Source organism: Terriglobus sp. 2YAB30_2 (assembly GCF_052114765.1).
GTDB lineage: Bacteria > Acidobacteriota > Terriglobia > Terriglobales > Acidobacteriaceae > Terriglobus.
Genome location: NZ_JBFRFJ010000006.1, coordinates 171,314 through 273,710, shown reverse-complemented (window position 1 = coordinate 273,710; position 102,397 = coordinate 171,314). Strand labels below are relative to the sequence as shown.

The window sequence follows — 102,397 nt, the reverse complement described above, 5'->3', positions numbered from 1 at the left end:
ACTGGGAAAACTCAGAACAAAGAGACACCCAACTCGCCCCTTGGACAGACTTCTACAACCAACAAAGACCTCATGCTAGCCTCAACCTACGCCCGCCCATCAGCAGGCTCCAGATGTCAACAACCTCTTGACCTCCTACAGGTGCCCCATTCACGCGAAGCGTGAGTGGGAGATTCGAGCTACGCTCGAACCGCTTTTCCCATTCAACTATTCAACCATTCAACCAACAACTACACCTCAGGTGTCTCCTCCAACGCCACCTGCGCATTCTTCCCCTCAAACGCTGCATACACCACGGGTAAGAGAATCAAGGTCAACGCCGTCGAACTCACCAGACCTCCAATCACGACAATCGCAAGCGGCCGTTGAATCTCAGATCCCGGTCCCGTAGCAAACAGGAAAGGAACCAGGCCCAGCGCCGCGACTGTCGCTGTCATCATCACCGGACGGAAGCGCAGACGCGTCCCCTGTCGTATGGCATCCTCCTGTGACAGACCTTCCTGGCGTAGCTTGCGGATGTAGCTCACCAGCACTACGCCATTCAATACCGCGATACCCCACAGTGCGATAAAGCCGACTGATGCCGGCACTGAGAGATACTCGCCGGAGATAAATAGTCCCAGAATGCCTCCGATCGAGGCCAGCGGAAGCACCGTAATGATCAGCGCGGCAAAGCGAACTGATTTGAACAGAATGAACAGCAGGAAGAAGATCGCCGCAATCGTGATCGGCACGATGATCATCAGGTGATGCAGCGCCCGCTCCATATTGTGGAACTGCCCGCCCCACTCGATGTAGTAGCCTGCGGGCAACTGCACCTGTTGATTCACCTTCTGCTGCAGTTCGGCGACATATCCGCCGAGATCACGGTCCTGCACATTCACGCCAACCACGATACGGCGCTTGCCCATATTGCGGTTGATGAGCGCGGGGCCCTCAACGACGTTTACGCTGGCCAGGTCTTTGAGGGGGACACGCGGTCCATCCGGCGAGCTAACCTGTAACTGCCGAATGTCGTCCACCGAATCGCGCAGACTCGCAGGCAGGCGCACAACACTGGCAAAACGGCGCTCACCCTCGTAGACTTCCGTCGCTGACTTACCTGCAATCGCTGTCTCGATCACGTCATTCACATCGGCAGCATTCAGACCATACCGCGCAATCGCTCCACGATCGATGCTGATGGTCAGGTACTGCTGGCCGCCAACGCGATCTACGCGGGTATCCTGCGTCCCCTGGATGCCCGTGGCTACTTTTGCAATCTGGTTTGCCTTTTCCACCAGCAGGTCAAGATCATCGCCGTAAAGCATCACCGCAACATCCGCGCGCACACCCGAGACCATCTCATCCACGCGATCACTGATCGGCTGTGACATCACCAGGTTGATGCCTGGAAGCTTTGCCAGGTTCTCGCGAATCTCCTCTGCTATCTTGTCCTGTGTCATGCCACGCGGACGCTCATCAAACGGCGTCAGCGATGCGAGCACATCGGCCTCGTTCGGCCCTGCCGGGTCGGCAGGTGACTCACCGCGTCCTACACGCGAGACCACGTTCTCCACGCCCTTCACGCTCATGATGAGCTGCTGCATCTTTCCTTCCATGCGCAGCGACTCCTCCAGCGAGATATTCGGCACGCGGTCAGCATTGGGAGACAGTGTGCCTTCCTGCATCTCCGGGATGAATGAGGTCCCCAGGAGAGGAACGAGCGACAGCGATCCGAAGAAGGCGAGCACAACGCCGGCGACCAGTACTTTGCGGTGCCCCAGTGTCCAGTTCAGAATGCTCGTATATGGCTTGCGCAGCCATCGCACCAGCCAGGTGTCTTCCTCTGAGCCACCCTTCAGCAGATACGACGATAAAATCGGCGACAGCGTCAAACTCAATACCAGCGAGATACCCAACGCGATGGCAATGGTATATGCCAGTGGAGCAAACATCTTGCCTTCCATTCCCTCCAGCGTCATCAGGGGGAGAAAGACCAGGATGATGATGGTTACCCCGAAGAGCGTAGGAGTTGCGACCTCCTGTGTGGCATCTAGAACGATGCGCAGCTTCGAAGGTTTTTCCTCGCTGTGCACATGGTCGTGGTTGTGGCTCAGACGGGCGAAGACGTTCTCCACCACGACGACCGATCCATCCACCATCAGGCCGATGGCAATCGCCAGACCGCCCAGCGACATCAGGTTCGCCGAGAGATGGATATTGTTCATCACCAGGAAGGTCAGCAGCGGTGTCAGGATCAGGTTCGCGCTGACGATCAGGCTCGACCGTAGATCGCCCAGAAACAAGAAGAGGATCACGACAACGAAGACAATGCCTTCGCCCAGCACCTCGGTTACCGTATGGATTGCTGCATCCACCAGCTCCGACCGGTCATAGTAGGGCACCAGTTGCAGGCCGCCGGGAATCATGTGCTTGCCGTTGATCTCCGCCACACGCTCCTTCACGCGGCTTACGATCTCCTTGGCGTTGCCTCCGCTGGTCATCAGCACGACGCCGCCTACGGCTTCGGTGTATCCGTTCTTCATCATCGCGCCGTAGCGGACCTCGGTTCCGATGCGAACCGTCGCTACATCGCGCACGTAGACCGGTGTGTTTTTGTTCTCCTTCAGAACGATGTTCTCGATATCGGCTACATCGCGTACCAAACCCACACTGCGGATCAGGTACTGCTCTGCATGCTGCGGCAGCACGCCTCCACCGGCGTTGGCGTTATTGCGAGCCAGCGCCGCCCGTACATCGTTGATCGTCAGGTTGTAGTAATGCAGCTTCTGCGGATCGACCAGCGTCTCGTACTGCTTGACGTAGCCACCGGTAGAGTTGATCTCGGCAACACCTGAAACACCGCGCAGCAGGGGACGAACTACCCAGTCTTGCAGCGTGCGCCGCTCGATCAATTCATCCCGCGTCAGCACGTGATGCTGCTCAGCCTCGCCCGGAAGCTCCAGCGTGTACTGGTACACCTCGCCCAGCGCATTGGTGATCGGCCCCAGCACCGGCGTGACACCTTCCGGCATGTGGTCGCGCAGCTCCGCCAGTCTCTCAGAGACCATCTGCCGTTCGCGGTAGAGGTCGCTCTCGTCCGTGAAGACCAGCGTGATGAGAGACAGTCCCGGCTTATTCAGTGACCGCATATCCGTCATGCCCGGCAGGCCGGTCATGGCGATCTCAATCGGAATGGTGACGAAACGCTCCACCTCTTCCGGGCTCTTGCCCGCGGCTTCGGTTGCAATCTGCACCTGTACGTTCGCTACATCCGGAAAGGCGTCGACTGAGAGCTTCTGCGCCGCGTTCAGGCCGAAGCCCATAAGCACGCACGCAACCACCACGAGGATCAGGCGCTGCCGCAGAGCAGCCGCGATGATGGACTGCAGCATGCTTACTTCTCTCCTTTGATCGCAGCCTGCTTGCGCTGATTGTTCAGGTGAAAGGCTCCCTCGGTCACAATCCGTTCCGCCAGCGTGACACCGCCAAGCACGACGCGCCTGTCGTTCTCTTCTTCGCCCAGTGTTACCTCACGCAGAATGTATCGCTGCGGCCCAATCTGTACGAAGATGTTGTCTTTGTTGTCTTCACGCACCACTGCCGCATTCGGGATCGTGAGCTTACGATCGCTGCGGCCGGTAAAGGTCATACTGGCAAGCTCATCCGGCTTCAGACGGCCATCGGGATTCGGGAGATCCATACGCACCTCTATGGTGCGAGTGGCCGGATCGACAATGGGAGAAACGAATGAGAGCCGTCCATTGAGCTGCATATCCTTCAGTGCGGGTACGCGCACTTCAACGTCCATCCCGGGCTTCAGGATTCCGGCCTCCTGCTCAGGGACATCCGCTGTGATCCATACATTCGACAGATCGGCGATGGTGAATGCAGGGTCCGCCGGCTGTACCACTTGTCCGATGGTGATCTCGCGCTTCAAAACTGTGCCGCTTTTCGGCGCAACGATCGGATAGTCAGCACTCAGTTTGCGCGATGTTTCCAGCTGCCGTATCTGCGCCTCGGTCATGCCCAGGCCGAGCAGTTGCGTGCGATAGCTTGCTTCCTCAGTGGTGGCCTGCAGCCGTTCGGCGCGTCTCCGTTCCAGTTCCGCTCGGCCAATCACATCTGCGGCCACTAGTTGTTCCGCGCGCTTTTCAGCTGCTGCGGCAAGCTCCCGCTGTGACACTGCTTTGATCAATGCAAACTGCGTGTCAGAAAGATTGGTGCTGTGCAGCGTGGCCAGGACGGCCCCCGCGCGAACGTACTGGCCTTCAAAGACCAGCAGATTCAGAATGCGTCCGGCAACCGGAGATCCGACGCGGGCAATGCGTTGCGCATCTGTCTCGACACGCGCGGCTACCTGCAGTGTTCCGGTTACATCGGCCATCTGCGGTGTTCCAAACTTCAGGCTCTCGGCCAGCACCGGCGTCACCGCAACTATGTTTGGATTGCTGGCGCCTGCAACCGCCTTCTCTTCCTTCAGCTTCGACTTGCAACCTGTCCCCAGCAACACCGCGGCCATCGCCGCGGCCGCTAGAGCCTTTTTCATGTAGGTGTAGTGCAGGGCCTTTGCATCTATGGGCGTTTTCCTCAATGAAAGCGCCGCTGCACGCTGCTCCAGGGATACCCAGCAACAGGAAAAATGCTCCAACCATCGTGTCATCACGGCCTCGCTCCCGGCGTCAGTGCGCCCAGTTCTTCCAGATCGATCAATGCAGACTGGCGCGCGTACTGCGCATCCAGCAAATCGCCACGCACGCTTTGCAAAACGCGTTGCGCGTCCAGAACCTCAACAATGCCGCGCTCGCCGAACCGGTATGCGGACTTCGCCGCCTCTACCGCACTCTCCGCCGCCCGCAGTGATCCGGCCTCCAGCGAAGTCACCTGCTGGTCGGCCAGTTGATACTGTTCATACGCCCGCTCCAGCGCGCTCACCAGCTCCAGACGCCGCTGGTCCAGTGTCGCGTTTGCCTGTGAGATGGCTGCCTTTGCGTCTGCAATCTGTCCACGCCGCCTGTCCCACAGCGGAATAGGAATGGTGATGCCGGCGCGCCAGTAGCGCAGATCGGGCTGGTTCTCAAACTCGGCAAAGGCGGTCGGCTGCGGAATGCGGAGAGCTTTCTCGCGGTCCAGCGTCGATCGGCTCGCATTCAGTTCTGCTTCAGACTGCGCTACCGCCGGGTGCGCGGTCAGCACCTGGTCGCGCAGCGTATCCAAAGCCGGTAGCGTCATGTGCGCTGTGGTTGAACCGACGGGAATCAGGTTCGCATCGGCCGGCGCAGCGATGGCAGCGCGCAGGATTGCGATCGCCGAAGAGTATTCGATCTGCGCACTGTTCACCGCAAACCGCGCGCGAGCCAGTTCCGCTTCAGCCCGGGTCAGCTCCAGCTTGCCTTTCTCGCCGACATTGACTTCCACCTCGACGCGGCGGCGAAGGTCCTCCACCAGCGCCAGATTCTCGCGAGCATGATTGATCTCCTCTTGCCGCTTCAGTGCGTCGTAGAACGCCCGCTGCGCATCGGCCATTACATTCAGCCCCACACCGCGCTCCGCCGCTCGAGCGCTTGCGGCCATGGACTCTGCTGCTTTTCGGCGGGCACTGCGCTCCGATGGAATCTCGATGGTTTGGTAGCCCGCATAGTGCTGCAGCAGGCCTGGAGTCCCGGGTGTCTTGATCGGTCGCGCATACTGGCGGCCTTGAAAGACCTCGATATTCGGGTTCGTGTAGCCGCGTGCCGTCTGTACCGCTGCCTGGCCGCGCTGTGTTCCCGCCAGCGCCTCCTGCAAGCGTGGGCTGTTGCGTCCAGCCATTGCCAGAGCGTCATCGAGTGTCAGCCGCAGTTCGCTGGACGCAGGAGCCGCTGCCGTCTGCTGCGGCGCAGGCTCTGCCGGCATCGGCGCATCCACAGGCGTCTGGGCTGCCAGCAAAGCCGCCGGCAACAGTGGGAGGAGGAGCAACTTTCCTAGCGTCACATTGCTTCTATGGCAATTCGCTAGCCAAATAGAAATCCCCAAGTTTCATAGGGATTTGGGCTTTCACGATGTCCCATTTGGTACACCGCTGTCCGCTATCCGGCACCTCGGGCAGCCCATACACCGGGTGCCCCACATACCCGAAGCTTATGTGGGAGTATCGAGCGGAGTTCGATCCGTTAGTCATTGTGTAACAAGTTCATACTCTTCAAACCCAAAGATTCAGCGAGCGCTATTTTGGCTCCTCCACATTGGCTCCCCAATTGCAATGCAACTCACGATGCCCGCTGTCTCTCAGCTTCGCTGGCCCATGCCATCGCCGCCTGCGTGGGACAATGACACTATGGTCCAGCTTCCATCTGCGCTGCGCTCGTCGCAGGCCAAGGCGGTGCTTGTTGGTACCCTTGTGGTGTTGCTGGCCATCTTTACCTGGGCTGTTCCACCGCGCTATGTGGTGTTGCACAATATCCTGCACCATCTCAACATCCTGCCTTTTATGCTCGCCGGGCTCCTCTTTGGCTGGCGGGGCGCGACACGGACTGTCCTTTTTGCCGCTCTTCTGTTCCTTCCTTTGATCTACCGTCACTGGTTCCGCGCCCCGCTTGATGCGCAGGATCAGGTCGTCGAGCTCAGCACGTTCGGTGCTGCCGGCATCATTGCCGGTCTGCTTGCAGATCGGGAGCGCACGCAGCGCCGTCGCGTCGAAACAACTAAGCGTGAGCTGGAACATGTCTACACCGAGCTGCGTCAGAACATTGACCAGCTCCGTAAATCGGAGCGTCTCAGCGCCGCGGGTCAGCTCTCCGCCAGCCTCGCCCATGAGATCCGCAATCCTCTGGCCAGCATTAGCGGCGCCGCCGGTATCCTCGCGCGCGGACAAGCATCCGCTGAGGCTCGCGCCGAGTGCCTGGAGATCCTTACCAAGGAGTCCCAGCGCCTCAATAAGCTCCTCACGAACTTCCTCGACTTTGCCCGGCCCCGGCTTCCACGCATGCAATGGATGGAGCCCGCCGAGATGGTCTCCTCTGTCGCCGCCCTCGCTCAACACGCAGCCAGCCGTCAGAACGTAACTCTGGAGGTCCTGCATGACTCGGTACTGTCGCCGGTCGAATGCGATCCGGAGCAGATCAAGCAGCTCCTGCTGAATCTTGTTCTGAACGCTATCCAGGCTACCGAGGGGGAAGGAGCCGTTACTCTCAGCAGCTTTGTGCACGGCGGCAACCTCTGCATTGAGGTGCGCGATCATGGGAAAGGCATCAGTCCCGAAGTCCGCGCACGCATCTTCGAGCCCTTCTTCACGACGCGCGAAAATGGCACAGGGCTCGGGCTTGCAATTGCGGCCAATATTGCCGGCCAGCACGGTGGAACGCTTACCTGCGTCCCGAACATCGGCCACGGCGCTATCTTCCGTGTTGAGCTTCCCATCGCATCTGCGCCGCTAAAACGGCCCGTGGAGGTGGCGTGAGCAATCGCGTTCTTGTTGTCGATGACGACGTCAGTCTCCGACGTGTCATGAAGCTGCAGCTTGAGGAAGCGGGCTACCAGGTCTCCGTCGCCTCCGATGGCGAAGAAGCATGGCGCATGCTCCGCGAGTCCGAACCGCAGCTTGTCATTACCGATCTGCGTATGCCTACAACAGGGCTGGAGCTGCTCTCGCGTATTACTCAGGCAGGTCTTCGCACGACGGTCATCGTTGTTACCGCTTTCGGTACAGTCGAAACCGCGGTCGAGGCGATGAAGCTGGGCGCCTATGACTATGTCACCAAGCCTCTGGACTTTGACGCGCTTGTCCTTGTTGTTCATCGTGCGATGGAACGTCAAAGCCTCATCGAAGAGGTTCAGACTCTCCGTTCCGCCCTCGATCAGCGCTATGGCTTCGAAGCCATCGTAGGTCACTCCAAAGGGCTTCTCCGTGTCCTCGATCAGGCTGCACGGGTCGCTCAGCGTGACGCAACCGTACTCATCCAGGGAGAGACCGGCACCGGCAAGGAGCTCGTCGCTCGCGCCATCCATCACAACAGCCGCCGTGGCAAACGCCCATTCGCCGCGATCAACTGCGGCGCTATCCCGCGCGATCTCGTCGAAAGCGAACTCTTCGGCTACACCAAAGGCGCGTTTACCGGAGCTGTCGCCAACAAGGAAGGACGGATCGAGTCCACCAACGGCGGCACGCTCTTTCTCGATGAAGTCGGAGAGCTTCCACTCGAAGCTCAGGTGAAACTGCTGCGAGTCCTGCAGGAAGGCGAGCTTGCCAAGCTCGGCGCCACCGATCCCATCAAGGTAGATGTTCGTGTTATTGCAGCCACCCACCGCGATCTCTCTGCAATGGTCGAGGATGGAGCCTTTCGTGAAGATCTCTACTATCGTCTTGCCGTGGTTCCGCTGCGCATTCCGCCGTTACGTGAGCGGAGGGAAGATCTACCGGAACTGATTGAGGTGCTCTTTGAACGCGCTCGCAAACGGCACGCCTTCGAGCATCTGCGTCTCTCACCCACGGTGCTGCAGCATCTCATCGCCTATCACTGGCCAGGGAATGTCCGTCAGCTTGAAAATGTGATGGAGCGCCTGGTGGTGCTTTCGACCTCTGAGGTCATCTCCACAGAAGACCTTCCGCCGGAGCTTACTGCTCCCCCGCGCCCCGCTCCCTTTTGGCTCGACCTTCCAGAGCAGGGCATCAGCCTTGAAGCTCTCGAGCGAGACCTCATTCGCCGCGCGCTGGAGAAGTTCAACGGCAACCAGACCCAGGCTGCCCGCTATCTCGATATCAGCCGCCGCACCCTTATCTACCGCATGGAAAAGCACGGCCTCGCCCCCGAGTCGGCTACGAAAGAAGATCTCTGACTCTAATTTCTGAGCCTAAGTTTCCTGGGTGCATCGACAAATTCCATGAGCCACAACACTCGTTGCCCCATTCTTCGCGGTTTTTTATCGCGAAGGGTGGGTATCGCGCTACGCGCGACCGTATTTCCGTCTCGCAACGAGGAATAAAAAGAAGATCGATACAAAATATTTGTAGATAGTGGCCAGGGTCATGAGCTCAAGCCGAACTGGTCGATGCAACCTGTTCCTTTGGCCAAACACACGCTTTCGTTGTTAAACACCAAACGGCCCTATAGGCCGTTTGATGTTTAACCGCATCTTCTAAGCCGCTTTACGCCGATCACGTGCATTGCGGACGTAATCATGGGCTGTCTGGATATGTGCATACTGCTCGCTCAGCATCTTATGCACTGGCAGCGGCAGTGCCTCCTCGACAGCCTTGGAATAGACCTTCTTGGTGCTATCTTCGCCTTGCTCGGCTGTGGCCAGCAGGCTGTAATCACCGCCGCCGAGTTTGGCCTTCAGATCGCCCCAGGACCGGCGCATCGTACCTGCAATCGTTCCACTCTCTTTCACATCGTGGAAGCCGGCACGATGCAATTCGTTTTCGAGGTCAGCCCGGAAGCGCGCCCGCTTAAGACTTTCCGCCAGAAAGTAACGCCGTAGCATGTCATCCTTCAGGTGTTCACCAAGCGTCTGGAAGCCCTCCTGTCCGTCGATCAGAGTTTGGATGACTTCGCGCAATGTGTCGTTCATGCGGCTCTGTTTTTCAGCATCGCTCATTGCCATGGGTATCCTCCGTGTGTTTAGAGACGTTGTGGCCGGTGCAGGGTCCGCCGGCTGCTGTGCGATTCTCCACCGCCGGCGACAAGCAGGAGAAATCGCGAAAATCCTACTCCCCTGCCAGCCACTTCTGCATCTCCGCCGGCAAATAATTTCACCGGCGCCATGTATCACCGTGGGATGCCTCTGATCCGGAGAGGTTTGCCCCAAAAAATAGATAGGGAACGGCTCGCCGTTCCCTATCTATCTGAAAGAAAAAACTACCTCAGTCGGAAGTCACGCATTAACGCATTGCCGGATCTGACTCACGCAGCCAGTCAGCGCTCTTGAGAATCTCCCGTGGCTTGGATCCTTCAGCAGGTCCTACCAAACCATCCCGCTCCATCATGTCGATCAAATGCGCTGCTCGGCCGTATCCGATACGCAGACGACGCTGCAACAGACTCGTCGATGCCTTACCGAACTCGAAGATCAGTTTTACGGCATCGTCGAAGAGCTCATCGTTCGTATCGTCGCCATCCATCGCATCGAGGTCGCGGCCTTTGTCGTCCTTCGGACCTTCCAGGAAGCCCTGGACGTACTCGGCTTCACCCTGTTGTTTCCAGAAGTCGGTAACGGCGGCGATCTCCTTCTCGGTCACGAATGGAGCGTGCACCCGCTGCAGACGCGAGGTTCCCGGTGGCAGAAAGAGCATGTCGCCCCTTCCCAGCAGGCTCTCAGCGCCGTTGGAATCGATGATCGTACGCGAGTCCACCTTGGTAGCCAGACGGAAGCTCATACGCGTAGGCACGTTTGCCTTGATCAGGCCGGTGATTACGTCGACCGAAGGACGTTGCGTCGCCAGCACCAGGTGAATACCAACAGCGCGCGCCATCTGCGCCAGCCGGGTAATCGCCTCTTCGACGTTGGCCTTATCCAGCATCATCAGGTCAGCGAGCTCGTCGATGATGATCATGATGTACGGCAGCGGCTGCTGCTCTTCATCGTCTTCAAACATTGACGGCGTGCCGTTCTCAAACAACTTGTTGTACTGGTCGATATTGCGAACATGCCTGGAGGCGAGCAGCTTCAAACGGCGTTCCATCTCGCGGACCGCATTACGAAGTGCATTCGCGGCCAGCTTGGGTTCGGTGATGATCGGCGTGAAGAGATGAGGAATGCCCTCGTACATTCCCAGTTCCACACGCTTCGGATCGACCAGGATCATGCGCACCTGTTCCGGTGTCGCCTTGAAGAGCACGCTCATGATCATGGCGTTGATCGCCACTGACTTACCTGAACCGGTGGATCCGGCAATCAGGACGTGAGGCATGGAGGCCAGGTCGGCCGTGACGATACGGCCATTGATGTCCTTGCCCATGGCAATCGCCAGCCGCGACTTTGTATTGGCGAAGTGCTCGCTCTCGACAACATCGCGCAGCCAGATCGTCTCGCGCTCGCTATTCGGCACCTGGATGCCGACTGTGCTTTTGCCGGCCATGCGTTCGATCAGGATGCTCTCGGCCGCCATCGCCAGACAGAGGTCATCGGCAAGGCCCGTAACGCGCGAATACTTTACGCCGGCTTCCGGGCGGAACTCGAAGGTCGTCACCACTGGGCCGGGATTGATCTGGGTGACCTGACCGTGGACATCGAACTCAGCACACTTCTCGACCAGCGTGCGGGCCTCTTCGCGAAGAGCCTCTTCTCGCACAATGCTCGGCTCCTCGCTGCGGTGCAGCAGGCTCGACGGCGGCAGCTTGTAGCCATGTACGCTCTTGGCGGTCAGGGTAACGGTCTTCAGCTTCTCGTCGGCACGCTTGCCAAAAGAGATCCCTTTTTCCTCGGTCTCGGGCTGCTGCGCGGCCGGAGTAACCGGGGCGGGGAAGTTGACGATCTTACGCGGCGCCTCCGGCTCGGCCTGGGCCGGATGGTGAGCCCACTCAGGAGTGGGCTCCTCGATAGTCGCCTGGTGAAGGCGTTCCTCGGCCGCGGCGGCATAAGCTGCGGGTAACGCGGGGTCTCCGCTCTCGGCTGGGGCATCGACCATGGTGCGCGGCACTTTCGCCCAGACAGAGGGTGCCGGTAACGCTTCCGTCTCGACCGGATCGGCGTTGTCCCGCTCGCCCAGAGGCTGCGGCTGCGCCTTCTTCCGGCTCCACCAGCCGAACAGGCTGCTGAGCAGGGAGGTGCTTTCGGCCGCAGTGGCCTTCTGCGCCTTGCGGTCGGCCTTTTCCTGGCTGCGGCGGTCACGCTCCATGGCGCGTTCGCGCTTGCTCTCGTACTCCGCAATCGCCCGATCCGCCCGGGAGGCACGGGTGCCCCGCCAGTTGCGCCAACGGTCCTGCATGGCTTGCAGGAAGGCGAAGCGGGCAGTCGCCCATTCACGAGCGGTGTTGAAGGTGAAGGTCGTGGAGAGATAGGAGGCCATCACCACCATCAGGGCGACGACGATGCACGCGCCGGGGAAGTTCAGCAGCGCAATGATAGCGTCAGCCATCAGGCGGCCTTCCACGCCTTCAATGGGCAACGTGCTGCGCCAGAGCATATGTCCCGGAAGCAGAGCGAACATCGCCGGACCGAAGAAGATCCAGATTGCCAGGCCTGCGAATTTGGCGACAGGCGACCCCGCAGGCCGCGACCGCATCCAGCAGTAACCCAGTCGCATGAGCGAGAGCGGAACCGCGAAGGCCGCGATGCCGAGAAGCTGCAATGTGGCGTCGCTGATAAAGGCGCCGACAATGCCAGTCCAGTTATGTGCCGGACGCCCCGTGGCGTAGCCCCCCACGGTGTTCCAGGAGGGATCGGTCGGCGTATAACTGACCAGCGCCAGCGCCAGCAGCCCACCCCCCACCAGAACAGCCAAGCCAATCAGCTCGTTCAGGCGGCGATTACGCGTCGGCGTTGTAACAAAACGGAGTGGCTTCATCGACACCTCGAAACAAATGGGGACCGCTTCCGCGCGCTTTGCGCGCGGAAGTACCTTTCATTGTCCTCGTTTCGGGTCGGCTTCCGGGCCTGAAATCGGCAGCCGGGGAACCTAGCTGGCTACCCTGCGAGCACCATTCTGGAATCTCTAAATCTCGAGAATTACCGGCATGATCAGTGGCCGCCGGCTCGTATTCTTCTGGATGTAGCGCTTCAGGTCCGTCCGGATCTTCTCCTTGATCACGCCGTAGTCGCCTTTTTCCTCGTTTGAGGAGGCATCCAGCGTACGCGCAATCACCTGCCGCGCCTCGGTCAGGATGGCCGGATCAGGCACTGCAAAGCCGCGCGCAATGATCTCCGGCGCGCCTTCCACCAGGCCGGTCAGCTTGTTGATGGCGAGGATCGGCAGCAGCAGACCCGCCTCCGAAAGGTGCCGGCGATCGCGGATCACCAGATCGTCCACTACATCTGCCGTCGATCCGTCGTCGATGAGGATCCTGCCCGCCTGTACTTTGTCCTTCCGGGTGGCCGAGTCGCGCGTCAGCTCCAGGACGTCTCCGTCTTCCAGCAGAAAGGTCTGCTTCGGAATCCCGGTCGACGCGGCAAGCTCTGCGTGGCGCTTCAGATGCCGATAGTCACCGTGCACAGGGATGAAGTACTTCGGCTTCACCAGGTTGATCATGAGGCGAAGCTCTTCCTGGCTGCCATGCCCGCTCACATGGATGATTCCCTGGGTGCCATCGTCGAAGATCACGTTGGCATCCCGGCGGACCAGGTGATCGATCATGCGGAAGATCCCTTTTTCGTTGCCGGGAATGATGCGGCTTGAGAGCAGAACGGTATCGCCGGGCTCAATCCGCGCGTGCTTGTGGTTATCCACCGCGGCACGGGAAAGGGCCGACATCGGCTCGCCCTGGGTGCCGGAGATCAGGACGCAGACCTTCTCCGGTGGATAGTCTCTAATCTGACCGCCATTGATCAAAAGGCCGGGCGGTATATCGATATATCCAAGGTCGGTGGCAATCTCGGTTGAGTTGTCCAGCGACCGTCCGACGACGGCGACCTTGCGGTCATGTTTATCCGCCAGCTCGAAGGCCAGCTTCAGCCGGTGGATCGAGGAGGAGAAGCAGGAGAAGAAGAGCCTCTTCTTCGTCCGTCCGAAGATTTCGTCCAGCCGTGGCCGTACCGCCAATTCGCTCGGGGTGTGTCCGGGCCGGTCGACGTTGGTCGAATCCTGCAGGAGGGCGAGCACACCACCGTTCCGCCCCAGCTCGGCAAATGCCTGCAGGTCGAAGGGATGGCCGTCCGGCGAAGACAGGTCGACTTTGAAGTCTCCTGTATGCAGGATTGTCCCGACCGGAGTATGGATCGCCAGGGAAACGCAGTCCACAAGGGAGTGCGTTACCCGGATTGGCTGAATCCGGAACGGTCCGACCTGAAACTGTTCGCCTGGAATCATTTCCAGCATCTCAGTGTCGTCCAGCAGCTTGTGCTCTTCCAGCTTGCCTTCGACATAGGCGAGGGTGAACTCGGTGCCGTAGACGGGGACGTCCCGCAGTTCGGTCAAAATCCACGGAAGGCCGCCAATGTGGTCTTCGTGACCATGTGTGAGCAGAATGGCTTTGACCTTCTCACGGTTCTCGACCAGGTACCCGATATCGGGCACGACAATGTCGACACCTAGGAGTTCCTCGTCCGGAAACATAAGTCCGGCATCGATAACGAGAATGTGGTCGCCATAGCGAATGGCACAGCAGTTCATGCCAAATTCGCCAAGGCCGCCGAGCGGAATGATTTGCAGCTTGTCGAGACTCATCAAATCTTCATGCTAGAGCATTTTTCCTGTTGCCGGGTATCCCGGGAGGTGAGTGCAGCGGCGTTTTCATTGCGGAAAACGCCCATAGATGCGGAAACCCTACATTACGCCTACAGAAAAATGCTCTAACGCAGCAAGTCTTCCAGTGCCGTCGAGAGATCAGTCTTCTCGTCGCGGTACTTCACAATGACCGGGGTGTAGACAGAAAGGCCCCACTCTGTTCCTTTTCCCTTAGTGACAGCGCGCGCGCCGGGGACCACAACCGCGCCTGACGGGATAATGAGCGGTTGGTCCGCCGTCGCCTTCAGAACCGTTCCATGCACCGTGTCATAGACCGGCGTTCCGCGCGTCAACACGGTACCGGCGGCCAGTACCGCCTTTGAACGGACGATCGTTCCCTCATAGACACCCGTATTGCCACCTACCAGAACGTCATCTTCGATAATCACAGGCGAAGCATTCACGGGTTCCAGTACGCCTCCGATCTGGCACGCCGCTGAGAGGTGGACACGCTTGCCGACCTGTGCGCAGGAGCCTACCAGCGCGTGCGAATCCACCATCGTGCCTTCATCCACATACGCGCCAACGTTCACATAGGCGGGAGGCATCATCACCACGCCCTTGGCGAGATAGGCCCCGCTGCGTACCGACGAACCACCGGGTACGACCCGGACGCCCTGTTCGGGGGTAAAGGTGCGTGCCGGATAGGTGGCCTTATCGATAAAACTCAGGCGGCCGCAGGACTGATCTTCGAGCTGGCCGATACGGAAACCCAACAGGATGCCGCGTTTGACCCATGCATTGACTGTCCAGCCGATGGACGAGGCGGCATCGGGAGAGGCTGAGCGCAGCGTACCGGCTTCGAGCTGACCGCGGAGCTCCAGGAAAGCCTTTTCAGCGTCGGGATTACCGATCGCTGCGGCTCCGGAGGCGAAGTGATGTTCAATGGTCTGCTCGAGGGTAGTGCTCAAAAGCTATCTCCTTGAAAGGCGGTATGTCTTCAGTGTAGGTGATGGCTGTCCCACAGGCGAATTCCATTCACAGCGTAAAATGCGTTCGTGCGATCCTTCCTGGTTCTCTCCTCTTCTCTTCTTTTCGTCGCATTGTCCGCACCGGCGCAGGTTGTGACTCTGCCGCTGTGGCCCCACGGAACACCCGAACCCTGGGCTCCAGGAGCAGAAGTGGAGACCATGAAGCCAACGGACAAGCTGGTTGGCGGCCATTCCGTCTCGAAATTGAGCAATATCGAACAGCCAACGTTGGCTCTCTACCAGCCGCCAAAAGAAAAGCGCACGGGTGCAGCAATCGTTGTTTTTCCTGGAGGAGGTTACCGCATCCTTGCTCAGGATCTTGAAGGAACCGAGGTCTGCCAGTGGCTTAACGCGGAGGGTGCCGCATGTGTTCTCGTGAAATATCGCGTCCCTCTGAAAGAGCATTACCCCGCCAGTACGATCGACCTGGAGGATGCACAGAAGGCGGTTCGCCTTACAAGGATGCATGCGGCTGAGTGGGGCATTAATCCCTCGCAGGTAGGTGTCTTGGGCTTTTCGGCGGGTGGTCATCTTGCCGCGGTGCTTAGTAATCATGCTGACTTCAAGCGTGCCGGTGAGCCTGCCGACGAGGCGTCTGTGAGCGCCAGGCCCGACTTTACGGTTCTGATCTATCCGGCGTACCTGACCGATGCGAGTCTGAAACAGGTCGACGAAGGTGTTAAGCCGACTTCGGAGACACCGCCCACCTTTCTGCTACAGGCGGAAGACGACCCAGTGCACGAAGAGAACGTGCTCGTGTACTTCCAGGCCCTGAAGGAGGCCAAGGTCAAAGCCGAGCTACACGTATATGCCGAAGGCGGGCACGGTTACGGATTACGTGCAAACGGGCTGCCGATTGTGAAGTGGCCTTCGCTGGTCACGACCTGGCTTCACACAATCGGGATATTGCGTTAGCCCTAGAGCAAATGCTCTAGGCCGGAATGGGTAACCCCGGCTTGTATCCACGCCGACTCGATGGAGTCAGCAGTGTATGGATGAGATCCAGCAGATAAGGCAGGCTGACAGGTTTTTGTACGAAACGCCAGGATCGGGAAATAATCTCCGCGGTCCGGCTCTGGCCCAAATCTTCGCCGCTGATGAGGATGACCGGCATCTCAGGCTTTGCGGCCGTGAGTGTCTGGGCCAGTTCCACGCCTGAACTCTCTGGCATGTTAATGTCGGTCAGCAAAAGATCGACGTCCGGCCGGCTGGCAAAGACTTCCGCCGCACGATGTGCATCATGGCAACTCAACACTGCGTAACCCGCATGTCGCAGGAACGCTTTGTAGAGCGACCGGATATCAGAGTCATCGTCGACGAGCAGGATGGTGCAATGAGGGAACTGCGAATTCATGACAGCAACTTCTCGTACTCAGGTAAAACGTGCGTAAAGTGAATCGGCTGTAAATTGCCCGGCCGGTCCCCTGTGTACGGGACCCGATACTCTGACGCTGATTGAGCTGTGGAAGTTTTCCCATTTGCAGGACATGAAAGACCCATGCCCTGCAAGTCGTTCATTACAGGTTTAAAAAACGCGCAGATCCTCTCCCGTCGGTAAGGCATCGACCAATAGGCCAAGCTCCCCGATGAGAATATCGAGTTTCCTGCGGGTGACAGGTGAGACCTCCGTCATGGGCAGACGTAGGCCACCGTGAATTTTGCCCATCAGGGTCAGAATCGCCTTTGTCGGTGAGGGATTCGGTTCCCAGTAAAGCGCGTTGAGGAATTTGCTGTAGTGCCTCTGAATGCGGCGAGCTGTCGACCAGTCGTTGTTCAGTGCGGCATCGATCATCTGCGCCATATGGTGCGGAATGACGTTGGAACCAACAGAGATGAGTCCCGATGCACCCTGAGCAATCGCCGGCAGGGCAATGCCATCATCACCGGCAAAGACACGGAAGTTGCGAGGAGCTGTAGCAATAATCTCGGAGATCTGGGCAATATTACCGGAGCTTTCCTTGATGCCGAGGATGTTGCTGTGCTCGGCCAGGCGAAGTACCGTAGCCGGCTCAAGGTTCGCTGCCGTCCGGCCCGGAATGTTATAGAGCATCACGGGCAGGGTTGAGGCATCGGCAATTGCCTTGAAGTGAAGATACTGGCCTTCCTGGGAAGGCTTGTTGTAGTAAGGATTTGCCGTCAGAATGCCGGAGAGGCCGGGAATGCGGGAAAGCTTTTCAACCCGAGCAACAGCTTCAGCCGTATTGTTGTGGGTACATCCCGCCAGCACGGGTACCCGTCCTGCCGCGGAGCCAACAACCGTCTCGATCAGGCGGACCGTCTCGTACTCGGTGAGCGTGGAAGCTTCTCCAGTAGAGCCGGCGGCGACCAGAAAACTGATGCCGGAGTCGATCTGCCAGTGAACCAGAGAGCTAATCGCAGGTTCGTCGAGTGTGTTGTCTGGTCGGAAGGGCGTAATCAGCGCTGTCCCGCAGCCTTGTAGGTCCATAACAAATGCTAGTTTACCGTTGCGGACGGGTGCTTGTCAGGAAGGACGACGGCGCGTCGCGAAGGTTCGCTGGATTTTAGTGGACGCCGATCGCTGAGCGGTGTCACACGAACGCGGTGTCCATGCCCCAAAGGGCATGGACACCGCGTGGACTGATCCTAAGCCCAGTTTCCGTTGCGCATCAGTGGCTCACTGGAACCATCGGCATATACGCCGTCGACATTCATATTGGCGTTGCCGATCATCCAGTCCACGTGGATGAGTGAGCTGTTGGCGCCGAGTTTTGTCAGCTCCTCTTCGCTCATCTTCTCTCCACCGATGAGGCAGGTGGAGTAAGCCTGTCCCAGTGCAATGTGGCTGGCCGCGTTCTCGTCGAAGAGAGTGTTCCAGAACAGCAGGCCACTCTCTGCAATCGGGGAATGATGCGGAACCAGCGCTACCTCACCAAGCCGTGCCGCGCCCTCATCGGTGGAGATCAGCTTCTTCAGAGCTTCTTCTCCTGCGGAGGCGGAGGCGTCGACGATGCGGCCGTTTTCAAAGTGAACCGAGATATTCTCGATCAACGTTCCCTGATGGGAGAGCGGTTTTGAGGCCCTCACGCGGCCGTTCACACGATCTTTATGCGGCGTCGTGAAGCACTCTTCCGTCGGGATATTGGGCTGGCAGTAGACGCCGTTGCCGGCGGTTGTCCCGCCGCCTGCCCACAGATGGTTATCCGCCAGGCCGACAGTCACATCGGTGAGGCCGTCGTTCGAGTGGAACCGAAGCGCGTAGTAGCGTTTGTTGTTCAGGAAATCCACACGTTCCTTCAGGCGGCCACCGTGCGCCTCCCAGGCCGCGACTGGATCAGGCTGATCGCTACGCGAGGCCGCGAAGATTGCATCCCATAGCTTCGCTACGGCTTCTTCCTCTGAAAGGTCTGGGAAGACGAGCTTTGCCCAGGCCGGGGTTGCGCAGGCGACGATGGTCCAGTTGATCTCGTGACGGGTGATGATCTCCATCGCCGGCTTGGCGGCTTTGCTGGCGGCGACGTTGGCGCGGGAGACCTTGCCTGGGTCCTGTCCGGCAAGCAGTGAGGGATTCGCGCCCGTAATGCCGAGGCGAGCAGCACCGGAACGGTAGGCATTGGTAATGCCTTCAGAGAGCCAGACCGCCGTTTTATCGAAACTTTCATCGGGGGCGTACTGGTACCGCGCCAGTGTGAGCTCATCATCATTGAAGAGAGTGGTCACCAGTGTGGCTCCGGCTTTGTAAGCGTGTTCCGTAATGCGGCGAACAAAGGGGAGAGCTTCCATGGGAGCGGTGATGACCAGTTCCTGTCCGGCGCGAAGGTTAAGGCCGACACGGACAGTGACCAGTGCAAGGGCGTCGAGCTTTTCTTCGAAGGTTTTGGCGGCAACGGGAGCAAGAACGGTTGCAGAAGACATAGTGTTCCTAGGGTAGGAGCCGATCTGCTACTCCGCAAGTCCGGAAGATGCGATCCGAAGATGAGATTCTAGAAGTGCATGAAAACTCTGGTATTGCTTGCGTGCCTGATCGGCGTGAGTGGATGGACCTGGGCGCAGAAGTCACAGGATACGCCCGAAGTAAGAACGACCGTTGTTGTGGTGGGTGCTCCGGATGCCCTGGCCGAAGAAGACTCGGCAAGGTCGACCCGGGTGCTGGGGATCGAAGACCGGCGTCTGGCACTGAGCGACAACAATGATGTGCTGCGCGGCGACCCTGCGGTGGACATCCAGCAGCGCGGAGGCGCGGGAGTGCAGGCGGATCTATCGATCCGTGGAAGCTCCTACGAGCAGACGTTGGTGCTGTTGAACGGTATGCGCATCAACGATGCCGAAACCTCGCACTTCAACCTGGACCTTCCCGTGCCCATGGCAGCCCTCGCAACAGCACATGTACTGCATGGTGCGGGATCGACGCTCTATGGCTCCGATGCTGTCAGCGGTGTCGTGAATTTTGTTACCGCACCGGCGCAGGATGGACTGCGGTTACGGCTGCAGGCAGGTGGAGGGAGCTTCGGAGGCCAGGAACAATCGGCGCTTGCCTCGTGGGGCAAAGGGGCCCTGAGCCAGGTTTTTGCAGCCGGTCGCGACTTTTCGTCCGGGTTTATGCCGGACCGTGACTATCGCTCCGAGGAGGCGAGTTCAGAGACACGCTTTCACTCGCCGCTGGGTGACTCCGATGTGCTGCTGGCAGGCAGCGATCGCGCCTTCGGCGCCAACGGGTTCTACGGAAACTACACCTCATGGGAGCGGACGAAGGGATGGTTTGCCGGTCTGAGCCAGCAGATCGATCCAAAGACTCAGGCAGCGGTGGCATTCCGGCGTCACACGGATATCTTTCTCCTGACCCGGAGCAATCCGCTGGGCTACAAGAACCAACACATCGATACAAGTTGGCAGGGTGTTGTGCGTCGTCAAGACGCCTTGCCGTGGAAGCCTGCGAAGGTCTTCTACGGGCTGGAAACAAATACCGACCAGATCGACAGCACCAACCTCGGGCGTCATGGACGCAATCGCGGTGCAGGTTATCTGGATCTGGAAGTCCGTGGACGAGGGAAGGGAACCCTCTCCGTGGGATTGCGTGAGGAAGTCTTCAGCGGCGGCAACGCCGTGCTGGTGCCATCGGTCGCCGGAAGTCTCTGGATGGGGCAGAATCTGAAGGCAAGAGCATCCGTCGGCCGTGGATACCGGCTGCCAACATACACAGACTTGTACTACAACGATCCAACAACGGTGGGAAATGCGGCGCTGAAGCCGGAGTCGGCCTGGAGCTTCGATGGAGGGCTGGACTGGTATCAGGGGCACAGGTTCTCGGCTTCGGTGACAGGCTTCCATTCGCGACAGACCAATGCGATCGACTATGTACGCGCCAATGCCTCTGAGAAGTGGCGTGCAGCGAACCTGACAGGTGTACGACTGACCGGAGCAGAAGCAGCGATTGACTGGCGGCCACTGAGCGGACAGACGGTGCGTGTCGCCTTCACGCAGATCTCAGGTGCACGTGAGGCGTTGCAGGGRCTGCAGTCCATCTATGTCTTCAACTTCCCCACACAGAATGCAGGTGTGGAGTGGATCGGACGCTGGAGAAACGGTGTTCTCTTGCGGCAAAGAGTGCGTGCCGTGCATCGACTTGCGCGGGATGTGTACCCAGTCTGGGATGCATCGGTGTCATGGGAGGGAAGACAGGTGCAGCCTTACTTCCGCATGACGAACGGAAGCGACTCGCAGTACCAGGAGCTTGTGGGAGTACCAATGCCTGGACGAGCGTATATTGCCGGAGTTGTGGTTTTGTGGGGGAAGGCGAAGTAATGGAATGATTGAAAAATTGAAGAATTGAACATTACTGGTTAAAAACGAAACCGCGGTCTCTATCCAGGACCGCGGTTTTATCTCGTCCCTTTTACAGTTCCGAGAAAATGTCCTTGAAGTCGTAGCAGCCCTTGCGAGTTGAAAGCCATTCGGCCGCGCGGACAGCTCCGTCCGCGAAGGCGCGGCGGCTGAATGCCTCGTGAGTCAGAACGATCTTGTCGCCTTTGGAGGTTGCCGTGAGCGTGTGGAGACCTACGGCATCGCCTTCGCGGTGACTGGTGATGGGAGCCTCCACACCACCAAGAGCCTGCTGCAGGCTGATAGCCGTGCCGCTGGGGGCATCGAGCTTGGTGACGTGATGGGTCTCGTCGACCGTGAACGTATAACCGGCCTTTGCGAGTCCCTTGGCCAGGACCGCGGCGGCCTGGAACATCACCTGGGTCCCGATGGAGAAATTGGTGCCGTAGAGCAGACCGGCCTCTTTGCGTTCGGCCAGGCCGCGCATGTCGGCGAGCTTCTCGTACCAGCCAGTGGTGCCCACCACAACGCGGGCGCCGGTCGCGAGACAAGCACGCAGGTTGGGGATGACGGCTTCGGGAGTGGTGAAATCGATCACCACATCGAAGCCGATTACGAAGGGAGGCGTCAGCGCGGCGGCGTTAGGGTTCTCTTTCGCGTCGAGAACGTGCACGCCATGGCCGCGCTCATGCGCGACGTCGGCGACAAGCTTGCCAGTCTTACCGTGTCCGAGGACGAGGATACGCATCAAAGATCTCTCTGATCAGGCTTTTGCGGTTGCAGGTTCGGTCTGTGCTGCAGTGCGAGCTTCCACATCGAAGACGTCAGGGTCGGGGTTGGCGAAGAACTTCTTGTGCAGCGAGCGCACCGCCTCTTCCACGTCCGACTCCTCGATCATAAAGCTCATATTGATTTCGCTGGCTCCCTGGCTGATCATGCGCACATTGACGTGGCTTACAGCCGTAAAGACCTGACCGGAGATGCCCGCGTGACCGCGGATATCTTCACCTACCAGGCAGATAAGAGCTTTGTTCGGATCTAGTTTGACGTCGGCGATGGCGCTGAGATCTTCGATCACTGCATCGAGACCGATGTTTGAATCGACGGTCAGCGAGATCGAGACCTCGGAGGTGGAGACCATATCGACCACGACCTTGTGCCGGTCGAAGATGTCAAAGACGGCCTTCATATAACCATGCGACATCAGCATGCCGGAGCTGACGATGTCGATGATGGTCAGCTTGCGCTTCGCCGCAATGCACTTGAAGGGCGATTTGCAGGGTGGAGCGGCCGCGATGATCTTAGTGCCTTCGTTCGCCGCGTTACGCGAGTTGAGCACCCAGACGGGGATGTTCTTCTGCACGGCCGGGAGGATGGTCGCCGGATGCAGCACCTTCGCGCCGAAGTAAGCGAGCTCAGCCGCCTCTTCGAAGCTGATGGTCTTCACACGAAGCGCATCGGAGGTAATGCGAGGATCCGTGGTCATGATGCCGTTGACGTCGGTCCAGATCTCGATCGCTCCAGCGTGCAGACCGCCACCAATCAGAGCGCCCGTGTAGTCAGAACCGCCGCGGCCCAGAGTAGTCGTAATGCCCTGCTCGTTGGAAGCGATGAAGCCGCCCATGACCGGCGTCTTTCCGGCATCGATCAGCGGCAGGACATTCGCGACCAGCTTCTCTTCGATCTTGTCGGTAAGAGGCTTGGCTTTGCCGAAGGCCGAATCCGTGATGATGGACTCGCGCGCATCATGATGAATGCCGTTCAGGCCGCGCTGATCGAAGGCAGCAGCAACCATCCGCGACGAGAGACGCTCACCGTAGCTGACGACATTGTCCGTCGTGCGTGGTGTGAGTTCACCAACTGCCGCAATGCCGCGCAGCAGATCATCTAGCGAGTCAAACTCATGCCCGATGACAGGCTGCAGTGCGGTGAAGCGTTCGTTGTCCAGCAGCTCAGCGGCGGTGTCGACGTGGCGATTGCGCAAACGCGCAGAGATCGCGAGCGCGCCCATCTTGTCGCCTTTACCGGCAGCAGCAGCGGCCGCCAGAAGCTGGTCCGTCACCTTTGCCATGGCAGAGACAACAACGACCGGAGAGAGGCCCTTCTCCGTACGGGTACGGACGATGGCGGCGGTACGGTCAATCGCCTTGGCGTCTTCGACCGAGGTGCCACCGAACTTCATAACGACGATGTGATTGCGGGGTGTGCTCATGCGTTTACCAGCGCTTCCTGCCGCGCGCCGGCGAACTTGAACTTACCCATTACCGCCAGGATCTCAGCATTGAGGATGGCCGCGCCTGCAGCGCCACGAACCGTGTTGTGCGAGAGCAGGACAAACTTCCAATCCAGCAGCGAGCACGGGCGCAGACGACCGACGGTAGTGGCCATGCCGTTACCGCGAGCGATGTCCAGGCGAGGCTGCGGGCGGTTTTCCGCTTCGTCATACTCGACCGGGTGCAGCGGGGCCGAGGGCAGATGATGCGCGCGCAGAGGCTGGAACTCGCGCCATGCGGCGACCATCTGTTCGTAGCTGGCCGGGGTCTTCAGCTTGATGCTGACGCACTCGGTGTGGCCGTCGATAACGGGAACACGGTTGCAGTGCGCGGAGACTTTTGCGTCGAGCAGGTCGATGGAGCCGGTGCCGGCAGTCTCATCGGCCTTGAAGGCGCCGAGCAGCTTTCCGACTTCTTCTTCCAGCTTCTCTTCCTCGTTCTTGATGAAGGGGACGACGTTACCGAGGATGTCGAGCGACGGAACGCCGGGATAGCCGGCGCCGGAGACAGCCTGCATGGTGGTCACAAAAAGGCTCTCGATGCCGAACTTCTGTTCCAGTGGAGCTAGTGCGAGCACCAGGCCGATGGCGCAGCAGTTGGGATTGGTGACCAGGAAGCCGCCGTTCTGCTTGCGCGAAACCTGAGTTTCGAGCAGCCCGAAGTGATCGGAGTTAACCTCCGGTACGACCAGAGGAACATCCGGAGTCATGCGGAAGGCCGACGAGTTGGAGATGACGGCGCACCCTGCATTGGCGTAGGCGGGCTCCAGTTCCTTGGCGATCGGCGAATCGACGGACGAAAAGATAATGCGCGGCACTTCGCCGGACGCGAGCTGCTCCGCCGTGGGAACGGTGTTGGGCTGCACGATCATTTTGGCGATCTGCGCCGGCAGCGGCGTGTCGAGCTTCCAGTTGGTGGCATCACCGTACGGTTTACCGGCGGAGCGGTCCGATGCCGCGAGCCACGTAATCTCGAACCATGGGTGGTTGGCGAGAAGTTGGATAAAGCGCTGGCCCACCATGCCGGTGGCGCCAAGGATACCTACTTTACGTCGTTCCATACTGTCCTTGCGCATAGTTACTGCGCGTCTTTGACTGAAAGCGTGATTTGTCTAGGATACCAAGGATCGTCCGTTTAGCGGCCAAACTGACGCAGGTGATGGTCGGTATGGAGCCAGGCCCAGCGGTGCCATTCCCGGGTGGTCATACCAGCGAAGATGGGGTGGGGCGGCCAGTTCTCCCGGTTGGCGGCGAAGGCGTCGAGGGCCTGCAGCAGAGCCTCGCGATCGCACTGGAATTCCGCCGGTGGGGTGCCGCCAACCCCCTGTTTCATCTCTGGAGTGGTTGGAACGCCTTTCGGCCATTTGGTAGGAAAGTTCAGGGCAAGCCACTTGTAGACGCCGACCGGGAGGGGGGATTTGATGCGGGTATGGATCGTGCGCCGGTTCAGCCCGTAGAGCAGAGAGTCCGTCATGTGACAGACTGCCTGAGCTGCCGTCATATCACCCCACTGCGGAGGCGCGTCCGGGGTGAGAGAGGCGATACGGGATTTCAGCTTCTCAAGATCGGCCGGATTGGCGATGGTAGAGGGCACGGCCAACAGTGTAGCTGGAGTTGCCAGTTGGACTGGCGATGCTGCTGCGGGTTACCTCGCATAGGTGTGTTGATGGGTTTCACGTGCCCATGCAGTACCGCTTCAACTTTCAACTTTTAGCTTTCAACTGTAGTTAAGGAGAGACATGCTTGACGGTTTTCTCGCGGAACTAGAGGTCGATTCGAATCTCTTCGGCAGAGAGGGGCTGCGGAAGCGCATCGATGCGCTGGACCGGTTGGATTTCTTTCTGGGAAGCGCTGGGCCGCGGAGCGGTGTGGGTGTGCGACGCGCCGTGGCGATGCGTGCGCGACTTGATGCGGCTAATGCAGCCGTGTATGACGCGGTTCGCGATGAGATACGGCAGGGTTCCGTTGCGGACGTCTGGCAATGGTTGCGGAGTCAACGTGAGACGGAGCTGCCGCGTCCAGGGCTCTCGTATGACTCGCTGGATGAGATTGTCAGCGGCCTGTTGCGGCTTCACGTGCCAGAGATGGAGTTGCCGGAACTGGCAGAGGAGATGGTGTTATATCAGCCGACGCCGGCGCGACACATTCTCAATCTGATCGAGCAACTTGGCTTGCAGGAGACGGACCGTCTGATTGACTTCGGTGCCGGGATGGGACATGTGTCTTTGCTGGCATCAATGCTCTCCGGATGCCAGAGTGTCGGGGTGGAGGTGCAGGCTGCCTATGTGGCAGCCGCGCGACGGTGTGCGGCGGACCTCGGGTTGGAACGGGCACGTTTTGTCGCGCAGGATGTGAGAGATGCTGATCTGGGCTGGGGAACAATCTTCTATCTGTACACGCCGTTCCGAGGCTCGATGCTGGCGGAGGTGTTGCGGCGCTTAGAGGAGGAGAGCCGCAGGCGGCCGATGCGGATTGCTTCGCTCGGCCCCTGTACTTCGGAGATTGCGGCGCAGCGCTGGGTAAGGAGTGTGTCGGCTTTGGAAGAGGGCCGTGTGAGCCTCTTTGAGGCCCGTTGAAAGTCTGGTCTCTTCAGAGGTCTTCGGAGCGGCGTCGTCTGCGGGCGGGTTGTGAACCAGCTCCGGCGAAGACACAGACCATCGCAACGGCGTGGATGAGAAACCAGACTGAGAGGCCCTGGCTCTGGTAGATGAGCACCAGGATCAGAATGCGCGGCACGAGGATGGCAGCGAGCAGCGGCACCCAGCCGAAGAGATGGAATGGCGTGAGATTGCCCTGCAGCCAGGCAATGGCGAGACAGATGCGGGGGAGAAAGAGGGAAAGGACGAGGAACCAGAAGGGAAGGGTCATGGTCGTTCGGTGGAAGAGAGTATCGATGGCTACTGGGTCAGATGCGTCGCGGGAGAATGGCGTTACCAGTTACCAGTTGCAGTGAGTTGATAGGCTTCTTCGAGCCAATACGGTACCTCGTCAACTGGAAACTGTTAACTGGCAACTGATCTTACTTCCCCTGGACCAGCCAGGTGAACTGCTCTTTGGTCAATGGCACTACGGATAGGCGGAACTGACGGAACATGATGGAGTCCGCGAAGAGAGGATTGTCCCGAATCTCGGCGAGAGGCTTTGGGCGCGCGATCGCTTTGACCGGCTTGATGCGGACGGCAGGATTCTTCGGGTCAGAGGCATCGACCGATACGACTTTGGCATGGCCGACGGCGGCTTTGCCGACGTTGGAGTGATAGATGACCAGGTCTTCGCCTGGTTTCATGCCACGCAGCGTGATCAGGGCCTGGGGATTCTTGATGCCATCCCATACGGTTTCACCGTCACGCTGCAAGTCTTCGAAGGAGTACGCGTCGGGTTCAGATTTGAGAAGGTAGGCAGCCATGGGGAGATTCTAGTTGCTGGTTGCTGGTTCCTGGTTGCTAGTTTCTCGCCAAGACTTCGTGGATTGGGCTAACCACCGAGGTCGAGTAAGTTGACTTCGGGCAGTGGCTGGCCGAGGAAGCGGGAGCCGAGGGCCTGGAACTTTTCTGTCGAGTCGGTGGCGTAGAAGGCCAGATTGCTCGATGGCTGGCCGGGTAAGGCGTGGAGCAACTCTGCCACTTTGCCGGCAGTGGTCTCTGCCGAGTCGATGACGGTGATCGGTTGCGGGCTCAGCTCTGCGAGAAGCCGTGTGATGAGCGGGCGCAGCAGTGGATAGTGCGTGCAGCCCAGAAGCACCGTCGAGGGTGAGAGTCCGGCTTTGGCGGCATCCGCGAGAGCTTCGGTGAGGTAGATGCGCGCCACTTGTTCGGTGACGTCGTGGTCGATCCATCCCTCTTCAACGAGTGGCACCAGAAGCGGACAGGCTTTCTGTGTAGCCTCGATGCCGACTGCTTGCAGTGCTTTGAGGTAGGCGTCTGACTGAACAGTCGCCTGGGTGGCCAGCACCAGCGTGGAACCGGAGGTAGCGGCTTCACGCGCAGCCTCTGCCCCGGGTTCGATCACGCCAAGAATGGGAAGGCTGGTGGATGCTCTGAGTTCCTCCATCGCGAGAGCCGAGGCGGTGTTGCAGGCGATGACAATCATCTCCGCACCGTGGTCTTCGAGGAACTTCGCGGAGGAGACGGCATAGCGCGCAATGGTCTGGCGGGACTTGGCGCCATAGGGAAGTCGGGCGGTGTCGCCCAGATAGGTATAGCGGGCTCCTGGAATCAGCGGCAGGAGTGCGCGCAATACGGTCAAGCCTCCGAAGCCGGAGTCAAAGACGCCAACATGCACGGCGGTCATGGTGTCTCTTTCGTTGATTGAAGGGTGGTGTCGCTAGAAGGATACACCCGATCAAGAGAGAAATGACCCGCCAATGTGGGCCTTGTTTTGCCATCCACGAGGAACCGGATCCGGCTGACTTGTGGAAAATTTGCGTGGACAGTACCCAGTACGGAGAGCACGGTCAGGGTCTCGACTTCGATCCCGGAGGGATGTGCATCAGAGAAGCTCTGCCGGAGATTGATCACGGCCATATACCCGTTTCGCGCAGCCATGTCGGTAAAGGCGGTGGGAGAGGGTGTCGTCTTCTCTTCGGTGCTTTTGACGGCGGCTTCGGGTGGTTTAGGGGGGGTGAGCGGAAGCGGAAGGAAGAAGACGTCGGCAATAGCGGTGCCATCGAACTTGAGAGGGTGGGGCGAGTCTGTCTGCCCGTATTCGCTGAAAAGCCGTTCAAGGATGGCGCGCAGGCGGATCGTCGGCTCGGTGGGCAGTGCGATCTGGCGGTCGTTGGGAGTAATGGTACCTGCACCGTCGTCTGCCAGCAGGAAGGTAACGGCCTCTGTCTGGGTCGTGGCGCCACTTGGCGCCTCAATGGGGGTGGCTGCGCTGGAGATGGAGTTCAGCCGGGTGGCTGTGCGCTGGTGGACCCGCCACAGATAGCCCGCCATGAGAACCGAGAGCGTCATCAGCGCCAGAAACAGGATGCGCTGGTAGCGGGGGATCATCGCACGGCCCCGGTGCCGGTGACGGCGTTTGGATGTCCTCGCCAGAAGAGCAGGGCTCCGGCGACGGCCTCCGCGACCCGCTGCTGGTAGGTGGGGTCCTGGGCGGTGGCGTCATCGAGCGGGCCAAGCTCGATTGCAACCGCGGGGCAGGTGAAGGAATCGAGTTCGGCCAGCCAGGTGCGGTTGTTAGTGACGGGCGTACGGGAGCGGGAAATCGCTGCCTGCAGCTCTGAGGCGAGGCGAAGCGAACGTGTGACCCATGGCGCCTGGGCTTCATTCCAGAGGACAGGCTTGGAGCCCTGGAGAGCCGGTTCGGTCTCCGGAAGCGCGGAGGTGAAAAGGTGGACTCCAGCTGCATTGCCGGATGCATGCAGCGAGAGACAGGCTATGGCCCCGGAGCGGTTGGCGAGCTCAACCCGGCCGTCACCGGTGAGATTGGCCGCATCATCCGGTGTTGTGTGCGTCAGAACAACTTTGAAGCCGCGGACGATCAGCAGGGATTGCAGGCGGTTAGCGAAGGCGATGGTCACTTCGCGTTCGGGGAGCTTTTCCGTGAGCCGTGCACCGGTATCCGGACCACCGTGAGCTGCGTCGAGAAGAATAATGGGGGGCTGTTGTGCAGGGGTTTGCGCGCGGGCGGCGGGCAGCAGGAGAGCTGCCACAGCCGCCGCCGCGAACAACGCGGGTTTGGAGCATTTTTTCTGCCGGTGCAGAGTAGGGCTTCCACATCGATGGGCGTTTTCCGCAATGAAAACGCCGCTGCACTCCTCTGTCGGGATACCCAGCAACAGGAAAAATGCTCTAGTCCAAGGCATAGATGGCAAGACCGCTCAGCAACTTCGGATAGAAGTCCGTGGACTTCTGCGGCATGACTTCGTTCGCGAAGGCGACATCCCGGAGCTGTTGCAATGTAACCGGCTTGGTAAGGAAGGCGACGTCCGCCTCTCCTTTATTCACCAGGTCCACGGCCTCGGATGCTTCGCGAAGGTACTTTACGTTGCCCAGCTTCGTCACCTGTTCCTGCGAAAGACCGAGGATCTGCGCAAAAAGCAGGCCGTGGAGCTGGACGACATCGAGCTGGCGCTGGCGCGGAGAAAACTCCTGCAGCTTCGGAGCAATGGCGTCAGATTTTGCAGTGAGCAGCCAGCTTCCACGGGCGGTCACCGCGACGAAGGCTACGCCTTCGGTCGCATCGAGCGCAGCCTTGAGGGCGACGTGGTTGCTGCCGTTCAGCGGAGCGGCGTCAAAGTACGGAGAGGCCTCGGCGAGCAAGTCGTCTGCCGAGAAGTTCTGCAGGCCGTTGAGCACGCGGTGCGTCGGCAGAATGGTGATTCCGGGCGCCGCCATATTGACGAAGGTCATCATCATGGCTGCTTCGGGGTAGGCCGGCGTGGGCAGGTCGGTGGCGGTGACATGCAGCTTTTCTGCCTCATCGGCGCCTGCGGTCTCAGAGCCCGGAGCAGGATTGAAGGGCAGACCTAGCTCGGCAGCGCGCTCCTTGGAATAGGCGACCGAGGTCTCGTAACGGTGATGCCCGTCGGCGATGATGAGCTTCTTGTCCTGCATAGCGCCGACGATGATGCGGATCAGGGACGGGTCAGTGATCTTCCAGAGCTTGTGGAGGACCCCATAGTCGTCGACGACGGCCTGATCGGGCGCGGGACCGTTCTCAAAAAGAAGACGTTCCACGCTGAAGCCGGGGTCGTTGTAGAGCATGTAGATCTGCTCGCAGTAGGCACGGGTCGCTTTGAACAAGGCCAGACGATCAGACTTGTGTTTTGGGAAGGTCTGTTCGTGGCGATAGACAACCTGATCGGCGTAGTCGTAGAGGTGGCCGAGGGCGATAAAGCCGCGGCGCTCGCGTGTTTCGGTGGTGCCGGGGACGGTATAGACCTGCGAGTAACCGTAGATAGCCGGTTCCGCCTCTTCGACCAGCACCTGGTCCTTGCGCCAGGCGTTGAGGGTGTCGGCGGCGCGGGTGTAGACGTTCTCTCCCTCTTCGGTATCGCCGGGGAAGTGTTTACCCAGGATCACACGGATGAGATTCAGCGGGTTCCTCGCGTAGTAGCGGTCCTGCATCTCCGGGGTGATCTTGTCATAAGGCTGGGTGACGACATCCTCCAGCTTGACCTTGGCGGGGTTATAACGGAAGGCGCGGAACGGATAAATGCGAGCCATGCGTGCGGAAGGCGACACTCCAATCTTTAGGTTCTAGGAGAGATTGTACTTGGGGGAGGCTGGGGCCTGCGGCCGGGGTGGAATGGTTGAATTGTTGAATAGTTGAATAGTCAAGGCTGCGATGGAGAGCCGGTTTTCCCCAATCTGCTCTCTCGGAATGACATTTTGTTGACAGTGCGGGGGCCGGTTTTCCCGATCATGGAATGAGAGGCTGCGATTTCATCGGGGGATGCGTCAAACAGGAAAACGGTGGATTACACTCGTACTTCCCGGAGATGATCTTCGGAACGAGGCTAACGGTGGCGGGTCTGGGGCTCAAGGGTCGGCTGAAGCGTGGGCAGCGCGTATGGCGCCGCCTGGCAGTGCTGCTCGTGATGGGTATAGCGCTGTGCGGGAGTGTGTGGGCACAGGAGAATCCCCTGGGAGACGTGAATACCGCGGTGCCTCCGCCGCCAAAGCCGCCGGTTGAGCCGAAAAAAGTGATTGAGGGTGGGGAGAACGTCGCCCGTGAGGCGGCTTCCGCGCCGCGGGGCGCCAGCATCCGTGTCTCGGTCAACCTTGTACTGGTACCGATGACGGTAACCGACCCGATGAACCGCCTGGTGACCGGCCTGGAGCGGGAGAACTTTTGGGTCTATGAGAACAACCAGCCACAGGAGATCCGCACTTTCTCGCTGGATGATGCTCCGGTGACTATCGGGATCATCTTCGATATGAGCGGAAGCATGGGGTCGAAGTTTCAGCGCGCGCGCAAGGCGTTGAGCGCATTTATGCGGACCTCGAATCCGGAGGATGAGTTCTTTGTGGTCGCATTCAATGACCGTCCTGCCGTGGTGGTAGACAACACCTCGAATGTGGATGACGTCGAAGCCCGCATGGCGATGATGAAACCGGAGAGCAGGACAGCGCTGATTGATGCCGTCTACCTGGGTCTGAACAAGCTGAAAGATGCGAAGTATGACCGCAAAGCGCTGCTGATTATTTCGGACGGCGGCGACAACCGCAGCCGCTATACGGAAGGGGAGCTGCGCCGCGCAGTACGTGAGAGCGACGTGCAGATTTATTCCATCGGCATCTTCGATACGTACGCCTCGACTCCGGAGGAGATCGCCGGTCCCATCATGCTGAACGATATCTGCGAGATGACCGGCGGCCGTATGTTCCGCGTCACCGACGTCGCCGAGCTGGGCGATATCGCGGCCCGTATCTCGCAGGAGCTGCGCAACGAGTACGTTGTCGGCTTCCGCCCGGGCGACCTGAAGCATGACGGCACTTGGCGCAAATTGAAGGTGAAACTCAACCCACCGCCCGGACTACCCCCTCTGACCGTGCATAATCGACAGGGGTACTATGCACCTGCGGACTAAGGTTTTTGGCGCCATCCTGGTAGTGGGTAGTTTCACGGCGGGCTGGGCACAACAGCAGCCTTCTTTGACTGTGGACCGGGATCCGATCGCATCGCCGGATCCGGATACGGCTCCCGCGCAATCGACCGCGCCGGTGGGGCCTGGAGGCGCGCCGACAGATAAGATTTCCGGCGGCAAGGGCGGCTATGTACTGCGCCGCGATGCCTACGAGGTCCGCCTGAACGCGACCGTGCTGGACGGCAATGGACGCACGATCCTGACACTGCCCCAGGATGCCTTCCATGTCTTCGAGGATGGAACTCCGCAGACGGTTAACTCGTTCCGGCAGGAGGATCTTCCGGTCTCGATGGGAATCCTGATCGACAGCTCGGGGTCGATGTACGACAAGCGGGACGCCGTGAACAAGGCGGCGGTGCGACTGATCAAGCTTTCGAACCCCAAGGATGAAGCATTCCTGGTGGATTTTTCGTTCGAGCCGTACATCGATACGGACTTTACCAGCGATGTTTCTAAGCTGGAGCAGGGCTTGAACTATGTGAAGTCTTCCGGCGGAACGGCGATGTATGACGCGCTGCTGGCCTCGGCGGACTATCTGGCAAAGAATGCCAAGCAGCCGAAGCAGGTGTTGCTGGTGGTTACGGACGGTGAGGATAACGCGTCGGCCACCTCGCTGGAGGATGCGATTGCGCGTATCCAGGAGCTGGACGGTCCGGTGATCTATGCTGTGGGCCTGCTCTTCGGCAAGGATACGGATAAGCGCGAGAGCCGCCACGCAAAGCGCGTGCTGGAGAACCTGGCGGAGCAGACAGGCGGCATAGCCTTCTTCCCGCGCAATCTGCAGGAAGTAGACTCGGTCGCCGATCAGGTGGCGAAGGACATCCGCGAGCAGTACACGATTACCTACCACTCGACGAAGTCGCCTGCGCTCGGCGGTTACCGTCAGGTGCATGTCGATGCCAAGTACAAAGGCTTCAATAAGCTGACGGTGCGTACCCGTACCGGCTACTACCCGAAGGTCTCGGGAGCAGCAGCGCCAGCAGATAAATCCAAGTAAGGCGTGCACGCGACGATGGCCTATCAGGGGTTTTCCACGAAGGCAATTCATGCCGGCCAGGAGCCGGATGAGCTGACCGGCGCTGTCAATGTGCCGGTGTATCTCACTTCCACCTATCAGCAGCAGGAGATCGGCAAGAACAAGGGCTGGGAGTATGCCAGGCTGGACAATCCGACGCGTTCAGCGCTCGAAGAGAGCCTGGCGGAGCTCGAAGGCGGAACCAGCGGTCATGTCTTCGGCAGCGGTATGGCTGCGATTGCGGCTCTGTGCACGATGATGAAGGCCGGCGATCATGTGGTCTGCAGCGAGAACATCTATGGCGGAACAGTACGGCTCTTCGACAAAATTTTTGTTCACTATGGACTGACGTTTACCTATGTAGACGCCGGCGATCCGGCGAAGGTGGAGGCTGCGATTACGCCTGCGACCAAGCTGGTGCATATCGAAAGCCCAACGAATCCGATGATGTCGATTGTGGACATTGCCGCGGTGGCGGGGGTGGCGCATCGCCATGGCGTAGAGCTCTCGATCGACAATACATTTCTATCGCCGTATCTCCAGCGCCCGATCGAGCTGGGGGCGGATATCGTGATGCACTCGACGACCAAATTCCTGAATGGACATTCGGATGGGCTGGGCGGTGTACTGATCGGGACAAAGCCGGAGCACAAGGAGCGGTTCGAGTTTGTGCAGAAGTGTACCGGCGGCATCCTGGCACCGTTCGACTGCTACCTGGTGCTGCGGGGTATCAAGACGCTGGCGCTGCGGATGCGGCAGCACGATGCGAATGGCCGCGTGGTAGCGGAGTTCCTGTCGAAGCATCCGAAGGTGAAGCAGGTGTTTTATCCCGGTTTGCCGTCACATCCGGGACATGCGATTGCGGCGCGTCAACAGAAGGGGTTCGGCTCGATGATGTCGTTCGAGCTCGGAAGCAAGGAAGCAGCGAATGCGTTTGTGCGGTCGTTGAAGCTTTGCTATCTGGCGGAGTCTCTGGGCGGAGTGGAGACCCTGGTCTCGCACTCGGCTTCGATGACCCATGCGGCGATGACCCAGGAACAGCGCGATGCGCTGGGGATTACGGATGGACTGATCCGTTTGTCGGTGGGGTGTGAAGATGTCGAGGATATCCTTGCGGATCTGGGACAAGCGCTTGTTGGAATTGAATGATCGAAGGATTGAATAGGGCTTTTCGGACCTGGTTTCTGTTTGTTGCCTGAGTGCGTCTGGCATGAGCGCGTCAGGTTACGCGTAGCCAGTTCGCATCGGTAGATGCGAATGCCTTGCTTAAGGGGACGGCTTCAGCCGTCCCATACGGAAGCTACAGAGATAGCGGCTTTAGCCGCTGAGGTCAGATTCATTCCCCTCGAAGTACTACATCTTGCCGCACATTTCTGTCTGTCATTTCGTAGTGACCGAAGGGAGCGGAGAAAATCTGCTTCTCCGCCGCATTGCCCTCAGCGGCTAAAGCCGCTTACTTACACAGCATCAGATCGCACGGCTGAAGCCGTGCGCTTAAGCAGGACAATCGTGCGTAGAGCGATACCTCTTCTTCGCGGCGAAGCCGCGAAGAAGAAGCACTAAAGCAGGTCCTTCGCTGACCCACCCCCGCCAGCGAAGCTGGCCGGGGACCCCGTCCGCTCAGGATGACAAGTCTTAGGGAAGTGGTGAACAAAATTTATTGGGGTGCATCGACAAATTCGCTCGCGGAATCTGTTCGATACGCCTAGTGCGTCGCTGCTGATGGCGTGTTGGCAGGATCAGTGTAGGGGACGTCTTTGCCGGGGACGTGTTTGGTGATTTTTCGTCCGAGTAGTTCTCGCGCGACCGCGCCCGCGGCTCTGCCTCCGATGCCGATGGCTGCGTTGGTGAAGACCAGGTCCCAGCCGCGGTCGGCGTGGGGATAGTAGAGGTTAGAGAGCGCGCCCGAGGTCATGGCTCCGAGAAGGTAGGAGTAGTTCGGCATCATGTTGCCGCTGTCGCTGCGGGCGACGAATGCGCTGGCGATGGCATGGTAGACACGGGATTTAGTAGTGCCGGTGCCCTGGTAGAAGTAACGGGGATCCTGGTGAAAGAGTGAAGCGTAGATGGCGTGGTCGAAGTAGTCGCTGATGCGGCCGTCTCCAAAGCGTGCCGCCCAACGTTTACCGTATCCAGCGGCTCCCTGGCCGTAACCGGCGTAGGAGTTGTTGGCCTGCTCGACCCCGGCGCTGACGGTGACACCGATGAACGATGTCCAGTCGAGCGTGTCACGGGTTGCGAGTTGGAACTTTTGCTTCGTCGTCATCGGAACGGGATGAGGTTCGAAGCTCGTGTAGAAGTTCGGAATGACGCCGAAGACGCGCTGTTGCTCCTGGGCTTTGATCTGGGCCTCGGCGATGACCTCCGTGGGAAGGACGGTGATCTCCGTGTTGGTCGATGCGATGGAAAGCGAGATGTCAGGTAGGACGTAAGTCTGCTCCCCGGAGAGATCGAAGGTCGGTGAGGCATAGGGAGCAAAGCCATTGCAGGTAACACGGAGCAGGTAGCGCCCGGCAGGTAGTCGAGCGAACAGGAATCCTCCTCTGGCATCGACCGATGTGGATCGCACCGGCGTGCCTGTTTCATTAAGCAATGTGACCTGTGCGCCGGGGACGATGGCGCCCGTGCTATCGAGGACGGATCCCGAAATCTGTGCCGAGCCTGCAGGCAGGGCTGCGAATGCTTGCGCAGAGGACGCCTGGAGTGGCGATGTCCGGAGTGGCGATGTCTGGGGCGATGATGTCTGGAACTGGGGAGTAGGCGCGTCCGGAAGCTCAAGAGAAGCAGTCGCGATGCCGGCCTGTTGTGCAGATAACGCAGTCGTCGAGACGAGAAGGAAGGCCGAAGCGGCACATTTCAACATGAATCAAAGTCCGATCTGTGATGGTTTGCCAGGTGCTTTGTCATCCTCCGGACGTTTTGCACGCAAGGGAAGACGAGGGGATGGGCACCTGCGTCTATGACGGCCGATCCCGGGAAATGAAAGGTGTAGACGACGATTCACGACAAACGAATTCACGGGCAGCCTATCGAATGTCGTGAAGTGTCGACGCTTGAAAAGAAAAGGGATCGAATTCGGACAGCGAGCGTCCTATTACACAGCGATCAGTGTGTATAGGAGGCTCGTTCCCTCTGAAGTGCGTTCCTCCCCTCCGATCTTCTGTTGAGATGACCAGATTTCTACAAAAAGAGCATCCGTATGGATTACGGATTGCCGTGGCGTGCTGTGTTCCCGCGATTGTCGCGTTGCTTGGCTTTAACGGGCCAAATGAGCCTGTCGCGCCTGCAACGTCTCAAAGTATGGTGCAACCGGAGGAAGCCAAGGCGCAGGTGCTGCAACCGGACCTGCTGGAAGGCGCCTGGACCGTGGTATGGGGCACGTCACCGACCGACAAACACCGCAGCACTTTCCGCATCGTCTCCGCAGGTCAGCAATTGAGTGCCGTCACCGCTGCGGATATGAATGATTTTCTCCCTCTGCAGGGCTCACGCCGGACGATTCCAGTGCATGTGGATGGGATGAGCGTGTCCTTTGTCGGGGGCAGCGCAGGCACGGTAAGAGGGGACTATGTCGGTGGGGTCCTGCGCGGGACCACTGATCGTGGAGCACAGTGGATTGCAGTTCGATCGCCGCGCGAGGTGCACGAGCATCACCACAGATCTCACGCCGCAGACCACACGACAACCTCTGTGGAGACGCGCGATCAGAACAGGTGACAATCGATCGTGACAGCAAACGTGCAAGCGCCGAAGGCCCGTGTTTCGCTTCTGCTGATTGACGATGACCGTTCGCTGGGGGCGCTGCTGGCGGAGTATTGCGAACCTTCCGGCTTCAGTGTGACGTGCGCGCGCAGTGGAGAAGAGGGGATCCAGCACGTGACAGAGCGCCCGTTTCAGTTCATCGTGCTGGATGTGATGCTGCCGGGCATCGATGGCTTTGAGACTCTGCGGCGGCTTCGGGAGATCACGCGAACTCCGGTGCTGATGCTAACCACGCGAGGAGCGACGCGCGATCGTGTCCATGGTTTGAACGATGGCGCCGACGATTACCTGACGAAGCCATTTCAACCGGAAGAGCTGGTCGCGAGAATCGGCAGTATTCTGCGCCGGACACAACCTGCTGCTGTGGAAGTGTCAACCAGGCTTGTGGGCGATCTCCTCCTGGATGAGGGCTCTCGTACGGTGTCGTGCAGCGGCAGGCCGGTAGAGCTGACCGGAGGTCAATATGAGTTGCTGCGGCTTCTGCTGGAGTGTCCTGGTGAAGCACGTCCGCGTGAGGATTTGATCCGGCGCATCTTCGGACGCGAACCGCATGGTGTCGACCGCTCCATCGATAACCTGGTGAACAATCTCAGGAAGCGATTGGGAATTCATCCGGACGGCACAGATCGCTTCAAGTGTGTCCGCAACCTTGGCTACAGTTATGTGCTTCCACAGGATGGAACTGGCCTGTGAGTGTCTTCTTCCGTATCTTCCGCACCTTCTGGTTTTTGATCCTGCTGGGCAGTCTGCTGATCATGCTGGTATTGCCCATCAGTAGAGAGCCGAGGATGGTGTTGTTCGAGCGGCCGCGAGAGTTACCGATCGCGAAGATACAGGAGTGTGCGGCTCTCGCTATTCAGAAGAGTGCGCAGGGCTTTCATGGAGGCCTGGGGCCAGAGTGTTTCAACGGATATCTCCTGACATCGAACGGCTCCGGTGCCGCGATGGGGGGTGTGAGGCTTCCGTACGGCGAGTCTGAATTGCTGGAGTGGGCGAGAAACCGGATCAGCCCGATGGTGATGGCAACGATCGACGAGACGGTGGTTGCGGTACGGACCGACCCTGCCGTGAGCACATCGCCCTTATTTGTCGCCAGGCTGCCTTATCCGGGTACAAGGCGCGCGAAGACTAAGTTCGGATTTGCTATGCTGCTGCGCTTTATCGCGTTTTCTGCGATCGCTGCGCTGGTATTGAGTCTCTACTTTACGCGGCCGATTACGCTGCTCTCTGAGGCGACCCAGGCGTTCGGCACCGGAGATCTTCGCGTACGCCTCAAGCCCGCACTGACAAAACGGCGCGATGAGATCGGCAGGGTAAGCCGCGGCTTCAATGAGATGGCTGAGAGGATCGAATCGCTTGTACTGCAACAGAAGACATTTCTGGCGCATGCGGCGCATGAGCTTGGTTCGCCATTGACGCGCTTGAATATTGCCCTTGCGCTCTGCAAGCGCAGGTTGGATGCGACGAAGGCTCCGGAGCTGGAGCGGATTGAGGATGAGTCGGAACAGCTCAATGCCCTGGTACAGCAGCTGCTGCTCTTTGCTCGTCTGGAGAGTGGCAATGAGATGGATCAGAACCGGAGCAGGTTTTTCGTTTCAAGGGTTCTGACGGCCGCCGTGGAGAACGCGCGGTTTGAGGGCGAGCATCAGGGAAAGATAGTCACATTTTCCCGGGAGGAACCATTTGCGATCGAAGGCTATCCCGATCTGTTGCAGCGTGCCTTCGACAATGTGCTTCGCAATGCTCTTCGATTCGCACGAGTGATTACGGTCGAAAGCCATGTGGATGATGTCCGTGATGTGGGCCTGGTGAAGATCTATGACGATGGCCCGGGCATTCCAGAGGGGATGGAAGAGACGATCTTTGAACCCTTTCAGCGTGTGTCGGATTCTGATGGTTCTGCCGAAACAAAGGGCGCTGGCCTGGGACTGGCGATTGCGAGGCAGACTGTGCTGGCGAACGGAGGAACGATCTCCGCCCATAAGTCGCCGATGGGCGGGTTGATGGTGCGGTATGAGTTCCCGCTGCAGCGCGGGAATTGAAGAATTGAAGGATTGAATAAGGGAGCGGGCTTTCCTCTAGTTGCCTTCAGAGGTTGATAGGGGCCCCAGGTGAGGCATTCGCACCTGTGGTGCGAACTGGCTGCACTGCGTGCAGCGTAAACAGGTCCTTCGCTCGCGTTCAGGATGACAAATAAAGAGCGATTACCTGCGCCCGTGATCTTAGTGGACGATGGTGAGCTTTACCGGGTCAGCGGCGGTGACGCGCGAGCCCGGTGCGGGGGACTGGGCGATGACGGTGCCCATGACTTTGACCGGCTGTGGTGCAGGTGTGGCGCCGACGGAGGGAATTGGGGGGATGGCTGTGGCGGCTTCCTGGGCGTAGGCGATGTGCAGGCCCATGGCGGAGACGCGCGCGCCGGCCTCGGCCAGCGTGAGGCCGGAGAGGTTGGGCATGACCCACGCCTTCGGCTCTGCGTCTTCCTCTTCTGAGAGCAGCAGACTGACCGCGGGTTTGTCGACACCTTCCGCATTGGGTGGCGGCGACTGGGCCAGGACATAGTCTGCCTGACCAGCGATGGGGAGGTGAGCGAGCGAGCCGAGTTCGAGACTGCCGCGGCGAAGCGTGACCGAGGCCTCCCGCAGCGGCATGCCGACTGCGTTGGGGATGGTGACGCGCTGCGGTCCGAGTGACTGGGTGACCCGCACCTGCCAGGAGCGCCGTACACGTACTCCCGCTACGGGGTACTGCTGCAGGACGCGTCCGGCGGGAACCACCGCAGAGTAATAGCGGTTTTCGAGCGTCATATTCAGGCCGGTGCCGCGTGCCTTGGCTGCGGCTTCCTCATAGGTCAAGCCCGCGAAGTTCGGGATCTGTACCTCGCGGCCGTGAATGGCGAGGCGCATGGTGATGAAGGCCGAAAGCAGCGCTACGGTCATCATGGCGACCGCACCCAGCAGGATGCGGAAGAAGCGGATCATGGTGGTTCGCAGTTTCACGGTATGCAGCTCAGGATACAGCTATTAAGGGATGCAGGATCAACGGCGGTTGTCGGTTGCCGGTTCTGGGTGAATGAGGACGCGTGAGACCTCAGGGTGCTGGCGCTTCATGCGGCTTTCCACCTCGGTGATGATGGCATGTACCTCCGACATGGGCAGATCGTCCGGGAGAGTGCAATGGCAGTTTATCTGCAGGTGGTCGCCAGTGCGGGTGATCAGGACGTCGTGGATGTCGAGGATCTGCGGGAACTCTTGTGCAGCGCGGCGCAGGCCGCGTTCGAGCAGCGTGTCTCGCGCGATGGCGTCCGTATGCTCGATGGTCGCAGGTTCACTTTCAATGTGGGTCAGGATGCTGGCGATACGGGGTTCTTCACGGCGCATCTCGGCCTCGAGCCTGGTGACCAGATCGTGCGCGGCACGGAGGTGCATGATCTCGGGGACTTCGAGGTGGAGCTCGATGTAGAGCTTGTCTTTGATCTCGCGGACGCTGAGATCATGAATGCTCAGATTGCGCCGCGCGGCTACGGCTTTGACGCGATCGAAGACCGATTCGGAGTCAGAGGCTGTCGGCACGGTATTGATGTCGATGTCGGCGCCTGGAACGATGCGCAGTACGGCGGCGCGTGCGCCTTTGGTGACCTGCTCGGCGCGCTGGAAGGTGAGGTTGCGGGGAAGTGCCAGGGTGAGATCGACAAAGTGTTCGGAGCCCGCACGACGCACGCGCACCTGGTCGACAGAGAGAACGTCGGGGACTTGCGTGAGGGCGCGCAGCAGCTCGCGGCGGGTCTCCGTGGGAGTCGCGTCCATCAGGTCGTCGAGTGTGCGGCGGGCGAGGCGGTAGCTGACCTGCAGAATGATAACGGAGACGAGGAGCGCTGCGACTGGATCAGCGCGATGCAGCCAGGGGATGTGGAAGTAGCTGCCGGCCCAGGTTACTGCGAGACCAGCCAGCACGGCGACGGAGGACCAGATGTCGGTGCTGAAATGCAGCGCGTCGGCCTCAAGGGCCTGCGAGCCGGACTCTTTGGCGACACGAAAGAGATGCCGGGAGCGGCCGTAGTCGACGGCGATGGAGAGAATCAACACCAGGACGGGCCAGATACTGCTGTGAACCTCGACCGGATGCAGCAGGCGACGGACAGCCTCGAGGACGATCCAGAGGCAGGATGCCCCCATGAGGAAGGTCTCGACGAAGGATGAGAGATTCTCGATCTTGCCGTGACCGAAGTTGTGATCTTCGTCAGCGGGTTTGTCGGAGACCTGCACGGAGAAGAGAGTGATGCCGGCGGCGGCGAGGTCCAGGCCGGAGTGCGCGGCTTCGCTCAGCATGCCGAGTGAGTGAGTTGCGATGCCTGCGATGAGCTTTAGTGCCGTGATGCCCGCTGCCGCCAGGACGGAGCTGAGCGCAGCGCGGCGTTTTTCGGCCTGCTGGGCAGTGGGTGCGACTGGTTGGACCGCTGCAGGCATGAGGAACTCTAGCTTATCCCAGTCTGGTTCCGCGATAGAGGCCGGCGATGCCGAAGGTATAGGGCGTCCAGGTGGTGTGGGCGTATCCGGCGGCTTCCATCTTGCGGAGCATCTCGGGCGGCTTGGGAAAGCGGCCTACGGATGCAGGAAGGTAGGCGTAGGCCGATGCGCTGCGGGAGATGGCGGCGCCGATCGCCGGCAGCACACGGCGGAAGTAAAAAGCATAGAGCTTGCCAATCGGTCCACCGGGCTGGTTGAAGTCGAGAATGCCGATCTGCCCGCCGGGCTTGAGCACGCGTGCGATCTCGCGCAGGCCGGCGTCGTAGTTGGCGAGATTGCGGAAGCCGAATGCGGAGACGACGAGGTCAAAGGAGTTGTCAGGCATCGGCAAGTTGAGAGCATCGGCTTCGATGAAGCAGACGTTGTGTTCGCGATGCTTCTCGATGCCGCGCGTGATCATCTCGTGCGAGAAGTCGATGGCCACCATCTGCTCGGCGGGCGAAGGGCGAAGCGCCAGTAAGGCGGAGGTCATGTCGCCGGTGCCACAGCAGAGATCGAGGACGACGGCCTCAGGCTTTGCGAGCGTATCGCGGAAGGTCGTGGCGCAGCGGCGCCACCAGCGGCGATCGATGCCGGCGGAGAGTACATGATTGAGCAGGTCGTACTTCGGCGCGATGGAGTCGAACATCTGCTGCACGGCCGCGGCGGCCTGCTGCTCGGTCATGTTCTCCCCGGGTTGCGCTCCGGTTGCGCTCATGCTCCGCGCTCCTGCATCAGTTTGAGTGTCTGCTCGGTGGCGTGCAGCATCTCCGCTTCGGTGACGTCGGTGACGATCTGTACCTTGCCGACGGAGACCGGAAGGATGAAGCGGCGCTGGCCGGAGCGGTTCTTCTTGTCTGAACCGGTGAGATCGACGATCTGCTGTGCCGGTGCGCGGAACTTCGGGATCGGGCCGTAGGCAAGCACGGTATTGACGATGCGTATCGCCTCGGCCTCACCAAGCATGCCGCGTTCCACGGCGATCAGGGTGGCGGCGATCATGCCCCAGGCAATGGCCTGTCCGTGCAGAAGCTGCTTGTATTTCGTAGCGGCTTCGATCGCGTGGCCCAGGGTGTGGCCGAAGTTGAGGATCATGCGCAGGCCGTTCTCGCGCTCGTCGATGCCGACAACCTCTGCCTTCATCTTCACAGAAGCAGTGACGACCTTTTCAAGGGCTTTAGGATCAGCTTTGAGAATGGCCTTCGACTCCGACTCCATGTAGCGGAAGAGGCGCGGTGTTCGAATGACGCCGGCCTTGACGGACTCCTGCAGGCCGGCACGCAGCTCGGCGGGTGGCAGGGTTTTGAGGATGTCGATATCGATGAAGACACCGAGCGGCTGATGGAAGCTGCCGACGAGGTTTTTGCCGGCGCGCAGATTGACGCCGGTCTTGCCGCCGACCGAGGAGTCCACCTGTGCGAGCAGCGTGGTGGGCACCTGGATGAAGCGGATGCCGCGCATGTAGATAGCCGCGAGGAAACCGGTGATGTCTCCGATCACACCGCCGCCGAGGGCGATGAGCACGGAGTCGCGGTCGGCCTTGTTCTCGGCGAGCTGCTCAAGAAGGCTCTCGACCGCGGCGAAGCGCTTGTGGGATTCGCCGGAGGGATGCAGCAGCACGACCGGCTTCGCGTCCTTGGGGAAGGAGGCGAGGAACTTGCGCTGCCACAGCTTCCAGATCTCGGGAGTGGTGACGACGAAGAGCCGGGTAGCCGGAGAACCGGTGAGTTTGGCGATGCGGCGGGAGAGTGTTGGCAGAAGGCCGCGGCCGATGACGACGTTGTAGTTCGCTGTAGGCGTATTTACTGCGATAACTGGCACAGCTTTATGGTATCGCGATCAGAAGCGTACCCTGTGAGGGTGAGTGCCGCGGAACGTTTTGATTTTGTTGTGGTGGGCGCTGGAATCGCCGGGCTTCGGGCAGCAATGACGCTGGCAAAGGCTGGCAGCGTGCTGGTGGTGACGAAGGAGAAGATGGCCGAGTCGAACACGGCCTATGCGCAAGGCGGCATCGCCGTGGCCATGGGCGGTGCCGAGGACGTCGCCGAGCATCTGGACGACACGGTGATGGCAGGCGACGGCCTGGTGAACCGCGAGGCCGCTCAGGTGCTGGTGGAGCAAGGACCGGCGCGCGTGGAAGAGCTGCTGGCATGGGGCACCGAGTTCGATCGCGAACAGGGCGATCTGATGCGGACGCGCGAAGGGGCGCACTCTCGATCGCGCATTCTGCATGCCCATGGCGACGCCACAGGTTGGGAGATTGCCCGTTCTCTGCTGCGAATGGTGACAGCCAATCCACGCATTGAAGTGCGTGAGTTTGTCACGACGATCGACCTGTTGCGCGCAGATACGGGCCGCGTCTGCGGTGTCGTGCTGGAAGATGCGCAGGGTGAGACGCGCGTAGTGGAGGAGTGTGCGGTGCTGCTGGCCTCCGGCGGCGCGGGACAGGTTTACAGCGATACGACGAATCCCGCCGTGGCGACGGGCGATGGCATTGCGATGGCGTGGCGCGCGGGTGCGGCGATCAGCGATATGGAGTTCTACCAGTTTCATCCCACCGCCTTTTCGCAGGTGGATGCGCCGCGCTTTCTGTTGTCAGAGGCGCTACGTGGTGAGGGAGCCTATCTGCGCAATACTGCGGGCGAGCGTTTCATGTCGCGGTATCACAAGCTGGCAGAGCTTGCGCCCCGCGATGTAGTGGCGCGCGCGATTACGCGCGAGGGCATGACCGGCGAGGTCTATCTCGATATGCGTCATGTACAGAAGGACCTGAAGGCGCGTTTCCCGGGCATATCAACGTTTCTGAGTAGGTATGGGTTTGAGCTGGGACGGGATCTGATTCCCGTACGACCGGCAGCGCACTACCTGATGGGTGGTGTGCGTACGGATACCCATGGGCGAACATCGCTTCCGGGTCTATATGCGGCGGGTGAGTGTGCCTGCACTGGGGTGCATGGAGCGAACCGTTTGGCGAGTAATTCGCTGCTGGAGGGGTTGGTCTTTGGAGCCCTGGCGGCCGAGGCGATGGTCGAAGAGTGTGGTGGTCCCCAGGCTTCAAAGGCGATTGTTCCGACGGCGGTTCAGGCTGGTAGCGATGCGGGAGATGTCGAGGCCTGGATTGCGCATCTGCGTGCGTTGATGTGGGAGAAGGCCGGCTTGCTGCGGGACGCGGAGCGATTGCGCGAGGCGAAGGCTGAGCTTGCAGCGATGGTGTTGCCGGCAGGGAATGCGCGCCGAAGTGTTGAGGCTCGGAACCTGCATGCGATTGCCGTGATGATTGTGATCGCGGCGCTGGCGCGAGAGGAAAGCCGTGGGGCGCATTTCCGGAATGATTTTCCGCAACGGGATGATGTGAAGTTTGGGAAGCACTCGGTGCTTCGCGATGGTGTGGTTGATTTTAAGTAGTTGAGATACATCGGGTGCCCCACATACGCGCCGCGGGGTCCCCGGCCAGCTTGCTGGCTGGGGTGCAAGCTTATGTGGGCATTCGTGCATAGCGCGAATCGTCTTTTTGCTATTTGCAGAACTCAACTCACAACGCGGATCAAGCTCCGCTTGATACACCCACATAAGCTTCGCGTATGTGGGGCACCCTGTCGTACCTTATTTCGACTTGGTCGGTACTCCTCAGGCTGTCGCGTGCTTCTTTGGTAACAGCAGTGAGATCACGACGGTGATGCCAAGCAGGCCGAGGATGATGGCGAGCGAAACCAGAGCGGAGACCTCGATCCAACTTGCCGCGAGCATCTTGAAAGCGGCGAAGCCGAGCACTGCGGCGAGACCGTAGTGTAGGTAGGCGAGCTTCTCGAGAAGGTGCGCCAGCAAGAAGTAAAGGGAGCGCAGACCCATCACCGCCATGACGTTGGAGCTGTAGGCGATGAACGGGTGCCGCGTGATGGAGAGCACCGCGGGGATAGAGTCGAGCGCGAAGACGAAGTCTGTGAAGGCGATAGCGATGAGCGCCAGCGAGAGCATGGTCAGGTGCAGCTTGCCCTGTTCACGCAGGAAGAAGCTTGACTGATTGCTGGAGACGGGAACGATGCGTTCGACCCACTTTGTCCACGCGGGCTTGCCGGGCTTCTTTTCCCCATGTGGCATTAGCAGGCGCACGGCGGCGAAGAGCAGGAAGGCTCCGAAGATGTAGGTGACCCAGGCAAAGTGTTCCAGCAGCTCGATGCCGAGGCCGATAAAGCCTGCGCGCATGACGACTGCTCCGAGGATTCCCCAGAAGAGAACGCGGCGCTGGTGCGGACCTTCGATGTGGAACTCGCGGAAGAGCAGAAGGAAGACGAAGAGGTTATCGACCGACAGCGACTCCTCGATTGCATAGCCGGAGATGAACTCGATGTCGTAAGGGCCGCCCAGGGTGTACCAAACATACCCGGCGAACGCGAGAGCCGCTCCGACCCACATGCATGTCGCCCAGATGGCGCGCGCAGGCGTCTGTTTGCGGCGGAGCATGAGAAACTCGCCGACAAAGAGCAGCAGCAGGAAGACGTGGAAGCCGATCCAGTCGTAGAGAGGGATCTCGTTCATCGGGCCTAGTGATTGCTCTGGTTGATGAGCCGGATCATCTCCACAAACAGGTCTCCGGAGATCTGCAGGCTCGCAGCCGAAATCTTGTCCAGCGTGTCGTCGGCGGTGTGGTGGTATCCGTCGGGATGCATGAAGCTGGAGGGTCCGTAGTTGATGTCGATGATGTCGAGGACAGGCACGCCACGCTGTTTGAAGGGCAGGTGATCATCCTCGACGGCCGACTCGAGTTTGAAGATGGAGTTCGAGTGACCAGTATTCTTCGCCGCCTGCTTGAGCAGATCCGTGAGCCAGGGAGTACTGTTGGTCTCGCGGTTGATGTTCAGGTCCTTATCGGCGCACATATCGGCGAGCAGGAAGGCCTTGATCTTCGGCAGGGTGCCGCTGGCGGCCCACTTCGCGGCGACGTGTTTGGTGCCGTAAAGGGCATCGCGCTGCGTATCCCAGTGGTCACCGACCGCCTCTTCCGCATCGTCGAAGAGCAGCCATACGGAGTAGCCCTCGGGCGGATGAGTGCGGAGGACGTTAGCCATCTCCATGAGGAGGGCGGTGGTGGCTCCGCCGTCATTGGCTCCGACGAAGTCGATGTTGCGCAGCGGATAGTTGGTCTCGTAGTGCGAGGCGAGGACGATGATGCCGTCCTTCTTGCCTGGGAACTTCACAATGAAGTTCTTGCCGGGAAGGTAGCCCGCCGGAGTGCTGGCGGTGAAGGCGTCCTCTTCGAACTGCCCCTTGGCAATCTCAGGAGCGAAAAACTTCTTGATGAAGGCCTCGGCTTTGGTGTGACCTGGCGAGCCCAGCCAGCGCGGTCCGCTGGTGTTGACGTACTGCCGTGTCAGGTCCATGGCGCGTGCGCCACTGAACTTTTGTCCCTGCGCAACGGCGCCGAGAACTGCAATAGAGAGGAGTGCACGGGCTACGAGACGGAGCTTCATGCCTTCTGTGCCTTGGCCTCGCGGCGCTTCGGGTGGACCATGTAAGCAACCAGAATCGAGAGGAAGTACAGCGCCAGCATTGGCGAAGCGAAGAGGCACATGCCGAAGGGATCGGGTGTCGGGCAGATAACCGCCGCGATGACGAAGATGATCATGACGGCGTAGCGCACGTTCTTCCAGAGGAACTTCGCATCGACAATGCCGAAGAGCGCCAGGAAGAAGATCAGCACGGGCAGCTCAAAACAGGCGCCCAGGCCAAGGATCACGGCGAGAAAGAAGTTGGTGTAGTCCTCGATGGTAATGATGGGATTGAATTGCTTGCCGAAGCCAAGGATGAGGACGCGTAGTCCCTCCGGCAGCACCCAGCGATAGCCGAACCATGCGCCGGCGAGGAAGAGACCGACAGTTGACGCCATGAAAGGCGTGACGTACTTCTTTTCGGTCTGGTAGAGACCGGGGGCGATGAAGAGCCAAACCTGGTAGAGGATGAATGGAGAAGCGAGGATGGCTCCGCCGTAGAGCGCCGTCTTGAGCGACAGGTTCAGGCCATCGGTCGGGTGGGTGAAGTTGAGCTTCAGGTGCAGGTCGGTCAGTGGCTTCTGCACGATGTCGTAAAGACGCTCGTGGAAGGCATAGGCCACGGCCATGCCGACGACCAGGAAGATGACGGCGCGGATAAGGCGCTTGCGGAGCTCGTCGAGGTGCTCCATCAGGCTCATGCCTGGCAGCTCGGCGCGGTCCGTTACTGCCGCCCGGGCGCGATCGATGACGTCAGCCATGGGTCTCCTGCGTGGTGTGCGTGTGGGCCGGGTCCAGGTGTTGGTCCAGCTCGGACGGGAGGTTGGGGATGGGCTCGGACGGAATGGTCTCGGACCTGACGGTCTCGGACCCAACGGTCTCGACCGGAACAGAATCTACCAGGGCGCTGACAGCATCGGCTTCGGTCTGGGTAGCCGGGTCGGCTGCGGTAGAGGCTTCCGTTTCGGCGGAGCCGGCCGGAGTCGGCAGGCCGGTGGAGGGAGGCATGATGCTCACCTCGCCCTCGGTCGCGATGGGCTTGACGGCTTCGGGGCCTGCTTCCTTGGCCTGCTCGGCGAGTTTCTTGCGTTCCTCGGCCTGCTCGGAGAGGCGTAACTCCTCTTCCATCTGGTACTTAAATTCATTGGAGGCGCGGCGGAACTCGCCCATCAGCTTTCCTAGCTGGCGGGCAAGCTCCGGCAGCTTCTTGGGCCCGAAGAGGAGCAGGGCCAGGAAGAAAAGAAAGACGCTGTCGGCAAAGCTGGGCATCGCTACCAGCCATCATAGCGGAGCGGACCCGATGCTGTAGACTGAGGTTGTTACGGGGCGTTCACCGCCCCGTAAAGAAGCTTGCATCGTAGGGCCGCCCTGGGGCGTCTTATCGATGCAGGCAGTGGTTGCAACATCCCCGTGGGCTGGGCCGAAGGGCAGCGAGTCCACTGCAGCCATCGAAGTAATGCTTTCAACATCCCCGTTGCGCCTTGAGCGTGACTGAAGGCAGGAAGAGAAGTGAGTGTTCTGGAAGAAGTACTGGAAGCGCCGCAGGCCGACGTCTGCTCGCTGGACAACTATCTATCCCAACCCGACCACACCATGGATGCCCGTATCGCGGCCGCACGCAAGATTCTGGGCAAAACCACCATCATCCTGGGGCACCACTACCAGCGCGACGAGGTGATTCGTTTTGCCGATTACACCGGCGACAGCTACAAGCTTTCGAAGGTGGCGGCTGAGACTGACGCGAAGTATTTGATCTTCTGCGGCGTGCACTTCATGGCCGAGAGTGCCGATGTTCTGGGCAAGGGCGGCCAGCAGGTGATTCTGCCGGACCTGAACGCCGGATGTTCCATGGCGGACATGGCGGAGATCGGCCAAGTAGAGGACTGCTGGGAACAGCTGGAACGGGCTGGCGTTGCGGCGGAGGTCATGCCGCTGACCTATATGAACTCTTCGGCGGCGATCAAGGCATTCTGCGGCGAGCGGGGCGGCCTGGTGTGTACCTCATCAAATGCTCCGGGAGCCTTTACCTGGGCCTTCGACCGTAAGAAAAAGATTTTGTTCCTGCCCGACCAGCATCTTGGCCGCAATACGGCCTATGCGATGGGCATTGGGCTGGACGAGATGGTGGTGTGGGATCCGTGGGTGATCGGCGGTGGTGTCTCGCCGGCGAAGCTGAAGGCCGCCAAGGTGATCCTGTGGAAGGGCCACTGCTCAGTGCACCAGCGCTTCCTGCCGCAGCATGTGGACCAGGTGCGGGCGAACTATCCGGGGATTCAGGTGATAGTGCATCCGGAGTGCCGGTGGGAGGTCTGCCAGAAGGCAGACGCTACCGGATCGACCGAGAAGCTGATTGAAGTGATCGAGCGGGCTCCAGAGGGCGCCATGTTCGCCGTGGGAACGGAGATCCACCTGGTAAATCGCATGGCGAAGCTCTTCGAGGGCCGCAAGAAGGTCATCACGCTCGATGATTCAGGCTGCCTTTGCACGACGATGTATCGCATCAGCCCACAGCACCTGGCGTGGGCGCTGGAGAACCTGGTGGAAGGCAACGTCGTCAACCGCATCAAGGTGGACGATGACGTGAAGCACTGGGCCCGCGTCGCGCTGGACCGGATGCTCGAAATCAAAGCTTAAACCAGTTCCTGGTTGGTTCCTGGTTGCTAGATGTGCCGAAGCTCTCGTTGCCCACCCTTCGCTTCGCGAAGGGTGGGGCAACGAGTGTGTTGCCTCGCCCGATTTTCTTTGGTGCGGTAGCGACCATACCGCCGGTGAGATATCAGGAAAGCCGCTGCGGTGTCGCCGGTTCAGCGATAAGATGGTGTCGTATGCGGACTTTTACCCTTTCCGAGGCGCAGACCATGTTGCCGGTGCTGGAGAGCCTGCTGAAGCGGGCGCAAACAGCAGCGCGCCTGGCGGCACAGGTGGAGGGGGAGTTGCAGGACCTCTCGCAGCGGATCTTCCTGTATGGCGGCATGCATGTCGATATCGCTGCTGTGGCCCGCCGCCGCGGACAGCGCGAGAAGGCCATACAGGAAGCCAAGGACACGCTGGCGGAGATCGATGCCATTGGGGTTCAGGTGAAGGATCTGGACACCGGTCTGTTGGATTTTCCCTTCCAGCTTGAGGACCGCGTCGTACTTCTCTGCTGGAAGCAGGGCGAGACCGCAATCACGCACTGGCACACCATGGAAGATGGATTCGCCGGACGAAAGCCGCTGGACGAGCGGTTTACGCGCGGCGAAAAGCTGCAGTAGTTTCCTTTATTCCCATAGAGATATCTAGTTCCTGCACGCTCCGACGTCCGTTTACCGGAGGGCCAGCCGTTTTCCAGGAATAGCGTTTGACAGACGATAAGAATTATCGTTTACTAAGTCTTGATGGAATTCTCTGCAACAACCTTCCGCGAACTGTGCCAGCAACATGGCATCGCGGTGACGCATCAGCGCCAGGTTCTGTTTGAGATCATGCAGGGCATGCACGGGCACCCCTCTCCGGAAGAGGTTTACGCGCGTGTGAAGAAGAAGATTCCTGCCATCAGTTTGGCGACCGTCTACAAAAACATTCATCTGTTTGTGGAGAGCGGTATCTTTCGCGAGGTCAGCATGCACCATGGCACGCTGCGCGTGGAGATGAACAGCCGGCCGCATCATCACATGGTGTGCTCCATGTGCAAGTCGATTTCGGATATCGATGAAGCCGATCTTGGCCTATTGCCTTCTCATCAGAAACTGCCAGGCGGGTTCCTCGTCGAGCGGTACGCGGTGGATGTCATTGGCATCTGCCCGGAGTGCCAGGCAAAGAAGATCAACTAGCAGCCGTATTTGCCGCAGTCGACTACGAAAGTTTTGAAGTTCCGAGTTTCGCGGACCGGTGTGCCGGTCTGTACACGATAACTACACCCCGAGGAGAGACACATGCTTCAGATTGGCGAGAAGTTCCCGAATTATTCCGTGGTAGCCACGGTCAGCCGCGATAAGGACAAGGCCTTTGAGACGATCACCGAGGAGTCCTATCCCGGCAAGTGGAAGCTTTACTTCTTCTGGCCGAAGGATTTCACATTCGTTTGTCCGACCGAGATTGCAGGCTTCGGCAAGCTGAACCAGGAGTTTGAGGATCGTGACTGCCAGATACTGGGCGGCTCGACCGACTCAGAGTTCGTGCACCTGGCATGGCGCAATAATCACGAGGACCTGCGCGACCTGCCTTTCCCGATGCTTGCCGATATCAAGCGTGACCTGTCGGGTCAGCTCGGCATTCTGGATCCGGATGGCGGCGTCTGCCAGCGTGCGACCTTCCTGGTGGATCCGAACAACGTGATCCAGTTTGTGTACGTCACCGCCGGTTCGGTCGGCCGCAATCCGCAGGAAGTGCTGCGTGTTCTGGACGCTCTGCAGACCGACGAGCTCTGCCCCTGCAACTGGCAGAAGGGCGAAGAGACCCTGGCCGTCTAAAACCAAGTTCAACCGAAGAGGTGGCCGCTGCTGGAGTGGCCGCCTTTTCTTGCGCTCGAATGGCGCAGTGAGAGGAGATTTCATGGCACTTGATGATTTGATCGGCAGCCTGCCTGCCTATGCAAAGGACCTGAAGCTGAACTTCAGCTCGCTGGTGCGGCAGAATACGGAGCTGAGCCCCCAGCAGCTTTGGGGTACGGTGGTGAGCACCGCAATCGCGACCCGTAATCCTGAGCTGACGGCGGCGACGATTGAAGAGGCAGCCAAGGTGCTGACCCCACTCGCCCTGGATGCCGCGAAGGCAGCTGCAGCGATCATGGGCATGAACAACATCTACTACCGTTTCCATCACCTCACGGACAACGAGAAGTACGCCACGCTGCCGGCGCGCCTGCGCATGAACGTGCTGCGTACGCATAACGTAGACCACGTCGACTTTGAGCTGTGGTGCCTGGCGGTTTCGGCAGTGAACGCCTGCGGCAAGTGCGTCAGCTCGCACGAGAACGTGGTTCGCCAGAAGGGAATGACGGAAGAGGTGGTGAACGCCGCCATCCGCGTAACCTCAGTGATTCACGCCATCGGTGTAGTGCTGGATGGGGAGAAGGCTTCGCCTACGCCGCAGGCGTAGGCAGTTGCTGGTTGCTAGTTCCTAGTTGAAAAATAAAAGCCCCGTCAAGCGAAGAGCTTGAATGGGGCTTTTGCTTTTTGGGGTCAACTAGGAACCAGCAACCAGCAACTAGTCCTTCTTCTCCGGTTTCCCACCCGGATTCCACATAGGCTGCCAGTTGGTATTAATGAGCCACTCTACGGGCGCTTCCATGGAGGCGATAGCGGTGGTCATGTGTTTGAAGTCGATGGTGGTGATCTCGTCGGTGACCTGGTGGTAGTCGGTGTGGAGGCCGAAGCTGGAGACGGTGTGCGCGATGATGCCTTCGAGCGCCAGGCCGTAGTTGTCGCTGCGCATGAAGAAGTTTTCCTTCGGATGCGGGTCCTGTACGAGGTGGGCGCCGTGCTTCGCGAGCTCCGGTCCAAGGGTGCTGCGTTCAAAGCCGGTAAGCCAGAGGGTACCCTCGGGGACGGCTGAGTCGGAGCGGCCGATCATCTCAAACTCCAGGTTGGCAACGATGCTGGTGAGCGGAATGGGAGGATGGGCGAGGAAGGCCTGGGATCCCAGACCGCCGAACTCCTCGGCACCGAACAGGGCGAAGACGACAGTGCGCTTGGGCGGTTTGGCATGGGCGAGATAGCGGGCGAGGTTGAGCACGGCGGTAGTGCCGGAGGCGTCGTCATCCGCTCCGTTATAAATCGCGTCTCCATTCACGGGCTGTTTGGCGATGCCCAGATGATCGAGATGGGCGGTGAGCAGAATAACTTCGGACTTTAGCTTTGGATCGGTCCCCGGGAGGATGGCGACGGCGTTCCAGGTCTCGAAGCGATCGGCGGGAGCATAGCGTTGTTCGATGCGCTGTTTGGCGCGGTCGGAGAGCTCGACCGGGGCTTTTTGAAGGTAGCTGCCGTTATAGCCGGGTTGCAGGCCGATCTCCTGGAAGACGGCTGCGGCGTACTGGGCAGCAATATGTTCATCCCGTGTGGCCGATCCGCGGCCCTGCAGTGCATCGGATGCGAGAAAATTCATGTCGGCGCGGACCTGCTGTTCCAGAACGGATTGAGGGCTTTGCGCGTCCAACAGGCAGGTCGTCAGGGTCAGCAGCGCGGCGGCGCCAAAGGTCATGCAAGAGCGTTTGAACATGGCCGGATTATAGGCAAAGCCACGGTTCAGACCCAATTCCTGCGACAATGGTGAGCGTGTTGAGGCTGTGTCGAGCATTGCGCTTCTTTGTGGTTCTGCCAATCGTTCTACTGGCGGGTTGCGGTGACTTCTTTCCGCCGATCAAAGGTGGCGGAAGCAGTTCGGGGTCGGACATCGTGTACGTTGCGAATGCCAGTTCGACCTCGGTGACGGCGTATGCCATGTCGACGGGAGCGCTGGTGGCCGTAAGCGGATCGCCGTACACGCTGAGTTTTACGCCGACGGCGATCGCGGTGACTCCGGCAAATACGTTTGTGTATGTCGCGGGTAGTGGCGTGGTGTATGCGTATTCCATCGGTACCGGCGGTGTGCTGACAGCGGCGAACAACGGCGCAGCGGTGGCCAACGGCAATGTGGTGTCGATGGATATCTCGCCGGACGGGAAGTGGCTTTTTACGTTGGATGCCGACGGGACCACGATTGAGGAGTACTCCATCAACACCTCGACTGGCATACTGACGGCGGCCAGCGGAGCGCTATATACCTTCGGTTCGGGAACGACGCCGATACCCAAGGCGATCAAGGTCGCTCCTAATGGCAACTACGTCATAGTGGCTCTGGGAACCGCGGGCGAGATCGTCTACGGCTTCAATACGTCGACGGGCGCAATGAGCGAGAGCCAGCGGCTGTCCGCTCCGGGGTCGACCAGCGATAATGCCATAGCGATGGACAAAAACACGGCATATCTGTTCATCGCCCGCAGCGGAAACTCGGCGGGGCTGGGGGTTTATACCATCGGCACTGGAGGGGCGCTGACAATTGTGAGCGGATCGCCCTTTGCGACCAGCGGCCAGTCGACTTCGGTAGTGGTCGATAACACGGCAACGTACGTCTATGTGGGGAACCAGGGTGACGGTACGATCTCGGGTTTCACCATCGGTACAGGAGGAGCGTTGACGGCGCTCAGCGGATCGCCGTACTCGGCCGGCAAGACCATGACCGCGCTGGCGGCGGACTCCACGGGGAAGTACATTCTGGCGGCAGCCAATGGAGGCTCGCCTGACGTGGGGATGTATGCTTTTGACTCTTCTACAGCGGGGCGGATTTATACCGTCAGCTCAACGACGACGGCGTATGGTCCGGTAGCCGTGGCAGTGACGCACTGACGTGGACGCACTGACGTGGAACGCCCAATGGAAGCCCTTACAGGTGACGCACTAGGTGCATGTTGCGAACCGTGATTCACGCAGGATCATCTGCAGATAGTATCCTCGGAGCTGTCCCGGCGTGATTTTCCCGTCATTCCAACGTAGGTTGTTCACCCTCGCCGCTGTCCTTGTGCTGCTGTCGGGATGCAGCCGCCTGCGCCCTAAACCCAAGGACGAATTCGTCTATGTCACGGCCAAGGGGACGTATTTGCGGGACCGCCTGGCGGCCGTGTCAAACCGCACGGGGAATGTCGACAACGGGCAGAAGCTGAAGATTCTTGAGCGCCAGCGTCACTACTTCCGTGTGGTGACCGACAAGGGCGAGACCGGCTGGATCAACGAGCGGGCGGTTGTGACGCAGGATATCGTCGATCAGTTCGACGCCTTGAAGAAAGAGTATGCCCGGCAGCCGGCGGTGGCCAGCGGTGTGGTGCGGGACGATGTGTACCTGCACCTGAAGCCAGGCCGCGATACAGACCGTTTCTACCGGCTGAATGAAGGAGAGAAGCTGGGGCTCATTGCCCGGGCTACGCTGCCCAAACCTGTGCCAGGTGGAGTTCCGCAGCAGCAAGCGAAGGAAGGTGAGCCGCCTGCGCCTCCGCCGATGGAGGACTGGTGGCTGGTGCGCTCGGGGGACCGGTCGGGCTGGTTGCTCTCGCGCATGATGGACGTCGACGTGCCTGATTCGGTGGCGCGGTATGCCGAAGGGCAGCGCATCGTGGGCAACTACGTGCTGACGAAGGTTGAAGACGATGAGGTTGAAGGCACGGACAAGATGGTGCCCATCTTCGTCACGCTGATGAATAGCTGGAAGGCCGGGCTGCCGTATGACTTCGACCAGGTACGCGTCTTTACCTGGAACCGGGCCAAGCACCGGTACGAGACGGCGTTCCGTGATCGCAATATCCAGGGTTTTCTGCCGGTGGAGGTCAAGACCGATCCGGGCCAGCCGAATGCTCCGCGGCAGAGTGCGAATACGGTACCGGCGCCGTCGTTTGTTTATCGGGTGTTGGCGGCGGACAACGGGCCGGTGGTCCCCGATCCTGTGACCGGAATCTCGAAGCCCTCAAAGCTGGTGCAGAAGACCTACCGGCTGGAGGGAAATATCACGCGCCGGGTGCTGCGTCCGGGCGAGACTCCGCAGGCGGAGGCCAAGGCCAGCGAAGACGAGGCGACCAGGGCCGCTGCGAAGAAGCCTGTCAAAAAACGCAAGTAATTGTGAGACAAAGGTTTGTCTGCGGATTCTTTGAGGATGCCGCCAGCCGACTTTACAGACGTTGCCCGGATCAGGCATTCTCTCTCCACTGAGGCGTACTTAGAGCAATTCTCCTGATCTGTAGTTTTGGATAAATCTGCGAATGCCGTTTTCCTCGAAGGAAAACGGCGCAAACAGCCAAAACTCCGCTCTACACCTTTAGGAGATTTGCTCCACTGTGCGCTCTCAGACGCAGAACTCATTCAGTACCTTGAGAGGAAGAAGCGACACATGAAGACCTGGACCCGTCCTGATTTCAAAGAAGTAAGCCTCGGCTGTGAGATCAACAGCTACTCCCCCGCCGAAATCTAAACCTTGTTTACATTGCAATTGCTGGGAACCGCCGCTGGCGGCGGTTTTCCGCAGTGGAACTGTGCCTGTGCTCTGTGCAATTTCAGCCGCAGGGATCCCGTGCGCTGTACGCCTCGGCTGCAGCTACAGGCCGTGGTGCGTTCACAGGGTCGAAATGTTCTGTTGAATGCAGGTCCAGACCTGCGTGTGCAGATTGAAGCAACACCCACGCTGCAGCCCAGGCCGGAGAATGGTCGGCGGAATACGCCGATTGGGGGCATCGTGCTGACCTCGGCGGATCTGGACCAGGTGCTGGGCCTGTTGCTGATGCGTGAGTTTCAGCCGCTACGGGTCTACGCCACGCCGCTGGTCCGGCGGGTACTGGAAGCTAATAGCTTTTTTCGGATGCTGGAACGGGTGCCGCAGCAGTTGACCTGGATCACGATGCTTCCCGGCGAGCCGTTTGAGTTGCTGCCGGGAGTCACATGTACGGCGATCCCGATGTCGGACGATCTGCCGTATTACGCGAAGAGTTTCGCAGCGAACGCTGAGCCCGGACAGGCCGTAGTCGGGCTGGCTTTGGCGAGTCCGGAACGGAAGGTCGTTTATACGCCGGCGGTTGGACACGTTTCGGAAGCCCTGTACCGGGAGTTTGCGGCGGCGGATGTGATCGCGGTCGACGGTACCTTCTGGAGCGATGATGAGCTGCAACGGGCGCAGCCCGGGACGCCGCTGGCGCGTGAGATCGGTCACCTCCCGATGAGTGGCGAGGATGGCATGATGGCACAGCTTGCGGAACTCCAAGGAGCGCGCAAGGTCTTCGTGCACCTGAACAATACCAATCCCATCCTTGACCGTCAGAGCGATGAGCGTAAGGCCGTGCTCGCCGGAGGTTGGGAGATCGCGGAGGATGGATGGGAGCTGTAACCATGTTGACCGCATGGGAGATGTTGAGCCCAGACGAGCTGCGTGCGCGGCTGCAGGCGGTAGGAGAGGCGAAGTATCACCATCGGCATCCGTTTCATGAGCGGATGCACCGGGGCGAGCTGACGCGCGGGCAACTGCAGGCGTGGGCGCTGAACCGGTACTACTATCAAAGCCGCATTCCTATCAAGGACGCTCTGGTGCTGGCCAAGAGCGACGATCCGGCCTTTCGCCGCGCCTGGCGGAAGCGCATCGTCGATCACGATGGTGATGAGAGTGGATACGGCGGTGTAGAGAAGTGGATCCAGTTGGCGGAGGCCGCAGGTGTTTCGCGTGAAGACACGATTGCCTACAAGGGCGTGCTGCCCGCCGTCATCTTCGCGGTGGATGCGTATCTCGCCCTGGTGCGTGACAGCTCACTGCTGGTCGCTGTAGCGTCAAGTCTGACGGAGCTGTTCTCGCGGCAGTTGATCAGCCTGCGGATGGACCGGATGAAGCTTCACTATCCATATCTGGAGCCGGGGCTGGCCTATTTCGTTGGCCGGCTGACGCAGGCTCCGGAAGACGCGGCGTTTGCTCTGGACTACGTGACGAAGCATGCCCGCAACCGCGAAGAGCAGGAGCAGGTGATCCGCGCGCTGGAACGCAAATGCGAGATCCTGTGGGCACAGCTCGATGCCATTGAGCATGCCTATGTGGTTCCCGGGCTACCGCCCCCGGGATGTTTTCTGCCGAAGGGGGAAGCATGACATGTGACTCGATTCCCCAGATGACACCCGGGTACCGGCTGCATCCCACGCAGGACGTTGTATTGATTCCCGAGGGTGTGTTGGAGCTGAGCGGGCCCTCGCGCGATATTTTGCTGGAGGTGGATGGCAAACGCACCGTGCGTGAGATCGTCCATCATCTGGCGGCGAAATATGAAGGAGCCGATGAGAACGAGATGCTCGACGATGTAGTAGCGCTGCTCGGCCGCCTGGCCGAACGCGGCGTGCTGCAGGGGTGATGTAGACCAATGCCCGCAACGACACGGCCACAATCGCTTATCTGTGAGGTGACTCACCGGTGCCCGCTGCACTGTCTCTACTGCTCGAACCCGATCGAGATGCAGAAGACGGAGACAGAACTCACGGCCGAGGTGTGGCGGCATGTCTTTCAGGAGGCTGCTGCACTGGGTATCCTGCATCTGCATCTCACCGGCGGCGAGCCGCTCGCCCGCAAGGATCTGACGGAGCTGATCCAGGCAGGCCATGACGCGGGRCTATACGTGAACATGGTGACCTCCGGTGTTGGGCTGACGGAAGAGCGGCTTGCAGGGCTGGTTCAGGCCGGGCTGGAGCATTTGCAACTGAGCTTTCAGGATGCAGATGAAGCACGGGCGAACTACATTGCAGGAACAAAGGCGCATGCGTGGAAGCTGGGGCTGGTTCCGCTGATCAAGCGGCAGCGCCTGGCCTTTACGGTGAACCTGGTGGTGCACCGGCAGAACCTTGACCGGTTGGAAGAGATGATTACTCTGGCAGAGTCGCTGGAGCCCAACCGCATCGAGATCGCGCACGTGCAGTACTACGGCTGGGCGCTGAAGAACCGCAGCCTGCTGATGCCGACCGAGGAACAGGTCCGATATGCCTTACCTGTGGTGGAAGCAGCGAAGACGCGTCTGCGGGGAAGAATTCATCTGGACGCCGTGCTGCCGGACTACTATGCCAACTTCCCCAAGGCATGTGTTGGCGGATGGGGACGGCAGATGATCCTCATCGATCCCGCAGGGCGGGCGCTACCGTGCCACTCGGCGGGTATTCTGCCGGGGTTCTGTTTCGACAATGTGCGGGAGAAGAGCCTGTCGTGGATCTGGGAACAGTCGCCTGCATTTGAGCGGTTTCGCGGCGATGCCTGGATGTCGGAGACCTGCCGGAGCTGCGACCGGAAAGACCGCGACTTCGGCGGCTGCCGGTGTCAGGCCTTTCTGTTGACGGGCGATATGGAAGCGATCGATCCGGTGTGTACGTATAGTCCGCAGCACGGGTTGATGGAGGAGCTGCGGAAGCCGGTGGCGGATGATCTGCTGCCGATTTACCGGAATAGTTGAATAGTTGAATGGTTGAATTGTTGAATCGTTGAATGGTGACTTGCGGGTAGCCGGATGGTGGTGGTACCCCGGTAAAGCAGGTCCTTCGCTTTGCTCAGGATGACAGACCGGATCAGGATGACAGACCGGATATGAGTACAAACCGGATATGAGTACAAATCGGGTGCCCCACATACGCGAAGCCTATGTGGGCATTCGCGCTACGCGCGAACCGCTTTTCTGGTTTGTCATCCTGAGCGAACGGGGTCCCCAGACAGCTTTGCTGGCTGGGGTGACAAAGCGAAGGACCTGCTTCATCCGCCACAATCGCCTAAACATCTCACGCGAAGCACCATTCAACGATCCAACCATTCAACTATTCAACCGCCTTTTAGCTTTAGCTATAGAACTCCGCGATCCGCTGGACAACTAACTCCTGCTCGTCGAGCCGCAGTCCCGGGAAGATCGGCAGTGCCAGAACCTCATGCGCTGCCTGTTCGGAGTGGGGGAACGTACCCGCCTTATAGCCAAGATGGGCGAGTGATGGCTGCAGATGGATAGGCAACGGGTAATAGATCTCGGTGCCGATCCTATGGGCGGTGAGGTGGGTACGCAGGTCGTTGCGGCGCGGGGCGCGGATGACGTACTGGTGCCAGGCGGAGTGGGCGTTGGTCAGCATCTCCGGCAGCGTGATGGCGCCGACCAGGCCGGCCTGCTGGAAGAGATGCAGGTAGTTTTCCGCGATCCGGGCGCGCTCTTCGTTGCCGCCGATGACATACTTCAGGCGGACGTTCAGCACCGCGGCCTGGAAGCTGTCGAGGCGGGCGTTCCATCCGATCTCATCGTGGAAGTAGCGCTGGCGCATGCCGTGGGTGCGCAGGGCGCGTGCATGGTCGGCGACGCTGTCGTCGTTGGTGGTGACCATGCCGGCATCGCCCATGGCGGCGAGGTTCTTGGTGGGGTAGAAGCTGAAGGCCGCGGAGGCGCCGAGGCTGCCGGCCGGAGTATCTTTCCAGCGTGCTCCCCAGGCCTGGGCGGCGTCTTCGACCAGCAGCAGCTTATGGCGGTCTGTGAGCTGTTGGAAGTGGTCCCAGTCGATGGGTTGACCGTAGAGGTGAACCGGGAGAATGGCCTTGGTGCGCGGGGTAATCGCGGCCTCGGCAGCGGCCGGAGAGAGATTGAAAGTGACGGGGTCAATATCGGCGAAGACCGGGGTAGCACCCGCACGCAGGATGGCCGAGGTGGAGGCGAAGAAGCTGAACGGGGTAGTGATGACCTCATCACCCGGGCCTATGCCGGCGGCTGCCAGGGCAAGCCAGAGGGCGTCTGTGCCGGAGGCGCAGCCGATGGCATGTTTTACCTGCAGAGCACTGGCGGCGGCGGCCTCAAATTGTTCGACTTCGGGTCCAAGGATGAACTTCTGGGAGTCGGCGACCAGTTCCAGGGCAGCGAGAATCTCTTCGCGGCGGAGCTGGTATTCACGGGAAAAATCGAGCAGAGGAACGGCGTTCGGCACGAGGTTGATCTTAAGCTTCCCGGCAGACGAAAGAAAGTGACGGCTTGGAGCATTTTCCCTGCGGGTGTGATGTCGGGCTTCTGTATCTATGGGCGTTTTCCGTAATGAAAACGCCGCTGCACGCCCCTTCTTTCGGGATACCCGGCAACAGGGAAAATGCATTGTGCGAAGAAACAATCAAATTTTGAGCAGCCTAAGGGCTACCCTGCGCGTCTATTAGGGCAGCAAGTGTTGAAAAATCGCCACAATGCTCGTATTGTGAACTCGCTCAAGACTTTTGAGTCTGGACGCCGCTGCAGTTTCTCTCACATAACCCGGGGGAAGCGGTGCAGCTTCACTGTTTCCAGCAACGCATTTTGAACCAGAAATCTAAAAGGAGATCGGCCTTATGGATTCGAAGCCGGCGCAGAACATTCAGGACACTTTTCTCAACACCGTCCGCAAAGACAAGAGCCCCATCACGATCTACCTCGTAAGCGGCGTGAAGCTGACGGGCCGTATTCGCTCCTTCGACAAGTATTCCGTGCTGCTCGAGAACAATAGTCAGGAGCAGTTGATCTTCAAGCACGCTATCTCCACCGTGGTCAGTGGGCGTTCCGCTACGGGACACGGCGACCGGCCGCATGGATCCGCCATGTCACATGGCGCTCCTTCGTCGGCTGCTGTCGCCGCGCATGAGCCCGCAGGCGCCTAGCATTGGCAGACATACAGAAGCCGCGGCTTCTCGTAGAGAGGCTGCGGCAGGCTGACGAACTGCGCGAGCGCAGTCTGAGCGCGCACGCGGAGCGAGCTGTCCTGGTCGCGGTAGAGTTTACCGGCGAGCGGCGGCGGGTTCCGCATGTCGCCGCACAGGCGCGCGCCTCTGCGGCTATTGACGCTGCAGTGCCCGACGTTCCCACGCCGCCGGCGGTTCCTGTGGCCGACCTCGACTTTGAGGCCGCGCTGGAGGAGTTCCGTGAGTTGGCGCGTTCGGCCGGCGCGGAGATCGCTTCGGTCATGATCCAGCGCCGGCAGAAGCCTGACCCCGCGTTGCTGGTGGGTCAGGGTAAGGCGGAAGAGATTGCCGCCATGGCTGAGAGCACGGGCGCAGAGCTGGTGCTGTTCGACCACGATCTCTCTCCCTCGCAGCTTCGCAATCTTGAAAAGCTGTTGCCATGCCGTGTGATTGATCGCACGCAGCTTATCCTCGACATCTTTGCCCGTCACGCGCGGACCCGTGAGGGCCATTTGCAGGTAGAACTGGCGCAGCTCGAGTACCAGTTGCCGCGGCTTGCCGGACGAGGCAAGGCAATGAGCCAGCTTGGCGGCGGTATCGGCACCCGTGGCCCCGGCGAAACGAAGCTCGAAACCGACCGTCGGCGCATCCATGTCCGCATCGATCATGTAAAAGCACAGCTCGAGCAGGTGCGGCGCATCCGCCGCCAGCAGCGGCAGCGGCGCGAAGGTGTCCCGGTACCGGTGGTGGCGCTGGTGGGCTATACCAACGCAGGCAAGAGCACGTTGTTCAATGCGCTGACAGAGGCGGGCGTGCTGGAGTCGAGTCGCATGTTCGCAACGCTCGACCCGAAGCTGCGTCAGCTTGCGCTGCCTTCACGGCGCAAGGTGTTGCTCAGCGATACGGTCGGCTTTATCCGCAATCTGCCGCACACGCTGGTCACCAGCTTCCGCGCCACTCTGGAAGAGGTGGAACGCGCGGAGATTCTGCTGCATGTGCGCGATGTTTCGTCGCCGATGCTGGATGAGCAGAAGACACAGGTGGAAAAGGTGCTGGGAGAGCTCGATGCCGGACGCAAGCCGGTGATTGAGGTGCTGAACAAGGCCGATCTGTTAAGCGAGGCGCAGCGGAAAGACCTCTGGCATCACGCTGGTAAAAGCGATCTGGTCACGGTGAGCGCGAAGACCGGCGAGGGCCTGGAACGGTTAATCACGCTGATCGATGAACGTATCGGCGGCGAAGGAGCGGCTGATCCTACGGAGACGGCCGAGTTCCGCATTCCTCAGAAGCAGGGCGCGGCGCTGGCGGCGATTGAGGCCGGGGCGTTTATTGAGAAGAAGCGGTTTGAGGGGAACCTGGTCTATCTGCGCGCGCGGGGCCCGGCGAGTCTGTTGGGGCGGTATCGGCGGTTTCAGTTGGAGTCGGCGTCGTAGGTGGCAGGAACGTAGTTTTTGTTTGTCATCCTGGGCGAACGCGAAGGACCCGCTTTACGCGATGCATCCCGTAGGAATCTGCTTTTCCCGATGCTGCCCAGAAAAAATAGGTAGAAAAGCAGATTTCTCCGGTAGCCGGCCGGGACCCCGAGTGCTACGAAATGACAAACAAAAAACGGTTCGAGCTTCGCTCGAATACCCACGTCCCAGAATCGGGACACCACCCCAACGAAACAAGTTCGTTGGGGACCCCGGGACATCGGGCACCCGGTGTATGGGCATCCGGAGTTGAGCGTTTAAATGACCAGGCCGCCTCAAAGAGGGGGAGCGGAGAGTGTCCCCGGCGAGGCGGCCTGATTGACCCTGAATTGGGTCCAGGTGGTGACTTAAAGGGTACTCCGGTTCCCAAGGGAGTCAAGTACTTTTCGGGGATATTTCAGGGATGTCAAATTGTGCGAATAGCGATGCGTGGGTTCTGTTATCGCACGAATCCACATTGACATGCCCCAAAATGCCTTGTTACAAATAAGATGTCGAAGGGAAGAAAAGAAAGCCTCTTTCGCTGCCCTGAAGATCCGTTCCCGCGGTTACGGCAGCTTTCCTGACAAGTCATTTCATGAATGAGATCCTAGCTAAACTCAGCGAACTTGTGCTCGGCTCCGTGCCGACGATTGTGTTGTTTCCGCTCGTGGTAATCGCCTATACCGTACTGGTGCGCCGTCCTCTTGAGAAGACGCTGGCCGAGCGCCGGGCGCGTACATCGGGCGCCATGGAGCAGGCTAAGTCTGCTGTAGCCTCCGCTGAAAGCAAGACGTCGGAGTATGAAGAGCGGTTGCGCGTTGCGCGTGCCGAGATCTTCGAGGCCCGCCAGAAGCGTGTGCAGCAGTTCAACGCCGAGCGCGAAGCCATCCTGGCCGAAGCGCGTGAGCAGGCGCAAACGCGTATCACCGCTGCCCGCCAGCAGGTCGAGCAAAGCGTGACCGAGGCGAAGAGGCAGATTGAGGTGGCCAGCGAGCAGCTTTCAGCTCAGGTGGTTAAGGCCATTCTTTCTGCGGGAGTTCTGGCGGGAGGAGCCCAGTGAAGTTGAAGAAGATTTTGTTTGCGGCGATGCTCGCCGGTGTTCTTGCTGTGCCCGCGCCGCTGACCTTTGCGCAGGAAACTGCTCCCGTCCCCGCGCCTGCAGCCAAGCAGGATAAGGCGGAGCTGACCGCTCCTGAAGAGCAGAAGTCCGAGAAGAAGGACGAAGAGTCCAACGAGGCCTTCCTGAAGAGCCCGATGGTAGTAAAGATCGGCCATGCCCTGGGCATGCAGCCAGACACCGCTGCCACCGCCTTCCAGGTGCTGAACTTTGCGATCCTCGCGATTGCCGTTCTCTATGGCCTGATGAAGTCGCTGCCCAAGGCCTTCCGTAACCGTTCCGCCACGATCGGCAAGCAGATCAATGAAGCCCGCTCGGCGACCGAGGCCGCCAATGCCCGCATGTCCGCCGTCGAGGCTCGCCTGGCGAAGCTGGATGGTGAGATTGCTGCGCTGAAGTCGCAGGCCGCCGCCGATGCCGCCGCGGAAGAGACACGGATGAAGGCGCAGCTCGAGGACGAGAAGAACCGGATTGTCGCCGCCGCCGAACAGGAGATTGGCGCAGCCAGTGCCCACGCACAGCGCGCCATCAAAGAGTACGCCGCCGACCTGGCGATCTCGCAGGCAGCGCAGAAGCTGCAGGTTACGGCTGAGACTGACCGCCTGTTGATCCGCAGCTTTGCGGACCGTCTGGGCGGAAACGGAGGCCAGAACTAATGGCAGATGTCGCTGTTCGTTACGCGCACGCCTTTGCGGATGTGGTAGCCGCTTCGCAGCTCAACCGCGAGCAGATTCGCCAGCAGCTTGAGGATTTTGCAGGAACGCTGGCCGGCAGCCGCGAGCTGCGGGAACTTCTCGAGAACCCGTCGATCGACCAGGCCACCAAGGTAAAGGTGCTGGACGCGGTGGGTGGACGGATTGGTTTCGACCGGCCGGTACGGAACTTTCTGGCGGTGCTGACCGCACACGGCCGCATGGAGATGCTGGGCGATGTGCTGGATCAGTACAATGCCATCGCTGACAGACAAGCTGGAATTTCGGAGGCTGAGATCATCAGCGCCCATCCTTTGACCGACGAGGATAAGGCGCTGCTGGAACGGAAGGCCGGAGCTCTGGCCGGTGGAAAGGTTCGCGCCAGCTATAAGCAGGACGCCTCTCTGCTGGGTGGAGCAATTATCAGGATTGGATCGACGTTGTATGACGGCTCGGTCAAGGCGCAGTTGGCCCAGTTGAAACAGAAGCTGGTCAACGCGTAAGCCGCGGCGGAAACGTACAAGACACACCGCGACAAACGAAGCATCAAGATTGAAGAAGTATCAAGGGATTGAAGAGGAAACGACGGAATGGCTCAGATCAAGGCAGATGAGATAACCGAACTTCTGCGGCAGCAGATTGAGAACTACGAGCAGCGTGTACAGGTCGACGAGGTCGGCACCGTGATCTCGCTGGGCGACGGTATCGCCCGTATCCACGGCCTGGACAAGGTCATGGCCGGTGAGCTGATCGAGTTCCCCAAGGGCATTGCCGGTCTGGCCATGAACCTGGACGAGGGCCAGGTGGGCGCCGTGGTTCTGGGCGATTACACCCAGATCAGCGAAGGCGACCAGGTCAAGCGTACGGGCACGATTATGTCGGTTCCGGTAGGCGAGGCGATGGTGGGCCGCGTGGTCAACGCGCTTGGCCAGCCGATCGACGACAAGGGACCGATCAATACACCGCATTCACTGCCTATCGAGCGTATCGCTCCGGGCGTTATCGACCGTCAGTCGGTTACCGAGCCGATGGCGACCGGTATCAAGGCCATTGACTCGATGATTCCGATTGGCCGTGGACAGCGTGAGTTGCTGATCGGCGACCGCCAGACCGGTAAAACCGCCGTTGCTCTGGACACCATCATCAACTCGGCGAAGAACGACCTGATCTGCATCTACTGCGCGATCGGTCAGAAGCGTTCGTCGGTAGCCCAGGTGGTGCAGACGCTGGAAGAGAAGGGCGCGATGGCCTATACGGTCGTCGTCGCCGCAACGGCCTCCGAGCCGGCGCCGATGTCTTATCTGGCTCCCTACACTGCTACCGCTATCGGTGAGTACTTCCGCGACAACGGCAAGCACGCGCTGGTGATCTATGACGATCTGTCGAAGCACGCCGTGGCCTACCGCGAGATCTCGCTGCTGCTGCGCCGTCCTCCGGGCCGTGAAGCTTACCCCGGCGACGTCTTCTATCTGCACTCGCGTCTGCTGGAGCGTTCGGCCAAGATGAGCAAGGAGAAGGGCGGCGGTTCGCTGACGGCTCTTCCGATCATCGAGACCCAGGCCGGCGACGTTGCGGCGTACATTCCGACGAACGTCATCTCGATCACCGATGGTCAGATCTTCCTCGAGACCGATCTGTTCAACTCGGGTATCCGCCCAGCCGTGAACGTAGGTCTGTCGGTAAGCCGTGTAGGATTCGCCGCCGCCATCAAGGCGACCAAGCAGGTGGGTTCGACGCTGAAGCTTGACCTGGCGCAATATCGTGAGCTCGCGGCCTTCGCGCAGTTCGGTTCGGATCTCGATCCGGCCACGCAGCGCCAGCTCGCCCGCGGTCAGCGTCTGACGGAGCTGCTGAAGCAGCCGCAGTTTCAGCCGCTGCCGGCCGAGAAGCAGGTTGCGATTCTGTTCGCCGGAACCCAGGGCCTGCTGGACGATGTCGAAGTGAAGCAGCTCCGTGCGTTCGAGGATGGTCTGTTCCCGTTCCTCGAAGCCAACGGCAATGGCGTGCTGAACGACATCGCGACGAAGAAGCAGCTCGACGACGAGGTCAAGAAGAAGCTGACCGACGGCATCACCGAGTACAAAAAGACATTCCTCGCGGAGCGTAAGCCGAAGGAGGTTGCGGCCGCCAAGGCCTAACCGACTATGGCAAGCGTTCTCGATCTACGACGCCGTATCCGCAGCGTGAAAAACACGCGGCAGATCACCAAGGCGATGAAGATGGTTTCGGCGGCCAAGCTGCGCCGTGCGCAGGAGGCCGCGCTGCAGGCGCGTCCTTACGCGCAGATGATCACGTCCGTGCTGGAATCGCTGCAGCGCCGCGCCGATATCTACGATCACAATACGGGCGAAGCTCTCCATCCGCTGCTGGTGCAGCGCGAGGAGAAGAACGTCCTCGTGGTGGTGGTTGCGGGCGACAAGGGCTTTGCCGGAGCGTTCAACTCCAACATCGTGCGCGCCGCTTCGACCTTTGTGCGCGAGCGTGAAACCCGCGGTCAGAATGTGGACGTGGAGCCGGTGGGCCGCAAGGCGAGGGATGCCTTCCGCCGTCTGTATCCCCGGGCCGTGTATGAGCGCAAGACGGAGAAGTACGACAACGATCTCTCGGAGCATCACGAGATCATTCGTCATCGTGCCCAAAAGGTGGAGCTGACCGGTGAGCATGAGCTGATGCTGGCTCGTCTGGACTTCAACACGGTGCACGCGATGGTGCGCGATATTGTCGCCCGGTTTGAGCGGGCCGAGATCGACTCCGTCTATGTGGTCTTCAACGAGTTCAAGAGCGTGATTGCGCAGCGCGTTGTTGTCGAGAAGCTGCTGCCGATCGCCAAGCTGGGAGCTCCGGAGATCACTGCTGCCGAAGAGATGTCGGTTGAGCAGAAGGAAGCCGCCGGACATGCGGCGCGTTCCGCCGGTGTCAGCACGCTGGAGCCGGAAGAGACCGCGATCGAGCGCGAGGCCAAGAAGTTCGGCACCGCTGATGTGGACTACATCTTCGACCAGAGCCCGGCACGCATCTTCAAGCACCTGATGCCGAAGTACATTGAGACCCAGATCCTGCACGCGATGCTGGAGTCGGCGGCTGCGGAACATGCCGCTCGTATGACAGCGATGGATAACGCCACGAGCAACGCGGGTGACATGATTGACGCGCTGAGCTTGACGATGAACCGCGCACGCCAGGCGGCCATCACGAAGGAACTGATCGAGATTGTGAGCGGCGCGGCCGCTCTGTAAGAGAGAAGGATTTATGGCAGAGAACATTGGACACGTAGTTTCCATCAGCGGCCCGGCCGTTGACGTGCAGTTCGAAGAGTCGAATATGCCGCCTATCTACCAGGCGCTGCGTATCACCAGCGAGGGCTTCACCACGCCCTATCCCATCGACGTCATCGTCGAGGTGCAGCAGCATCTGGGCGAGGGCCGTGTGCGTACCGTCGCCATGACGGCGACCGAAGGCATGGTCCGCGGCATGAAGGCGCAGGACACCGGCGGCCCCATCACCGTTCCCGTGGGCCGTGAGACCCTGGGCCGTGTGCTCAACGTTCTGGGGCAGCCCGTGGACGAGCTGGGACCGGTTCAGGCGAAGACCTTCAGGTCGATTCACCGTCAGGCCCCGGCCTTCGACGAGCAGTCGACCTCGGAAGAGATGTTCGAAACCGGCATCAAGGTCGTCGACCTGATCCAGCCCTTCTTGAAGGGCGGTAAGATCGGTCTCTTCGGCGGCGCCGGTGTAGGCAAGACGGTTCTGATTCAGGAGCTGATCAACAACGTCGCCATGAAGCACGGCGGCTTCTCCGTCTTCGCCGGTGTAGGCGAGCGTACCCGTGAAGGAAACGACCTCTGGCACGAGTTCCAGGAGTCGGGCGTTATCGATCCCCACGACTGGACCAAGTCCAAAGCCTCACTCATCTATGGCCAGATGACCGAGCCGCCGGGCGCGCGTCTGCGCGTAGCTCTGACCGGTCTGACCATCGCGGAGCACTTCCGTGATGAAGAAGGCGCGGACACGCTGCTGTTCATCGACAACATCTTCCGCTTCACGCAGGCGGGTTCCGAGGTATCCACGCTGCTGGGCCGTATGCCTTCGGCCGTAGGTTACCAGCCGAACCTGGCGACCGAGATGGGTCAGCTGCAGGAGCGTATTACCTCGACCAAGAAGGGTTCGGTTACGTCGGTGCAGGCTGTGTATGTTCCGGCTGACGATCTTACTGACCCGGCTCCGGCGACCACCTTTGCTCACCTTGACGCCACCACCGTGCTCTCGCGTGCGCTGACGGAAATCGGTATTTATCCCGCCGTCGATCCGCTGGCTTCGAACTCGCGCATTCTGATTCCGCGCGTAGTCGGTGACGAGCACTATCGTGTCGCCCAGGCCGTGAAGGGAATTCTGCAGCGTTATAAGGATCTGCAGGACATCATCGCGATTCTCGGTATCGACGAGCTCTCGGAAGAGGACAAGATCACCGTGGCCCGCGCGCGTAAGGTGCAGCGCTTCCTGTCGCAGCCCTTCCACGTGGCCGAGATCTTCACCGGCAACCCGGGCAAGTACGTCAAGGTCGCCGACACGGTCCGCTCCTTCAAGGAGATCATCGAAGGCAAGCACGACAGCATTCCGGAACAGGCCTTCTACATGAAGGGCTCGATCGAGGAAGTGCTCGAAGCCGCGGAGAAGATGAAGAAGTAAGCCATGGCCGAGACAACACACAATACGGGACTTCTCTCGGTGCGGTTGGTCACGCCGCAGCGCGTGGTGGTCGACACCACCGCTGAGGCGGTGGAGCTGCCGTCGATGTCCGGCTACCTGGAGACGCTGTACGGCGCCTCTCCGCTGCTGGCCGAACTGGGCGCCGGCGAGGTTCGCCTGCACGGCGGCGCTTCGGGCAACGAGAAGTTCTTCGTAGCCTGGGGCTTTGCCGAGGTACTGCCGGAGCGTGTGACTATCCTGGCCGAACAGGCAATGCGTCCAAGCGAGATCAACGTGGAGCAGGCCAAGGCTGACCTTCTGCAGGGTGAGAAGGACTGGGCCAATGCCGGAGATGAAGCGCAGGCATACGACGATGCCAATGCTGAGATCCGCGTGGCTGAAGAGAAGATCGCTTCGGCTGAGGGTAAGGCGAGCCACTAACCTTTTGTAGGAATGAAATGCAAAGGCGCGGACTTCGGTCCGCGCCTTTGCTTGCATCAACTAGTCTAGTGATGAGAAGCGCGTTTCCCGTTACTAATCCCGTCTACAACACTTGGGCGAGTACTCGGTGAGCGCATTGGCCTGTAATCATCAGCCGAGGTTCTTGAAAAAGTTAGCCATCAGAAATTTGCAATCAACGCCAGATCGATAGGTGTCGGCGGCCTTTGCCTGTACACGGCAGAGGCTTTGGCCTCAATTCGAGGGAATTTCTTGAACCTGGGTGCTCATAAGGGTGCTGAAATAACCTCGGGCCCATTTGGAAGCGGATTGTCTCAGCAGTGCTGAGATAATCCATGAGTCACTCGGATGCCTGACCTTTGCTCATGCGCGGCAAAGGTATTTGCGAAAAGCTACAGTCTTTCGTCGATGTTGGGAGCCGAGGAGGGTGCTGAACTGTCACTGTTTGAGCAACAGGAGCGTGCCCAGGAGGACTTCCCCTTCTCTTCTTGCAGCCATCATGGCCGATGAATGATTCGGCCTGTTATCGTCGACAGAGAATTCACTTTTCGATTTCAAGCGATGTCACGATATCTTCCCATCACCGATTTTCGTGCCCGGCGAAAGGTTCTTGTCCGCCGTGACTTCGGACTAGCCGAGAATCGTCAACCGCCCCCGTCCGACCCAATTGAGGAAAAGGTCTGGCGCAGCATCGTGACGCTGCCGGATGACGTCGCCATTCGCACGTCAAATCATCACGGAAAAACTCTCGCCCAACTGAACGAGCTAAATTCGGCATGGACCTTTTCGACCCTACTCCCACCCTACCGGGAGAGCATGTCTCCCGTCATGCTGGATGCGAACGACGAAATACAGGCGGCGCTGTACAACTGCCTCACTGGGTATTACCGCTTTTCGGTGGGCGGAATGAGAAATGTGCTGGAGTTGGTCGCCATTGGATGTTGGGCGGAAGTGTGCGGCAAGAAGAAGGAGTTTCGGGATTGGCGCAAAGGCAAAGTGCAACTCGGTCTCGGTACGGCCTGCGATGGGCTAATTGCCGGCGCGGTATCCCTCGAATCCCACCTGAAATCAACGGTGAACGATAGCCTATTCGCACACAAGAACTCGACGACGAGAGGGATTGCCATGCAAGGTGGCTATGTACGCCGTATCTTTAGTGGCTTGTCCGAGTTTGCTCATTCGAGACCCAACTACAACGACTCTCATTTTCGAGAGAGCAACGGGCCAATCTACGTGAAATCCGCCTTCGACCACGTGGCTTGGATTCACTTCGAGACAATCGCGACTGCTTATGTGCTTGCCCTCATCGCGCGGCCTAAAATGCGCATTTCGCCTGTATTCCGGAAACTCTTCGCGGACACGAAGCGCGTCAGGTCTCGTGTGGTCCGAGCGGCGTTTCTGCACCTGAGCTAATTGGATATCACTCGACACTCGGACGTTTGTAGCTGAGACTGGATCGAACGTCATGCCCCTAAGGAATGAAGATTGATGTGTGGCAAGGTATCCGTTTCAGCTTCCCAGAGGGATAGCTGTCCCATTCGAGGCAGCTCAATGTCTTTTTGCAGCAAGGACCGTCGAGAAATCTCTTGTACTATTTCTTTCAAAGTTTGGCCGGTCATTCGGGAGTACCCGTAATGATGTGCTTGAATCTCGTCGATCGCTGTTTCATTCAAAGTTGTGGCAATTTCGGCGATATATGCGCCAAGACGAGGTCCAATTCTGAATCCCAACTCGCTGGCCATTATCACTGCTCGGACAACCGTCAGTTCAGGAAATGGGCTGTCTGTCCTATTGAGTTCCAGTGTCTTAGACAGAATCCCGTGAAAAAATTGGTCATGTCCCGAAAACAGTGCGCGAGGCATACCATCCTTTGACCAAACTTCAACAGCTATTGCCTCAAGGTTGAAAGTGGTCGTTGATGGAAGGTCTTCAAATCGAGCAACCGCTTTATCTTTCCTGAACGCCCATGTCTCCTCCAAGGGCCAAACATCAAAGTGCCAGTAGCCGTTTCGCAACTTCAGTCCGCCAAACCGTGTATGACGCGCAACGATGCCATTGAACCGCCTCTCCAGTTCTGAAAGTGGAGCTCCGAGGACAACCACATCGATATCCCTTGGTCGACCGAACCGTCCTTCAAAAAGCCGTGAGACGAGAAGCGATCGGAGTGTCCCCCCGAACAATACAGCCCGAACGTCAGTTTGCTTCAGATCCTGCAGTACTTGAAGGATTGGGGCCTTCCATGCAGAGCCGTTTGGCCGGAAAAGCGTCCCCACTTCCGCAAGAAGTTTTCGCTTTAAGTCGAGTACAGCGATGTTAGCTTCCATTGAACAGCTCACTGTGGAGTCTCTTTGCAAATGAATCTGTCATTCCACAGATGTAGTCAGTCACCAATTGGAATCGATGGTAAGTCTCAGGTAAATCCTTCTTCTCTGTCGCAAAGTCGCGAAAAATACGACGGTAGTTTGCGGAGATCAGGGCCGCAGCCTTCCCCTCGAACTTGGAAGTCTTTGGTTCACCGCCGATAGGCAATGCCCTAGCTCCCTCCCAAAAGATATCCATGAGGTCATGAATGACATGCCGGCCCATCAGTTCGAGGGTTAACGTAGAGCGCGTCGGATACACGCATGTCTGCCCGATTGTCCTTAAGCATCCTGCGAGGTCTTTCGCCTCACTTTCATCAAGAAGGTCGCCTTCATGTTTACCGTCCATGATCGCTTGGTAAAGCTTCTTGAACGTATCGACCACGGCATCAGTCATCACCCCGATGGCCGCGGTCCGAAACGCTGCTGCATGAGCATCGTCATCGAGGTCCTTCGGTACTTCTGACCGGCCAGCTTTAAGGATCGCTTCCTTTCCCTTAATCGCACGCTGAACCGAATCGCTTTTTGATTCAAGCTTCTCCTCGACGTCAGTCCAGGAGAGAATGCCTTTTTTCACTGCATCCTCGACATCTGCAGCAAGATACACGATGTCGTCAGCGGCCTCCACAAGAAAGCAGATTGGATTTCGCGCGGTACCAGTGCCCGTAGCTTCCCTGATCTGATCGACTATGTCATTTTCTGAGGTGAAATAGCCGGGTTTTCTCCATGCTCGATTCGGATTATCTTTATCAGCTTCATTAGACGGCGAAACGTACTTCCTCAAAGCCGACAGGGTTCCGAATGTAAGATTCAATCCCGTACGGTCAGCTAGCACCTRCAACGTTGCAACGAGTCTAAGGGACTGTGCGTTTCCTTCAAATCTTAGAAAGTCTTGGATCTGTTGCTCACTGCTGAGGCCTTTCTTGAGATCGTTTGCGTGGTCTTCCCGCTGAAACCATGAACGGATGGCATCCTCACCTGAATGACCGAAAGGCGGGTTTCCGAGATCATGGATAAGCCCACATGTCGCAGCGATTGCCTCGATATATCTATCAGCACCCTTTTCAATTTCCCCCTGCTGTATGAGCCACTCGGACATCGCAGTCGCCAACCCCCGTGCGACGCAAGATACTTCGAGCGAATGAGTAAGGCGCGTACGGACGGCGTCGTGCGGTTCAAGTGGAAACACCTGTGCCTTATCCTGCAGTCGCTTTACGGGTGTTGAGAATATTGAACGATCAAAATCGCGCTCAAACTGTGTTCTGTGATCTCCGCCACTCGTTGTTTGGCGGCGGCGGTTCGGATTGAGCAAAGTTGTCCAGTTCATCGCAATTCCTCGATACCGTGTCTGTCAACAGCCTATCGTGACAGCGGAATTCACCAGAACCCGCGTCGCATCTCAGAGGATATCTCACTCATTCTAAACGGCTCCTCTGCAACTCCTCTTCCGAGCGATTGCTCCGGTAAACACGTATCTCGTCGTCTGAATGAGCCGCAGGCTGCGAGAAGGAAGTGTACACAGGAAGGGGAAAGGCGCCTTGTTACGAAACCGCTATTCGACAGTCACAAGGACGTTGGCGGTCCAAAATGGGTCTCCGAGCCCATGCGCAGAGTCAAAGTGCTTACAGTGGGCGGGCAGGTACGCGAGCTTGTTGCTGGGCATTACTGTCTGCAGGTCACCATCATATTCCAGTAGTAATGGCGTCGTCTTCTGCGTCTCCCACGGCGTCATGAGTTTCATGAAGAAGCCAACGGCGACGGAGGCAAGGGTGCCGTTCGGCCACACTACTTGCGGCTTTCCCCCTGCCGCGCCGTACTGTGCTGCCTCCTTTGTCAGCCCGTTATCGGTGACCAAGCCCATGCAACGCATGCAAGGTTTAGTCGGCATCGACAACATCGCCTGGCCGCTAATTGAAAACTCTCCGTTCGATTCGTGGACGTCCATCCCGATGTCGATCAGAGGGATGAGAAATCGTCGCGCAAAGCTCTCCAGTTCACTGCGGCAGCCGATCGAGTCGACGCACGAGAAAATGACATCGACGTCGCGAAGCTCCGCCGTGACCTCGGCCCAACTCGCCAACCGCTTGACGACTTCGGCGACGGGATTGACGGATTTGATGACACGTTCCGCGATGTCGACCTTAGCAGTACCCAGTCTCACGTCCTCCTGAGTGCCGCCAACGAGCCGGTTGAGGTTCGTATCTTCGATGAAGTCGGGGTCTATCACCAAGAAGTGACCCAGTCCTATATGGGCCAGCTGCTGCGCAATGTGAGAACCGCCGCCGCCCAAACCTATGAGCGCAGCCCTGGAGCGAGCCAACACGGTATCAGAGTGCGCCCCGAGGAACGACTGGCGCTGCAGATTCAATCTAGTAGTCATCCGTCACCTTCCATGTGCAGCGAATTGGGCTTCCCACAATGGCAACCTCGACGCCGGACGGCGAAGAGAAGCCGGGAATCCAGCATTGACCGACTGCTGAATCAAAGCTGAATACAACCGCCCCATGAGGAAGGCTGGGCTGAACATTCCAGAAATCCGGCACGAACAGGGCGTTCTCCCGGAGGTCCGTTCTGCTGAATCCTGGCCGGCCACGATGCTCGTGGAGATGAACGTGGACCATCGAGACGGTCTCCATATAGGCGGTCTGCAACGCTTTGCGAAGAGCCGAGCGACCGATGGTCGCACCCGCAGATGGATCGTCCACGTAGTCCCCATCTTCCACATGATGGACTCCTCCCGCGAGCAGGAGCAGTGACGTGGCCGATAACGCCGGGCGGCACTTCAGGAAGGCGACCCGCTCCGCTGCGAAGTCGTGCGGCTCTCGCAGGCGCCGTACCAGATCATTGTAGAGAGTCGAAGTCACCTTTAGGATCGCTCTCATCGGAGCCCCCGGAGGTGCTCGGCGAGGATCTCCGCTGGGCGCAGGTTGGCGGGCACCTGGTTCCATGACCATGTCCACCACTGGCTGCCTAGCACAACGTGGGAGCTCCAGTTCGCACCCCGACCGACCACGGCCTGCTGAAGGAAAAGACGGGTGGTGTAGCCTCCATGCTGGCCAAGGCAAAGGACAGCCCTCATTTCGCGTGGTGTGCAGCCTTCGGGGAGTACGAGGCGAGGAAGGAAGACGAAATCCACTCCGCCTTCCGCCTTCTCCGTCACGTCACCAAAGACAGCCCGCAGTTCGTCGAGATGCTCGGTGGCAACCATTAGGACGACTGCCCCTGGCGCACATGGCTGACAAACACCTCACCGCCCTTAATGTGGACTGTGCCGCTCTCGGGGAGTTCCTTGAATTCGCCGCAGATGACCTCGTCCAGAACGCGGGACGGATCGACCCCAAGAACTCGCTTCAGCTCAGCAACGGTGTACGTCCCGGCCTGAATCGGCTTGTGCTTGCCGTCGATGGTCACCTGCACAATCTTGGGAGACGTGGTGAACTTCTCGACGCCGTGCTTGCGAAGGTTCGCTTCGGCATGGGGGGAAATCAGCTCTGGCTCTCCATGGCGGAAGTTCTCGAAGACCTCGAATACGAGCTGTCCGTCGCGCCCGGCCAAGTGGAGCAACTGGTTGCCGGTGATGTGGGCCTTGGGCCACTCGTGGTATTTGTCGTCCACCTTGATGCGGTAAGCGCGGGCAGGGGGCACCGGCTGGCCATAGTGGCAGCAATGCTCAATATCCGCAAGTTCAACTTCAATCGCAGCCAATTCCACCGCCTCAATGGCGACTGCCTGTTCAACTACACCCAGCTCCTGGTTCAGTTCTTCACGGTTCATGTATGTTTTCTCCGTCTATGCGGCTTGCGGGCTTTCGGTGCCGGTCGCAGCCGCTCTCACTGGGTTAAGCGCACCTCCCCTCTTTTTTCGCCACGGCATGGAAAAAAAATCCGGTGCCGGCGCTTTAATAGATAGAGAGGGGTGAACGAGGCCGTCCATGAACGATGCGGAATACCGAAGGCTGCTCAAAATGCTCACGGTGCGTGCCTGCCGCGTCCTCAAGATCGCCGCATCGAAAGGTGAGGACTGGATTCTCGCGGCAGGCAAGTCGCCAGCCGACTATGCCGCAGAGACGCTCATCCGTTGGGGCACGAACCAGCTTCAGTTCACGGGGACGACGGAGAAACTGGATGCCTTCCTGACAAAGGTCATGACGAACGCGATCATCAGCGCCCTGCGGAAAAGTGAAGTGAAGGCGAACCGGGCCGGCAAAATGCTCCCCCCCGACGAATTTCCCGGAGACCCATCGCTCCAATCAAAGGCGGAGAACCTGTTCGACATCCGATCGCTTCTGCGAGACGACACCTTCCGTAAGGCGCTCGATCAATCCACGGCGGACGACAAGGATTTGAAAGACTACGTCGATGCGATCGAGATGTTCGAAGACGGCATCCCGGCTGCTGGCGATATCGCCTCGCTATTGGATGTCCCGGTGACCGACATATACAACCGCAGGAAAAAGTTAGCCCGGCGACTTGGAAAGCATGGCTTTACTGAATCGCGCCGCAGGAGCCAAGTATGAAGAAAAAGAACGAGGAGAATCAGTCCGCGAAATCGTTGGAGGAAAGTTTAGAAGCGCTATTCGGACGCGAGGCAGACCTCACAGATGCTGAGCTTGACGAAGAGCTGGCTGCCTGCGGAATCGATCCCGCGAAGTTGCAGGCCGACGTCCATAAACAGCTCTTCGATTACGCGAATCATCATTACCGAACGTTGGACAAAGCCGTTCCAGAAGATCTAGAGAAGACATTACGAGCGCTCCGGCCTCCGAACGCGACGGATAAGGCAAAGGCCGTAATTAGATCGGCAGAGGATCTGGTTGGTAGTTTTCTCGATACGGCAAAGGCTAAGTCTTCGGAACTTGTGCGCAACGTCTTGCCGACCCAGGCTCGCCAACCTCAGTTTGCCTTTCGTAACAAAAAGGAACTATCGGCGGCGGACAAGGCCCTCCTAGAGAGCGAGCAAGAGGACGTCGATTCTTCCGAAGGATGATGAAGGGAGACGCTCGATGAACAGAGAGGTTGCGGTAGAACTGCGGCGCAGACTGCAGATAAAGGGAGCTCTCCGTTTCGAAGACATCACTAAGCCACTGCACCTGTCGATAAAAGAAGTGGGTTCGGATGGTTTCGATGGAGCGCTGGTGCGTCGATCCTCGGGCGTGGGCGGTCGAATTCTGGTGAACCGAAACATTCGAGAGTCGGGCAGGAAGCGTTTCACTACGGCCCACGAGATTGGGCACTACCTCCTCCACAAAGACTCGGACAGCATGTCGTGCGGCGCGAAGGAGATTGCGAACTGGACCAATATCGAAGTCAATCCTGAGCACGAGGCGGACGAGTTTGCCTCGGAGCTCTTGCTTCCAAGCACTGAGATACAGGCTTTGATTGGAACGCAGTGGCCTTCACTCAAACTCGTTAGCGACCTTGCTGAGGAGTTTGAAACCACCTTAACGGCCACGATCAGGAAGTATTGCGACGTTGCAACGCAAAGCTGCGCTGGAGTTTGGGTACAAGACTCGCGTATCGGTTGGTTTTCACCATCCCCAAGTTTTCCGCACTGGATCAAGGTCCGAGAAGAGGTAGATGCCGGTCTTCTGGACTGTAATGCACCGCTACAAGAGATGGTTGAGGTCAGAGCCTCGGAGTGGATTCCCGCTTTCTCCGAAGACAAGGTATCCACGCTTCTCCAAGGGTGTGTAAGTATGCCCACTTATCGAGGCTCGCTTGTGTTGCTGTGGGCGAAACGTCCGCTTAAACATCGGACGGCAGAGGATGACTTGCTCGAAGAGCTGGATACGGACAAGTTTGACAGCTATCGGCGTGAGCGTTGGCCAGGCAAGAAGTAAGGCCTCGCGCGAAGGAGCGGCGGGCAGCGAGTGATGACTTTAGAGATTTTACGATGTTCACACAAACGACTATTGATCTCTGTCGATAGCGAGACCATGGCCGCTCGAAATCTCGTGAACAGACCTCTGCTCCAGCAGAATTAGCCTCTTCTTCTGCTTCAAACCTCTGCTGAACAAGGGCAGCAGTCAAATCGACTCTAGGCCTCTACCGTGCAACGGCACCGGTCCATTTTTGCCTCCGAAAGCAGAGGTCTGTAACCAGAAAGCAGAGGTCGATGAGGGTGCTGGCGAGGGTGCTGAAAGCTTGCCTGAGGTTTTTTTCAGTGACTTACAGTGCTTTTGTTAGCCATCAGTGCCCATGTTTTCAATGGGTTATGATTAAAAGCACTTCTGTCACGGTAGAGGTCCAGAGCGAACTGTTCTGCTCACCGGCCTATGACTGGCAAGCACGTAGAGGCGGGCCGTTCGACGAGTGATAAATCGCCAATGCGCTCACCGACACCGCATTAGTAACGATATGTCGGCTTATCGTAAATGCGAATAACTCCGTTTGCATGGGCTCTACCGAATTTCTCAATACATCCTAAAACGTGAGTCCAGGCCGAAGCCTCTATTCAATCCTGCTGAGATCGGTGTCGGGCGCGGGGTAGCCTAACGTACGGCACATAGAGACGATCTGACCCTTGTGATGGAAGGCGTGAGTCAAGACGTGATGAAGGATCAGTGCCGGGGTGCGAATGGCCGTGTCCCCGTCCGGGAAATGCAGTTCTGCATTTGTGTTGAGTTGCTCGTCTGTCAGGTCTGACAGGTAGGCAAGCGTGTTTGCGCCGACGCAGTGTTGCAGGCGCCTGGCATCGGGAATGGTAGACCAGTCGGCGGGATCCTCATCCTGGAACGGAGTTGCCTGGAGGGTATGGATCCAAAACGCTTCGCAGTTGAAGATATGAATGACCTGAGCGCGAAGCGTTGGGAGACCGAAGCCTGGAAGTTCTTTCACGTACTCTTCTTCGGGGATCGTCGAGAGATGATCGAGCAGAAGAGTGAGGCTGGAATACGTCCAGCGATGCAACTTGCGGATTCCGGTGAGAGTGAACAGGAGCAGCCTCCTTTCGGTTCGGATTCATTGTAAGTCCGAAACCTGGGGCGGCACCCCGGGCTGGTATGGAGCGCGCCGTTGGCGCTTCAACAGAGGTTCCGGCGGGCTTCAGGCGGCGACGGAAGCGCTTGAGGTGTCGGCCTGCTCGGCCGGAATGAGGATTGAGAAGACGGTTCCGCGATGGTCAGCGTTTATGGAGCTGCGAACGCGAACGGCCCAGCCATTTTTTCTGACGAGCTCTTGCGTAACCCACAGGCCGAGGCCTGTGCCGGTTTCTCCTTTCGTGGTGACGAAGGGTTCGAACACAGTCGGCAGCAACCGGGGATCGATCCCCGAGCCGGTGTCTGCGATGGTCAAGCTCAGGTACCGTCTGTCTGGCATCTTCGAGCTGTGCCAGGAACCAATTCTCAGTCTTAGCTTTCCCCCGGTGCGCATCGCATCGAGTGAATTACTGATGAGATTGGCGATAACCTGCCGCAACTCTCCTGGATTGGCATAAACAGAAACTAGAGCGGAACGTGCTTCTTTATGCACGTCGACCCGCGCCGATATCAGACGCGAGTGATACAGCGTCAGCATGGAGTCCAGTACGGCGCTGACGTCGACCAGTACCGGCTTATTGGGTTCGCGGTAATAGCGCAACGTGTGTTTGGCGATCTCGGTCACTCGCGCGAGCTCCTGCTCGGCCTGGCCGAGATAGATCTGCGCGTTCTCCGAAGATGTTTCCGAGCGCAACAGATAAAGCAGGTTGGTCACGGATTCCAACGGATTGTTGATCTCGTGGGCAATGCTTGCCGCCAGGCGGCCGGTAACGGCCAGTTTCTCCGCGCGGCGGAGAGCATCCTGAGCTCGCACCATCTGCTCCATCTGGTCCCGTACCTGATATTGGCGCTGCCTTCCACGCAGGGCGACTTCGAGCGTGCTGAACAGGGTTTCCGGACGAAGCGGGCGCTCCAGAAGAAGCACGTTGCCGAGCGGCATCCGCAGCTTGCGAAGCCGTTCACTCTCGGCCGTAACCCGGCCGCCGGAGACCATAAGGATGACCGGAAAGTCTGACCATGCCGGTTGTTCCTTCAGCGCTGATTCCAGTTGTTGGATTGCGGCGCCTGTCAGTGCTTCCTCGGTGACGATGGCCGCGCCGGTGCCGAGGCGTATGTTCTCTGCCAATTCCGAGACGGAGTTCACGATATGGCAAGGCTTGCCCATTTTCTCCAGAAGACTGGCGATCAACGACGCATCGCGTCCTGTAGGAGCCAGAACGAGGGTGCGTGTTTCACGAGACGTCGTTTCATTTGCGGCGATCAGAAGAATCCTCCTGGCTCGTAGAACCCGTGAACGTCGGGTTCCCGGTAAGGATGCCTTCGAACTCCTGCAGTGGAGGCCCGACCCTGATGCCACCGTTGCGAAAGATTAGCTCGCGGATGGTGCGTTCATGTGGTCCACTGCGTTTTTTAACGACTGAGAGTGCCTGGCGGATTGCTCCTGCGCGCTCAAAATAACGGAAAAGAAGAACCGTGTCTGCCAGATAGCTGACGTCAACGGGAGAGTTGGTGATCCCGATGAAGCCATGCTGTGCCAGCGTGAGCAACGTTACGATGCCCTGCTGCCCGAGGTAGGCTAACAATTCGTGCAGTTGCATGGCGAGAAACTGTTCATGCGGCATGGCGTTGAGCAATCCGTTCATGCTGTCGATGACAACCATTCGGAGATCTTGTTCGTCGACGAGGCCCCTGATGCGGGAGACGAACTCTCCGGGAGAGAGCTCGGCGGGATCGATCTGGTGAATCTCAAGCATGCCGCTTTCCATTAGCCCGGTAGGATCCATACCCAGGCCCTGTCCGCGCTCAACCAGCGTTGCAAGCGCCTCATCAAACGTCAGGATGACCGCCTTCTCGCCGCGTTGGGCCGAGGAGACGGCATAGCGAAGCGCGATGGTTGATTTACCGCAACCAGCCGGCCCGATGAGGAGAGTACTTGTCCCCGTATCAATTCCTCCGCAAAAGAGGTCATCCAGCTCTCGCAGGCCGCTCACGATAGGGGCTCGTTTAAAACCGGGCTTGTGCTCGGCGGCGATCAGGCGCGGGTAGATCTTGATTCCACCGGTCTTGATGGTGTAGTCGTGGTAGCCTTCGCGGAACTGAGAGCCGCGAAGCTTGTGGATCTCCATCCGGCGTCTTTTGATGCCATAGTCCCGTTCCAGGCTCTGCATTTTGATGACGCCGTGCGCGATGCTCTGGAGCTGGAGGTCGTTCACATCTCCTTCGGCGGTTCTGTCATCGAGCAGAAGGACAGTGCAGCTCCGGCCCGCGAAATACCGCTTCAATGCGAGAATTTGGCGACGGTATTTGAGCGGATCGCGGGCGAGCATGCGGAACTCTGAAAGAGAGTCGAAGACAACTCGTTGCGGGTTGATCTCCTCCACCTGCCTCAGGATGGAAGTCATGGTGTCTGCCAGTTCGACATCGGAGGGGTGAAAGACGGTGTACTGCGCGTCCGGGCCGAGATCCTCGTCGGAATGAATCATCTCGTAGATGGTGATCGGTTCCACGGACCAGCCATGGGATGCCGCCACCTGCTCCAGCTCAAGCTTGGATTCGGACAAGGTGACGTACATTCCTCCGTCGCCTTGCCTCACACCTTCAAGCAGGAACTGCAACGCGAGTGTCGTTTTGCCGGTCCCTGGATCCCCCTCCACAAGGTAGAGGTGGCCTTTGGGGAGGCCACCGTTCAGGATGTCATCCAGGCCAGCAAGACCCGTCAGGAGTCTGATTTCTTTGTTCGCAGACTGATTGTTGTTAGAGGAAAGGACTCCCGATATCCGGGGTCCCTCGCTCGATGGAAGCTTACCCATACCGCCCCTCCAACGGGTTTAGATGTCAATTTCCCCAAAAAGTCTGCCAAAGGCGTTCTGACTATTCAAGTTGCGACTCACCCGCGGGACCATGAGTTTCCGCCGCCGCACAGCCTCCAGAGATGCGAGCGGACAGGTCCAGAACGGGAGCTGAGATATGGCTTATGGCTGCGGCAACTGAAGGTGATGCAACGAACGTCTTATCTCATGCTGATATTGTTGAGATTCCCGCGGCATTTCTACTGGATGCTCTCGGTGCGCCTGAGGTGGATGGCGCCCTTGAAACTCCAGAAGAAGCTGCCAGGTATAAGGCGCCCCGGCTGCGATTGCGTGACGATAAGGGCACTCGGCCACCGTTCGCTCTCTTGAAGGGAGAAGATCGATGATCTTAGAAAGGCTGAGGGCCGCGATCGTTCTTGGGTTCTTGTTGTTGCCCCTTCCTGAGTCGTATGGACTGCCCGGAACAGGGAAGACAGGGGTGCTCGACACGGACCGGGACGGTTTGAGCGATCGAGAGGAAAGTGACCTGCTGGAGAGGTTTGCTCCGCTCTTTATGATCAGCCGCGACGACTGCTCCGACCGGCCGGCACAGTTTCTTGAGGGCGCCCGAAGTCCAACTGTCGTGGAAGACGATGGAACGATCTATGGTCAGGCATTTCCTCGCAAGGGACGGCCCAGCGAGGTGGAGCTGCACTACTACCATCTATGGCGGAGAGATTGCGGCGAAATGGGACATCGTCTCGATGCAGAACACGTATCGGTCCTGGTGAGAACTGGAGCGAGCATCGCAGACGCAAAGGCTCTGTATTGGTATGCCGCAGCGCACGAGGACACGATCTGTGACGCAAGCCACCTTGCCCGTGCGGCCACGCTGCATGCGGAAGAGCATGGTGGCACGATCTGGATCTCAGAGGGAAAGCATGCTTCCTTTTTGTCGGAGGCCATGTGCACTCATGGCTGCGGCGGAGACCGATGTGCGCGGATGAAACCCTTGAAGACCAAACAGATTATCAACCTGGGCGAAGTGGATGCTCCGATGAACGGCATGGTCTGGCTTAACTCCATCGAATGGTCGCTGAGCAGCAAACTCAGTCGAAGCGACTTCCCGGAGATGCGCGTGGCGAGGGTCGAACGGCTGCCGGAGACAGATATCGTCTGGGCGAATCCGGCGAAGCGTCCGGCGCAGGCCACCATCCTTGGCGCGAATGCGGGGATTGGTGGAGCAGCGACGGGCATAAGAGCCACGGATACGGCTCTGGACGTTGCGAACAGCAGCACGTCTTCCGCGCTGGATACAACGGCTGGCAAGACGGGGAAGGCTCTGAAGACTTCTTCCAGGAACGTCTGGAAGGCTGTGAAGAAGAGCGTTCAGAAGACGGGCGAGGTTCTCCATGGGAAGCAGGAATAGAACACGGATGATGCGCCTGGCTATGCCTAGATGCCAAGGCATAAATAGAACGACCGGCAGACTTATGGGACTGGCGGAAGGTGTCCGAATTTGGGACAGATCGCGAGATCTGATTCGATCTGTTATTGCTGCCGTTCCTTTTAGGCATCGGAATCAAACGATTTACTACGTGACGGTTTCTTAGATTGTTGTCTCAGTGTATGCTGAGACCTCCATGAAAACTTCCATCTTCCGCCGAGCAGTTGTAGCCCTTTCTGCGTCTTTTTGTGTCTGGTTTCTAACAGCATGTTCAGGGGGCGGGGGAAGTAATAGCTCCAGCAATGGCGGTGGGAATACGGTTGCCACGCCATCGGTAACTTCTATCTCACCCACCAAGCTCGCTGCCGGCAATGCGGCGGTTACGCTGACGGTGAATGGAACTAACTTTACGTCGACCTCATCCGTACAGGTAGGAAACGTTGTTGTACCGACGACCTATGTAAGCGCTACGCAGTTGACGGCGGCGGTACCGGCGAGCTTGTTGGTGTCAGGCGCAAACCTGGCGATCATCGTGGTGAATGGCGGCGCTGCCAGCGCCGGCGGCACTGCTGTGAATCTGGAGGTGGATAATCCTTCACCTGTGATTACGAGCTTTACGCCGTCCACCTTTCTGACGGGAACGGTGTCGTCGGTCGTCTCAGTCATTGGCACGGGGTTCGTTCCCACGACAATCATCCAGGTGAATGGTGATAATCGCAGCACCACCTACGTCAGCGGAACGCAGGTCAATATCGTTCTTAGCACTGCAGATCTAGCAGGCGCTGGCACGCTTACCTTGACGGCCGTCAATGGAGCGCCGGGAGGCGGAAACTCCGCCGCGTCGTCGTTGTCGGTGAATAATCCGCTTCCAACGATTTCATCGCTTTCTCCTGCTGCCGTACCTGCCGGCAAAACTACCGCCACGATAGTTACGGTTACCGGAAACAACTTTATTTCCGGGACGACGGTGCAGGTCGGCACGACAGCGCATACGCCCACTATCGTCAGCGGCAGGCAACTCACGTTCCCACTTTCGGTCGCAGAACAGTCAATAGTTGGCAGGCTTCAGGTCACGGCGGTTAATTCGGCGCCGGGTGGCGGCAGCTCAAACCCTGGCAGCATTCTTGTCAGCACCCCAACGGCTACTCCTGTGCTGACTGCCCTGGCGCCGTCGGCCATGATCGTCGGGTCGCCGGACAGCACCATCACGGTAACGGGGTCGGGCTTCAATACCAACTGCTCCGTTCAATGGAACGACGCCGCGCTCACGACCGGTATTCTAACCTCGTCAAGCATCTCCGCAATCGTACCCGCGAGTTTGCTTGCGTCCATTGGAACCGCTGCGATTACGGTCAACTGTCTGACAGCACTTGTACCGCTCTCCAACTCGCTGACGGTAACGATCGGTAATCCGCCGGTGCCGACGCTTACTGCTCTTTCACCAAATTACGGTCCGATGAACACTGCGACCAAGATAACGCTTACGGGAACTGGTTTTTCGACTGCTTCAACCGTAAGTCTGAACGGCACGCAGCTGACGACGACCTATAACAGCTCGACGTCGCTTTCCGTCACGGTTCCGGCGTCATCTCTCTCATTGCCGGGGAATTACTCCTTTAGTGTTGCGACGCCTGCGCCGGGAGGTGGCACCAGTAGCTCATTAGCTTTCTCCGCCTATATCCCTCTCGTCAATAACAGCATGGTGTATAACCCTGCCGATGGTCTGATCTATGCTTCGATTCCAGGCTCGGTGGCTGCGCCGCTGGGTAATTCGGTCGTTTCGGTCAACCCTGCGACAGGAGCGATAGGAACGCCGATCTTTGTTGGCAGTGAGCCAAACAAGCTTGCCCTGACGGCGGATGGCCATTATCTGTGGGTCGGCCTTGATGGATCTTCGGCGGTTCGTAAAGTGGATCTGGTTGCGAAGACGGCGGGTCTGAAGTTTTCACTGCCGCTGGTAAATTCCGGCATTTACAACTCGCCCGCGAATGCTCAGGCTCTGGCTGCATTGCCTGGAGCGACAGATTCGGTGGTTGTTGCCCTGAGTAATTCTGATTTGACCACCAGGGTCGGACTTGCCATCTTCGACAGCGGCGTGATGCGTACCAACACCGCGACGAACACGATCTACGATAACTCCATCTTTGCCATCCAGACCGATGGTTCAAAAAACGAGATCTACGCTGGTGGCGGTAGCGCGTACAACACCTTCACGTACAACAGCAATGGATTGACCGCGAAGCTGGTCTTGAGCAGCATCACGCCGGCGAGCGGCTCCCAGGACGAGATGCAGCTTCTCTCGGGCAAGATGTTCACAAACTTCGGCAGAGTCTATGACGCCGAGGCCGGAGCTCTGCTGGGTTCTCTTTACGTGACCGGTCAAACCGTTGCACAAGGTGCGACGCTTGCTGACGCCACGCTTGGAAAGATCTTTATGGTTGACTATGCATCCGGGACGGGCAACAGTAGTGGCGGTGCTAACCAGATCCAGATATTTAAACTTAGCGACTATAGCTCCACCGGGACCACGATTCCGGTGAACGTGCCATCGCTGATCTCAAGCACTTCGATCTATCCGACCCGTCTCGCGCGATGGGGAGGAAACGGCCTTGTATTCCGTACTCCCGTCGGGATCTATAGCTTATCTTCGAATGCGGTTGCTGATCTGAGCTCAGTAACTGCAGACCTGAATGTCGTCCTCTCGACAGGTGGCTCTACCGCGACCGGAAGCAACACCACCTTCACGGCGCGGGTGAAGAACAACGGTCCATCCACGGCGACGGATGTCGTCCTGGCTGGCCAGGCTCCTGCGATCGGCACCTTGGTTTCTGCGACTTCGACTGCCGGTACGTGCAGCACGTCCAACGGTATTACATGCTCTCTGGGGAGCATGGCGAGTGGAAGCACCGTGACGGTAACCTTTACCGTGCTCCAAACCACAGCCGGAAGCTCGACCATGGCGGTTCAGGTCTCAGGAAACACCGATCCCGATAGCACCAACAATACGGCAACGGCCACCGCGACGATCACCGGCAATGATTACAACGTTGCTCCCGTATTGAGTTCCATTAGCCCGGCGGCGATCCAAACCGGAACGGCGGATACGAAGCTGACGGTGAATGGCGCCGGGTTCAGCAGCGGCTCAACGGTCATGTTGGGTTCTACTGCGCTCGCTACAACATTTGTCAGTTCTTCCCAACTGACGGCGACGGTGCCTGCTTCCAGCTTCGCATCGATGGGTTGGGCGCCGGTTACGGTCTCCACTCCTGCTCCGGGAGGCGGCATCTCTTCAGCTCTGCCGTTGACATACTTCAGCGTCCTTACGATCGGCGCGAATCACATCCTCTATGATCCGTATTCGCGGCAACTCATGGCGAGCGTAGGTTCGGGATCAAGCAGCGTCGCAGGTAACTCGATCGCGGCGATTCAGCCGGATACGGCGTCTATTGGGACCCCGGTCTCAATTGGGAGCCAGCCCACCAACATGGCGCTCAGCTCTGATGGACAGATTCTTTACACGATTCTCTCCGGCAGCCAGAGCATTGCGCGCTATAACATGCTCACGGGGCAGCCGGACTTCACATACACCGTGCCGAACTCCAACTTCTCAGGCGGTATCGCGCTGCGCGGTGTGGCTGTGCAGCCCGGAACGGAAAACACAATCGCACTCGATATCGCATCGTTTACTGGAAATGCAATTTATGACTTTGATCCAGTGCACAAGACGGCGGCGATTCGTGGCCAGGCCTCCGGACCATATAGCGGATCTTGCCTCTCGTTCCTGGACGCAGCGAATATGTTGGCGTTCGATACGGACACTAGCGGCTTTTCTCTCGATCACTACACGGTTACCTCAAGCGGCTTCGTCTATTACAACTATTCGCAATATAGCGAATCGACGCTCAATCACTTCGGATGCTTCAAGCTGAGTGGCGGGCTTGCGTTTGCCAACGGTGGTGGCATCGCAGATCCGTCAACCAAGCCGGCAACCCAGATCGCCACTCTGGCTGGGGTGAGCGGAGGCGGCTTCTCCAATTCACAGGCGTTGGAACCGGACGCGCCACTGCATCGTGCTTTCTATCCAGCAACAAGCTCTTCGAACTCGAGCACAGTGACCGGCATCGCGGTGTTCGATCTGAATACCTATCAGTCCGTCGCTACGTTGCCACTCAATATGGCGACTATCGAAGGCTCCACTAGTTACTCACCAGTCGATATCATTCGCTGGGGGCAGGATGGCATTGCTGTTCTGACCTCCACCGGTCATATCTACCTGCTACGAGGTGCTGCGATCGTTCCCGGGCTCATGACTTCGGGAGCGGCTGCTGCATCGCTGGCGTCTGCCTCGTCAACAACACTCACAAAGGGGTCAGGAAATGTATTGCTGACCCTGACCGGGGCGAACTTCGCGCCGGGTGTAGCGGTGAGCTGGAACGGTGCATACCGCACGACCAAGATTGTCGATTCCACGCACGTCACTGTCGCCATTCCGGCAAGCGATCTAGCGGCAACCGGCTCGGGATCGCTGATAGCGACCAACCCTGGGGCGGCAGCCTCGAATAGCTTGAGCGTCACCGTGCAGTAGCAAGTGACAGCAGAGAGCAGCAAAAGGCGCGGATCTGATCCGCGCCTTTTGTCGTGCCGGGTCATAGCACAGAGCTTGGTTCGGGCTTCGCTCGAATTTCACATCCATCCCTGTTGGGATGGATGTGGCCCCATACTTATGGCATTTCCGCATTTTCGACATGCCCTATCTGAGCGGTAAGTGTGTTGCGGGGACTGCTTGTTTCACGGCCGAGATGTTCAGGCCGACAAGAGGGTCTTTGATTGCAATTGCGTCTACGTTGACCATGGGAATGGTCAGCGAGAGTTTGGCATTGAGCGCGGTGAGGAACCGGTTGGCCAACAGAGCGTAGCCGGTGTTGGAAGGGTGGATACCGTCCAGGCCGAAGAGGCCGCCGAGAAATGTCGTGGTTGCGGTTTTGCCATTGACCGTGACGCCCGCCTGCATGGAAGCGAAGTAGGCATGCATGTCGACGACGGTTGCTCCCACGGCTTGTGCCTGCTGCTGGATCACCTGGTTGTAGCTGTTGACCGTGGCTTGCACGGCCGCTACCTCGGATGCGGTAAGGACGTAGTTATCGGCCAGCTTTGTCAGCTTTCCACCGGCGGCAGATGCCTGCAGCGCCTGCACTCCGTCGAGATTCACCAGGTCTCCGTTTTGAATACCGAGGATCGCAGCCACAGTGGAGGCAGGAATACTGGTAAGCGCAGAGACCTGCGCGATGACAGTATTGGCCGGCACCATGTAAGGAACGGCGGTGACGTCTGGAATGTTGGCGACGACCAGGTTGGCCGATGTCTTCGACTTCAGCGTGGTCATCAACTGGATGAAGTCGGTGGTGAAGCTCGATAGCGATGTCATGACGGAGGGTGTGCCCTCTTCATCGGCGATGAGAGCGTCGTTGTTGCCCGCCCATACAATCACGGTGCTTGGCTTGAGCGTGATAGCTTCATCGATCTGCGACTTCGTGTTGCCCGCGGGGAAGGCGAGAACGAGATTGGTCATCAACTGCTGGCCTGTCGCGGCTATGGCCGATGGTGTGGTGTTGAGGATGTCATGGAGCAGATGGCCGGGAACGGCGAGATCGTTTGGCTGCTCGGTGGGATTATCTCGCCCGGTGGTAGTTCCGGACGCGGTGACGATGACCGGTGGCGGACCTGTCTTGACGAGCTGCAGCACGGCAGGCGCTCCGGGAGGTGTGATCAGCGGAAGCGTGAGGGAGAAGTTTGCCTGCGTGGCGATAAGTGCGGCGTAACCATTCTTCTGCTGGCTATCGAGGAGTGAGCCGTTTTGATAGCCGGCAGTGAGGGAGTCACCAAGGAAGACGACATTTGCAAAAGGCTTGCCGATGGAAGAATCGCTTCCATCCGAACCGCAACCATTGACTAGAACTGTCGACAGAAAAAGCAGCGAGGCAGAGATGCCGCGCCAAGAGGTCCTGAGCGGGGACACAGGCGTTCTCCAGAGTTGATGTGTTGTTGTATCTGTTTCAGTGCAAAGTATAGCGAAGACAAGGTCCTTGACCGTATGCATCGAAGCGGCGTCTCTGGAGGCAGAGGCTTGTTCGAGGGAGTAGTGCTAGCGATGAAACAACCCGCTGAGAGCTTTTCCTAACGGATTGGACTGCAGGTTCTGCTTTTGTTGTTGTGTGCTTCCGCCAACCAGCTTGCTTATGTCAGGTGTGAACGTGGGGTTGGCGGTTGTGCCGCCGATGGTCACCGGAATTCCATTCGCTGTGGCCTGGCTCACCGTCGACCCAAAGACACCGGGCAACAGGCTGGCGGCCTGTGTGGCGAGTCCGCCGATGCCGGTGGAGTCGAGCTTGATCAGCAGGCGGTAGTTGAGCGCATTATTGGCGCTGATGGAGCCGTTGCCGGAGGCTGAGCCGAGTCCGGCCACGATGGCTGCAAGGTTATTCGTCTGGACACCTTCGGTGCTGTAACGCAGGTTGGTGCTCAAGGCCTGGATGGTGGTGTTCGATCCGGTCTTCGCTCCGGTAAACGCCTGAATGCTGGCGAGCTTCTGTCCCAGATCAAAACCTGCGAGCTGCGTATTTGCAATACGGATAGGCCCGCTGATGACGGGGGCTGTTGTTGGCCCTGCGACATCGAGCGAGAGGGTAAGGGTACCGCCTTGCAGTCGCGAGCCGGAGGGCAACTGTACACCGAGCGAGGGAAGGAAGGCGACCAGGTCATCGATAGGCATGTTCTTGCCATCGACGTTCATCTGTGTCGAGGTGGTGTTGCCGCGGGTTGTGTAGGTTCCGGCGAGGCCGAGCGCGGCCTTGCTTACCTGCATGGTTGCGCTGTTGATCTTGCCGGAGAGCGATTGCAGGTCCTGATTAACGTTGAACTGCAGATCGACAGGCTGTGAGGACGGCGTGCCGTTCTTCGCCAGCTTCAGTTGCGCGAGATGAAGCTTGCCATCGGCCTGTGCCGTCTGGCCATTCGAAGTGACCTTGGTATCGAGATCGGCGATGCCTGAGATTCCCTGGCTGGGCTGGACGAGTCCGGCTGAGACCAGGTCGGCATGTTTCAGCGCGATCTGCGCAGTGAGTGGGGTCAGCGAAGCATCGTGCTGATTGATCGGGCCGGCATTGCCGGTGATCGCGATGCTTCCACCTTCAGGCAGTTTACCGTTCACGGTGAAGGGGAATGCGTTGGCGAACGAGAAGTTCTGCACGCTGACGTTGAGATCGCTGTAGACGTGCGGCTGACCCTGTTGCGGCAGCGTTCCCATGGTGACGCTGCCATCCTTGATATCGATCTTGCCGACGGTCAGGTTGGGAATAAGGTCGTTGGTCTCCGCCGTGGGGGCCTTGCGCTTGCCTTCGCTGCCGATGCTGGAGTAGTTCCAGGTACCGTTCTCGGCGCGTATCAGGACGATCTTCGGTTGATCGATCGTGAAGCCGTTGATGTGGACCTGGCGGTTCAGCAGCAGCGGAAGTACCTCAACGCCGATGTGAACGCTCTTCGCGGTAAGGAAAGGCTGATTGCTGAACGCCGGATCGTCAGCGATGGAGGGCGATTCAGCATTCAGGCTTCCGGAGAAGAGTGAGAAGTCGAGGTGTCCTAACTGCACGGGACGTCCGAGGGAGTCCGAGAGCGCTTTTTCGATGCGTCCGCGATAGGTGTCGGCATCAAGAAGGTGGCCCACGGCGAAGAAGCCGACGAGTGCCAGAAGCACGATGCCTGCAATGATGACCCAACTCCGTTTGATCTGTACCATGCTCTCCCTCTCCCTGCGGTCCTCTCTAGTAGATGCTTCTTCCGGTGTTTCCACCAGTGCTTGAGGATGAATAAAAGAAGAGGAGTTGATAGAGAAACAGATTTCTCCGCGGGGCTACGAAAGGACAAAGCAGGAAAGCTTCGCTGCATTGTCCCGCTGACTAAAAGCAGAGCACCGTTGCGCGTGGCGCAACCACTTCGCGCCGTAGGTGCGAATGTTTTGCTTAAGGGCACGGCTTCAGCCGTGCCAGTACAGCGCGGGTAAAAGATGCGGCTTTAGCCGCTGTTCCTGGGGCTTTGTACGGCACGGCTGAAGCGGTGCCCTTAAGCACTACGAATTCGAGCTTTGCTCGAATTGTCAGCGAACAAAGTTCGCTGGGAGCTGAGTATCGAGTGGGGGTGGTAGAGGAGCAGATTTTTCCGCTCCCATTGGTCGCTGCGAAATGACAAACAAAAAAGGAAGATCGAACTGTATTCGATCTTCCTTTCTGTGGCGAAGATAAGAGACGGTTTAGCTCCTAGTCGTCGTCATCGTCCTTCTTCTGGCCGTGGGGATGAAGCACCATCTGCGGGACGGGTTTGTCGCCCATGGCGTCACGCCAAAGGATGATATTCAACAGGCGGGCATCGGCGCGGTCTTCGTGAGTGAAGTCCATCTTTGAGGACTGCTTCGCTCCCGGAGCCTTTGGCGTGTTGGCCTGGTAGATGAGTTTGTTGTCGCGATTGGTGTAGTCCGCGGTGAAGGCCGGCTGATCGCCTTTGCCTGCGAAGATTGGCGCGATGAGTGGAGCAAAGGCGTCGTTGTTGTTCATCGGCGGAACACCAAGAAGGTCTTCCATGGTGTGCAGGACTGAGACCGTGGTGTAGAAGCTGTGGTCGATGAAGGGCTCTGGATTACGCGGCGAGTACTTGCTCACAATCAGCGAAATCGACCGGTGGCCGTCAACGTGGTCGGCGCCGTCCTGCGCGTCGTCTTCAAGGATGAAGAAGGCGGTGTCGTCCCAGTAGGGCGAGTGTGACAGGGCTTCCACGGCGCGGCCGACTGCGAGGTCGTTATCGGCGACGGAGGAGCGCGGTGTGGGCGAGCCGACGGCAGTGCCGGCAGTGTGATCATTGCCCATGCGTAACATCACGAACTGCGGCATGTTGTCCTTACCGGCATTGCGCTCGGTGACCCATTTATCGAACTGGGTAATGAATTCGCTGACGCGGAGCTGGTCAGGGAACTTGAGATTGAAGTCCGGGTAGGCGGTATCGAAGTGGCCATCAAGCTCGGGCTTGGTGGCGGTGTTCTTGAAGATGAGCGGAATGTGCCACTGGTACTCGCTCACGCCGCCGCCGTAGTTGGAAGGAATCTCCTGGCCAGGGAGGATGGAGCCTTTGCCGGCGCAGCGCTGAGGCGCGGGTTCGGGTGTGCCGTTCAGCGGAGAACGATCTTTCGGGGCCTCGCCGGAGTCGTCGCAGAACTTGGTGGCGACGAACTCGCCGAAGTGGTGGAGCGACTTGCCGTGCTTAGCGAGATTCGTCCAGATGTAGCCGCTCTGCGGTTCGTCGATGTCGGAGATGCCTTCGAGCAGCGGATAGCCCTCCGCGACGACGCCCTCGTAGTCATAGGTGCGTTCTTTGCCGCGATAGCTCTGCTGCCAGTTCTTCTCGTTGTAGTCGGAGGTGATGGCGGCGGTGGACCAGACGTGTCCATCGCCGGAGACCTCGCCGGAGTCGTAGAAGTTATCAAGGACACCGAACTGTAGCGCGAGCTTGTGCAGGTTGGGCGTGATGTCTTTGCCATACATCGTCAGAGAAGAATCGCCATCACCGACTCCGAGATCGCCGAGGATCTGATCGTAGGTGCGGTTCTCTTTGATGATGTAGATCACGTGCTTGATGGGGTTGTGCCCATCGGCGAAGACATGCTGCTGCTCGGCGTTCATGCGATTGGAGAGAACAACGGCACGTGAGAGCTCATCCAGTTTGGGCAGAGCAGAGCTCAGATCGATGGAGGCCAGTGAGCCATGCAGCAGCGTGGCGATGTAGGCGTGTGGCCGCGTCCTGAACTTTGCGGGCATCTGGCCGGGATCGGTAGCCATGAGCGGCTTGGGCGAGTTAGGTCCAGTGCCTTTGCCCTTGCCGGTGGCGGTATAGAGCTTGTTGTCCTGCACGGCTACGGCTGTTGGGAACCACTCGGTTGGAAGGAAGCCGGTGGCGTGTACGGGCGCCGCGGCAGAGAGCTTCTGTGCTGTATCGAAGACAGCAACCGCATTGGAGCCGGAGTTGGCAACGAAGAGACGGCTGCCATCGGTGMTTAGAGCAAGCGCTGTGGGGATCGCGCCAAAGTAGCTCTGGCCGGGCAGGCGTGTGTCGAGGGTGCCGGTCAGCTTCGGTTTCCCTTTTGCGAGTGAGACAGCGGCGACGGCATCGCGATTCGCGAGAGCGACGTAGAGTGTCTGTCCATCCTTCGAGAAGGCAAGAGCACAGGGATGCGAGCCGGGGCCGGTGGCCGGATCAGGCGGAAGCAGCGGAAGCGTGGAGATGGCCTTGCCGGACTTCAGATCGAGCTGGGCCAGCCCGGAGCCGTTCCAGAGGGCGACATAAGCGAAGCGCTGGGCTGGATCGACAGCAATAGCGATCGGGTAATTCGCTGGGACGATGGGCCTGGTGGCGAGATCGAAGCGGCGAAGGATTTTGCCGCTGGCGGCATCGACCTGCAGCACGTCGTCAGAGAAGTTATCGGCGACCAGAAGTTGTTCGGCGCCATCGGCTGTCTTCAGCAGTGCCAGTCCGGTGGGAACCGGGATGGCCTTGCCCATAGGTATGGGTTTGCCGATCTCGTTCTGCGAGCGGCCAGGAGCAAGCTGTTGCAGCGGGATAGGGATGAGACGGTCCGTTGCGATGGAACCGTCGTGGAAGCTGTAGACGGCGATGGCGTTGCCGGTCTTGATGAGGCCGTCTTTGTCAGGCTCGCCGCCTTCAGGGGCAGAGAGTGAGTCGAGCGAGGCGTAAAGATGCTGTCCGTCAGCAGAGAAGAGCAGGCCGGAGAAGAGTGTCTGCGCGGAAGAGAGTGTCGTGCGCGACTCAGGAAAGTCTTTGACGGAGCCGGTCTGTGTGTCGAGCACGGAGATGGACTGCTGGTAGTTCGACTCGGCGGTTCCGTAGCCGGCGTTCACCACGGCGAGGTAGCGATGATCGGGGGACCAGGCCATCGCCAGTGGAAGGCTGTTGATGCGTTGCGGGTCTCCGGGAATGCCGGGGAGAAGTTGTTTACTGCTGGGCAGATTGATCGGCGACTGGCCAAAGACCGGGGCAGCAGCCAACAGCGCAACGAGGGAGAGACGCGTTACAGGGGTCATAGGGATCGTTAGAAGAGTAACAATCCCGTATTGCGGGAGTCGCGCGATTTATATGATTTTTAGGAGCATTTTCCCTGTTGCTGGGTATCCCGGACAAGGCGTGCAGCGGCATTTTCATTGCGGAAAACGCCCATAGGTGTGGAATCCCTACACTACACCTACAGGGAAAATGCTCTACTGCTCAGGGGTGATTCGTGAGGACGGTTTTGCCGCCTTCGGATTTGAGCTCGTAGACTCCGCCAAAGGGCCGCAGGTCAGTGAGGCGGCGCTGGGGTTCATAGGTCATGAGGAAGACGCGGTCATGGCCTGCCCAGGCCTGGTGCAGGGAGTCTTCGGTTTCGAAGACCCTGGCGGCGTCAGGCCAGAAGCTGCCGTACCAGGGGCCGTTCACGCGTCCGTTGACCAGGTGCAGCGGTTTGCGGGTGTAGAAGGCGATGGAGGACCCAGAGGTCAACTCGCCGTCCAGCATGATCTGGTCGCCGGGCTGGAAGACGGAGTTGATGGCATCGGCCAGCCCCTTCGATCCGAGGATGGGATAGAAGCGCGCCAGGCCTTCATGCATGCCCCAGAGATTGCCCATCATGGCGATGGCGAGAGTGACGTTGGCCGCATAGCACTTGCCTTTGCGTCGTAGCAGCCATGCTGTCAGGCCGGCAGCGTACATGGATACGGCGACAAGGATCAGCGGGAAGCGGAAGAAGCCCATCGCCTTGCCGGTGAGGTCGTAGAGATGGCCGAGCGCGAGGGTATAGCGCTCAGGATTGGTGGTGAGCAGGTCTGAGATATCGACGCCCGCCGGCGGCGTAGGTGCGGTGATCGCAAACCAGGTGCAGACAACTGCCGCGAGTGTGGTGATGGGCAGAAGCAGCCAGCGTGTCCAGAAGTAAGCCGCATCGCGTGACCCCGGGTGAAGTGGATCTTCGGCGCGCGCAAGTTGCCCGCCGGCGAGGATGGCGAGAGCGGGCAGTGCCGGCAGGGCGTAGTACTCCTGCCGGCTGCCGAGCGAGAAGAAACCGATGACGATGAAAGCCCACAGGAAGAGGGTCAGCGGAGCTTCGGAGGCGGGTGCCTTCAATCCCTGGGCGCGCAACTTGGCGGCGCCCCAGCGGATCGCGCGTGGAAGGAAAACAGCCCAGGGTAGAAGCCATGCCAGGATCATGCCCCAGAAGAGCAGTACAGGCACCTGGCCGTAATCATGCGGAATGCGCTTGCCGACGAAGCGCATGAAGTGCTCATTGATGACGTAGAACCAGAACCAGCCGCGGGCATTGGCGTCGATCGCCGGGTTTCGCAGCGCGGCGAGTATATGCCAGGGAAGCGCGATCAGCAGGAAGAGCGCCGTCGATGTGATGAGGCGCAAGCGGAGCAGTGCGCGGAGCTGGCCGATCAACAGAAGGAAGATGAGAGCGAAGCCGACCGGAAAGACAAGACCGATAAGACCTTTGGTGAGGACGTTGAAGGCGGTCACGGCGGCGAAACCGAGCATCGGTTTCAACGTGGACTCGTGTGCTCGCACGCGATCGAGGGCGATGAGTAGAAGGTGGATGGAGAGCGTCATCCACAGCGCCAGCGGCACATCGGGAATGTAAAAGCGGGTGAAGAGATAAGGGCCGATGGAGGTGGCGATGGCCAGGCCGGAGTAGAAGCCCCCACGTTCGCCGAAGAACCGTCTGCCGAGAGCGTAGACGGAGAAGATGAGCCCAAGGACGAGCAGGGTGAGCGGAAGCCGGCCTGCCCAGTCGTGCGGTCCGAAGATTTTCATGCTGCCGGCGGCGAGCCAGTACATCAACGGAGGCTTGTCAAAGAAGCGGATGCCGTCCACGTACGGAGTGACATAGTCTTGGCGGACGAGCATCTCGCGCGCGACCTCGAGATAGACCGAGTCGACATCGTCGAGCAGACCAGGGGAAAAGATGCCACCAAGCTGCAGCACCCCCCAGATGATCAGAAGAATGACGATGGATCTGCGGCGTGCTGGGGCGGGCGAGGCGGCGGGGTCCGTCACGGCGGATGAGGTCGGCAGGCTCACGAGGTTCTTCTATCCATCGTGCTGGTTTTTCTATGGTTACGTCAATCGAGCGGGCGGTCAGTCAGCAACGTATTGCCGGAGGTCTCTTTCAACAGGATGTAGCGTCCCTTGAGAAGTTGCTCTACGTCGTTGTGGTGTTCTTCAGGAACGAAGAGGAGATGACGCACTCCCTGTCCCCACGTCTGCAGCAGATCCTGTGAGGAGAGGAAGATATGTGGTGCATCGGGGAAGGTGCTGCCGAAGATCAGCGAGCTGGAGCGGCCTTCGACCAGCAGTGCCTGGCGGCTGGTATAGAAGATGACCGAAGAGCCGTAGGACTGATCGCCGTACAGCATCAACTGATAGTTGCTTTCGATGCGCCGGGAAGCGACGAGATCATTGGCGGTGTCTGCCAGTTGTTTGCAGCTCAGCATGGAGCCGAAGCGCATGAGAGCGATATGCGCAGCGACGAGGAAGAACGCCGTGGTGAATGCCATGGTGGAGAAGGCGGCCGTGTTCCGCTTGTGCAGGCGGAGGTTCCAGGCAACAGCCGGACCGAAGGCGAAGGCCAGCATGGCCAGGGCGGCGGGCAGGCGGAGCGCGGCAAAGGAGGCTCCGGTCAGGTCGAAGAAGTGCGACATGGAGAGCGTGTAGTCTCCGACGGCGCGATGGGCCAGAAGGTCTCCGATGCTGGGCTCGAAGGGGAGGTTACGTGAGCTCCACAGACCGTAGAAGAGAGCTCCGGCGATCAGGAAGCCGAGTACGGCAAAGACGACGTACGCTGCGGTGACCAGGTGCCCCCGCAGGGCGTTATCTTCGCGCCGGGCAAGCGAGAATGCGATGAGAAGAAGGATCGGCAGATAGGCCGGGAAGGTGTAGTACTCCTGGTTGGTGGAGATGGAGAAGAAGACCAGGATGATGGCGGCGTAGATGCCTAGCAGAAGAACGGAGCGCTGATGGAAGCTGTACGGGCGCAGATATTTGGATCGGTTGGTCCACAGATCCCGTAGGGTGACGGGAAGGAAGAGTGACCAGGGGAAGAGCCAGACCAGATGCAGCAGCCAGAAGAGGTAGCCGGGCAGCTTGTTGTAGTCCTTCGGATAGCGCTCGCCGAGGAAACGGAGCACGTGTTCATTGATGAAGTAGAACCAGAAGAAGCCGTGTCCGTTCATGCCGCCGGTATTTCGCAGACCGGCCAGGATGTGCCAGGGGGCGGCGATGGCGAGGAACAGAAGGCCGCCGGTCACAAGACGGAGTTCGCGCCAGCGGCGCCACTCGCCAGTGACGGCCAGATAGATTGCCGTTGCTCCCATCGGGAAGACCAGACCGATGAGGCCTTTGGTCATAACGGCGAGTGAGAGACCAATCCACATGCCGTAGAAGTAGCCGACACGTGCTTTCTCAAGGCCTCGCAGCAGGCAGTAGAGTGAGGCGCAGAGGAAGAATGAGAGCAGCACCTCTGGAATGAAGATGCGCGTGAAGAGAAAGATGCCGGCCGTGGTGAGCGTCGCCAGAGAGGCATAAAAGCCCGCTGTCTGCGAGATCGCGTGCTTCCCCCAGCGATAGGCGAGAGCAGCTAGCATCGCTACGCCAAGGGCAAGGGGAAGGTGTGTGGCAAATGCGTTGAGGCCGAAGATTCGATAATCGACCGCGACCAGCCAATAGGGCAGGGCAGCCTTTTCCAGATAGCGGATGCCATTGACGTAAAGGGTGACGAAGTCGCCGGTGCGAGCCATGGCGGCGGCGGCCTGGGCGTGGGTCGCGTCAGCATCGTCAAGCAATGGCGGAGAGAACAGGCTTGCAAAATATACTGCTACCCAGACGAGCGACAGGATCCAGATCCGGCGCTTGCGTGTGCTGGTGAGGCGCGAAGGTGCCGCGACAGGCTTCGGAGCGTACGTAGTTACCATCCGGCTACAACTCTACTTGCTGAAAAATGTGTGTTCCCTCTGTTAGACACGGAAAACACCCAGAAGATTCGATGCGCGAACCGTGTATCCTGACGCGAGGAAAGATGCCGACATTTGCAGCTATCGATATAGGGTCCAACTCTTGCCGGCTAAAGATCGCCGCCGTACAGGTGCATAAGCTCAAGACGCTGTATGAGGACCGCGAGGTGACACGTCTTGGCGAAAGCGTCTTCGAGACGGGCGTGATCTCTCCGGAGGCGATGGCCACTACTATCCGGGCCCTGAAGCGCTTTCATAAGGCGGTGCAGGCCCACGTTGTGGATAAGGTGCGGGTCGTGGCCACCTCGGCTACGCGCGATGCCCGCAATGCAGCCGCCTTTGCGGCCTGGGTTAAATCAGCCACAGGGTGGAGCCTGGAGGTGATTTCCGGCCTGGAAGAAGGCCGTTTGATCCATCTTGGAGTGGCTACGCTGGAGCCGGGGGCGCGGGGCAGGTGCCTGATGATCGATCTTGGCGGCGGAAGCTGCGAGATTACCCACAGCGAGCACGGCCGCATCAAGTCGATGGTGAGCACTCCTCTGGGAGCGGTGCGGCTGCAGCAGGAGTTTCTGCACAGCGATCCGACCAGCAAGGAAGACCTGGCGCAACTGGAACGCTTTATCCATCGCGAGCTGCTCCGCGCGGAAAAGAAGCTTGGCCCGGTGCGTGTACCTCTCGTGATTGCGACCAGCGGCACGGCAGCGGCACTGGCAGAGGCTTCCGCGGCACTGTTCAAGAAGCGAGCTTCACGCGCGAAGACAAAAACTCTGGAAGCCGACACAGTAAGCGTCCGCAAGGTGGCGCACATGCTGGCGAAGATGACCAATGCGGAGCGGGTGCAGGTGCCCGGCATTGGACCGAAGCGCAGCGAGATCATCATCGGCGGAGCCTATGTGTATGCCCAGTTGTTGGAACGGTTGGGGCTGAAGGGCTTCCGTTACTCGCCGCTGGGTCTTCGTGACGGTGTCCTGGCTCAAATGCTGGCGGAAACGGACATCCGCGCCGACGTGCACCAGCAGATGGAGCTCGAGCGCTGGAACGGCATCCGTGAGCTCTGCCGCCGCTACGGAGTGGATCCCAGGAGAAATGAGCCCGTCCGGGCACATGTGGCGCAGCTCTTCGACGCGTTGCATGTGGTGCATGAGCTTCCCCCGGAGTACCGGTTATGGCTGGAGGCAGCAGCCATGATGCAGGACGTGGGCAAGTACATGAACCACCAGGGTCATCATCGGCACACGCAATATATCCTGGCGAACTCCGAAATCTATGGCTTCTCGCCGGAACAGCGAGCCATTGTCAGCGCCATTGCGCGCTACTTAGGCAAGAGCAGACCAGATGCCATGGACCGGGTGATGCGTGCGGTTCCTGTGGAGGAACATACAGCGGTGGCGCGTGCGATCGGCCTGCTGAGGCTTGCGGTTGGTCTGAATCAGGACCGCGCTTCGGCTGCCGTGAAATTACGTATCAAGGTCTATCCGAAGCGTGTCCTGCTCGACCTGTCGGCAGCGCGCGGAAGCGCGGAGCTGGAGGTGTGGTCGCTGCGCAAAGAAGCCGACTACTTCCGCGAGGTCTTCCGCCGCGAGCTGGCCGTCGAGGCCGTATAAAGGGTGCGTACGGTGCGAGGATCAAGCAGCCACTGCAGGGTGCCGGCGCCCCGGTCGTAGCTCACACGGGCGATGGAGCCTTTGCGCAGCCTGATCCGGGCTGGCTTGGGCAATGCGATCAGCGAGCCGAGAAAGGTGGTGATGTTGGGGTTGTGCCCAACGACCAGCAGATTCTCGGCCTCTCCGCACTCGCTGAGCAGCTTCTGGAAGTCGGCGAAAACGGCTCCCGGAGCCAAAGCATTCGAGAGCAGGATAGAGGCCTCATAACCGGTCTCCATGCCAACGAGCGAGGCAGTCTGCAGGCTGCGCTTCAGCGGGCTGGAGACGATGAGGTCAAAGTGTAGCCGCATGCTGTTGAGCACGTGGCCGAGTTGCAGACACTGCTTCTTCCCCTCTTTGTCGAGAGGGCGGCGGGTATCGAGCAGCGGGTTGACGCGGCGGGTGCCGGCGCTGGCGTGACGGAGGACGTAAAGATTCATCTCTTATTAAAGATGCCAGAGAGTGGGGCCTTGATGGTATGGGATTATCGCTCCCGGCGTTGGGTGTCGCGTGCCTGACGCTGGGAGGTCAACGTTGTCATGGTTTACAGGCTGTCTCCAGAGATCCTTTACAGGTTCATCCCGTTTCGCACCGAAGGTGCGAATGCTTTGCTTAAGGGGGCGGCTTCAGCCGTCCCGTACGGAGCTTCGACGAGACGCGGCTTTAGCCGCTGAGGTCAATCTATCCGCTACGAGGTACGACATTTTGCCGCTGAATTCTCGGTTTGTCGTTCTCTGACGCATCGCCCTCCGCGGCTTCAGCCGCTCATTTCCCGCGCTCGGTGCGGCACGCTAAAGCCGGTGCCCTTAAGCACTACAAATTCGAGCTTTGCTCGAATTGCCGGCGAACACGTTCGCTGACTTGAAGCTGCGTTGCGAAACGACAAACAAAAAGGTTCGAGCGGCGCTCTCTAGCTCTCAGGAACCTCCGGCTCTGGATGTGAGAGCGAGGGATTCGGCCTGGGCCAGGGCAAGATGGGAACCTGAGCTAGCGGATCTTCGTTGCGCGCTGGATTGTTCTCAGGCTCATCTTCCGCCAGGCGGACTTCTACCGCTCGCTGCCAGAAGCGGGTGACAAGATCGAGCAGGATGCCGCTCTGCAGCAGAAGAAAGATGCCGAGTGAGCCGGGAGCAGCGAGACGGTGGACGGCGAGCCAGGCGGCGGCCGCGATACAGGCGATACCTGCGAAGGTCAGAAGAGAAAATGCAAGATACGGCGCGGTGAAGCGGGAACGCAGAGCGTCCCATGCTGGAGCATAGGCTTTGTACACACGGCACTCGTTATTGAGACCAAGCCGAATGGCATAGACCTCCACCAGGTCGAAGTAGAGGCGAATAACGCAGGCGACCAGAAGCAGGAGCAGTGTCATTGGCAGTACGGCCAGGAAGTGCGGTTTGCCGAGAACGCCCGCGGCGTCAAGACGATCGCTGACAAAGGAACGCAGGGTCGCCAATGGGCTGAGCACAGCGATGAAGAGGATGACTGCTACGAGAGCGATGCGTACGAATCGCCAGAAGTATCGGAATCCCTCGTACTGCAGGCGACGAAGGCATGCTCGTTCTCCGGTCACATAGGCGTAGAGCACACCGGGGGTAAGGATGAGGTTGACGATGGCAAAGACAAAGCTGGAGAGGTACCACTGTTGCGGGCCTGCGTAAGGAGGTTGTCTGAGGCTTCGGGAGACCTCGGCAAGGAGGGCCACGTCAAAGCCGGAAGTGAGCCGCGTTGACACCAGCGAGTGCGATAGCAGCGCAGCGATCTGGTGATGCACTCCGAGTGTGAAGAGCGCGGTGAGTAGCAGTTGCAGCCCGTAGATCCAGGCAATGGCCCTCCAGTGGTGTAGCGCCATATGGAGACCGGGCAGAAGCAGAGGGCGGCGATTGGTTGCTATGCTCACACGATCCACGTCGTCACCTGGCTGAGGCACTGTTCGAGGAAGAGGATGATGGCTGTCAGCTTGCGTGTTGCTGTGCCGTGCGGTTTGAGCTGATAGCTGTTGTTGAACCGGTCGTTGTCGAGTAGAACGGTGTGGTTAGGATCAATCTCCACGGAGACCACCTTGGCGCCCCGTTGTTTGAAGGTGAACTTCTGCCAGCGGTCGGATCCATCCCACCAGAGTTGTGAATGCAGGCCGTTGTCGAAGATCACTTCCGCGCTGACAGGAAGAATAAAGTCACCTTTGCGATGAAGGACAACAGTGCTCAGATAGTCGGTCTGTTTGGGATCTTCAGGTTCTGGCTTCCACCATTCGAACGGTTGTGTGGTGACTGAATCGACAGCGTAATCGAGAACGGTGGTGCCGTAGATGGCCTGCTGGAAGTAAGAGTGCAGAGCCGGAGCAACCTCGATGGCTGCCGCTTGAGCACAGGTACCGCAAAGCGAACCAGAAGGTTGCGCAACGTGGTACACGCGGTTCTTTGCAATGGCTGTGTTTTCTATCTCCTGCAGGAAGTCCGTGGCGGTGGGATGCTTGAAGCGATACTTGGTGAAGTACTGATGCACGGCTTCGCGCATGGTGTCTTCGCCAATCATGCCTTCGAGCGTGAGCAAGGCTGTAGCAGTCTTACCGTAAGTGACGCCGCCGTACGAGCGCTCGTCGCGGAACTTGTAGGCGAAGCGGGTCATTGGGTCGTAGTCAGGGACGAGGGTGTATTCGTAGCGTTGTAGATCGCGTTCGCCGCCACTGGCATAGGTTCCGCCGAGAATGCCTTTGTCTTTACCGAAGAGCGATTCGATGACCTTGACCTCGGTGTAGGAGTTGATGCCTTCATCGAG

89 protein-coding genes (1 of these 89 only partly in view) are annotated in these 102,397 nt (G+C 59.1%); 42 read left to right on the top strand and 47 right to left on the bottom strand.

All coding sequences use genetic code 11. The features are described from left to right. Positions 1-131 (top strand): integrase core domain-containing protein (locus AB4Y89_RS12000; protein ID WP_442301167.1); only part of this gene is annotated, 131 nt, incomplete at its 5' end. Between the two features lie 99 nt (positions 132-230). Here the strand turns inward: AB4Y89_RS12000 and AB4Y89_RS11995 are convergent. The 3 genes from AB4Y89_RS11995 to AB4Y89_RS11985 all read right to left on the bottom strand — a co-directional run bounded on the left by AB4Y89_RS11995 (position 231) and on the right by AB4Y89_RS11985 (position 5,940). Beyond that, on the bottom strand, positions 231-3,377 hold the full coding sequence (locus AB4Y89_RS11995) for an efflux RND transporter permease subunit (protein WP_442301163.1): 3,147 nt from the start codon (positions 3,375-3,377) through the stop codon (positions 231-233). 2 nt (positions 3,378-3,379) lie between these two features. Continuing rightward, on the bottom strand, positions 3,380-4,531 hold the full coding sequence (locus AB4Y89_RS11990) for an efflux RND transporter periplasmic adaptor subunit (protein WP_442301162.1): 1,152 nt from the start codon (positions 4,529-4,531) through the stop codon (positions 3,380-3,382). A 113-nt stretch (positions 4,532-4,644) separates the two neighbouring features. Further along, entirely contained in the window at positions 4,645-5,940 is a 1,296-nt protein-coding gene (locus AB4Y89_RS11985) for a TolC family protein (protein WP_442301161.1), read from the bottom strand. A 295-nt stretch (positions 5,941-6,235) separates the two neighbouring features. On the opposite strand from AB4Y89_RS11985, the gene AB4Y89_RS11980 reads away from it, so the two are divergent. Further along, positions 6,236-7,420 (top strand): two-component system sensor histidine kinase NtrB, encoded by a 1,185-nt coding sequence (locus tag AB4Y89_RS11980; RefSeq protein ID WP_442301160.1) that lies wholly within the window; start codon positions 6,236-6,238, stop codon positions 7,418-7,420. After that, the gene (locus tag AB4Y89_RS11975) at positions 7,417-8,796 is read left to right on the top strand and encodes a sigma-54-dependent transcriptional regulator (RefSeq protein WP_442301159.1); all 1,380 of its coding nucleotides are present in this window, start codon (positions 7,417-7,419) and stop codon (positions 8,794-8,796) included. The genes AB4Y89_RS11980 and AB4Y89_RS11975 overlap by 4 nt, the downstream gene beginning before the upstream one ends. Positions 8,797-9,096: 300 nt before the next feature. On the opposite strand, the gene AB4Y89_RS11970 is transcribed toward AB4Y89_RS11975, so the two are convergent. From AB4Y89_RS11970 to AB4Y89_RS11955, 4 genes are all read right to left on the bottom strand, one after another. Beyond that, the gene (locus AB4Y89_RS11970; protein ID WP_442301158.1) at positions 9,097-9,558 is read right to left on the bottom strand and encodes a PA2169 family four-helix-bundle protein; all 462 of its coding nucleotides are present in this window, start codon (positions 9,556-9,558) and stop codon (positions 9,097-9,099) included. A gap of 283 nt (positions 9,559-9,841) precedes the next feature. Then, complete coding sequence (locus AB4Y89_RS11965; protein ID WP_442301157.1) at positions 9,842-12,466, bottom strand: DNA translocase FtsK 4TM domain-containing protein; 2,625 nt, start codon at positions 12,464-12,466, stop codon at positions 9,842-9,844. Positions 12,467-12,613: 147 nt separating this feature from the next. Beyond that, complete coding sequence (locus tag AB4Y89_RS11960; protein WP_442301156.1) at positions 12,614-14,281, bottom strand: ribonuclease J; 1,668 nt, start codon at positions 14,279-14,281, stop codon at positions 12,614-12,616. Between the two features lie 125 nt (positions 14,282-14,406). After that, the gene (locus AB4Y89_RS11955) at positions 14,407-15,252 is read right to left on the bottom strand and encodes a 2,3,4,5-tetrahydropyridine-2,6-dicarboxylate N-succinyltransferase (protein WP_442301155.1); all 846 of its coding nucleotides are present in this window, start codon (positions 15,250-15,252) and stop codon (positions 14,407-14,409) included. A gap of 87 nt (positions 15,253-15,339) precedes the next feature. On the opposite strand from AB4Y89_RS11955, the gene AB4Y89_RS11950 reads away from it, so the two are divergent. After that, the gene (locus tag AB4Y89_RS11950; protein ID WP_442301154.1) at positions 15,340-16,227 is read left to right on the top strand and encodes an alpha/beta hydrolase; all 888 of its coding nucleotides are present in this window, start codon (positions 15,340-15,342) and stop codon (positions 16,225-16,227) included. A gap of 16 nt (positions 16,228-16,243) precedes the next feature. Here AB4Y89_RS11950 and AB4Y89_RS11945 read toward each other — a convergent pair whose 3' ends face one another. The 3 genes from AB4Y89_RS11945 to AB4Y89_RS11935 all read right to left on the bottom strand — a co-directional run bounded on the left by AB4Y89_RS11945 (position 16,244) and on the right by AB4Y89_RS11935 (position 19,185). Beyond that, positions 16,244-16,666, bottom strand: coding sequence for a response regulator (locus AB4Y89_RS11945; protein WP_442301153.1), 423 nt, complete (start codon positions 16,664-16,666; stop codon positions 16,244-16,246). Between the two features lie 171 nt (positions 16,667-16,837). Continuing rightward, positions 16,838-17,758: a 4-hydroxy-tetrahydrodipicolinate synthase gene (dapA, locus tag AB4Y89_RS11940; protein ID WP_442301152.1), complete on the bottom strand. Its 921-nt coding sequence runs from the start codon at positions 17,756-17,758 to the stop codon at positions 16,838-16,840. Positions 17,759-17,916: 158 nt separating this feature from the next. Next, positions 17,917-19,185: an aminopeptidase gene (locus AB4Y89_RS11935; protein WP_442301151.1), complete on the bottom strand. Its 1,269-nt coding sequence runs from the start codon at positions 19,183-19,185 to the stop codon at positions 17,917-17,919. A gap of 78 nt (positions 19,186-19,263) precedes the next feature. Here AB4Y89_RS11935 and AB4Y89_RS11930 point away from each other — a divergent pair, with 78 nt between their 5' ends. Continuing rightward, the gene (locus AB4Y89_RS11930) at positions 19,264-21,072 is read left to right on the top strand and encodes a TonB-dependent receptor plug domain-containing protein (protein WP_442301150.1); all 1,809 of its coding nucleotides are present in this window, start codon (positions 19,264-19,266) and stop codon (positions 21,070-21,072) included. A gap of 91 nt (positions 21,073-21,163) precedes the next feature. Here the strand turns inward: AB4Y89_RS11930 and AB4Y89_RS11925 are convergent, their stop codons facing one another. The 4 genes from AB4Y89_RS11925 to AB4Y89_RS11910 form a co-directional block, all read right to left on the bottom strand. Continuing rightward, on the bottom strand, positions 21,164-21,838 hold the full coding sequence (locus AB4Y89_RS11925; RefSeq protein ID WP_442301149.1) for a 4-hydroxy-tetrahydrodipicolinate reductase: 675 nt from the start codon (positions 21,836-21,838) through the stop codon (positions 21,164-21,166). A gap of 15 nt (positions 21,839-21,853) precedes the next feature. After that, entirely contained in the window at positions 21,854-23,302 is a 1,449-nt protein-coding gene (gene lysC / locus AB4Y89_RS11920; RefSeq protein WP_442301148.1) for a lysine-sensitive aspartokinase 3, read from the bottom strand. Next, on the bottom strand, positions 23,299-24,423 hold the full coding sequence (gene asd / locus AB4Y89_RS11915; RefSeq protein WP_442301147.1) for an aspartate-semialdehyde dehydrogenase: 1,125 nt from the start codon (positions 24,421-24,423) through the stop codon (positions 23,299-23,301). Before asd ends, lysC begins: the two co-directional genes overlap by 4 nt. A gap of 74 nt (positions 24,424-24,497) precedes the next feature. Further along, a complete protein-coding gene (locus tag AB4Y89_RS11910) occupies positions 24,498-24,956 on the bottom strand; it encodes a DUF1569 domain-containing protein (protein WP_442301146.1) in 459 nt (152 codons plus the stop codon). Positions 24,957-25,101: 145 nt separating this feature from the next. On the opposite strand from AB4Y89_RS11910, the gene AB4Y89_RS11905 reads away from it, so the two are divergent. Next, the gene (locus AB4Y89_RS11905) at positions 25,102-25,938 is read left to right on the top strand and encodes an SAM-dependent methyltransferase (RefSeq protein ID WP_442301145.1); all 837 of its coding nucleotides are present in this window, start codon (positions 25,102-25,104) and stop codon (positions 25,936-25,938) included. 13 nt (positions 25,939-25,951) lie between these two features. Here the strand turns inward: AB4Y89_RS11905 and AB4Y89_RS11900 are convergent, their stop codons facing one another. The 6 genes from AB4Y89_RS11900 to AB4Y89_RS11875 form a co-directional block, all read right to left on the bottom strand. Further along, positions 25,952-26,230, bottom strand: a complete 279-nt coding sequence (locus AB4Y89_RS11900) for a hypothetical protein (RefSeq protein WP_442301144.1) — start codon at positions 26,228-26,230, stop codon at positions 25,952-25,954. Positions 26,231-26,381: 151 nt separating this feature from the next. Then, positions 26,382-26,768, bottom strand: a complete 387-nt coding sequence (locus AB4Y89_RS11895; protein WP_442301143.1) for an EVE domain-containing protein — start codon at positions 26,766-26,768, stop codon at positions 26,382-26,384. Between the two features lie 68 nt (positions 26,769-26,836). Beyond that, positions 26,837-27,652: a glutamate racemase gene (murI, locus tag AB4Y89_RS11890; RefSeq protein WP_442301142.1), complete on the bottom strand. Its 816-nt coding sequence runs from the start codon at positions 27,650-27,652 to the stop codon at positions 26,837-26,839. Continuing rightward, positions 27,649-28,356, bottom strand: coding sequence for a GerMN domain-containing protein (locus AB4Y89_RS11885; protein WP_442301141.1), 708 nt, complete (start codon positions 28,354-28,356; stop codon positions 27,649-27,651). The genes murI and AB4Y89_RS11885 overlap by 4 nt, the downstream gene beginning before the upstream one ends. Further along, entirely contained in the window at positions 28,353-29,018 is a 666-nt protein-coding gene (locus AB4Y89_RS11880) for an N-acetylmuramoyl-L-alanine amidase family protein (protein WP_442301140.1), read from the bottom strand. Before AB4Y89_RS11880 ends, AB4Y89_RS11885 begins: the two co-directional genes overlap by 4 nt. 139 nt (positions 29,019-29,157) lie before the next feature. Then, positions 29,158-30,552, bottom strand: a complete 1,395-nt coding sequence (locus AB4Y89_RS11875) for a DUF1015 domain-containing protein (RefSeq protein WP_442301139.1) — start codon at positions 30,550-30,552, stop codon at positions 29,158-29,160. A 185-nt stretch (positions 30,553-30,737) separates the two neighbouring features. On the opposite strand from AB4Y89_RS11875, the gene AB4Y89_RS11870 reads away from it, so the two are divergent. Genes AB4Y89_RS11870 through AB4Y89_RS11860 form a run of 3 tightly spaced genes read left to right on the top strand, consistent with a single transcriptional unit; the run spans position 30,738 to position 34,122 of the window. After that, on the top strand, positions 30,738-31,901 hold the full coding sequence (locus tag AB4Y89_RS11870; RefSeq protein WP_442301138.1) for a VWA domain-containing protein: 1,164 nt from the start codon (positions 30,738-30,740) through the stop codon (positions 31,899-31,901). After that, a complete protein-coding gene (locus AB4Y89_RS11865; protein ID WP_442301137.1) occupies positions 31,885-32,955 on the top strand; it encodes a VWA domain-containing protein in 1,071 nt (356 codons plus the stop codon). Before AB4Y89_RS11870 ends, AB4Y89_RS11865 begins: the two co-directional genes overlap by 17 nt. Positions 32,956-32,958: 3 nt before the next feature. Beyond that, on the top strand, positions 32,959-34,122 hold the full coding sequence (locus AB4Y89_RS11860) for a trans-sulfuration enzyme family protein (protein WP_442301136.1): 1,164 nt from the start codon (positions 32,959-32,961) through the stop codon (positions 34,120-34,122). Between the two features lie 556 nt (positions 34,123-34,678). Here AB4Y89_RS11860 and AB4Y89_RS11855 read toward each other — a convergent pair. Then, positions 34,679-35,836: a carboxypeptidase-like regulatory domain-containing protein gene (locus AB4Y89_RS11855; RefSeq protein ID WP_442301135.1), complete on the bottom strand. Its 1,158-nt coding sequence runs from the start codon at positions 35,834-35,836 to the stop codon at positions 34,679-34,681. A gap of 305 nt (positions 35,837-36,141) precedes the next feature. On the opposite strand from AB4Y89_RS11855, the gene AB4Y89_RS11850 reads away from it, so the two are divergent. The 3 genes from AB4Y89_RS11850 to AB4Y89_RS11840 are packed head-to-tail and all read left to right on the top strand — an operon-like array spanning position 36,142 to position 38,777. After that, a complete protein-coding gene (locus AB4Y89_RS11850; protein ID WP_442301134.1) occupies positions 36,142-36,690 on the top strand; it encodes a hypothetical protein in 549 nt (182 codons plus the stop codon). A gap of 9 nt (positions 36,691-36,699) precedes the next feature. Next, a complete protein-coding gene (locus AB4Y89_RS11845; RefSeq protein WP_442301133.1) occupies positions 36,700-37,428 on the top strand; it encodes a response regulator transcription factor in 729 nt (242 codons plus the stop codon). After that, positions 37,425-38,777: an ATP-binding protein gene (locus AB4Y89_RS11840; RefSeq protein WP_442301132.1), complete on the top strand. Its 1,353-nt coding sequence runs from the start codon at positions 37,425-37,427 to the stop codon at positions 38,775-38,777. The genes AB4Y89_RS11845 and AB4Y89_RS11840 overlap by 4 nt, the downstream gene beginning before the upstream one ends. 180 nt (positions 38,778-38,957) lie before the next feature. On the opposite strand, the gene AB4Y89_RS11835 is transcribed toward AB4Y89_RS11840, so the two are convergent. From AB4Y89_RS11835 to aroB, 4 genes are read right to left on the bottom strand one after another with little or no spacing between them, the layout of a single operon-like run. Then, on the bottom strand, positions 38,958-39,734 hold the full coding sequence (locus AB4Y89_RS11835; protein ID WP_442301131.1) for a PASTA domain-containing protein: 777 nt from the start codon (positions 39,732-39,734) through the stop codon (positions 38,958-38,960). A 39-nt stretch (positions 39,735-39,773) separates the two neighbouring features. Next, on the bottom strand, positions 39,774-41,201 hold the full coding sequence (locus tag AB4Y89_RS11830; RefSeq protein ID WP_442301130.1) for a cation-efflux pump: 1,428 nt from the start codon (positions 41,199-41,201) through the stop codon (positions 39,774-39,776). Positions 41,202-41,214: 13 nt separating this feature from the next. Then, entirely contained in the window at positions 41,215-41,958 is a 744-nt protein-coding gene (gene ubiE, locus AB4Y89_RS11825; protein ID WP_442301129.1) for a bifunctional demethylmenaquinone methyltransferase/2-methoxy-6-polyprenyl-1,4-benzoquinol methylase UbiE, read from the bottom strand. Beyond that, on the bottom strand, positions 41,955-43,061 hold the full coding sequence (aroB, locus tag AB4Y89_RS11820; protein ID WP_442301128.1) for a 3-dehydroquinate synthase: 1,107 nt from the start codon (positions 43,059-43,061) through the stop codon (positions 41,955-41,957). The genes ubiE and aroB overlap by 4 nt, the downstream gene beginning before the upstream one ends. Before the next feature lie 39 nt (positions 43,062-43,100). On the opposite strand from aroB, the gene nadB reads away from it, so the two are divergent. Beyond that, positions 43,101-44,645: an L-aspartate oxidase gene (gene nadB, locus AB4Y89_RS11815; protein ID WP_442301127.1), complete on the top strand. Its 1,545-nt coding sequence runs from the start codon at positions 43,101-43,103 to the stop codon at positions 44,643-44,645. Positions 44,646-44,867: 222 nt separating this feature from the next. Here nadB and AB4Y89_RS11810 read toward each other — a convergent pair whose 3' ends face one another. Genes AB4Y89_RS11810 through AB4Y89_RS11795 form a run of 4 tightly spaced genes read right to left on the bottom strand, consistent with a single transcriptional unit; the run spans position 44,868 to position 47,995 of the window. Beyond that, a complete protein-coding gene (locus tag AB4Y89_RS11810; RefSeq protein ID WP_442301125.1) occupies positions 44,868-45,776 on the bottom strand; it encodes a TerC/Alx family metal homeostasis membrane protein in 909 nt (302 codons plus the stop codon). Between the two features lie 5 nt (positions 45,777-45,781). After that, entirely contained in the window at positions 45,782-46,708 is a 927-nt protein-coding gene (locus tag AB4Y89_RS11805; protein WP_442301124.1) for a M28 family peptidase, read from the bottom strand. Then, positions 46,705-47,487, bottom strand: a complete 783-nt coding sequence (gene tatC, locus AB4Y89_RS11800) for a twin-arginine translocase subunit TatC (RefSeq protein ID WP_442301123.1) — start codon at positions 47,485-47,487, stop codon at positions 46,705-46,707. The genes AB4Y89_RS11805 and tatC overlap by 4 nt, the downstream gene beginning before the upstream one ends. Next, positions 47,480-47,995 carry a twin-arginine translocase TatA/TatE family subunit gene (locus AB4Y89_RS11795; RefSeq protein ID WP_442301122.1) on the bottom strand — a complete coding sequence of 172 codons (516 nt, stop codon included), beginning with the start codon at positions 47,993-47,995 and terminating at the stop codon, positions 47,480-47,482. Before AB4Y89_RS11795 ends, tatC begins: the two co-directional genes overlap by 8 nt. 240 nt (positions 47,996-48,235) lie before the next feature. Here AB4Y89_RS11795 and nadA point away from each other — a divergent pair, with 240 nt between their 5' ends. The 5 genes from nadA to AB4Y89_RS11770 all read left to right on the top strand — a co-directional run bounded on the left by nadA (position 48,236) and on the right by AB4Y89_RS11770 (position 51,805). Further along, positions 48,236-49,360 carry a quinolinate synthase NadA gene (nadA, locus tag AB4Y89_RS11790; protein WP_442301121.1) on the top strand — a complete coding sequence of 375 codons (1,125 nt, stop codon included), beginning with the start codon at positions 48,236-48,238 and terminating at the stop codon, positions 49,358-49,360. 191 nt (positions 49,361-49,551) lie between these two features. After that, positions 49,552-49,980 (top strand): DUF2203 domain-containing protein, encoded by a 429-nt coding sequence (locus AB4Y89_RS11785; RefSeq protein WP_442301120.1) that lies wholly within the window; start codon positions 49,552-49,554, stop codon positions 49,978-49,980. A gap of 123 nt (positions 49,981-50,103) precedes the next feature. Further along, positions 50,104-50,538, top strand: coding sequence for a Fur family transcriptional regulator (locus tag AB4Y89_RS11780; protein WP_147646850.1), 435 nt, complete (start codon positions 50,104-50,106; stop codon positions 50,536-50,538). A gap of 102 nt (positions 50,539-50,640) precedes the next feature. Beyond that, complete coding sequence (locus AB4Y89_RS11775; protein WP_442301119.1) at positions 50,641-51,177, top strand: peroxiredoxin; 537 nt, start codon at positions 50,641-50,643, stop codon at positions 51,175-51,177. Positions 51,178-51,259: 82 nt separating this feature from the next. Further along, complete coding sequence (locus tag AB4Y89_RS11770; RefSeq protein ID WP_442301118.1) at positions 51,260-51,805, top strand: carboxymuconolactone decarboxylase family protein; 546 nt, start codon at positions 51,260-51,262, stop codon at positions 51,803-51,805. 108 nt (positions 51,806-51,913) lie between these two features. Here AB4Y89_RS11770 and AB4Y89_RS11765 read toward each other — a convergent pair whose 3' ends face one another. Continuing rightward, complete coding sequence (locus tag AB4Y89_RS11765; protein WP_442301117.1) at positions 51,914-53,005, bottom strand: M20/M25/M40 family metallo-hydrolase; 1,092 nt, start codon at positions 53,003-53,005, stop codon at positions 51,914-51,916. Between AB4Y89_RS11765 and AB4Y89_RS11760 the strand changes: the two genes are divergently transcribed. The 7 genes from AB4Y89_RS11760 (at position 53,005) to pqqE (ending at position 58,694) form a co-directional block, all read left to right on the top strand. After that, positions 53,005-54,093: a lactonase family protein gene (locus AB4Y89_RS11760; RefSeq protein WP_442301116.1), complete on the top strand. Its 1,089-nt coding sequence runs from the start codon at positions 53,005-53,007 to the stop codon at positions 54,091-54,093. The genes AB4Y89_RS11765 and AB4Y89_RS11760 overlap by 1 nt on opposite strands. Positions 54,094-54,214: 121 nt before the next feature. Then, positions 54,215-55,351 (top strand): SH3 domain-containing protein, encoded by a 1,137-nt coding sequence (locus tag AB4Y89_RS11755; protein WP_442301115.1) that lies wholly within the window; start codon positions 54,215-54,217, stop codon positions 55,349-55,351. Positions 55,352-55,621: 270 nt separating this feature from the next. Then, positions 55,622-55,702: a pyrroloquinoline quinone precursor peptide PqqA gene (pqqA, locus tag AB4Y89_RS11750; protein ID WP_147650507.1), complete on the top strand. Its 81-nt coding sequence runs from the start codon at positions 55,622-55,624 to the stop codon at positions 55,700-55,702. A 3-nt stretch (positions 55,703-55,705) separates the two neighbouring features. Then, a complete protein-coding gene (gene pqqB, locus AB4Y89_RS11745; protein ID WP_442301114.1) occupies positions 55,706-56,608 on the top strand; it encodes a pyrroloquinoline quinone biosynthesis protein PqqB in 903 nt (300 codons plus the stop codon). Continuing rightward, complete coding sequence (pqqC, locus tag AB4Y89_RS11740) at positions 56,596-57,354, top strand: pyrroloquinoline-quinone synthase PqqC (protein ID WP_442301113.1); 759 nt, start codon at positions 56,596-56,598, stop codon at positions 57,352-57,354. The genes pqqB and pqqC overlap by 13 nt, the downstream gene beginning before the upstream one ends. After that, positions 57,351-57,611 (top strand): PqqD family peptide modification chaperone, encoded by a 261-nt coding sequence (locus AB4Y89_RS11735; RefSeq protein ID WP_442301112.1) that lies wholly within the window; start codon positions 57,351-57,353, stop codon positions 57,609-57,611. Before pqqC ends, AB4Y89_RS11735 begins: the two co-directional genes overlap by 4 nt. A gap of 9 nt (positions 57,612-57,620) precedes the next feature. Further along, positions 57,621-58,694: a pyrroloquinoline quinone biosynthesis protein PqqE gene (gene pqqE, locus AB4Y89_RS11730; protein ID WP_442301111.1), complete on the top strand. Its 1,074-nt coding sequence runs from the start codon at positions 57,621-57,623 to the stop codon at positions 58,692-58,694. Positions 58,695-59,070: 376 nt separating this feature from the next. Here pqqE and AB4Y89_RS11725 read toward each other — a convergent pair whose 3' ends face one another. After that, positions 59,071-60,189: a DegT/DnrJ/EryC1/StrS family aminotransferase gene (locus tag AB4Y89_RS11725; RefSeq protein WP_442301110.1), complete on the bottom strand. Its 1,119-nt coding sequence runs from the start codon at positions 60,187-60,189 to the stop codon at positions 59,071-59,073. Positions 60,190-60,577: 388 nt separating this feature from the next. On the opposite strand from AB4Y89_RS11725, the gene hfq reads away from it, so the two are divergent. The 10 genes from hfq (at position 60,578) to AB4Y89_RS11675 (ending at position 70,725) form a co-directional block, all read left to right on the top strand. Beyond that, complete coding sequence (gene hfq / locus AB4Y89_RS11720) at positions 60,578-60,883, top strand: RNA chaperone Hfq (RefSeq protein ID WP_442301109.1); 306 nt, start codon at positions 60,578-60,580, stop codon at positions 60,881-60,883. A gap of 2 nt (positions 60,884-60,885) precedes the next feature. Then, a complete protein-coding gene (hflX, locus tag AB4Y89_RS11715; RefSeq protein ID WP_442301108.1) occupies positions 60,886-62,337 on the top strand; it encodes a GTPase HflX in 1,452 nt (483 codons plus the stop codon). A 616-nt stretch (positions 62,338-62,953) separates the two neighbouring features. Next, on the top strand, positions 62,954-63,418 hold the full coding sequence (locus AB4Y89_RS11710; protein ID WP_442301107.1) for an ATP synthase F0 subunit B: 465 nt from the start codon (positions 62,954-62,956) through the stop codon (positions 63,416-63,418). Next, positions 63,415-64,131, top strand: coding sequence for a F0F1 ATP synthase subunit B family protein (locus tag AB4Y89_RS11705; RefSeq protein ID WP_442301106.1), 717 nt, complete (start codon positions 63,415-63,417; stop codon positions 64,129-64,131). Before AB4Y89_RS11710 ends, AB4Y89_RS11705 begins: the two co-directional genes overlap by 4 nt. Then, positions 64,131-64,670 carry an ATP synthase F1 subunit delta gene (gene atpH / locus AB4Y89_RS11700; protein WP_442301105.1) on the top strand — a complete coding sequence of 180 codons (540 nt, stop codon included), beginning with the start codon at positions 64,131-64,133 and terminating at the stop codon, positions 64,668-64,670. The genes AB4Y89_RS11705 and atpH overlap by 1 nt, the downstream gene beginning before the upstream one ends. Before the next feature lie 87 nt (positions 64,671-64,757). After that, positions 64,758-66,305: a F0F1 ATP synthase subunit alpha gene (gene atpA / locus AB4Y89_RS11695; protein ID WP_442301104.1), complete on the top strand. Its 1,548-nt coding sequence runs from the start codon at positions 64,758-64,760 to the stop codon at positions 66,303-66,305. Positions 66,306-66,311: 6 nt separating this feature from the next. Continuing rightward, positions 66,312-67,403 (top strand): F0F1 ATP synthase subunit gamma, encoded by a 1,092-nt coding sequence (locus tag AB4Y89_RS11690; protein WP_442301103.1) that lies wholly within the window; start codon positions 66,312-66,314, stop codon positions 67,401-67,403. A 13-nt stretch (positions 67,404-67,416) separates the two neighbouring features. Further along, a complete protein-coding gene (gene atpD, locus AB4Y89_RS11685; RefSeq protein ID WP_442301102.1) occupies positions 67,417-68,853 on the top strand; it encodes a F0F1 ATP synthase subunit beta in 1,437 nt (478 codons plus the stop codon). Positions 68,854-68,856: 3 nt separating this feature from the next. Continuing rightward, positions 68,857-69,294 carry an ATP synthase F1 subunit epsilon gene (atpC, locus tag AB4Y89_RS11680; protein ID WP_442301101.1) on the top strand — a complete coding sequence of 146 codons (438 nt, stop codon included), beginning with the start codon at positions 68,857-68,859 and terminating at the stop codon, positions 69,292-69,294. Between the two features lie 528 nt (positions 69,295-69,822). After that, positions 69,823-70,725 carry a hypothetical protein gene (locus tag AB4Y89_RS11675; RefSeq protein ID WP_442301100.1) on the top strand — a complete coding sequence of 301 codons (903 nt, stop codon included), beginning with the start codon at positions 69,823-69,825 and terminating at the stop codon, positions 70,723-70,725. A 50-nt stretch (positions 70,726-70,775) separates the two neighbouring features. On the opposite strand, the gene AB4Y89_RS11670 is transcribed toward AB4Y89_RS11675, so the two are convergent. The 4 genes from AB4Y89_RS11670 to AB4Y89_RS11655 form a co-directional block, all read right to left on the bottom strand. After that, positions 70,776-71,636, bottom strand: coding sequence for a hypothetical protein (locus AB4Y89_RS11670; RefSeq protein ID WP_442301099.1), 861 nt, complete (start codon positions 71,634-71,636; stop codon positions 70,776-70,778). Continuing rightward, complete coding sequence (dgt, locus tag AB4Y89_RS11665; protein WP_442301098.1) at positions 71,626-72,999, bottom strand: dGTP triphosphohydrolase; 1,374 nt, start codon at positions 72,997-72,999, stop codon at positions 71,626-71,628. The genes AB4Y89_RS11670 and dgt overlap by 11 nt, the downstream gene beginning before the upstream one ends. Positions 73,000-73,224: 225 nt before the next feature. Beyond that, positions 73,225-74,040, bottom strand: a complete 816-nt coding sequence (locus tag AB4Y89_RS11660) for a HesA/MoeB/ThiF family protein (protein ID WP_442301097.1) — start codon at positions 74,038-74,040, stop codon at positions 73,225-73,227. A gap of 1 nt (position 74,041) precedes the next feature. Beyond that, positions 74,042-74,554 carry a hypothetical protein gene (locus AB4Y89_RS11655; protein ID WP_442301096.1) on the bottom strand — a complete coding sequence of 171 codons (513 nt, stop codon included), beginning with the start codon at positions 74,552-74,554 and terminating at the stop codon, positions 74,042-74,044. Positions 74,555-74,652: 98 nt separating this feature from the next. Between AB4Y89_RS11655 and AB4Y89_RS11650 the strand changes: the two genes are divergently transcribed. After that, on the top strand, positions 74,653-74,883 hold the full coding sequence (locus AB4Y89_RS11650; protein ID WP_442301095.1) for a hypothetical protein: 231 nt from the start codon (positions 74,653-74,655) through the stop codon (positions 74,881-74,883). On the opposite strand, the gene AB4Y89_RS11645 is transcribed toward AB4Y89_RS11650, so the two are convergent. Continuing rightward, a complete protein-coding gene (locus AB4Y89_RS11645; protein ID WP_442301094.1) occupies positions 74,880-75,446 on the bottom strand; it encodes a multiubiquitin domain-containing protein in 567 nt (188 codons plus the stop codon). The two genes, AB4Y89_RS11650 and AB4Y89_RS11645, sit on opposite strands and share 4 nt — an antisense overlap. 157 nt (positions 75,447-75,603) lie before the next feature. Here AB4Y89_RS11645 and AB4Y89_RS11640 point away from each other — a divergent pair, with 157 nt between their 5' ends. The 3 genes from AB4Y89_RS11640 to AB4Y89_RS11630 are packed head-to-tail and all read left to right on the top strand — an operon-like array spanning position 75,604 to position 77,511. After that, on the top strand, positions 75,604-76,188 hold the full coding sequence (locus AB4Y89_RS11640; RefSeq protein WP_442301093.1) for a hypothetical protein: 585 nt from the start codon (positions 75,604-75,606) through the stop codon (positions 76,186-76,188). Next, entirely contained in the window at positions 76,185-76,658 is a 474-nt protein-coding gene (locus tag AB4Y89_RS11635; protein WP_442301092.1) for a hypothetical protein, read from the top strand. Before AB4Y89_RS11640 ends, AB4Y89_RS11635 begins: the two co-directional genes overlap by 4 nt. A 16-nt stretch (positions 76,659-76,674) precedes the next feature. Then, positions 76,675-77,511, top strand: a complete 837-nt coding sequence (locus AB4Y89_RS11630) for an ImmA/IrrE family metallo-endopeptidase (RefSeq protein ID WP_442301091.1) — start codon at positions 76,675-76,677, stop codon at positions 77,509-77,511. 610 nt (positions 77,512-78,121) lie between these two features. Here the strand turns inward: AB4Y89_RS11630 and AB4Y89_RS11625 are convergent. The 3 genes from AB4Y89_RS11625 to AB4Y89_RS11615 all read right to left on the bottom strand — a co-directional run bounded on the left by AB4Y89_RS11625 (position 78,122) and on the right by AB4Y89_RS11615 (position 81,458). Then, positions 78,122-78,580: a DinB family protein gene (locus AB4Y89_RS11625; protein ID WP_442301090.1), complete on the bottom strand. Its 459-nt coding sequence runs from the start codon at positions 78,578-78,580 to the stop codon at positions 78,122-78,124. Between the two features lie 135 nt (positions 78,581-78,715). Then, positions 78,716-79,813 carry a sensor histidine kinase gene (locus AB4Y89_RS11620; protein ID WP_442301089.1) on the bottom strand — a complete coding sequence of 366 codons (1,098 nt, stop codon included), beginning with the start codon at positions 79,811-79,813 and terminating at the stop codon, positions 78,716-78,718. A gap of 82 nt (positions 79,814-79,895) precedes the next feature. Then, complete coding sequence (locus AB4Y89_RS11615) at positions 79,896-81,458, bottom strand: ATPase domain-containing protein (RefSeq protein WP_442301088.1); 1,563 nt, start codon at positions 81,456-81,458, stop codon at positions 79,896-79,898. A 382-nt stretch (positions 81,459-81,840) separates the two neighbouring features. On the opposite strand from AB4Y89_RS11615, the gene AB4Y89_RS11610 reads away from it, so the two are divergent. Next, on the top strand, positions 81,841-82,866 hold the full coding sequence (locus AB4Y89_RS11610) for a hypothetical protein (RefSeq protein WP_442301087.1): 1,026 nt from the start codon (positions 81,841-81,843) through the stop codon (positions 82,864-82,866). A 214-nt stretch (positions 82,867-83,080) separates the two neighbouring features. Beyond that, positions 83,081-87,469 carry a beta strand repeat-containing protein gene (locus AB4Y89_RS11605; protein ID WP_442301086.1) on the top strand — a complete coding sequence of 1,463 codons (4,389 nt, stop codon included), beginning with the start codon at positions 83,081-83,083 and terminating at the stop codon, positions 87,467-87,469. Between the two features lie 165 nt (positions 87,470-87,634). Here AB4Y89_RS11605 and AB4Y89_RS11600 read toward each other — a convergent pair whose 3' ends face one another. The 5 genes from AB4Y89_RS11600 to AB4Y89_RS11580 all read right to left on the bottom strand — a co-directional run bounded on the left by AB4Y89_RS11600 (position 87,635) and on the right by AB4Y89_RS11580 (position 97,940). Then, positions 87,635-88,900, bottom strand: a complete 1,266-nt coding sequence (locus AB4Y89_RS11600; protein ID WP_442301085.1) for an SGNH/GDSL hydrolase family protein — start codon at positions 88,898-88,900, stop codon at positions 87,635-87,637. A gap of 126 nt (positions 88,901-89,026) precedes the next feature. Further along, entirely contained in the window at positions 89,027-90,676 is a 1,650-nt protein-coding gene (locus AB4Y89_RS11595) for an AsmA family protein (RefSeq protein ID WP_442301084.1), read from the bottom strand. Between the two features lie 517 nt (positions 90,677-91,193). Beyond that, a complete protein-coding gene (locus AB4Y89_RS11590) occupies positions 91,194-94,022 on the bottom strand; it encodes a beta-propeller fold lactonase family protein (protein WP_442301083.1) in 2,829 nt (942 codons plus the stop codon). A 181-nt stretch (positions 94,023-94,203) separates the two neighbouring features. Continuing rightward, positions 94,204-96,051: an ArnT family glycosyltransferase gene (locus tag AB4Y89_RS11585; RefSeq protein ID WP_442301082.1), complete on the bottom strand. Its 1,848-nt coding sequence runs from the start codon at positions 96,049-96,051 to the stop codon at positions 94,204-94,206. Between the two features lie 41 nt (positions 96,052-96,092). Further along, positions 96,093-97,940: an ArnT family glycosyltransferase gene (locus AB4Y89_RS11580; RefSeq protein ID WP_442301081.1), complete on the bottom strand. Its 1,848-nt coding sequence runs from the start codon at positions 97,938-97,940 to the stop codon at positions 96,093-96,095. Positions 97,941-98,044: 104 nt separating this feature from the next. Between AB4Y89_RS11580 and AB4Y89_RS11575 the strand changes: the two genes are divergently transcribed. Continuing rightward, positions 98,045-99,583 carry a Ppx/GppA phosphatase family protein gene (locus tag AB4Y89_RS11575; protein ID WP_442301080.1) on the top strand — a complete coding sequence of 513 codons (1,539 nt, stop codon included), beginning with the start codon at positions 98,045-98,047 and terminating at the stop codon, positions 99,581-99,583. Here the strand turns inward: AB4Y89_RS11575 and AB4Y89_RS11570 are convergent. The 3 genes from AB4Y89_RS11570 to AB4Y89_RS11560 all read right to left on the bottom strand — a co-directional run. Then, positions 99,535-100,062 carry a SixA phosphatase family protein gene (locus tag AB4Y89_RS11570; RefSeq protein WP_442301079.1) on the bottom strand — a complete coding sequence of 176 codons (528 nt, stop codon included), beginning with the start codon at positions 100,060-100,062 and terminating at the stop codon, positions 99,535-99,537. The genes AB4Y89_RS11575 and AB4Y89_RS11570 overlap by 49 nt on opposite strands. Positions 100,063-100,532: 470 nt before the next feature. Then, complete coding sequence (locus AB4Y89_RS11565; protein ID WP_442301078.1) at positions 100,533-101,519, bottom strand: hypothetical protein; 987 nt, start codon at positions 101,517-101,519, stop codon at positions 100,533-100,535. Beyond that, positions 101,516-102,397, bottom strand: the 3' end of a protein-coding gene (locus AB4Y89_RS11560) for a M1 family metallopeptidase (protein WP_442301077.1). 1,134 nt of this gene lie beyond the right edge of the window; 882 of the gene's 2,016 nt are visible here — the last part of the coding sequence; the start codon falls outside the window, past its right edge; the stop codon is at positions 101,516-101,518. Before AB4Y89_RS11560 ends, AB4Y89_RS11565 begins: the two co-directional genes overlap by 4 nt.

Bases quoted from the DNA above. Each gene is read 5' to 3' on its own strand.
- ubiE (WP_442301129.1), bottom strand. From the start codon at position 41,958: ATGAGCGCAACCGGAGCGCAACCCGGGGAGAACATGACCGAGCAGCAG.
- hfq (WP_442301109.1), top strand. From the start codon at position 60,578: ATGGATTCGAAGCCGGCGCAGAACATTCAGGACACTTTTCTCAACACC.
- asd (WP_442301147.1), bottom strand. From the start codon at position 24,423: ATGGAACGACGTAAAGTAGGTATCCTTGGCGCCACCGGCATGGTGGGC.
- pqqA (WP_147650507.1), top strand. From the start codon at position 55,622: ATGAAGACCTGGACCCGTCCTGATTTCAAAGAAGTAAGCCTCGGCTGT.
- atpD (WP_442301102.1), top strand. From the start codon at position 67,417: ATGGCAGAGAACATTGGACACGTAGTTTCCATCAGCGGCCCGGCCGTT.
- AB4Y89_RS11900 (WP_442301144.1), bottom strand. From the start codon at position 26,230: ATGACCCTTCCCTTCTGGTTCCTCGTCCTTTCCCTCTTTCTCCCCCGC.
- AB4Y89_RS11775 (WP_442301119.1), top strand. From the start codon at position 50,641: ATGCTTCAGATTGGCGAGAAGTTCCCGAATTATTCCGTGGTAGCCACG.
- atpA (WP_442301104.1), top strand. From the start codon at position 64,758: ATGGCTCAGATCAAGGCAGATGAGATAACCGAACTTCTGCGGCAGCAG.
- AB4Y89_RS11970 (WP_442301158.1), bottom strand. From the start codon at position 9,558: ATGAGCGATGCTGAAAAACAGAGCCGCATGAACGACACATTGCGCGAA.
- AB4Y89_RS11870 (WP_442301138.1), top strand. From the start codon at position 30,738: ATGAGAGGCTGCGATTTCATCGGGGGATGCGTCAAACAGGAAAACGGT.
- AB4Y89_RS11630 (WP_442301091.1), top strand. From the start codon at position 76,675: ATGAACAGAGAGGTTGCGGTAGAACTGCGGCGCAGACTGCAGATAAAG.
- dapA (WP_442301152.1), bottom strand. From the start codon at position 17,758: ATGGACCTACAAGGCTGCGGGACAGCGCTGATTACGCCCTTCCGACCA.
- AB4Y89_RS11935 (WP_442301151.1), bottom strand. From the start codon at position 19,185: ATGTCTTCTGCAACCGTTCTTGCTCCCGTTGCCGCCAAAACCTTCGAA.
- AB4Y89_RS11895 (WP_442301143.1), bottom strand. From the start codon at position 26,768: ATGGCTGCCTACCTTCTCAAATCTGAACCCGACGCGTACTCCTTCGAA.
- AB4Y89_RS11980 (WP_442301160.1), top strand. From the start codon at position 6,236: ATGCCCGCTGTCTCTCAGCTTCGCTGGCCCATGCCATCGCCGCCTGCG.
- AB4Y89_RS11635 (WP_442301092.1), top strand. From the start codon at position 76,185: ATGAAGAAAAAGAACGAGGAGAATCAGTCCGCGAAATCGTTGGAGGAA.
- AB4Y89_RS11865 (WP_442301137.1), top strand. From the start codon at position 31,885: ATGCACCTGCGGACTAAGGTTTTTGGCGCCATCCTGGTAGTGGGTAGT.
- AB4Y89_RS11670 (WP_442301099.1), bottom strand. From the start codon at position 71,636: ATGGAAGCTAACATCGCTGTACTCGACTTAAAGCGAAAACTTCTTGCG.
- AB4Y89_RS11905 (WP_442301145.1), top strand. From the start codon at position 25,102: ATGCTTGACGGTTTTCTCGCGGAACTAGAGGTCGATTCGAATCTCTTC.
- AB4Y89_RS11655 (WP_442301096.1), bottom strand. From the start codon at position 74,554: ATGAGAGCGATCCTAAAGGTGACTTCGACTCTCTACAATGATCTGGTA.
- AB4Y89_RS11965 (WP_442301157.1), bottom strand. From the start codon at position 12,466: ATGAAGCCACTCCGTTTTGTTACAACGCCGACGCGTAATCGCCGCCTG.
- AB4Y89_RS11580 (WP_442301081.1), bottom strand. From the start codon at position 97,940: ATGGTAACTACGTACGCTCCGAAGCCTGTCGCGGCACCTTCGCGCCTC.
- AB4Y89_RS11850 (WP_442301134.1), top strand. From the start codon at position 36,142: ATGACCAGATTTCTACAAAAAGAGCATCCGTATGGATTACGGATTGCC.
- AB4Y89_RS11570 (WP_442301079.1), bottom strand. From the start codon at position 100,062: ATGAATCTTTACGTCCTCCGTCACGCCAGCGCCGGCACCCGCCGCGTC.
- AB4Y89_RS11885 (WP_442301141.1), bottom strand. From the start codon at position 28,356: ATGATCCCCCGCTACCAGCGCATCCTGTTTCTGGCGCTGATGACGCTC.
- AB4Y89_RS11995 (WP_442301163.1), bottom strand. From the start codon at position 3,377: ATGCTGCAGTCCATCATCGCGGCTGCTCTGCGGCAGCGCCTGATCCTC.
- tatC (WP_442301123.1), bottom strand. From the start codon at position 47,487: ATGGCTGACGTCATCGATCGCGCCCGGGCGGCAGTAACGGACCGCGCC.
- pqqC (WP_442301113.1), top strand. From the start codon at position 56,596: ATGGGAGCTGTAACCATGTTGACCGCATGGGAGATGTTGAGCCCAGAC.
- lysC (WP_442301148.1), bottom strand. From the start codon at position 23,302: ATGAGCACACCCCGCAATCACATCGTCGTTATGAAGTTCGGTGGCACC.
- AB4Y89_RS11765 (WP_442301117.1), bottom strand. From the start codon at position 53,005: ATGCTCGACACAGCCTCAACACGCTCACCATTGTCGCAGGAATTGGGT.
- AB4Y89_RS11640 (WP_442301093.1), top strand. From the start codon at position 75,604: ATGAACGATGCGGAATACCGAAGGCTGCTCAAAATGCTCACGGTGCGT.
- AB4Y89_RS11830 (WP_442301130.1), bottom strand. From the start codon at position 41,201: ATGCCTGCAGCGGTCCAACCAGTCGCACCCACTGCCCAGCAGGCCGAA.
- AB4Y89_RS11770 (WP_442301118.1), top strand. From the start codon at position 51,260: ATGGCACTTGATGATTTGATCGGCAGCCTGCCTGCCTATGCAAAGGAC.
- AB4Y89_RS11810 (WP_442301125.1), bottom strand. From the start codon at position 45,776: ATGAACGAGATCCCTCTCTACGACTGGATCGGCTTCCACGTCTTCCTG.
- AB4Y89_RS11595 (WP_442301084.1), bottom strand. From the start codon at position 90,676: ATGGTACAGATCAAACGGAGTTGGGTCATCATTGCAGGCATCGTGCTT.
- AB4Y89_RS11925 (WP_442301149.1), bottom strand. From the start codon at position 21,838: ATGCGTATCCTCGTCCTCGGACACGGTAAGACTGGCAAGCTTGTCGCC.
- AB4Y89_RS11805 (WP_442301124.1), bottom strand. From the start codon at position 46,708: ATGAAGCTCCGTCTCGTAGCCCGTGCACTCCTCTCTATTGCAGTTCTC.
- AB4Y89_RS11795 (WP_442301122.1), bottom strand. From the start codon at position 47,995: ATGCCCAGCTTTGCCGACAGCGTCTTTCTTTTCTTCCTGGCCCTGCTC.
- AB4Y89_RS11575 (WP_442301080.1), top strand. From the start codon at position 98,045: ATGCCGACATTTGCAGCTATCGATATAGGGTCCAACTCTTGCCGGCTA.
- AB4Y89_RS11960 (WP_442301156.1), bottom strand. From the start codon at position 14,281: ATGAGTCTCGACAAGCTGCAAATCATTCCGCTCGGCGGCCTTGGCGAA.
- AB4Y89_RS11620 (WP_442301089.1), bottom strand. From the start codon at position 79,813: ATGGGCAAGCCTTGCCATATCGTGAACTCCGTCTCGGAATTGGCAGAG.
- murI (WP_442301142.1), bottom strand. From the start codon at position 27,652: ATGACCGCCGTGCATGTTGGCGTCTTTGACTCCGGCTTCGGAGGCTTG.
- AB4Y89_RS11780 (WP_147646850.1), top strand. From the start codon at position 50,104: ATGGAATTCTCTGCAACAACCTTCCGCGAACTGTGCCAGCAACATGGC.
- AB4Y89_RS11610 (WP_442301087.1), top strand. From the start codon at position 81,841: ATGATCTTAGAAAGGCTGAGGGCCGCGATCGTTCTTGGGTTCTTGTTG.
- AB4Y89_RS11710 (WP_442301107.1), top strand. From the start codon at position 62,954: ATGAATGAGATCCTAGCTAAACTCAGCGAACTTGTGCTCGGCTCCGTG.
- AB4Y89_RS11690 (WP_442301103.1), top strand. From the start codon at position 66,312: ATGGCAAGCGTTCTCGATCTACGACGCCGTATCCGCAGCGTGAAAAAC.
- AB4Y89_RS11675 (WP_442301100.1), top strand. From the start codon at position 69,823: ATGATTCGGCCTGTTATCGTCGACAGAGAATTCACTTTTCGATTTCAA.
- atpH (WP_442301105.1), top strand. From the start codon at position 64,131: ATGGCAGATGTCGCTGTTCGTTACGCGCACGCCTTTGCGGATGTGGTA.
- AB4Y89_RS11855 (WP_442301135.1), bottom strand. From the start codon at position 35,836: ATGTTGAAATGTGCCGCTTCGGCCTTCCTTCTCGTCTCGACGACTGCG.
- AB4Y89_RS11945 (WP_442301153.1), bottom strand. From the start codon at position 16,666: ATGAATTCGCAGTTCCCTCATTGCACCATCCTGCTCGTCGACGATGAC.
- AB4Y89_RS11785 (WP_442301120.1), top strand. From the start codon at position 49,552: ATGCGGACTTTTACCCTTTCCGAGGCGCAGACCATGTTGCCGGTGCTG.
- AB4Y89_RS11645 (WP_442301094.1), bottom strand. From the start codon at position 75,446: ATGAACCGTGAAGAACTGAACCAGGAGCTGGGTGTAGTTGAACAGGCA.
- AB4Y89_RS11615 (WP_442301088.1), bottom strand. From the start codon at position 81,458: ATGGGTAAGCTTCCATCGAGCGAGGGACCCCGGATATCGGGAGTCCTT.
- AB4Y89_RS11605 (WP_442301086.1), top strand. From the start codon at position 83,081: ATGAAAACTTCCATCTTCCGCCGAGCAGTTGTAGCCCTTTCTGCGTCT.
- atpC (WP_442301101.1), top strand. From the start codon at position 68,857: ATGGCCGAGACAACACACAATACGGGACTTCTCTCGGTGCGGTTGGTC.
- AB4Y89_RS11735 (WP_442301112.1), top strand. From the start codon at position 57,351: ATGACATGTGACTCGATTCCCCAGATGACACCCGGGTACCGGCTGCAT.
- AB4Y89_RS11990 (WP_442301162.1), bottom strand. From the start codon at position 4,531: ATGAAAAAGGCTCTAGCGGCCGCGGCGATGGCCGCGGTGTTGCTGGGG.